106 protein-coding genes, 4 tRNA genes and 2 pseudogenes (1 of these 112 running past the window's edge) are annotated in these 115,343 nt (G+C 40.3%); 81 read left to right on the top strand and 31 right to left on the bottom strand.

What is annotated here, in order from left to right; translation table 11 throughout:
* A protein-coding gene (locus J580_RS21015) for a phosphomannomutase/phosphoglucomutase (protein WP_032005721.1) crosses the window boundary here: on the bottom strand, positions 1-811 show its 5' portion. It extends 560 nt beyond the left edge of the window; 811 of the gene's 1,371 nt are visible here — the first part of the coding sequence; it begins with the start codon at positions 809-811; its stop codon lies off the left edge, out of view.
* 373 nt (positions 812-1,184) lie between these two features.
* On the opposite strand from J580_RS21015, the gene lldP reads away from it, so the two are divergent.
* The 4 genes from lldP to dld all read left to right on the top strand — a co-directional run bounded on the left by lldP (position 1,185) and on the right by dld (position 6,856).
* Positions 1,185-2,852, top strand: a complete 1,668-nt coding sequence (gene lldP / locus J580_RS21010) for an L-lactate permease (protein WP_171071989.1) — start codon at positions 1,185-1,187, stop codon at positions 2,850-2,852.
* A 19-nt stretch (positions 2,853-2,871) separates the two neighbouring features.
* Positions 2,872-3,624: a transcriptional regulator LldR gene (gene lldR / locus J580_RS21005; protein WP_004711163.1), complete on the top strand. Its 753-nt coding sequence runs from the start codon at positions 2,872-2,874 to the stop codon at positions 3,622-3,624.
* On the top strand, positions 3,621-4,766 hold the full coding sequence (gene lldD / locus J580_RS21000) for an FMN-dependent L-lactate dehydrogenase LldD (RefSeq protein ID WP_032005718.1): 1,146 nt from the start codon (positions 3,621-3,623) through the stop codon (positions 4,764-4,766). Before lldR ends, lldD begins: the two co-directional genes overlap by 4 nt.
* 383 nt (positions 4,767-5,149) lie before the next feature.
* A complete protein-coding gene (gene dld / locus J580_RS20995) occupies positions 5,150-6,856 on the top strand; it encodes a D-lactate dehydrogenase (protein WP_032005716.1) in 1,707 nt (568 codons plus the stop codon).
* A 48-nt stretch (positions 6,857-6,904) separates the two neighbouring features.
* On the opposite strand, the gene J580_RS20990 is transcribed toward dld, so the two are convergent.
* Together J580_RS20990 and J580_RS23415 are read right to left on the bottom strand one after the other, a co-directional pair.
* On the bottom strand, positions 6,905-8,119 hold the full coding sequence (locus tag J580_RS20990) for an aromatic amino acid transaminase (RefSeq protein WP_005309021.1): 1,215 nt from the start codon (positions 8,117-8,119) through the stop codon (positions 6,905-6,907).
* A gap of 335 nt (positions 8,120-8,454) precedes the next feature.
* Positions 8,455-8,589, bottom strand: coding sequence for a hypothetical protein (locus J580_RS23415; protein ID WP_080759770.1), 135 nt, complete (start codon positions 8,587-8,589; stop codon positions 8,455-8,457).
* Positions 8,590-8,634: 45 nt separating this feature from the next.
* Here J580_RS23415 and J580_RS20985 point away from each other — a divergent pair, with 45 nt between their 5' ends.
* From J580_RS20985 to J580_RS20950, 9 genes are all read left to right on the top strand, one after another.
* Entirely contained in the window at positions 8,635-9,345 is a 711-nt protein-coding gene (locus J580_RS20985; protein ID WP_001153627.1) for a GntR family transcriptional regulator, read from the top strand.
* Complete coding sequence (prpB, locus tag J580_RS20980) at positions 9,338-10,222, top strand: methylisocitrate lyase (RefSeq protein ID WP_005071840.1); 885 nt, start codon at positions 9,338-9,340, stop codon at positions 10,220-10,222. Before J580_RS20985 ends, prpB begins: the two co-directional genes overlap by 8 nt.
* 269 nt (positions 10,223-10,491) lie before the next feature.
* Complete coding sequence (prpC, locus tag J580_RS20975) at positions 10,492-11,649, top strand: 2-methylcitrate synthase (RefSeq protein WP_032005713.1); 1,158 nt, start codon at positions 10,492-10,494, stop codon at positions 11,647-11,649.
* Positions 11,649-14,255: a Fe/S-dependent 2-methylisocitrate dehydratase AcnD gene (acnD, locus tag J580_RS20970; protein ID WP_032005711.1), complete on the top strand. Its 2,607-nt coding sequence runs from the start codon at positions 11,649-11,651 to the stop codon at positions 14,253-14,255. Before prpC ends, acnD begins: the two co-directional genes overlap by 1 nt.
* A gap of 76 nt (positions 14,256-14,331) precedes the next feature.
* A complete protein-coding gene (locus J580_RS20965; RefSeq protein ID WP_032005708.1) occupies positions 14,332-15,672 on the top strand; it encodes an AAA family ATPase in 1,341 nt (446 codons plus the stop codon).
* A complete protein-coding gene (locus J580_RS20960; protein WP_032005706.1) occupies positions 15,665-16,150 on the top strand; it encodes a hypothetical protein in 486 nt (161 codons plus the stop codon). The genes J580_RS20965 and J580_RS20960 overlap by 8 nt, the downstream gene beginning before the upstream one ends.
* A 453-nt stretch (positions 16,151-16,603) precedes the next feature.
* Complete coding sequence (locus J580_RS23710; protein ID WP_001983336.1) at positions 16,604-16,738, top strand: zinc ribbon-containing protein; 135 nt, start codon at positions 16,604-16,606, stop codon at positions 16,736-16,738.
* Positions 16,739-16,862: 124 nt separating this feature from the next.
* A complete protein-coding gene (locus J580_RS20955; RefSeq protein ID WP_032005704.1) occupies positions 16,863-17,438 on the top strand; it encodes a DUF4126 domain-containing protein in 576 nt (191 codons plus the stop codon).
* 408 nt (positions 17,439-17,846) lie between these two features.
* Positions 17,847-18,356 carry a GNAT family N-acetyltransferase gene (locus tag J580_RS20950; RefSeq protein ID WP_032005702.1) on the top strand — a complete coding sequence of 170 codons (510 nt, stop codon included), beginning with the start codon at positions 17,847-17,849 and terminating at the stop codon, positions 18,354-18,356.
* A gap of 1,184 nt (positions 18,357-19,540) precedes the next feature.
* Here the strand turns inward: J580_RS20950 and J580_RS20945 are convergent.
* Positions 19,541-20,233 (bottom strand): tetratricopeptide repeat protein, encoded by a 693-nt coding sequence (locus tag J580_RS20945; protein ID WP_000694323.1) that lies wholly within the window; start codon positions 20,231-20,233, stop codon positions 19,541-19,543.
* Positions 20,234-20,494: 261 nt separating this feature from the next.
* Here J580_RS20945 and J580_RS20940 point away from each other — a divergent pair, with 261 nt between their 5' ends.
* Genes J580_RS20940 through J580_RS20930 form a run of 3 tightly spaced genes read left to right on the top strand, consistent with a single transcriptional unit; the run spans position 20,495 to position 24,589 of the window.
* Complete coding sequence (locus J580_RS20940) at positions 20,495-23,269, top strand: type VI secretion system Vgr family protein (RefSeq protein ID WP_032005699.1); 2,775 nt, start codon at positions 20,495-20,497, stop codon at positions 23,267-23,269.
* Positions 23,259-24,149 (top strand): hypothetical protein, encoded by an 891-nt coding sequence (locus J580_RS23875; RefSeq protein WP_032005696.1) that lies wholly within the window; start codon positions 23,259-23,261, stop codon positions 24,147-24,149. The genes J580_RS20940 and J580_RS23875 overlap by 11 nt, the downstream gene beginning before the upstream one ends.
* Positions 24,146-24,589 (top strand): hypothetical protein, encoded by a 444-nt coding sequence (locus J580_RS20930; RefSeq protein ID WP_032005694.1) that lies wholly within the window; start codon positions 24,146-24,148, stop codon positions 24,587-24,589. Before J580_RS23875 ends, J580_RS20930 begins: the two co-directional genes overlap by 4 nt.
* Positions 24,590-24,677: 88 nt before the next feature.
* Here the strand turns inward: J580_RS20930 and J580_RS23390 are convergent.
* Positions 24,678-24,797: pseudogene (locus J580_RS23390) on the bottom strand (4Fe-4S dicluster domain-containing protein); the annotation flags it as partial.
* A 15-nt stretch (positions 24,798-24,812) separates the two neighbouring features.
* Here J580_RS23390 and J580_RS20925 point away from each other — a divergent pair.
* Genes J580_RS20925 through J580_RS20915 form a run of 4 tightly spaced genes read left to right on the top strand, consistent with a single transcriptional unit; the run spans position 24,813 to position 26,438 of the window.
* A complete protein-coding gene (locus J580_RS20925) occupies positions 24,813-25,175 on the top strand; it encodes a hypothetical protein (RefSeq protein WP_032005692.1) in 363 nt (120 codons plus the stop codon).
* A 6-nt stretch (positions 25,176-25,181) separates the two neighbouring features.
* The gene (locus tag J580_RS0104485) at positions 25,182-25,523 is read left to right on the top strand and encodes a hypothetical protein (RefSeq protein ID WP_032005690.1); all 342 of its coding nucleotides are present in this window, start codon (positions 25,182-25,184) and stop codon (positions 25,521-25,523) included.
* A 4-nt stretch (positions 25,524-25,527) separates the two neighbouring features.
* Positions 25,528-26,016 carry a hypothetical protein gene (locus J580_RS20920; protein WP_032005688.1) on the top strand — a complete coding sequence of 163 codons (489 nt, stop codon included), beginning with the start codon at positions 25,528-25,530 and terminating at the stop codon, positions 26,014-26,016.
* 8 nt (positions 26,017-26,024) lie between these two features.
* Positions 26,025-26,438 carry a hypothetical protein gene (locus tag J580_RS20915; RefSeq protein ID WP_032005686.1) on the top strand — a complete coding sequence of 138 codons (414 nt, stop codon included), beginning with the start codon at positions 26,025-26,027 and terminating at the stop codon, positions 26,436-26,438.
* A gap of 85 nt (positions 26,439-26,523) precedes the next feature.
* Here the strand turns inward: J580_RS20915 and J580_RS20910 are convergent, their stop codons facing one another.
* A complete protein-coding gene (locus J580_RS20910) occupies positions 26,524-27,225 on the bottom strand; it encodes an SDR family NAD(P)-dependent oxidoreductase (protein ID WP_032005684.1) in 702 nt (233 codons plus the stop codon).
* A 250-nt stretch (positions 27,226-27,475) separates the two neighbouring features.
* Between J580_RS20910 and J580_RS20905 the strand changes: the two genes are divergently transcribed.
* The 7 genes from J580_RS20905 (at position 27,476) to J580_RS20875 (ending at position 32,933) form a co-directional block, all read left to right on the top strand.
* On the top strand, positions 27,476-28,060 hold the full coding sequence (locus J580_RS20905; protein ID WP_032005682.1) for a TetR/AcrR family transcriptional regulator: 585 nt from the start codon (positions 27,476-27,478) through the stop codon (positions 28,058-28,060).
* A gap of 197 nt (positions 28,061-28,257) precedes the next feature.
* The gene (locus J580_RS20900) at positions 28,258-29,457 is read left to right on the top strand and encodes an MFS transporter (protein WP_032005680.1); all 1,200 of its coding nucleotides are present in this window, start codon (positions 28,258-28,260) and stop codon (positions 29,455-29,457) included.
* Positions 29,458-29,944: 487 nt separating this feature from the next.
* Positions 29,945-30,448, top strand: a complete 504-nt coding sequence (locus tag J580_RS20895; protein ID WP_032005678.1) for a DUF2867 domain-containing protein — start codon at positions 29,945-29,947, stop codon at positions 30,446-30,448.
* An 80-nt stretch (positions 30,449-30,528) separates the two neighbouring features.
* The gene (locus J580_RS20890) at positions 30,529-31,230 is read left to right on the top strand and encodes a DUF1003 domain-containing protein (protein WP_032005675.1); all 702 of its coding nucleotides are present in this window, start codon (positions 30,529-30,531) and stop codon (positions 31,228-31,230) included.
* 111 nt (positions 31,231-31,341) lie between these two features.
* On the top strand, positions 31,342-32,007 hold the full coding sequence (locus tag J580_RS20885; RefSeq protein ID WP_032005673.1) for an RluA family pseudouridine synthase: 666 nt from the start codon (positions 31,342-31,344) through the stop codon (positions 32,005-32,007).
* Between the two features lie 142 nt (positions 32,008-32,149).
* Positions 32,150-32,527 carry a ribonuclease E inhibitor RraB gene (locus J580_RS20880; RefSeq protein WP_002118036.1) on the top strand — a complete coding sequence of 126 codons (378 nt, stop codon included), beginning with the start codon at positions 32,150-32,152 and terminating at the stop codon, positions 32,525-32,527.
* 28 nt (positions 32,528-32,555) lie between these two features.
* On the top strand, positions 32,556-32,933 hold the full coding sequence (locus J580_RS20875; protein ID WP_032005671.1) for a nuclear transport factor 2 family protein: 378 nt from the start codon (positions 32,556-32,558) through the stop codon (positions 32,931-32,933).
* Between the two features lie 45 nt (positions 32,934-32,978).
* On the opposite strand, the gene J580_RS20870 is transcribed toward J580_RS20875, so the two are convergent.
* Positions 32,979-35,069, bottom strand: a complete 2,091-nt coding sequence (locus J580_RS20870; protein ID WP_032005669.1) for a TonB-dependent receptor — start codon at positions 35,067-35,069, stop codon at positions 32,979-32,981.
* A 75-nt stretch (positions 35,070-35,144) separates the two neighbouring features.
* On the opposite strand from J580_RS20870, the gene J580_RS20865 reads away from it, so the two are divergent.
* Positions 35,145-36,290 (top strand): DUF1624 domain-containing protein, encoded by a 1,146-nt coding sequence (locus tag J580_RS20865; RefSeq protein WP_032005667.1) that lies wholly within the window; start codon positions 35,145-35,147, stop codon positions 36,288-36,290.
* A gap of 40 nt (positions 36,291-36,330) precedes the next feature.
* Here J580_RS20865 and J580_RS20860 read toward each other — a convergent pair whose 3' ends face one another.
* Positions 36,331-36,798, bottom strand: a complete 468-nt coding sequence (locus tag J580_RS20860; protein WP_001247568.1) for an Lrp/AsnC ligand binding domain-containing protein — start codon at positions 36,796-36,798, stop codon at positions 36,331-36,333.
* 136 nt (positions 36,799-36,934) lie between these two features.
* Between J580_RS20860 and J580_RS20855 the strand changes: the two genes are divergently transcribed.
* The 5 genes from J580_RS20855 to J580_RS20835 all read left to right on the top strand — a co-directional run bounded on the left by J580_RS20855 (position 36,935) and on the right by J580_RS20835 (position 43,096).
* Positions 36,935-38,200, top strand: coding sequence for a D-amino acid dehydrogenase (locus tag J580_RS20855; protein ID WP_032005666.1), 1,266 nt, complete (start codon positions 36,935-36,937; stop codon positions 38,198-38,200).
* Between the two features lie 20 nt (positions 38,201-38,220).
* Entirely contained in the window at positions 38,221-39,324 is a 1,104-nt protein-coding gene (gene alr / locus J580_RS20850; RefSeq protein WP_032005664.1) for an alanine racemase, read from the top strand.
* Between the two features lie 10 nt (positions 39,325-39,334).
* Positions 39,335-39,694: a RidA family protein gene (locus J580_RS20845; RefSeq protein ID WP_032005661.1), complete on the top strand. Its 360-nt coding sequence runs from the start codon at positions 39,335-39,337 to the stop codon at positions 39,692-39,694.
* Positions 39,695-39,855: 161 nt separating this feature from the next.
* Positions 39,856-41,295, top strand: a complete 1,440-nt coding sequence (locus J580_RS20840; protein ID WP_002118023.1) for an amino acid permease — start codon at positions 39,856-39,858, stop codon at positions 41,293-41,295.
* 370 nt (positions 41,296-41,665) lie between these two features.
* Positions 41,666-43,096 carry an amino acid permease gene (locus J580_RS20835; RefSeq protein ID WP_032005660.1) on the top strand — a complete coding sequence of 477 codons (1,431 nt, stop codon included), beginning with the start codon at positions 41,666-41,668 and terminating at the stop codon, positions 43,094-43,096.
* Between the two features lie 61 nt (positions 43,097-43,157).
* Here J580_RS20835 and J580_RS20830 read toward each other — a convergent pair whose 3' ends face one another.
* On the bottom strand, positions 43,158-44,039 hold the full coding sequence (locus J580_RS20830) for a LysR family transcriptional regulator (RefSeq protein ID WP_032005658.1): 882 nt from the start codon (positions 44,037-44,039) through the stop codon (positions 43,158-43,160).
* Between the two features lie 166 nt (positions 44,040-44,205).
* Between J580_RS20830 and J580_RS20825 the strand changes: the two genes are divergently transcribed.
* The 7 genes from J580_RS20825 (at position 44,206) to J580_RS20795 (ending at position 52,796) form a co-directional block, all read left to right on the top strand.
* On the top strand, positions 44,206-45,723 hold the full coding sequence (locus J580_RS20825) for a CoA-acylating methylmalonate-semialdehyde dehydrogenase (protein ID WP_032005656.1): 1,518 nt from the start codon (positions 44,206-44,208) through the stop codon (positions 45,721-45,723).
* An 11-nt stretch (positions 45,724-45,734) separates the two neighbouring features.
* The gene (mmsB, locus tag J580_RS20820; RefSeq protein WP_032005655.1) at positions 45,735-46,625 is read left to right on the top strand and encodes a 3-hydroxyisobutyrate dehydrogenase; all 891 of its coding nucleotides are present in this window, start codon (positions 45,735-45,737) and stop codon (positions 46,623-46,625) included.
* A 76-nt stretch (positions 46,626-46,701) separates the two neighbouring features.
* The gene (locus J580_RS20815; protein ID WP_032005653.1) at positions 46,702-48,351 is read left to right on the top strand and encodes an AMP-binding protein; all 1,650 of its coding nucleotides are present in this window, start codon (positions 46,702-46,704) and stop codon (positions 48,349-48,351) included.
* An 11-nt stretch (positions 48,352-48,362) separates the two neighbouring features.
* On the top strand, positions 48,363-49,490 hold the full coding sequence (locus J580_RS20810) for an acyl-CoA dehydrogenase family protein (protein ID WP_032005652.1): 1,128 nt from the start codon (positions 48,363-48,365) through the stop codon (positions 49,488-49,490).
* 21 nt (positions 49,491-49,511) lie between these two features.
* On the top strand, positions 49,512-50,285 hold the full coding sequence (locus J580_RS20805) for an enoyl-CoA hydratase (protein ID WP_032005650.1): 774 nt from the start codon (positions 49,512-49,514) through the stop codon (positions 50,283-50,285).
* Between the two features lie 12 nt (positions 50,286-50,297).
* Positions 50,298-51,323: an enoyl-CoA hydratase/isomerase family protein gene (locus tag J580_RS20800; RefSeq protein WP_001091030.1), complete on the top strand. Its 1,026-nt coding sequence runs from the start codon at positions 50,298-50,300 to the stop codon at positions 51,321-51,323.
* A 120-nt stretch (positions 51,324-51,443) separates the two neighbouring features.
* Positions 51,444-52,796 carry an MFS transporter gene (locus tag J580_RS20795; RefSeq protein ID WP_032005649.1) on the top strand — a complete coding sequence of 451 codons (1,353 nt, stop codon included), beginning with the start codon at positions 51,444-51,446 and terminating at the stop codon, positions 52,794-52,796.
* Between the two features lie 89 nt (positions 52,797-52,885).
* On the opposite strand, the gene abaI is transcribed toward J580_RS20795, so the two are convergent.
* Entirely contained in the window at positions 52,886-53,452 is a 567-nt protein-coding gene (abaI, locus tag J580_RS20790; protein WP_005804777.1) for an acyl-homoserine-lactone synthase AbaI, read from the bottom strand.
* 63 nt (positions 53,453-53,515) lie between these two features.
* Entirely contained in the window at positions 53,516-53,932 is a 417-nt protein-coding gene (locus J580_RS20785; RefSeq protein ID WP_050675765.1) for a DUF4902 domain-containing protein, read from the bottom strand.
* Positions 53,933-54,714: 782 nt separating this feature from the next.
* Between J580_RS20785 and abaR the strand changes: the two genes are divergently transcribed.
* The 9 genes from abaR (at position 54,715) to J580_RS20740 (ending at position 71,776) form a co-directional block, all read left to right on the top strand.
* Positions 54,715-55,431 (top strand): LuxR family transcriptional regulator AbaR, encoded by a 717-nt coding sequence (gene abaR, locus J580_RS20780; RefSeq protein ID WP_032005646.1) that lies wholly within the window; start codon positions 54,715-54,717, stop codon positions 55,429-55,431.
* Positions 55,432-56,130: 699 nt separating this feature from the next.
* The gene (locus J580_RS20775) at positions 56,131-58,020 is read left to right on the top strand and encodes a fatty acyl-AMP ligase (RefSeq protein ID WP_032005645.1); all 1,890 of its coding nucleotides are present in this window, start codon (positions 56,131-56,133) and stop codon (positions 58,018-58,020) included.
* 50 nt (positions 58,021-58,070) lie between these two features.
* A complete protein-coding gene (locus J580_RS20770) occupies positions 58,071-59,846 on the top strand; it encodes an acyl-CoA dehydrogenase (RefSeq protein ID WP_081403749.1) in 1,776 nt (591 codons plus the stop codon).
* Entirely contained in the window at positions 59,843-60,103 is a 261-nt protein-coding gene (locus J580_RS20765) for an acyl carrier protein (protein ID WP_002118032.1), read from the top strand. The genes J580_RS20770 and J580_RS20765 overlap by 4 nt, the downstream gene beginning before the upstream one ends.
* Positions 60,100-64,059 (top strand): non-ribosomal peptide synthetase, encoded by a 3,960-nt coding sequence (locus tag J580_RS20760; protein WP_032005642.1) that lies wholly within the window; start codon positions 60,100-60,102, stop codon positions 64,057-64,059. Before J580_RS20765 ends, J580_RS20760 begins: the two co-directional genes overlap by 4 nt.
* Before the next feature lie 24 nt (positions 64,060-64,083).
* The gene (locus J580_RS20755) at positions 64,084-67,830 is read left to right on the top strand and encodes an outer membrane lipoprotein-sorting protein (protein ID WP_032005641.1); all 3,747 of its coding nucleotides are present in this window, start codon (positions 64,084-64,086) and stop codon (positions 67,828-67,830) included.
* Positions 67,827-69,101: a DUF1302 family protein gene (locus J580_RS20750; protein WP_032005639.1), complete on the top strand. Its 1,275-nt coding sequence runs from the start codon at positions 67,827-67,829 to the stop codon at positions 69,099-69,101. The genes J580_RS20755 and J580_RS20750 overlap by 4 nt, the downstream gene beginning before the upstream one ends.
* Positions 69,102-69,156: 55 nt before the next feature.
* On the top strand, positions 69,157-71,022 hold the full coding sequence (locus tag J580_RS20745; RefSeq protein WP_032005637.1) for an alpha/beta fold hydrolase: 1,866 nt from the start codon (positions 69,157-69,159) through the stop codon (positions 71,020-71,022).
* Positions 71,015-71,776 carry a 4'-phosphopantetheinyl transferase family protein gene (locus J580_RS20740; protein WP_032005636.1) on the top strand — a complete coding sequence of 254 codons (762 nt, stop codon included), beginning with the start codon at positions 71,015-71,017 and terminating at the stop codon, positions 71,774-71,776. The genes J580_RS20745 and J580_RS20740 overlap by 8 nt, the downstream gene beginning before the upstream one ends.
* A gap of 163 nt (positions 71,777-71,939) precedes the next feature.
* On the opposite strand, the gene J580_RS20735 is transcribed toward J580_RS20740, so the two are convergent.
* The 4 genes from J580_RS20735 to J580_RS20720 all read right to left on the bottom strand — a co-directional run bounded on the left by J580_RS20735 (position 71,940) and on the right by J580_RS20720 (position 72,378).
* Positions 71,940-72,015: transfer RNA gene (locus J580_RS20735), tRNA-Gly, on the bottom strand.
* A 45-nt stretch (positions 72,016-72,060) separates the two neighbouring features.
* Positions 72,061-72,136: transfer RNA gene (locus J580_RS20730), tRNA-Gly, on the bottom strand.
* Between the two features lie 45 nt (positions 72,137-72,181).
* Positions 72,182-72,257: transfer RNA gene (locus J580_RS20725), tRNA-Gly, on the bottom strand.
* A gap of 45 nt (positions 72,258-72,302) precedes the next feature.
* Positions 72,303-72,378: transfer RNA gene (locus J580_RS20720), tRNA-Gly, on the bottom strand.
* A 230-nt stretch (positions 72,379-72,608) separates the two neighbouring features.
* On the opposite strand from J580_RS20720, the gene J580_RS20715 reads away from it, so the two are divergent.
* From J580_RS20715 to J580_RS20695, 5 genes are all read left to right on the top strand, one after another.
* Entirely contained in the window at positions 72,609-72,917 is a 309-nt protein-coding gene (locus tag J580_RS20715) for a BolA family protein (protein ID WP_002114074.1), read from the top strand.
* Between the two features lie 11 nt (positions 72,918-72,928).
* Positions 72,929-73,321, top strand: coding sequence for a SirB2 family protein (locus J580_RS20710; protein ID WP_005071964.1), 393 nt, complete (start codon positions 72,929-72,931; stop codon positions 73,319-73,321).
* Positions 73,322-73,397: 76 nt separating this feature from the next.
* On the top strand, positions 73,398-74,240 hold the full coding sequence (locus J580_RS20705; RefSeq protein WP_005071966.1) for a ParA family protein: 843 nt from the start codon (positions 73,398-73,400) through the stop codon (positions 74,238-74,240).
* A 10-nt stretch (positions 74,241-74,250) separates the two neighbouring features.
* Positions 74,251-74,637, top strand: coding sequence for a hypothetical protein (locus J580_RS20700; RefSeq protein WP_032005635.1), 387 nt, complete (start codon positions 74,251-74,253; stop codon positions 74,635-74,637).
* A 214-nt stretch (positions 74,638-74,851) separates the two neighbouring features.
* The gene (locus tag J580_RS20695) at positions 74,852-75,442 is read left to right on the top strand and encodes a LysE family translocator (protein ID WP_017399730.1); all 591 of its coding nucleotides are present in this window, start codon (positions 74,852-74,854) and stop codon (positions 75,440-75,442) included.
* An 8-nt stretch (positions 75,443-75,450) separates the two neighbouring features.
* On the opposite strand, the gene J580_RS20690 is transcribed toward J580_RS20695, so the two are convergent.
* A complete protein-coding gene (locus tag J580_RS20690) occupies positions 75,451-76,092 on the bottom strand; it encodes a DedA family protein (RefSeq protein WP_005071971.1) in 642 nt (213 codons plus the stop codon).
* A 194-nt stretch (positions 76,093-76,286) separates the two neighbouring features.
* On the opposite strand from J580_RS20690, the gene J580_RS20685 reads away from it, so the two are divergent.
* On the top strand, positions 76,287-76,724 hold the full coding sequence (locus J580_RS20685) for a DoxX family protein (RefSeq protein WP_002114126.1): 438 nt from the start codon (positions 76,287-76,289) through the stop codon (positions 76,722-76,724).
* Positions 76,725-76,789: 65 nt separating this feature from the next.
* On the opposite strand, the gene J580_RS20680 is transcribed toward J580_RS20685, so the two are convergent.
* Positions 76,790-78,007, bottom strand: a complete 1,218-nt coding sequence (locus J580_RS20680) for a DUF445 domain-containing protein (protein WP_014208114.1) — start codon at positions 78,005-78,007, stop codon at positions 76,790-76,792.
* Between the two features lie 385 nt (positions 78,008-78,392).
* Here J580_RS20680 and guaA point away from each other — a divergent pair, with 385 nt between their 5' ends.
* The 7 genes from guaA to J580_RS20645 all read left to right on the top strand — a co-directional run bounded on the left by guaA (position 78,393) and on the right by J580_RS20645 (position 83,867).
* Positions 78,393-79,961 carry a glutamine-hydrolyzing GMP synthase gene (gene guaA, locus J580_RS20675; protein ID WP_002114136.1) on the top strand — a complete coding sequence of 523 codons (1,569 nt, stop codon included), beginning with the start codon at positions 78,393-78,395 and terminating at the stop codon, positions 79,959-79,961.
* A 172-nt stretch (positions 79,962-80,133) separates the two neighbouring features.
* Complete coding sequence (locus J580_RS20670) at positions 80,134-80,478, top strand: SMI1/KNR4 family protein (protein ID WP_032005633.1); 345 nt, start codon at positions 80,134-80,136, stop codon at positions 80,476-80,478.
* Between the two features lie 226 nt (positions 80,479-80,704).
* On the top strand, positions 80,705-81,211 hold the full coding sequence (locus J580_RS20665; RefSeq protein ID WP_014208116.1) for a PadR family transcriptional regulator: 507 nt from the start codon (positions 80,705-80,707) through the stop codon (positions 81,209-81,211).
* A gap of 60 nt (positions 81,212-81,271) precedes the next feature.
* Complete coding sequence (locus J580_RS20660) at positions 81,272-81,577, top strand: DUF3861 domain-containing protein (protein WP_002114086.1); 306 nt, start codon at positions 81,272-81,274, stop codon at positions 81,575-81,577.
* Between the two features lie 156 nt (positions 81,578-81,733).
* On the top strand, positions 81,734-82,681 hold the full coding sequence (locus J580_RS20655; protein ID WP_032005631.1) for a pirin family protein: 948 nt from the start codon (positions 81,734-81,736) through the stop codon (positions 82,679-82,681).
* Positions 82,678-83,085: an OsmC family protein gene (locus J580_RS20650; RefSeq protein WP_002114081.1), complete on the top strand. Its 408-nt coding sequence runs from the start codon at positions 82,678-82,680 to the stop codon at positions 83,083-83,085. The genes J580_RS20655 and J580_RS20650 overlap by 4 nt, the downstream gene beginning before the upstream one ends.
* A 113-nt stretch (positions 83,086-83,198) precedes the next feature.
* On the top strand, positions 83,199-83,867 hold the full coding sequence (locus J580_RS20645; protein WP_032005630.1) for a glutathione S-transferase: 669 nt from the start codon (positions 83,199-83,201) through the stop codon (positions 83,865-83,867).
* 39 nt (positions 83,868-83,906) lie between these two features.
* On the opposite strand, the gene J580_RS20640 is transcribed toward J580_RS20645, so the two are convergent.
* Together J580_RS20640 and argS are read right to left on the bottom strand one after the other, a co-directional pair.
* Positions 83,907-84,521: an SPOR domain-containing protein gene (locus J580_RS20640; RefSeq protein WP_005804763.1), complete on the bottom strand. Its 615-nt coding sequence runs from the start codon at positions 84,519-84,521 to the stop codon at positions 83,907-83,909.
* A gap of 157 nt (positions 84,522-84,678) precedes the next feature.
* Entirely contained in the window at positions 84,679-86,469 is a 1,791-nt protein-coding gene (gene argS, locus J580_RS20635; protein WP_032005628.1) for an arginine--tRNA ligase, read from the bottom strand.
* Positions 86,470-86,963: 494 nt separating this feature from the next.
* On the opposite strand from argS, the gene J580_RS20630 reads away from it, so the two are divergent.
* A complete protein-coding gene (locus tag J580_RS20630; protein WP_009387651.1) occupies positions 86,964-88,661 on the top strand; it encodes an NAD-dependent malic enzyme in 1,698 nt (565 codons plus the stop codon).
* Between the two features lie 44 nt (positions 88,662-88,705).
* Here the strand turns inward: J580_RS20630 and J580_RS20625 are convergent, their stop codons facing one another.
* Complete coding sequence (locus tag J580_RS20625) at positions 88,706-89,626, bottom strand: Dyp-type peroxidase (RefSeq protein WP_014208122.1); 921 nt, start codon at positions 89,624-89,626, stop codon at positions 88,706-88,708.
* Between the two features lie 158 nt (positions 89,627-89,784).
* On the opposite strand from J580_RS20625, the gene J580_RS20620 reads away from it, so the two are divergent.
* On the top strand, positions 89,785-90,411 hold the full coding sequence (locus J580_RS20620; RefSeq protein ID WP_005071994.1) for a LysE family transporter: 627 nt from the start codon (positions 89,785-89,787) through the stop codon (positions 90,409-90,411).
* Between the two features lies 1 nt (position 90,412).
* Here J580_RS20620 and znuB read toward each other — a convergent pair whose 3' ends face one another.
* From znuB to J580_RS20605, 3 genes are read right to left on the bottom strand one after another with little or no spacing between them, the layout of a single operon-like run.
* The gene (znuB, locus tag J580_RS20615; RefSeq protein WP_005071996.1) at positions 90,413-91,222 is read right to left on the bottom strand and encodes a zinc ABC transporter permease subunit ZnuB; all 810 of its coding nucleotides are present in this window, start codon (positions 91,220-91,222) and stop codon (positions 90,413-90,415) included.
* A 3-nt stretch (positions 91,223-91,225) separates the two neighbouring features.
* Positions 91,226-92,014 (bottom strand): zinc ABC transporter ATP-binding protein ZnuC, encoded by a 789-nt coding sequence (znuC, locus tag J580_RS20610; protein WP_014208124.1) that lies wholly within the window; start codon positions 92,012-92,014, stop codon positions 91,226-91,228.
* Positions 91,987-92,484: a transcriptional repressor gene (locus J580_RS20605; protein WP_002114130.1), complete on the bottom strand. Its 498-nt coding sequence runs from the start codon at positions 92,482-92,484 to the stop codon at positions 91,987-91,989. Before J580_RS20605 ends, znuC begins: the two co-directional genes overlap by 28 nt.
* A 127-nt stretch (positions 92,485-92,611) precedes the next feature.
* Between J580_RS20605 and J580_RS20600 the strand changes: the two genes are divergently transcribed.
* The 10 genes from J580_RS20600 (at position 92,612) to J580_RS20555 (ending at position 100,788) form a co-directional block, all read left to right on the top strand.
* Positions 92,612-93,451, top strand: a complete 840-nt coding sequence (locus J580_RS20600; protein WP_002114115.1) for a metal ABC transporter solute-binding protein, Zn/Mn family — start codon at positions 92,612-92,614, stop codon at positions 93,449-93,451.
* A gap of 170 nt (positions 93,452-93,621) precedes the next feature.
* Positions 93,622-94,020 (top strand): ATP synthase subunit I, encoded by a 399-nt coding sequence (locus tag J580_RS20595; protein ID WP_005072004.1) that lies wholly within the window; start codon positions 93,622-93,624, stop codon positions 94,018-94,020.
* A 104-nt stretch (positions 94,021-94,124) separates the two neighbouring features.
* Positions 94,125-95,000: a F0F1 ATP synthase subunit A gene (gene atpB, locus J580_RS20590; protein WP_002114072.1), complete on the top strand. Its 876-nt coding sequence runs from the start codon at positions 94,125-94,127 to the stop codon at positions 94,998-95,000.
* An 84-nt stretch (positions 95,001-95,084) separates the two neighbouring features.
* Positions 95,085-95,330: a F0F1 ATP synthase subunit C gene (atpE, locus tag J580_RS20585; RefSeq protein WP_000424060.1), complete on the top strand. Its 246-nt coding sequence runs from the start codon at positions 95,085-95,087 to the stop codon at positions 95,328-95,330.
* A 38-nt stretch (positions 95,331-95,368) separates the two neighbouring features.
* A complete protein-coding gene (locus J580_RS20580) occupies positions 95,369-95,839 on the top strand; it encodes a F0F1 ATP synthase subunit B (RefSeq protein WP_001024691.1) in 471 nt (156 codons plus the stop codon).
* Between the two features lie 12 nt (positions 95,840-95,851).
* On the top strand, positions 95,852-96,388 hold the full coding sequence (locus J580_RS20575; RefSeq protein WP_002114070.1) for a F0F1 ATP synthase subunit delta: 537 nt from the start codon (positions 95,852-95,854) through the stop codon (positions 96,386-96,388).
* Between the two features lie 46 nt (positions 96,389-96,434).
* Entirely contained in the window at positions 96,435-97,979 is a 1,545-nt protein-coding gene (atpA, locus tag J580_RS20570) for a F0F1 ATP synthase subunit alpha (RefSeq protein WP_002114049.1), read from the top strand.
* Between the two features lie 77 nt (positions 97,980-98,056).
* Positions 98,057-98,926: a F0F1 ATP synthase subunit gamma gene (atpG, locus tag J580_RS20565; protein WP_002114131.1), complete on the top strand. Its 870-nt coding sequence runs from the start codon at positions 98,057-98,059 to the stop codon at positions 98,924-98,926.
* Positions 98,927-98,956: 30 nt separating this feature from the next.
* Complete coding sequence (atpD, locus tag J580_RS20560; protein ID WP_002114045.1) at positions 98,957-100,351, top strand: F0F1 ATP synthase subunit beta; 1,395 nt, start codon at positions 98,957-98,959, stop codon at positions 100,349-100,351.
* Positions 100,352-100,368: 17 nt separating this feature from the next.
* Positions 100,369-100,788, top strand: coding sequence for a F0F1 ATP synthase subunit epsilon (locus J580_RS20555; RefSeq protein ID WP_002114076.1), 420 nt, complete (start codon positions 100,369-100,371; stop codon positions 100,786-100,788).
* A 58-nt stretch (positions 100,789-100,846) separates the two neighbouring features.
* Here the strand turns inward: J580_RS20555 and J580_RS20550 are convergent, their stop codons facing one another.
* The 4 genes from J580_RS20550 to J580_RS20535 all read right to left on the bottom strand — a co-directional run bounded on the left by J580_RS20550 (position 100,847) and on the right by J580_RS20535 (position 104,251).
* Positions 100,847-101,443: a hypothetical protein gene (locus J580_RS20550; protein WP_081403747.1), complete on the bottom strand. Its 597-nt coding sequence runs from the start codon at positions 101,441-101,443 to the stop codon at positions 100,847-100,849.
* 141 nt (positions 101,444-101,584) lie between these two features.
* On the bottom strand, positions 101,585-102,130 hold the full coding sequence (locus J580_RS20545; protein WP_005072014.1) for a glutathione peroxidase: 546 nt from the start codon (positions 102,128-102,130) through the stop codon (positions 101,585-101,587).
* Between the two features lie 120 nt (positions 102,131-102,250).
* Entirely contained in the window at positions 102,251-103,015 is a 765-nt protein-coding gene (locus tag J580_RS20540; protein ID WP_032005623.1) for an AraC family transcriptional regulator, read from the bottom strand.
* 21 nt (positions 103,016-103,036) lie between these two features.
* Entirely contained in the window at positions 103,037-104,251 is a 1,215-nt protein-coding gene (locus J580_RS20535; protein WP_032005621.1) for an MFS transporter, read from the bottom strand.
* Between the two features lie 135 nt (positions 104,252-104,386).
* Here J580_RS20535 and J580_RS20530 point away from each other — a divergent pair, with 135 nt between their 5' ends.
* Both J580_RS20530 and J580_RS20525 read left to right on the top strand, forming a co-directional pair.
* Positions 104,387-105,040, top strand: coding sequence for a TetR/AcrR family transcriptional regulator (locus tag J580_RS20530; protein ID WP_078220007.1), 654 nt, complete (start codon positions 104,387-104,389; stop codon positions 105,038-105,040).
* 103 nt (positions 105,041-105,143) lie between these two features.
* Complete coding sequence (locus tag J580_RS20525; RefSeq protein ID WP_081309328.1) at positions 105,144-106,064, top strand: DMT family transporter; 921 nt, start codon at positions 105,144-105,146, stop codon at positions 106,062-106,064.
* A gap of 392 nt (positions 106,065-106,456) precedes the next feature.
* Here J580_RS20525 and J580_RS20520 read toward each other — a convergent pair whose 3' ends face one another.
* From J580_RS20520 to J580_RS20510, 3 genes are read right to left on the bottom strand one after another with little or no spacing between them, the layout of a single operon-like run.
* Positions 106,457-107,026 (bottom strand): L-threonylcarbamoyladenylate synthase, encoded by a 570-nt coding sequence (locus tag J580_RS20520; RefSeq protein ID WP_032005616.1) that lies wholly within the window; start codon positions 107,024-107,026, stop codon positions 106,457-106,459.
* A 51-nt stretch (positions 107,027-107,077) separates the two neighbouring features.
* The gene (gene dprA / locus J580_RS20515) at positions 107,078-108,211 is read right to left on the bottom strand and encodes a DNA-processing protein DprA (protein WP_032005614.1); all 1,134 of its coding nucleotides are present in this window, start codon (positions 108,209-108,211) and stop codon (positions 107,078-107,080) included.
* A 20-nt stretch (positions 108,212-108,231) separates the two neighbouring features.
* A complete protein-coding gene (locus tag J580_RS20510; protein ID WP_032005612.1) occupies positions 108,232-109,386 on the bottom strand; it encodes a LysM peptidoglycan-binding domain-containing protein in 1,155 nt (384 codons plus the stop codon).
* A gap of 120 nt (positions 109,387-109,506) precedes the next feature.
* Between J580_RS20510 and def the strand changes: the two genes are divergently transcribed.
* From def to J580_RS20490, 4 genes are all read left to right on the top strand, one after another.
* Entirely contained in the window at positions 109,507-110,037 is a 531-nt protein-coding gene (gene def / locus J580_RS20505; RefSeq protein WP_002114101.1) for a peptide deformylase, read from the top strand.
* 43 nt (positions 110,038-110,080) lie between these two features.
* On the top strand, positions 110,081-110,506 hold the full coding sequence (locus tag J580_RS20500; RefSeq protein WP_002114087.1) for a DUF2946 family protein: 426 nt from the start codon (positions 110,081-110,083) through the stop codon (positions 110,504-110,506).
* A 72-nt stretch (positions 110,507-110,578) separates the two neighbouring features.
* Positions 110,579-112,693 carry a TonB-dependent copper receptor gene (locus J580_RS20495; RefSeq protein WP_032005609.1) on the top strand — a complete coding sequence of 705 codons (2,115 nt, stop codon included), beginning with the start codon at positions 110,579-110,581 and terminating at the stop codon, positions 112,691-112,693.
* A 49-nt stretch (positions 112,694-112,742) separates the two neighbouring features.
* Positions 112,743-112,949 (top strand): hypothetical protein, encoded by a 207-nt coding sequence (locus J580_RS20490; RefSeq protein WP_005072046.1) that lies wholly within the window; start codon positions 112,743-112,745, stop codon positions 112,947-112,949.
* A 67-nt stretch (positions 112,950-113,016) separates the two neighbouring features.
* On the opposite strand, the gene J580_RS20485 is transcribed toward J580_RS20490, so the two are convergent.
* Complete coding sequence (locus tag J580_RS20485) at positions 113,017-114,231, bottom strand: oxygenase MpaB family protein (RefSeq protein WP_032005607.1); 1,215 nt, start codon at positions 114,229-114,231, stop codon at positions 113,017-113,019.
* A gap of 87 nt (positions 114,232-114,318) precedes the next feature.
* Here J580_RS20485 and J580_RS20480 point away from each other — a divergent pair.
* Positions 114,319-114,889, top strand: a pseudogene (locus J580_RS20480) (TetR/AcrR family transcriptional regulator).
* Positions 114,890-115,343 lie beyond the last annotated feature (454 nt).

Below are 115,343 nucleotides of genomic sequence, written 5' to 3'. Positions count from 1 at the left end.
CTTGAGCCAATAGACCAACAATATAGTAGCCTTCAATGAACTGACCTTTTTCATCAAATAAGAAGCAGCGGTCAAAGTCGCCGTCCCAAGCAATTCCCATATCTGCTTTATGCTCAAGCACAGCATTTCGGGTACTGTCACGGTTTTCAATTAAAATTGGGTTAGGGATGCCATTTGGGAAAGTACCATCTGCTTCATGGTGAATTTTAATAAATTCAATAGGTACGTTAAGCTTTTTAAATTTTTCTTCAATGGCATCAATGACGTGACCAGCTGCACCATTACCAGCATTAACCACCAACTTAAGTGGGCGGATTTTTGCTGGTTCAATATAGGTCATTAGGTGATCAACGAACTCAGGCAAAATGTTATAGCTTTGCGTTGTACCTTTTTGGCTAGCTTCTTCAAAGTTATTAGTTTCTGCTAAAGCCTGAATTTCTTTTAAACCGGTATCAGCACTAATTGGGCGAGCATTTTCTCGTACTAATTTCATGCCATTATAGTCCATTGGGTTATGGCTCGCAGTAACTTCGATACCACCTTGTACATCTAAATGAAAGGCGGCGAAGTAAACTTCTTCAGTACCTGTCATGCCTAAATCAAGAACATTGACACCCGCATCATTTAACCCGCGGATAGTCGCTTGTTTTAAACCCTCACTGCTTAGACGAATATCACAACCTACAACAACAGTCTTTGGTTTATAGATTTGTCCGTACGCGCGGCCAATTTTATAGGCGATTTCTTCATTCAATTCATTGCCGAGTTTGCCTCGGATATCATAAGCTTTAAAACACGTTAAAGTAGTCATTATTCAATTCAATACATGTGGTTTGAGTTGTGTGCACATTATACATAGATCATGAAACAGGTATGTTTATAGTTTTTATATTCAAATTTTTCACTTCATTTCTGTAATTCATATCTAAATTTATGAGAAAGATTTTTACGACTTTAGTCTAATAAATAAATTTATAAATTAGGAATTACTTGATTTTGCTTAGTGCTATTGGTCATACCAATTATAATGATTATTTAATTATTGATCTTGCTAATATCTGTGTTTATGATGCGGTCTGTGGTTTAAGGAACAACATTTGCACTTAATTTTTAATTGGTCATACCAATTGTGTTGAATGTTTAAGAATTTAAGGTACAAAAATTCGCCCCGGCATTTCAAGGAGATGACAATGCTCAATATGTGGCAACAACTTTATGACCCTTTAAATAATATTTGGCTGTCCAGTGCGGTTGCATTAATCCCGATTATTTTCTTCTTTTTAGCACTAGCAGTTTTTCGTTTAAAAGGCAGTATCGCGGGTACGGGCACAGTCATTATTGCATTACTAATTGCGCTCTTTTTCTATCAAATGCCGGGTCAAATGGCCTTTGCGTCAATCATTTACGGTTTCTTCTACGGTCTATGGCCAATTTCATGGATCATTATTGGGGCAGTTTTTCTATACAAAATTTCGGTAAAAACAGGTCAGTTTGAGGTTATTCGTTCAAGCATTTTGTCGATTACCGAAGACCAACGTCTGCAAATGCTATTGGTTGGTTTTGCATTCGGTACTTTCCTTGAAGGGGCGGCGGGTTTTGGTGCTCCTGTAGCAATTACCGCTGCACTCCTTGTTGGTTTAGGCTTTAAGCCACTTTACGCTGCTGGTTTATGTTTGATCGTAAATACAGCACCAGTGGCATTCGGTGCAATGGGTATTCCAATTATTGTGGCGGGGCAGGTTTCTGGTGTAGATACCATGGAAATTAGCCAAATGGTTGGTCGTCAGTTGCCATTTTTAGTCATTATTGTGCTGTTCTGGATCATGGCGATTATGGATGGCTGGCGTGGTGTTAAGGAAACTTGGCCTGCGGTATTGGTCGGTGGTGGCGCTTTTGCGATTGCCCAGTATCTTACATCTAACTTCATTGGTCCTGAATTGCCAGACATTACCGCAGCAATTGCATCATTGGTGAGCTTAACTTTACTGTTCCGTGTTTGGAAACCAAAACATATTTTCCGTTTTGAACCTGAGTCGGGTCAAACTTTAACTCAACAACCTACTACAGTTCAACGTTATAGCATTGGAAAAATTGCTAAAGCGTGGTCTCCATTTGCGATTTTAACAGTGATGGTGACCATCTGGAGCGTTAAGCCATTTAAAGCATTATTTGCAAAAGATGGTGCTCTTGAACACTGGATTTTTAAACTTGAAGTACCGTATTTGCACAAATTGGTCGAAAAAATGCCGCCAATTGTGGCAGAGATGAAACCATACGAAGCGATTTATAAGTTTGACTGGTTCTCTGCAACAGGTACTGCAATTTTTATTGCCGCAATCATCACTGCTATTTTCTTAAAAATGAAAGCAAGTGAGGCAGTTACAACCTTTGGTGAAACACTCAATGAGTTAAAAACACCGATTTACTCGATTGGTATGGTGTTAGCGTTTGCTTTTATTGCGAATTATTCAGGTTTATCTGCAACTTTAGCTTTGGCTCTATCGCATACGGGTCATGCGTTTACTTTCTTCTCGCCATTTTTGGGTTGGCTTGGTGTGTTCCTTACGGGTTCAGATACATCTTCAAATGCTTTGTTCTCGGCATTACAGGCGACTACAGCGCAGCAAATTGGTATTCCGGAAGTGTTGCTTGTGGCTGCCAATACCAGTGGTGGTGTGACAGGTAAGATGATTTCTCCGCAGTCGATTGCCATTGCTTGTGCAGCAGTAGGCTTAGTTGGAAAAGAGTCTGACTTGTTCCGTTTCACGGTAAAACATAGCATCATATTCACTGTCTTTGTTGGCATCATTATTACGGTTCAGGCTTATCTGGTTCCGTGGATGATTCCATAACTCCAGTGAAGGAAACGCGATGAGAATCTCCGATCAAGTGGTCATGAAATTGCAGGCATTAATTGAAGAGCGTCACATGAAAAAAGGTGACCGTTTGCCTGCTGAACGCCAGCTTGCAACTAGCTTAGGAGTTTCTCGTCCGTCTTTGCGTGAAGCAATTCAACAGCTCAATAGTCAAGGTGTACTCATTAGCCGCCGTGGCGATGGGACTTATATTCAGCAGTTACCTGAACAGTGGCCACAGCAACTGATTGTGAACCCAATTAGTAACCTGATTGAAGAAGATCCGCTGTACCGTTTTGATGTGCAAGAGGCGCGGTTACTACTTGAAGGTGGCACGGCATGGTATGCCGCATTGCGCTCAACGCCTGAAGATCGCGCCAAAATTCATCATTATTTTAATGAAATTAGCCGCCACCAAAATGCGGGTGACTCAGCACAGGCTGCGGTCGCGGATGCTGAATTCCACTTAGCGATTGCTGAAGCATCCCACAATGTGGTGCTGATTCAAATGATGCGAAGTCTATTTGATTTGCTGCAATACAACGTCTTGTTAGGGCGTAAGAAAGTTTATAACGACCCCGTAAATGGTGACTTGCTCAGCGAGCAGCATTTTCAGGTGATGGATGCTATTGATCGTAAAGATCCCGAGGCCGCACGCCAAGCTGTCTGCGGTCATATTGAATTTGTGATTAATCATGTGCGTTCTCTGGATGAAGACGAAGCTCGCCAGAAACGTGCAAATCGTTTAAATAGAGTTGATTCAAAATGATTATTTCTTCTGGCAATGATTACCGTGCTGCGGCACAACGTCGCTTACCTCCATTTTTATTTCATTACATTGATGGTGGAGCGTATTCGGAATATACCTTAAAGCGTAACGTACAAGATTTGTCAGAAATTGCATTGCGTCAACGTGTGCTTAATGACATGTCAGCGTTAAGTCTAGAGACAAAACTGTTTAATGAAACCTTGACGATGCCAGTTGCATTGGCGCCTGTAGGTTTAACTGGCATGTATGCACGCCGTGGTGAAGTGCAGGCCGCGATGGCTGCCGATAAAAAGGGCATTCCATTTACGCTTTCAACGGTTTCGGTATGTCCGATTGAGGAAGTTGCACCTGCAATTAATCGCCCTATGTGGTTCCAGCTTTATGTATTACGCGACCGTGGTTTTATGCGTAATGCTTTAGAACGTGCAAAAGCAGCAGGTTGTTCAACACTGGTATTTACCGTAGATATGCCTGTGCCAGGTGCGCGTTACCGTGATGCACATTCGGGTATGAGTGGACCAAATGCTGCGATGCGCCGTTATATGCAGTCTATGTTCCATCCGCACTGGTCATGGAATGTCGGCTTAATGGGTCGTCCACATGACTTGGGTAATATCTCTAAATATTTAGGTAAACCAACTGGGCTTGAAGACTATATTGGCTGGTTAGGCTCGAACTTTGATCCATCCATTTCATGGAAAGATCTTGAGTGGATCCGTGAGTTTTGGGATGGCCCAATGGTGATTAAAGGTATTTTAGACCCTGAAGACGCCAAAGATGCTGTACGTTTTGGTGCAGATGGGATTGTGGTGTCGAATCACGGTGGTCGTCAGTTAGATGGCGTGATGTCGTCTGCTCGTGCGTTGCCTGCAATTGCTGATGCCGTCAAAGGTGACCTAGCAATTTTGGCTGACTCAGGCATTCGTAATGGTCTAGATGTGGTGCGTATGTTGGCACTCGGTGCCGATACGGTTTTACTTGGCCGTGCGTTTGTTTATGCCTTGGCAGCAGCAGGTGGGCAAGGGGTGTCGAACTTGCTTGATTTGATTGATAAAGAAATGCGTGTTGCGATGACGCTGACAGGTGCTAAGTCGATTTCGGATATTAATGCGGATTGTTTAGTACAGGCGATGAAGCTCTAACGTTTCCGTATTAACTTTGATGATATTGGCACGACGGAGCCTTATCGGAAAAAGTTCAATGGAAGTAGCTAATTGACGTTACTTTTTTAAAAAAGTAACCAAAAATCTTTTGTTGAGCAAACCGTACTTCCTTGTACAGTTGCTCAACAGGCGGCATCCTGCCGCCAACGCGTAGCCAATTTGAATTAAATCTAACACCTAGAGATTAGCTGCTAGTGCTAAGTGAAATGGTTTTGATCTTGCGTAGCTTTAGTCGCTACTCATGCCAAAACAAAAGTAATGGAATTAGCTACTTTAAATATTAGTTCTAAACGGAAAAACTCCGTCGAGCTTTTCTGATTTTTAAAAAACTATGTGGTATGGATGACCAAAAGGAAACCATCATGCAAACATTTTCTCCTCAAGCAGTGATTGATCGCTTACAAAATATTGTAGGGCGTTCGCATGTTTTGACCGATGATCAAAGCACACGCCAGTACCGTCAAGGACGTCGTTTTGGCGAGGGGAAAGTACTTGCAGTGGTTGTACCAGGGACCTTGCTAGAGCAATGGCAAGTGTTGCAGGCTGCAATTGAGGCAGACTGTATTGTGATTATGCAGGCGGCCAATACAGGACTCACTGGTGGTTCAACGCCATATGGCGATGATTATGACCGTCCTGTTTTGGTGATGAGTACTCGCCGATTAAAGGGTATTCAAGTCATCCATGACGGCAAGCAAGTCATTTGTTTACCAGGTGCAACCTTAGATAATTTAGAGCAAATTTTAAAAGGTTATGACCGTGAGCCACATTCAGTAATTGGTTCATCTTGTATAGGTGCATCGGTACTTGGCGGTGTCTGTAATAACTCTGGCGGTGCATTGGTACGCCGTGGTCCTGCGTATACTGAACTGGCGTTATATGCTCAGGTAAACGCTACTGGTCAGTTAGAACTGGTAAATCATTTAGGCGTAAATTTAGGCTCGACTCCTGAAGAAATTCTGACTCGTTTAGAGAAGCAACAATACCAAGCTATAGATATTTTAGATGACAGTGAAAAACAGGCGTCTGACCATCGTTATGCCCACGATGTGACTCAAGTCGATGAAGATACGCCTGCTCGTTTTAATGCAGACCCGTCACGTTTGTTTGAGGCTTCTGGTTCGGCTGGTAAAGTCTGTGTGTTTGCGGTACGCCTTGATACTTATGAAAAAGTAGAAAGTAATGTCTTTTATATTGGTACTAATGATGCTGATGATTTAACAGCGATTCGCCGTTATTTACTAACCTCACTACCAAGCTTGCCGATTGCAGGTGAATATATCCACCGAGATGCTTATTTAATTGGTGAAAAGTACGGGAAAGACACGTTTTTGTTTATTGAAAAATTTGGCACAGCCAATGTTCCCAAAGCTTTTGCGATGAAAGATAAAGTCGATGGCTTTTTAGAACGATTTAAAATTAAAGGCTTAACAGACCATATTTTACAGGCCATTACCTTCTTTTTACCGAGTCATTTGCCTAAGCGTATGACCGAATATCGAGATCGTTATGAGCACCATTTAGTGCTACGTGTGGAAAAAAATTCAAAAGCACAAACCGAGCAGTTTTTAAAAGAATATTTTGCGGTGCATCAGTCTGGTCACTATTTCGTATGTAGCGAAGAGGAAGGCCGAAAAGCGTTCTTGCACCGCTTTGCGATTGCAGGAGCGGCAATTCGTTATCGTGATACGCATCGTAGTGAAGTTGAAGATATTGTGGCGCTTGATATTGCGTTACGTCGTAATGACCGCGAATGGGTAGAGCAATTACCAGCCGAGATGGAAAATAAAATCATCCATAAACTCTATTATGGGCATTTCTTTTGTCATGTGTTCCATCAGGACTATATTCTTAAAAAGGGCCATGACCCTTTAGAAATGGAACATCAAATGTGGAAGTTGCTGGATGCACGCCGTGCTGAATATCCAGCAGAGCATAATGTCGGGCATCTTTACATTGCCAAACCTGCCTTAGCGAATTTCTATCAAAAACTCGACCCAACCAATAGCTTTAATGTGGGGATTGGCCATACCTCAAAACTGAAATATTGGGGTAAGGCTAAATCTTAATATCGAGACATAAAAAAAGGCGCCGAAGCGCCTTTTTTAATAGATGTCTTATGCTGCTTCTACTGATTTAGCAAGCACTTCAGCAACTGCTTTAGCAACAGTGTAAACATTGTTCATGTTTAAACCTGCTACACAAATACGGCCACTACGTACTAAGTAGATTGCATATTCTTCGCGCAAGATATCCACTTGCTCAGCAGTTAGACCTGTGTAGCTGAACATACCTTTTTGGTTTACAAGGTAGCTAAAGTCACGGTCTGGTAGCGCTTTAGTAAGCTCGTCTTTCAAGATGCTACGCATTTTGATAATACGCTCACGCATCTCTTTTACTTCGCCTTGCCATTGTTGGTTAAGTTCAGCGTCATTTAACACTTCATCAACTAACCAAGCGCCTGTAGTAGGAGGGCTAGAGTAAATACGGCGTACAGTCGCTTTTAACTGACCGAATGTGCACTGAGCAGCTTCTGCGTCGTCACATACGAAAGTTAAGCCGCCAACGCGCTCGCCATATAAAGAGAAGATTTTAGAGAACGAGTTGCTCACAATGAAGTTTAGACCCGCTTGGTCTAAAGCACGGATTGCATACGCATCTTCTTCCATACCGTCACCGAAACCTTGGTAAGCGATGTCTAGGAATGGAATAAGGTTACGATCTTTTAATACTGCAATTACTTGGTCCCATTGCGCTGGGTTTAAGTCAGCACCCGTTGGGTTATGGCAGCATGGGTGCAATAACACAATGCTTTGCTCAGGCAAAGTTTTAAGTGTAGAAAGCATACCGTCAAAATCTACACCACGTGTTTCGTTGTCGAAATATGGGTAGAAATGAGTTTTGATGCCAGCGCCATTGAAAATCGCAACGTGGTTATCCCAAGTTGGTTGGCTTACCCAAACGTCTGAATTTGGGAAATAAGTTTTTAAAAAGTCCGCACCAACTTTCAATGCACCTGAACCACCAAGTGTTTGGATGGTTACAGCACGGCCAGCTTTAACTGCTGGGCTGTTTGCACCAAATAAAAGTGCTTGAATTGCTTCACGGTAAGGTTTGAAGCCTTCCATTGGCAAATAAAGTTTGGTTTTACCGTTTTTAGGTTCAATACGCTTTTGCGCCTCGATAATGGTCTCTAACTGAGGAACAATGCTGTCTTCGTTATAATAAAGACCAATACTCAAGTTCACTTTTCCAGAACGAGTATCAGCATTGAACTGTTCCATTAAAGAGAGAATTGGATCGCCTGCGTATGGGGGGATATGTTGAAACATCAAAAAAGTCCTTTCATTCAACAATATGCATAGTGCTGGGTTTTTTCTGTCTCGAAAAATACGCCACAACTATGTCGATGCTCAATAATGTATCAATAAAGCTACCGTGAAGCACCTGATAATTTCACTAATATCGATATTTTCTGGATGAAAATGATAAAAAGATTTAAAAGAAATTACGGTAAATAGATACTAATTTATAACTCATGCTTTCATTCAAGCAGATTGTCTACAATCTTGCTGTAATACATTGGTTGTAGACTAAAGTTTGAAACAAAAGATTAGCGGTCGAAAAGCAAGCGAGAAACAGTCATAAAACCATGGATAAAATAACCCTAAATAATTGTTTTATAAATATTAAATAGTAAGTGGTTTAATGGTTTAAATATAAGGTGAGATAACAGGTCTAACGATAAAATTTGACCTGATGCGTTCTGCAAAGTGTCAACAATCACCTTGATTTTTTTCATTCATACCGCTATAAAACTCATAATTGATTAAAAATTGTCGACAATATGCAAGATTTGACCTTCGCACCAGAGCCATTACAAAGTCAGGGAAGAACACTGACCGAGAATGTATTTAAGCAAATACAGACGGCGATTGTTTTGGGTCAAATTCCGGCAGGCAGCAAGATTTCCGAGCCTGAACTGGCACGCACTTATGGCATTAGCCGTGGGCCTTTGCGCGAAGCGATTCATCGCCTTGAAGGGCAACGTTTGGTTGAGCGTACTGCACATGTGGGTGCGCGCGTGGTTTCGCTTTCACTGCAACAGTTTAAAGAGCTTTACCAGATTCGTGCGTCTTTAGAGGGTTTGGCTTGCAAACTTGCTGCACAGCATATTGATAAAAAGCAAATTTTGGCGCTACGTGATGTTTTACGTATGCATGCTGAAGATGAAAACTTTAAAGCAGGTAAGGGATATTACTTGCAAGAAGGGCAGGACGATTTTCACTACTGCATTATCAAAAGTAGTGGCAATAAAACGCTAGAAAAAATGCTATGTGATGAGCTTTATCACCTCATCCGTATGTACCGAATTCAGTTTTCAAACACACCCGATCGACCGAGCAAAGCTTGGGACGAACATATCCGTATTTTAGATGCAATTGCAGAAGGCGATGGTGAACTTGCTGAGCTGCTCATGCATCGACATATCAATGCTTCTTACAAAATTATTGAGCAAACACTGCTACAAGCACAAGGAGAACATAACAATGGCTAAACAATCCGCAGGTCAGCTATTTCGCGATGCAGTAGCCCAAGAAAAGCCATTACAAGTGGTTGGAACCATTAACGCCAATCATGCACTTTTGGCAAAACGTGCAGGTTATAAAGCGATTTACTTATCAGGTGGTGGTGTAGCCGCTGGTTCTTTAGGCTTACCTGATTTGGGAATTAGTAACCTTGATGATGTGTTGACAGACGTACGCCGTATTACTGATGTCTGTGATCTTCCATTATTGGTCGATGCGGACACAGGTTTTGGTGCTTCTGCATTTAACATTGCCCGTACTACAAAAGCACTCATCAAGTTTGGTGCTGCGGCAATGCACATTGAAGACCAAGTGGGCGCAAAACGTTGTGGTCACCGTCCGAACAAAGCCATTGTGACTCAAGAAGAAATGGTTGACCGTATTAAAGCTGCGGTTGATGCGCGTGGTGATGACAGCTTCGTGATTATGGCGCGTACCGATGCATTGGCAGTAGATGGCTTACAAGCTGCAATTGACCGTGCGGGTGCCTACATTGAAGCGGGTGCAGACATGTTGTTCCCTGAAGCAATTACCGAGCTTGATATGTACAAGCAATTTGCTCAGAAGACTGGCGCACCAATTTTGGCAAACATTACCGAGTTTGGGTCTACACCACTGTTTACCACTGAAGAGTTAGCATCTGCCGATGTAAGCCTTGCGCTTTATCCACTTTCTGCTTTCCGTGCCATGAACAAGGCAGCCGAAACTGTGTATGAAACCTTACGTAAAGAAGGCACGCAAAAGAACGTGATTGATATTATGCAGACGCGTAAAGAGTTATATGAACGCATTAATTACTACGCGTTTGAAGACTACTTAGACAACGCATTTGCTAAAAAGAAGTAATAAATTAAAAAGTTGATTAATTGGAATCTGATACTCGGAGGCGTCATCTGCAACTGTTTGAGACAGGACTACATTTTTAAAAAATGGTTCTGCGAGAGATAGGATATTCGATGGTTGTGGACGAGTTTTGCAGATGACAATGGTTTTGCCTACTTTTCCCGAAAGAAAAGTAGGTCGAACCGAAGGTTAATCCTGAAATAAGAAGTGAAAATGGTACGACTCCGTCGTGCTTAATAAATAAATTCAGATAGATAGGAAAGGACAATCTTATGAGCTCAAATGAAACAACAACAGGCTTCAAACCAAAAAAATCAGTTGCACTTAGCGGACAAGTTGCAGGCAACACAGCACTTTGTACCGTAGGACGTAGCGGTAACGACTTGCACTATCGTGGCTATGACATTCTTGACCTTGCAGCGGGTAGCCAATTTGAAGAAGTTGCTCACTTGCTCGTACATGGCAAATTACCAAATAAAGCTGAACTCAAAGCCTATAAAGCAAAATTAAAAGCACTTCGTGGCTTACCAGCAGCACTTAAAACTGCACTTGAACAATTACCACCGTCTGCACACCCAATGGACGTGATGCGTACAGGGGTTTCAGTGCTAGGTTGTTTAACACCAGAACACGAAGACCACAACGAAGCGGGCGCAAAAGACATCGCTGATAAATTAATGGCAAGCCTAGGTTCAATGTTGCTTTATTGGTACCACTTCAGCAACAACGGTCGTCGTATTGAAGTTGAAACAGATGACGACTCAATTGCAGCGCATTTCTTGCACTTACTTCATGGCGAAAAACCATCTGAAGAATGGATTCAAGCAATGCATACATCGCTTATTTTGTATGCTGAGCACGAGTTTAACGCGTCTACATTTACGTCACGTGTAGTTGCAGGTACAGGTTCTGACATGTACTCGGCAATTACAGGCGGTATTGGTGCACTTCGCGGACCTAAGCACGGTGGTGCGAACGAAGTTGCATTCGTGATTCAACAGCGTTACGACAACGCAGATGAAGCAGAAGCTGACATCCGTAAACGTGTTGAAAATAAAGAAGTTGTGATCGGTTTTGGTCACCCTGTATATACAGTTTCTGACCCACGTAACGAAGTGATCAAGAAAGTTGCGCACGACTTGGCTGAAGCACAAGAGAACACCAAAATGTACCTCATCGCTGAGCGTTTAGAAGCAGTGATGAAAGAAGTGAAAAACATGTTCCCGAACCTCGACTGGTTCAGTGCGGTGAGCTATCACTTAATGGGTGTTCCAACTGCAATGTTTACACCGTTATTCGTAATTGCACGTACAGCAGGTTGGTCAGCGCACGTGATCGAACAACGCCAAGACGGCAAAATCATTCGTCCAAGCGCGAACTACACAGGCCCTGAAAACCTCAAATTTAAACCATTGGCGGAGCGTGGTTAATGAACATAAAATACCGTAAACCGCTGGCAGGTACCCAGCTTGAATATTACGACGTGCGTCAAGCCGTTGAAGATATTCAGCCAGGCGCATACGAAAAACTGCCTTACACCTCCAAAGTACTCGCAGAGCAATTGGTACGCCGTGCCGATGCCGAGAACTTAACTGCTTATTTAACGCAGTTGATTGAACGTCGTCAGGACTTGGACTTTCCTTGGTATCCTGCGCGCGTGGTGTGTCATGATATCTTGGGCCAAACTGCATTGGTTGACCTTGCAGGTTTACGTGATGCGATTGCTGACAAAGGCGGTGACCCATCTAAAGTCAACCCAGTTGTGCCGACTCAGCTGATTGTCGACCACTCTTTAGCAGTGGAATATGGCGGTGCTGACCCAGACGCTTTTGCAAAAAACCGTGCTGTTGAAGACCGCCGTAACGAAGACCGTTTCCACTTTATTGAGTGGACTAAAACTGCATTTAAAAATGTCGATGTGATCCCTGCGGGGAACGGCATTATGCACCAGATTAACCTAGAGAAAATGTCTCCGGTCATTCAGGCGCGTGATGGTGTAGCATTCCCAGATACATGTGTAGGTACAGACTCACACACACCGCACACAGATGCGTTGGGCGTAATTTCTGTGGGTGTCGGTGGTTTAGAGGCTGAAAACGTAATGTTGGGCCGTGCATCTTGGATGCGTCTGCCGGACATTATTGGTGTTGAGTTTGTAGGTCAGCGTCAAGCAGGTATTACAGCAACAGATATCGTACTTGCTTTAACTGAGTTCTTGCGTAAAGAGCGCGTGGTTGGTGCATACCTTGAGTTCTTTGGTGAAGGTGCTGACAGCATGTCTGTGGGCGACCGTGCAACCATTTCGAACATGACTCCAGAATATGGCGCTACGGCTGCGATGTTCTACATCGACCAAAACACAATCGACTACTTACGCCTCACAGGCCGTGAAGATGCTCAAGTGGCATTGGTTGAACAGTACGCAAAAGAAATCGGCCTTTGGGCTTCTGACATGACCAAAGCAGAGTACCCACGCGTACTTCGTTTTGACCTATCGACAGTCACACGTAACATTGCCGGTCCATCAAACCCACATGCACGTGTTTCAACTGCGGACCTAAAAGAAAAAGGCATTGCAGGTGTTGTTGAAAACCGTTCTGATGGCTTAATGCCAGATGGTGCAATCATTATTGCTGCAATTACTTCATGTACTAACACTTCTAACCCACGTAACACTGTGGCGGCAGGTTTGTTGGCACGTAAGGCAAATGAGCTTGGTTTGGTTCGTAAACCTTGGGTGAAATCATCATTTGCACCAGGTTCAAAAGCGGCTGCACTTTACCTCGAAGAAGCGGGTGTTCTAAAAGATTTAGAACAACTTGGTTTTGGTATTGTGGCTTATGCTTGTACGACGTGTAACGGTATGTCGGGTGCATTAGATCCAGTCATTCAACAAGAAATTATTGACCGTGACTTGTACGCAACAGCAGTACTCTCTGGTAACCGTAACTTCGATGGCCGTATCCATCCTTATGCAAAACAAGCGTTCTTGGCATCTCCACCGCTTGTTGTGGCGTATGCAATTGCAGGTACGATTCGTTTTGACATCGAAAAAGATGCTTTGGGTCATGACAAAGAAGGTAACCCAATTTACCTCAAAGACATCTGGCCATCTGATGCTGAAATTGATGCATTAGTAAAAGAAGCTGTGAAGCCTGAACAGTTCCGTAAAGTCTACATTCCAATGTTTGACTTGGGTGAAGTTGAACAAGCGAAAAGCCCACTTTACGACTGGCGTCCGCAAAGTACTTACATCCGTCGCCCACCATATTGGGAAGGGGCGTTGGCTGCACCACGTACTTTAGCGAATATGCGTCCGCTTGCGATTTTGGGTGATAACATCACTACCGACCACTTGTCACCTTCAAATGCGATTTTGATGGACTCGGCTGCGGGTGAATACCTTCACAAAATGGGCGTACCAGAAGAAGACTTCAACTCATATGCAACGCACCGTGGTGACCACTTGACTGCACAACGTGCAACATTTGCCAACCCGAAACTCTATAACGAAATGGTGGTCCGTTCAGACGGCACCATTAAGCAAGGTTCAAAAGCGCGTGTAGAGCCTGAAGGCGAAGTGATGCGTATGTGGGAAGCGATTGAAACCTACATGAACCGTAAGCAACCGTTAATCATTATCGCGGGTGCTGACTACGGTCAGGGTTCAAGCCGTGACTGGGCTGCGAAAGGTGTACGTCTTGCAGGTGTTGAAGCGATTGTGGCAGAAGGTTTTGAGCGTATTCACCGTACTAACTTGGTGGGTATGGGCGTGTTACCACTTGAGTTTAAACCGGGTGTAAACCGCAAGACTTTAAAGCTAGATGGTACAGAGCTTTATAGCGTGATTGGTAATATTGCGCCGCGTTCGACTTTAACTTTAGTGATTGAACGTGCTACAGCGGATGGTAAAGAAGAGATTCTTGAAGTGCCTGTGACTTGCCGTTTAGATACAGAAGAAGAAGTTTCTGTATATGAAGCGGGCGGTGTATTACAGCGTTTTGCACAAGACTTTTTAGAAGGCCAAGTGGCTTGATAACGCTTTAACATTGTAAAAAAGTAAGGAAAGCTCTATCTTAGGATGGAGCTTTTTTATTTGTTATCGTGAGATTATGCTAAAAGGTATTTGGATAGAAAACTTTAAAAGTTATCACACAGGACAGCTTTTGCCTTTAGCACCTTTAACATTAATGATAGGAGCGAACGCTTCTGGAAAATCAAATGCTATAGAGGCTTTTCGTTTTCTCAGTTGGTATGTCGGTGGAGAAAAATTAACAACAATTCAAAATCGTATTAATGACTCTGAAAAGATCTTTAGAGGAGATGTTCGTGATTTATTCCATTTTAAGTCGAAAGAATTTACTTTAGGTGCGGATTTTTCTAGTTTTTTTTCTGAGTTAAGGATTGAAATTACATCTAATGAACTAAATGAGCTAACTATAAAAGATGAGTGGCTGAAATTTAAGGATTCACAAAAATATTTATATAAAATTGATACTTTTTCTCAAAACCTAAAAAAAAGGATAACCAAGGAAGACAAATTACTTAAAATTGAACTTTCTCCTACGACACTTAATCAAAGTCTTAAGGGTATAATTACTCGGTATGATAAAAATGCCTCTAATCTGCAAAGAATAAAAAACTTATTGCAGTTAAGAGCCGATGATGATGAGCGATTTGATGAGCGATTCCAACAAAGACTTCATGAATTACTAGTTATAGAAGAAACATTATCTAGTACATATTTTTTTGATTTTGTGCCATCACAAATGCGCCAGGAGAGTTTGGAGGAAATAAAATTACGTCCAAATGGTCAAAATCTATCAGGTGTATTGTACACATTATGGCAGAATGAAGAAAATCAAAGAAATATTTTAGAATTTATTAGAAATTTACCTGAACAAGATTTTAAGACTCTAAAATTTTATCCTGATCATCGTGAGCGTATCGAACTCGCTTTAGTTGAAAATTTTGCTAGTCAAGTACAGGAATGGAGTTGTGATGTTTTATCAGATGGCACCTTGAGGGTTTTGGGTATCGCTGCTGCAATTTTGTCTGTACCTGAAAACTCTACATTGGTGATTGAAGAAATTGATAATGGTATTCATCCATCTCGAGCTAAATCATTACTCAACACGATGTTAGTTTTTGCTGAAAAACGGCATTTAAAGCTTTTACTCACAACACATAATCCTGCACTGATGGATGCTTTACCAGATAAGGCATTAGGTGATGTAGTTTTTGCATATCGTGATACGAAAGAGGGAGATAGTCGTTTAATTCGATTGAGTGATTTAGAGGACTATGAAGGTTTAGTTTCTCAAGGGTCATTAGGCGAGTTGGTCACAAAAGAAGTAGTTGATCGTTTTGTAAAAAATCCTATTTCTAGCGAAGTAAAAAAACAAAAAGCATTAAATTGGTTGGAACAAATGCGTGGGATATCTCATGAGTAGCATTTGTTTAGTTGATACCAGTATCTTTCTTAATATTTTGAATGTTCCTAATCGCAATAATGAAAGGGGTAAAATTTTAAAGCAATTTCAAGAATATATAGAATTAGGGTGTAGCTTTATTATTCCGATGGCGACAGTCATTGAAACAGGTAACCATATTGCACAGAATGGTGATGGAAACACTCGGCGTGAAGTTGCGCAGCTTTTTGTTGATACTTTAGAGAAAACTTTTACAGGTGAAGCACCTTTTCTTATTTCTGAATGGCTATCACAATCTGAAATTAAAGTATGGCTCACGGAGTTTCCGAGTCATGCTCAACGAAATAAATCATCAACTAGAACCTCTGAGGGAACAAGCTTTGGTGATCTATCTATCATTAAAGAGTTTGAACAAAATTGTACAAAATTCCCAATGAGTGAGATTTTTATTTGGTCATTAGATGATGATTTAAAAGCCTACCATCAAACAATTGCATAAAGTTTTCCATTTTAGAAAATGTATGAGCAGAAGTAGCTTACCTTTACATCAATATCAATTTAAAAAAGCCAATAACTATTCATTTCTAAAATCTCTTTAATCAAAAGTTTGTGTTGATGCGTAATTTCAAACAAATAAAAAAAAGCCCGACATCCTGTCGGGCTTTTTCGTATTTGGTTGCTAGATATGACTCCTGTCGTATCTCACGATCCTGATGCATGAACCTATTATTGTTGTTTTATGTTCCGGAACATCCTGTTTCTGTATGAAATCATCATAGAAAAAAAGCAGAGGATAGCCAATCCGCTAAATCCCTAAATCTATGTAAGATAAATCGTACAAATAACATTTTTTGCATTTATGCCATCATCATCGGGCGAAATGGACAATTGACATTCACTTTAAGTGGGTTATATTCCTGTTTAATATATATACGATTATAGGAATGTAATCATGGTAACAGCTGGCGAAAAACCCGGAACAGGCTTCTATTTCTGTGCTCAGTGCGGACATAGAGTGTTTTTAGAAATTAATACCGACCCTTTACCACCTTGCACGAAATGCTACTGCACGCAATTTAAACGTTAAGAATGAAATAATATTTGCGTTCGCATTTAACAAAAAGCCCTGTCACCTGATGGGGCTTTTTTGTTAATTTAAAAATAAGACTTACATAACAAGACCCGTGATGGGCATGAAAAAGGAAACCGTTATGGAAACAATATTGGGTTTATGTATTGGCGTGGGCCTGAGCGCTGCCTGCGGTTTTCGGGTGTTTGTGCCGCTACTGGTCATGAGCATTGCCACCATGATGGGCTGGTTTGAGCCATCGAAAGGTTTTGAATGGTTAGCCTTGCCATCGGTGTGTTTGGCTTTAGGTGTGGCAACAGTGTGTGAAGTTGCGGCTTACTATATTCCGTGGGTTGATAATGCCTTAGACACAGTCGCAACTCCTGCGGCGATGATCGCGGGTACGTTAGCAACAATGGCGGTTAGCAGTGGAGAAATGTCTCAGTTTGCCAGTTGGGCGGCAGCGATTATTGTCGGTGGTGGTACGGCTGGGGTGGTGCAAATGAGTACCGTTGCTGCACGTGGTGTTTCAACTGCAACTACGGGTGGCTTGGGTAATTTTATCGTTGCGACAGGTGAATGGATTGGAGCGATCTTACTTTCAGTTTCGGCAATGTTAGTGCCTGTCCTTGTTGCTGTAGTGGTGCTGATTGCGGTTATTTGGGCGGTACGTTGGATACGCCATAAAAAACAAGAACAGGCACATAGTCCTCTATAGGTTTAGCCTAAACATCATTTTTAAACAGCAATAAAAAAAGCCCAACATCCTGTTGGGCTTTTTCGTATTTGGGTACTAGATATGACTCCTGTCGTATCTCACGCTCCTGGTGCTTGAACCTATTATTGTTGTTTTATGTTCTGGAACATCCTGTTCCTGTATGAGTTCATAATAGTAAAGAAGTAGGGTGTCGCCAATCCGCAAAATCCCTAAAAGTTTGTAGGATAAAACGTACATTGAAACATGGTGTGAGGCATTTTGTAGTTACAACGTGAGGCGAATAGAGAGGGCTTACTTTTATATCTAATCATTTGAGATGTTGAGAAGAATAAGAGTTGCTATTGATAACAATATGTTATGTTTAAGTTTGGTTGTAAAAAGAACAATTTTATCGGGAGTAATAAATAAATGACCGTTATGTTGGTAAAACCTCATTTAAGGTTTAAAGAGAGCTATAAGAACTATATTAATGAATTAGCAGATGAAGATCGTCACCCTTTGACAACGGAGTTTGACCATACAAATTTTGAATCATTTTTGAATAAACTGAGAGATTATGAAAAAGGGGAATCCCTAGAAGAAGGGCATGTTCCCAACATTACATATTGGTTAGTAGAAGGTAATGAAATTATTGGCGCGTCTAACTTGCGACTTAAACTCAATGAACAGATTGAATATTGTGGTGGACATATTGGTTTAGGTATTCGTCCTTCTAAACGTGGACAGAATTTTGGCTCGAAATTGTTAGAGCTTACAATTCAGGAGGCATGGAAGTTAGGCCTAACGGAGTTACATATACATTGTTATAAATCTAATTTAGCTTCTGCAAAGACCATTCAAGCAAACAATGGTCGCCTTCACTCTGAAATTACTGTCGAACAAGTGGTTCAAAGGTATGTTGTGAATAAAACAATATAAGAATTTTCTTTTAGGTTATTTTTAAATGGCAATAAAAAAAAGCCCGACATCCTGTCGAGCTTTTTCGTATTTGGTTGCTAGATATGACTCCTGTCGTATCTCACGCTCCTGGTGCATGAACCTATTATTGTTGTTTTATGTTCCGGAACATCCTGTTCCTGTATGAACTCATCATAGGAAAAAAGCGGTAAGTCGCCAATCCGCAAAATCCCTAAAAGTTTGTAGGCTAAAACGTACAAGACCACCTTTTATATATCTCATTTTGAACTCAACTTAGGTCCCTGTGCCACAACAGACTTTAATCTTTTGCGCTGATTTAAAGTAATAAACCATTGCAGCACAGAGATAAAGGAGCTAAGCCAAATGCTTATCCCAGACTACTTTTGTCACACCGCTGCATGAAGCTAAAAAGTAGGGGCAAAGTCCTGTGGGAGAACAAGACTTTGCAAACTGAAAAACCGTAGCTGCTTAGAACCAAACTTAAAGCCAAAATAGGTTTATAAATTGTTGTATTATTCTCATAATGATTTATATCTATAAGTAGAATAAAAATATAATTATTTTGAGGTTTAAAATAATTTTTAGATAATAATTAATCCTCCCATAAATTTAGGAAAACATAATAATTGAAATTTCAAAATAAAAATAATTTATAAATTTAAAAAGCTAGGCAATAGAAAACCTAAATTTTAAATAAATAAAATAATTAAGCAGGAGAGGGAATAAGTTTGAAAAATGTCATGGTCAACTCCTTATAATTTATGGAGTCCTACCACCAGATTACCGCGAATTAATTTATGGTGGTAGAACGAAAGGGGGTTGACAGACTGGACTCGTAGAACCAGCACGCACGGGGCGTCCCCCTCCCGTCCTACCGCAAAGAAAAGGGGACGCAAGGGTCTAACGAATCATAGTAGAACTATAATCCGCCACGAGTTACGGTCTGTCAAAACCGTCTGGCAATGTAGGCCAGCAACGAGATAATAATCGGTGATTTTAATTACGTCAATTTAATATTTAGAATATTTTTGATTTAATAATAAAACTAAATTTATTTTTATAATAATAGAATTAATATTTATATTTAATTAGAAAAAATAAATAATAAAATAAGTTTTGGGTGTAATGTTATTAATAATAGAGATTCATCATCTTATAAATAAAATATTATAGAGGTGGCTACCTTATTCTAAACTTTTAAGCATTTCTTTAGCATCTACATCGCCTGCATCGGCAGCTTGCTGAAACCATTTCTTTGCCAGTTGTAGGTTTTTCGGCGTGCCTTCACCATTTAAATACATCTGGGCCAAGTTGTATTGGGCATCGCTTTCATTGTGCTCAGCCGCTTTGGTGTACCACTTAAGCGCTTGCTCATCACTTTGTGAAACGCCGTGACCTTTTTTATATAGATGAGCTAAATTATATTCTGCGGGTGGGTAGCCTTGCTTGGCAGCACGACTAAACCACTCAAACGCCTGCACATAATTTTGCGCAGTTCCTTCACCTCTGTCGTATAACACCCCTAAGTTATATTGCGCTTTAGCATGACCCTTGGCCGCAGCCTTAGTAAAATAATCAAAAGCACGCTTGGCATCTTTTTCGACGCCCGTGCCTGTGTAATACATCATCCCTAAACTATATTTTGCCCCCATACTTCCATTTTGATCAGCCACAGTTAGCCATTTAAACGCTTGCTCATAATTTTTAACAACGCCTTGTTCGCCACTTAAAAGCATCATCCCCAAATGATATTGAGCAACGGATTGCCCTTGTTCTGCACGATATTGAATATCGGCCACACTTGGTTCAGCAAATGCTGAAGAATGAAGTGAGAAAATCACCGTAAATATATAAAAAGCAGACTTTTTTATTTTCATATCTCATCCTGAATTTTATTAATTTGAGTGGTTGCTTTCTTGAATATCTATTTGAATATAAAAGAAAAATATTGAATTTATTTGGGTGGTTTATAGCATTTTAAAATGATCTGATTTTACGGTTTAAATACCTATTTAATAAGAAATTAACCTAAAAATGCATATTTAGACTAGTTACATTTTGAAAATGAGTATAGATAGACAGATTAGTCTTTTTTTAATTAAAATGCGGCCTAAATATAAGTTTGATTGATAATAAAAATGCAGATGAGTGTGTCGAGTATATTGGAGCGTTTAGGCCTTGTTTCACAAAATCGCGCTGTTCATATCCAATTCTCAAATCAGTCTTTAAATCAGCAAGTCTTCTTGCAACGCATCGAGGGCGAACATACGCTCAACCAAGGTAGCGTTGCTGAGTTACTGTGTCTGTCGACAAACGCGCACATTGCATTAAAACAATTTATTGGCTGTCAGGTTGCTGTCGATCAGGTCACCGATACAGGCCAGTTTTTTAGAACTACGGGCATTATTACAGAAGCGAGCCAAGGGCAAAGCGACGGCTCACTCACCATTTATAACCTCACCTTAAAAGATCCAACTGCACTCTGGCATAAACGTCGTAATAGTCGCGTATTTATGAACAAAAGCGTGCGCGATATTAGCGAAATTCTGTTTAAAGAATGGCAGGGTAAAAGCCCGTTATTTGCCGCAAGCTTAACCCTCGACACATCTGGGTTAACCAAAGACTACGATGTGCGTCCATTTGTGATGCAGTCAAACGAAAGCGATTATGACTTTTTAACTCGTCTGTGGCGTAGTGAAGGAATTAACTGGCTGGTCGATGAATCACAGCTTTTTGTCGCTGACTCGAATGCGTCCATTCAGCCGCAAGTCTTACGTTTAATTGACGATAACCAAAATTATCAGGCGCTTGAACGCCGTAGCCTCCGCTACCAACGTAGCAGTGCCACAGAACAGTTTGATACCATTACCCAAGTCAAGGCAGAACGCCGCTTACAACCGACTTCGGTTCATGTGCAACGCTGGCAAGCCGATGCGCTACAACAAGAAGAAGGCAGTGGCAGCGTACAAGGCACACAAAAGCACAGTGAACACTATGACAATGCCAGCTTAAACCTTGAAGATGCATGGCATGTCAGCCCAGCGTGGATGCAGGACTTAAAAGGTGAAGATCAAGCCACAGCTTCAGGTAATAGCCAGATTGAACAGCTTAACCAGCATATCAATGCTTACCATCACCTGAGTTCTAAACAGTTTACGGTTTCAGGTAACGTCCGTGATGCACAGGTGGGTTATTGGTTTGAGCTGAATGACCATCCTGAACTCGACCAGCATGACAGTGCCGATAAAGAATTCTTAATCTTAAGCAAGCACTACTACAACCAGAATAATTTACCGAAAGAATTACAACAGCAACTTGAGCGACTATTACCAAAAGACAAGCTCAAGGCAGCCCAACTCGACAGCCGAAACCCTGAGCAACGCCACTTTGCTGAGCTGAATGTCGTTCGACGCAATGTTAAAGCTGTGCCTGAATATAACCCCCTAGAGCACCGACCAGCCGCTCATCCGCAGCGTGCTAGAGTGGTGGGGCTGGAAGGTGAAAGCATTCATGTCGACCAGTGGGGACGCATTAAAGTCCGCTTCCTGTTTACCCGGACTGACGACCATAGTCATGACGGTGGAGCGGGAAGTAACGACAATGACACCGACTCCGCTTGGGTCGATGTGCTGACTCCGTGGGCAGGTGCAGGTTATGGCGCACGCTTCCTGCCTCGCGTGGGTGAGATTGTGGTCATCGACTTCTTTGACGGCAATGTTGACCGCCCGTTTGTGGTGGGGCGTATTCACGAAGCTGAACGCCACCCAACCCAGTTCGACCAGAAAGGTCAATTACCGGATACTAAAAAACTGAGCGGCATCCGCTCAGAAGAAGTGGATGGGAAAGGTTTTAACCAACTCCGTTTTGATGACACGACAGGCCAGATCAGCGCCCAGCTACAAAGTAGTCATGCGGCCAGCCAACTCAACTTGGGTAACTTAAGCCATCCAAAAGATAAGGCGGAAAGTGATGGCCGAGGTGAAGGTTTTGAACTCAGAACAGACCAGTGGGGCGCAGTAAGAGCTGGCAGTGGTTTACTCGTTAGTACCCACAAACAGGATCAAGCTCAAGGTGTACACCTTGATGCAAATGAGGCTAAGCAACAAATAGAAGGCGGCCTCAACAATGCCAAGGCACTCAGTGAAGTTGCTAAAAATCAGCAAACTGACCCGTTAGAAAATTTAGAAAACTTAAAATCTTTTATTGAAAAACTTGAGCAGCAAGACAACGCAAAAGCCAAAACCTTTAAAGAAGCGATTATGCTGCTGGCAAGTCCGAATAGTGTCGCGTTGAGTAGTAACGAAGACATTCACTTAAGCGCAGATGGGCAGCTAAACCAAACTGCTGGAGACAGCATTAATCTGTCTACCCAAAAGAATTTAATCGCACATGCCCAAAATAAAATTAGTCTTTTTGCGGCGCAAGAAGGGGCGAGACTCTATGCAGGCAAAGGCAAAGTTGAGATACAAGCGCAAGGTGACGGAGCAGATTTAATTGCCCGTAAAGCTGTGCAGGTGATTTCGACCGAAGACAAAATTGAGGCCACAGCAGCCAAAGAAATTGTACTCACCGCAGGCGGTTCTCAAGTCAAAATTACTGGTTCGGGCATTTTTATGACCACAGGTGGTAAGTTTGAAGTGAAGGCTGGGCAGCATTTGTTTATGGGAGGCGGGAGTGTGAATAGTTCATTACCGTATCTACCCGAACAAGGAAAGCAAAAATATGGTGTATGGTTCGATGTAATGGATAAACAAGGAAATAAACTGAAACCAGGCACGGGATATATTATTTTTGATGAAAATGATAAAGAAATTGAGCGTGGTAAGTTAGATAGAACAGGCTTGGTTAAGTTGGAAACCGAAGAGCCGAACAAGCAATATAAAATACATGTGGTGATAAACGATGGGCACTGAAGTACAGGCTTATGCTAATTTGGTTAAGACAACAATGGGAACGGTTAATCCTGTGCCAGCAGTTGTACCAGTTCAACTTAAAGTTTATACCCAAAGTTTTACAGCCTTTGTTGGCGGGGCTGCTGATAAATATCCTTTTATATATGGAGATGTTAAACCACCAGGCGTGGGAGATTCTTTAGGGCCTACAGAAATTGTTGGAAATTATGCAAAGAACTTTAATACGGGGAATGCAAAAAATTTAAAACAATATTATGGCTATGAAGAGGCTTATAATAATAGAAAAGTAGCTGCTCCTGCAGCCTCAGGTAAAAGAAATGCTTTTAAAGATATTCTTGATGTTTATACAAAGAATCCACAAACTCAAATTAATATTATAGGTCATAGTCTAGGTGGTTGGAATTCATCAGGTTTAGTTGCAGAACTACACAAAGCAGGGGTACCAGTCAATTTATTAATTACTATTGATCCTGTTGGAGTTTTATTATCGAAAGCAACTCCAAATATATTAGCTACTCCAGCAGTAAGAGCACAAATTTATTTACTAGCGCCACGACCTGTTGCAGATAATTGGATAAATATTTTTTGTAAACCAAATAATAATGTTGTCACTGATCTAAAGAATACGGTGCAATGGGAGGGCTATAAACCCAAATGGAAAGGATATAATCCTAGCCCTACTAGTTATACAACAGATGATGTAATTGCTGATGCTGGAGGGCAATGGGATAGTTATCCAAAAGAACACAGCAATACATTTCATGAAACTAAATTTAGTCATGCTTGGTTTAGCAAAATGATGCGTGAAACAATACCTAGTATATCTAAATCACCAGAGCAAATATTGCAAGCCGAATTAAAAAAGGTTCAAATAAAATGAAGTTTTTATCATGTGTATGGATATTTTTATTATTTGGTTGTACTTCTAAAAACATAGATTCTCAATCTACCGATATTAATTTTGGAAAATTTAAATATTTCCAATCTATGTACAGTGGAGAAAAAACATACCAAGGTTCTGTTACAAGCTCTTCTTCTTTAAAAGAAATTTCTGAAAAAAATGCATTTCCTATTTCTAAGCTAAATTGTTTGGAAAATCAGTTTATGGTAAGAGGTGGAGTAGACTTAGATTCAGAAGAAATTAATAATCAATTATATAAATATATAGCACATGTCGAAATATGTAAAAATAATGATTGTTCAGTCGATATTAAAAAAGCAAAAATTGATACTGAATGCAGAATTGAATTAAGGAAAAATTACTCAAATGATGCTTATCAATCAAATAAAGCAAAGTTGACGAATGCTAATTTTGAATAAAATCAAGTTGTTGGTGCTGAAGTTGATCTTTAATTTATTAAGTTGAGAACTAGAAATGTAATAAACCCGCTAAAGCGGGTTTATTTATTTACATGTTCGAGTAGTTTGGACCACCGCTGCCTTTAGGTGTTACCCATGTTATGTTTTCAGATGGGTCTCTAATATCACAGGTCTTACAGTGAACACAGTTCGCTGCGTTAATATTAAAAAGGGAGTTTTTCTAATGAAATTTAATAAATTGGCTGTAATATTTTTAACTTTGAGTCTTTGTGGCTGTAGTAAGGATTATAATATTGAACCAAATAAGCTTCCGATAGCATATATTGGCAAAGAATATAATCAGACATTAAAAATTACTGGTGGAAGAGTGATACCACAGTCTTTTGAGGTAAAAGATAATTTTCCAAGTGATATGAATATCTCTATTGAGCCAATAGACCAAAATGAAGCGGATGCTTATAATAATTTAAAAATTTCTGGAGTTCCAAAACATAAGGGAACTTTTACTATTAATATATATGCTAGTTTTTATGCTGGTGGTGATGATAAGTTAAATAAAACCTATGAATTTGTAGTTAAAGAATAAAAAGACATGTTTCGATATATTCTATTGGCAATGACCCTTAATAGTTGTAGCAACTATGATGTACAACCAAAGGAACTCGCTGTAGCTCATGTCAATGAAGCATATTCCCAGAATATAAAAATTAGTGGCGGCAAAGTAGTGGATAAGTATTTTGAAATAGATACTGATATGCCTGATGATTTAGGATTAAAAATTCAACCGAACAATGACACTAGCGGTTTTAATAACTTTTCAATTAAAGGTATTCCCAAACATAAAGGTGAATATATAATAAATATTTCAACAGGGTTTTATGGCCGTGGTAGTGATGAGCTAAATAAGAAATATAAATTAATTATTGTAGAATGAATAGATGCATAAATATTTTTTAATTATTTTATCCATTTTATTGTCGGGTTGTAATCCTTTAGCCAAAAATGAGAAAGAAAATTTTAAGGATATAGCCCTTAAGAATTTAACTTATTCTCATATGGATGGTATGAGTGGTGATATTTTTAAATTTAATTTAGAAATAACTGATGATTTAAAGAATGTTTATCAAAACGGGAATTATAAATATTCACATTTTAAGTGCGATAATATTAAAAATTATCTTATTGTAGGTGCTATCTCAGTTGAAGGAGAAAAGTTAAAGAATGGAAAATATACTTTGTCTGGATACTTCAAAGTTTGCGAAGATGAATCAATGAATGTATGTATCGCTAAGAATCAATTGGAAAAATTGTTAACTAGTAATATGTCTTGTAGAGTAGTTTTTGGAGGCTTATTACAAAGTAGTAAAGTTGTAGCAGATAATATTTTAATATCAAAAGAAGCTATAAGAAAATCCAATTTCCAATAGAGTTTTAAATGAAAAAATTTCTTTATCTATTAGGGCTAATTTTTTTAAGTGGATGTAGTGAAAAAATTTCAAATTTCACAATAGAACATACTAGGAAAAGTAATGAAAAATTAAACTTTGCTATGAAAATTGAAGATAAGGAAGTTTTAAATAAAATAAAAGAATCATCATCAAAAAAGTTTATTTGTGAAAATATGATTGATCATCAGCAAACATTAGATGCGGATATCGATAGATTTGAGAGTTACCAAATTGATGTAGCGGTAGAATTTTGCTCAAATAATGATAATAATAGAAGCTGTGAACCTATAGATATCAGGTCAGTTAAAAAAATCAATTTAGAATGCCAAGCAATTTTCTCTGCAATGATTGGTAATGTCTTTAAATCAGAAAAATTTTCAGTTGTATGGGAAGAAAAATAGTTAAATAATTTTGCGGTATATAAGCATAAATTTAAAAAGCAAGAGAAGCGTAATTGATTACGCTTCTTCTTTCATACGAAATAGTTTAAGCAGCTTGAATGGCTTCACCACAAAGAGAGACAGTTTCTTGTTTATGCTGATGTAAGTACCAGAACTGCTCCGCAATCGTTTCTGGATGTACTGTGTAGGTTTTATCTTTCGCTTCAGGTGTTCCATCTACAAAACCATTTACAATCACTTGGCTCACGTAAACATTTGAGTCAGCGAGACTATGAGCAAGCAAGTTGGTGGCTTTGTATTGAGCGGCAGCCGTAGTTGCTAATGATGAATATTCTTTAGCAACTAAATCGATGCCCACTGCATCGAAAGCAAAAATTCCGTTTGTCGATAAAATACTACCGTGGTTCTTTTCTAAATCACCTAAGCAAGCTTGCACGGTCGCAATATAGCTTGAAACACGAATATGAAAGCTTTTAGTAAGCTCTAGTGGAGGGGTTTTTAAGATATTGCCTTCAATATCATGGAAAGCATTCCAATGGATATTTTTAATCTCTCCTAATCCGTCTTTAATACGATTGATAAGATTTGGTATATCTTCAAGAACCGCTAAATCACATGTAAAAGCATAAGCTTCAATACCTTGTGTTTTAAGTTCTAAAATGGCTTTTTCGAGTTTTTCAGCATTACGTGCCACTAACCCGATTTTATAGCCTTCTTTACCAAACTTATGTGCTACGGCTTTGGAAATACCTGTTCCATAACCAAAAATTATAATATTGTTGTTCATTATAAAGTTCCAAAAAACCAATTATTTGGTTAGAAATAGTTTATAATATGTTTTTATAATGTATTCAAGCGCAAAAGTTATCTCTAAGAATAGTGCCCAAAGAATAAAAATGCTTAAAAGTGGGGATTAGGGAGTCAGCTTTACATGAGTTATTTGGCTAAACATAGGCTGTTGAAAGAATTATTAGTTTGACTTCTTTATGGGTATATCTTAAATTAATTGGAATGATCGTTCCTATTAGGTCTGTTTTATGCGAACCAAAGAATTTGAAACTGATGAAATTGCTGATGCTGCAATGCAGGTTTTTTGGCGCCGTGGTTATGCTGCAACTTCAGTTCAAGACTTGGTTGATGGTACGGGGCTATCTAGAAGTAGCCTTTACAGTACCTTTCAAAACAAACAAGGGCTTTATCAAAAAGCGTTACAGCGCTATGAATTTTTAACTACACTTAACAATGTAAAGCTGTTGTCTGGTTCAGGTTCGCCCAAAGCCCTTATTCGGCAATTACTGATAAATGTGGTTGAAGATGAGCTGAATGATTCAGAACACAAAGGTTGCCTCGTTGCAAATGCTTGTTTGGAACTGGCTGGACATGATGAAGATGTCTCTCAATTCGTTGCAAGTAACCTACAGAAACTTCAACATGCTTTAGAGAGTTTGTTAATTAAAGCTCAACAATCTGGTGAAATTCCTTCTACCCAAAATCCACGCGCGTTAGCGAGTTTTTTTGTAAATACTATTCAAGGATTACGTGTTTTAGGGAAAGGCAGCCCACTTGAACAAAGAAAGCAATGTTTAATGGATGTGGTCGAGGTTGCTTTAAACGTTTTATAAAACTCATTTAAACCTTAACTATTGTTGAGCTGAATAGTTAAGGTTTTTATTTAGTTTAAATTGGAACGATCATTCCGTAATGGTGATTTTAGTTCACATTGAGAACAAATGTCTTCCCATCCTAACCTGATAAAACAAGCTTATAGCGATGCAGAGCAGAGTAAGTACCCTGCAAAAGAATTTGAGAGTAAACCTTTATGAATATGAAGAGTAATGAAACATCTCATCAGTCAACTGATGAATTCTCTACTCAATTACCAATTTGGAAACTGTTGGCTTTTACAGTTGCAGGCTTTCTGACCATCATGACAGAAACCATGCCAGCAGGGCTTTTGCCCCAAATCAGCCAAGGCTTACATATTTCAGAAGCTTATGCAGGGCAGCTTATAGCAGTGTATGCCTTAGGTTCTGTTCTAGCCGCAATACCGCTTATTAGCCTTACCCGTAGTTGGAATCGGAGACCTTTATTACTCAGTGCTATTGCAGGGTTACTTTTATTTAATGCGATTACTGCTTTATCAAATGATTATATTCTGACTTTGATTGCTCGTTTTATTGCAGGGATGGCAGCGGGTGTTATTTGGGGGCTTTTAGCGGGTTATGTAAGACGTATGGTCTCTACATCGTATCAAGGACGAGCTTTAGCAATTGCTGGAGTTGGGCAACCAATTGCTTTATCAATTGGTGTGCCTTTGGGTGCATGGTTGGGAACGCTGTTTGAATGGCGCGGCGTATTTTGGATCATGTCTTTATTGGCATTGATTTTATTTGTCTGGATTCGCTTTAGTATTCCCGATTTTGCAGGACAGTCAGCACAGAAAAGGTTACCCATTTTAAAAGTTCTTTTAATACCGGGCGTCAGAGCTGTTTTAGCAGTCGTCTTTCTTTGGATATTGGCGCATAGCATTCTCTATACTTATATTTCACCATTTTTGGCTTCGACAGGGCAGCCATACAAAGTTGAGACTATCCTGTTTATGTTCGGCATTTCTTCAATTGTAGGCCTTCTCATTACAGGAATGTTTATTGATCGTTCATTAAGAAAAATAACGCTTTTAAGCTTATTTATCTTTGCTATCGCAACAGCGCTCTTAGGTGTTTATAGTTCTTCAAGTTTTGTCGTACTGGCGGGTGTAGTGTTATGGGGAGTAACTTTTGGTGGTGCTCCAACACTATTACAAACAGTTCTGGCAAATACTGCGGGTCACGAAGCAGATGTGGCCCAATCCATGTTGGTCACGGTATTTAACCTTGCTATAGCTTTTGGTGGAATGGTTGGTGGTGGATTACTTGAAAGTTTTGGGGCAGCTTCTTTTCCATGGTTTATGCTGGTTTTTGCCCTGATCGCGTTATCTACTGTTTACCAAGCCCGTAAACATGGTTTTATCTCTTCATAAAAGGCTTTTGCCCTTCATGACTAAAAAATGAAGGGTAATTTACTTTTATAGCCTGATGTCCTATTGGTCAAAATAATGAATGATTTGGTAAAATAAACCGAAAAATACAAATAAAATGGAATTTAAATTTAACTAATTATAAGTAAATGGGAATAAATTCTTTTAAATTTGTCTAATTGCGTAAAAATTCCCAAAAATATTAAAAATTCGCTTTTCTTAGAAAAACAATCCCGCAGGGTGCTCGCTAAACTATATCTCAAGGGTGTGATAGGGATCGAAAAGAGTAGCATGCACCAAAACGTATAACGTTAGTGTGTACTCACCCAAAAGGTCTCGATTCGGCTTAGGACGCTATAGATCAAAAGTTTATAGGCACAAGGTTATAACTTACAAAGTTATGATTGTTGAAGTAAACCATAGATGTTTTCCCTTGACACCCTAAAAAATTCTCTATAATAAAAATGATACTTTACAAGAATATAATTTAATGAATAAGCCTTATCTTTCTGCTTTACCTAGCGACAGCCAAATCTCATCTCAATTGAACAATGCTTACTTCCACGACTCGTGGAGTATTGAGCTTGGTCAGCCCGACCTGAATGTATTTCAACAACTTATTAAGCTATTTCAACACACTCCGCAGTGGGTAGAGTGGAGCATGAATATGCGTAATAAAATTACTTCAAAGATTGGGCTTAAAGATTTAGGAAGTTTCAAACAGATTGATTCAAATAAAAAAGAAAATGAGTATGTCGCAGGTGACCGAATTGGAATTTTTACTTTTTTGCAGCGTACCGAAAATGAATTAGTGATTGGAGACGATGACAAGCACTTAAATGTGACTTTATCTATTTATAAAAATGAAGATACCCAAGTGCTTACCGTAACTACAATAGTGCATATTAAAAATTGGCTTGGGCGATTGTATATGCTACCTGTAATTCCTGCCCATCGAAAAATCGTACCAGCGACTTTACAGATTTTAGGTTAGATTACTATTTTTATTTACGATGTGATCAGCCAAAATTGTTTATATAATAATCTTAATATCATAATAAAGAGCTGAATAATATGGAGAATAAAAATCAGTGTCGGCAGTGCGCCGTTTGTGGGAAAAATTTTCCTTTAAAAGATCTAGTGTCTGGTGAAGTCATTCGTAATGTGATTAGTGATGAAATTTTAAAAGACTATCCAGATTGGAATTACTCAAGCTTTATTTGTCGGGCCGATCTGGCAGATTATCGAGTTAAATATGTGCAGTCCCTATTACGCTCGGAAAAGGGTGAGTTATCTAATTTAGAAAATGAAGTGATCGGCAGTATGCAACGCCATGAGCTGATTAGCCGAAATACAGAGTCGGATTTTGATCAGAATTGGACATTTGGAGAAAAGTTAGCAGATAAGATCGCGACATTTGGTGGTAGCTGGGCTTTTCTCATTTGCTTTGCTCTATTTTTGACAGGCTGGATTATTCTAAATACGGTAGTGATGGTAGTCCGTCCCGTCGATCCTTATCCCTTTATTTTGCTTAATCTGGTTTTGTCCTGCTTAGCTGCGATTCAGGCACCTATTATTATGATGAGCCAGAATCGCCAAGAAGCAAAAGACCGTTTACGTTCTCAACATGATTATCAAATTAATTTAAAAGCCGAACTTGAGATTCGCCATTTGCATGAAAAAATGGATCACCTTTTATCGCATCAGTGGGAAAGACTCGCGCATATTCAAGAAATTCAGCTCGATCTTTTGGCTGAAATGAATAAAAAACGATAAAGATTTTCTGAGTTTCACGTGGAACATGAGTAGAGCATTATAGATTATTTTGCGGTAGAACCGAAATTTCTTTATGATTTGCCGCCATGCTCCATTGCTGTTTCTACGACCATGCCTTTAAACGACAACTTTGTTTACGCTCCGCCACAAGATCCGCTTTCAATTTTATTTGAAGACGATGATTTGGTTGTGGTTGATAAACCTGCGGGTTTGTTGTCGGTAATGGGACGGTTACCTGAGCATCATGATAGTGCTTATTTACGGGTGCTGGAAAAATTCCCTTTAGCTAAGGTTACGCATCGTTTAGATATGGCGACATCAGGCTTACTTATGTTTGCTAAACACCGTGATGCAGAAGTTGCGGTAAGTAAAATGTTTCAGGCCAGAACAGTCAAAAAACATTATATTGCTTTGGTGCAAGGCCAAGTCGCAGAAGAGGGCAGTGTTGAAGTTCCGCTCATTACCGACTGGGAAAATCGTCCAAGACAAATTGTACATTTTGAACTAGGTAAACACGCTAAAACCTTGTTTCAGCCCTTGGTTTATGATGAAAAAACAGATCAAAGTCGAGTATTGCTTGAACCAGTAACAGGACGTTCGCATCAGTTACGTGTGCACATGATGCATATTGGCCATCCGATTATGGGGGACAAGTTATATCATCCTGAACCTAAACGTTTTCACTTAAATCGCATGGCCTTACATGCTGCATATTTGGCTTTCCAGCATCCATTGAAAGGAACAGATGTGGTGATTGAGTCACAAGTGCCTTTCTAAATTTTATACACTTAAAAAATTAATTTGATGCAATTGGGATTTGATGCAATTGGGAACTGAATATATACCCAAATTGCAATAAAAGTCGGGTATTCTTGATGTTGAATAATATTAATACTGCGACAACAACAAGGATCACTTTATGACTCGTGACTACGAACAATTTCCAGATGACGATAACGGCAATGTACTTTGGCAAATGGCTGAAGACGGGGATGATTTAACCGAGTTGCATGAAATTGAATTTTCTATTGCTTTTCATGATCAGAAAAATGCAGAGCAATGTGCACTCTATTTGCTTTACCAAGAACAAAAAGTTTCACTTTTTCAAGATGACTCTGTTGAGCCAAACGAGTGGGTGATTACCATCTTCGTTAACATGGAACCTGACTATTCAGATATTGTTGATTTAGAGCAATGGTTTGCCAGCATCGCTGAGAAATTTCAGGGCGAATATGATGGATGGGGCTGTATGGCCTATGTCTTCGAGGAAGACGAAGAAGATGACCTGTTGCAGTAAGGTCTAAAATAAAGAGTAGGAGATAAATATGAACTTATCTCAAAAACAAGTTGCTGTACGGTTTTTAGAGCTTGCCGCAGCTGGTGAAGTCGATGAAGCCTATAGCAATTACACCGCGCCGAACTTTAAGCATCACAACCCTTACTATGCTGGTGATGCGACTTCTTTAAGAGAAGGGATGCGTGAAAGCGCAATTGAAACTCCCAACAAAGTTTTTGATGTTCAACATGTCATTGAAGAGGGCGATTTGGTTGCTGTGCATTCTAAACTTGAAATGCAAATGAATGGGTTAACTACCTTGGCCGTGGTTCATATTTGTCGTTTTGAAAAGGGCAAAATTGCTGAGTTTTGGGATATTGGGCAAGTACAGCCCGACCCACTCGCCAATGAAAATGGTATGTTCTAATGAAAAGCCCGAAAGTTTTCGGGCTTTTTTTATTTTATAGATAAATTAAAACTTCCACTGTGCCGAGATTGAAGCATTTAGTGGCTCACCTGGTTGAACCCATAAATCGCTATAGCTTGAGACATAGTAGGTTTTATCAAACAGGTTATTTACATTGAGCTGATAGCGTAAGCGGTCTGAAGGGGCATAGTAACCATTTAAATTGACCAGCGTATAACTTGGTAAATTAAAGCCATTGTCTAGGTTATGCCCGCTGCGTTCACCGACATAGGTAAGATTGGCGCCTACACCTGCTTTTCTTGCGCCGTCTTGTAGAAACTCATAATTGGTGTTTACGGAGCCTTGGTGTTTTGGAACATTGCTCAGACGAGCGCCTTTTGCCAAGTCTTGGTCTTTTTCAATTTGAGCATCGGTATAACTATAGTTGGCATTGACGAACCAGCGGTCATTGATTTGACTATTTAAGTCAAGCTCAATCCCTTTACTACTCACTTCACCTGCTGCGGTTTGAAAATTACTGTCGATTGGATCGGTTGTCAGTACATTCTGTTTTTTCATTTTAAACAGAGCGAGACTCAGCACACTTTGGTCGTTTATTTTATATTTTGTGCCGACCTCATAACTTTCGCCTTTTTCAGGGGCAAAAGTCTGACCATTTCGATTCATACCACTATTCATGGCAAATGAACGGCCATAATTGCTATAAAACGCCCATTGGTCAGAGGCTTTAAAATTTACTCCGAAACGTGGACTATTCTGGTGAAGCGTTTGGTTGCTTTCAGTCTGAGTCAAATGATTTTTAAAGTCTTGTTCGACCTGATCAAAACGGTTGCCAAATAGTACACTCCATTGATCATTGAAAAAGATCTGGTCTTGTACATTAAGCGCAAAGTAACGTTGGCGCTCTTTAGTGTCGGTAAACGGAGCTAGATTCGGTAAATATTTGCCGTATTCAGGTTGGTAAATATCAATTGTGTTTGGCATACCAGCACTGTGATTACGACGAATCTGGTTTTGCTTATAGTCAAGTTGACCAAGCTCGGTTGAAAGTAAAATTTCATGGCGAGCCCAAGACGTATCAAGCTTGCCAAGTAACTCTGTCTGAGCCAGCACATCTTCACTTGTATAATCACGGTAGCGACGTTGACGTTCTAAAGTACGTCCATCGGCTTGCATACGTCGTGGTTCGGTTGCAAAGCCGACCATTTTGGCGTCTTTATAGCTGACCGCACTATTTAGTTTCCAGTCAGGGTTAAATTCGTGACTAAGACGTAATTGGTAAAAGTAATCTTTTATTTTTAAATCGCCGTCGTCAGGTTCACCTGTAAATGTTTTCGGGTCCATCACAAATTGGTGATTGACTGTGCTGACCCCACGGTCAAAGGTTCCTTTATGCTCAGTAAATTCACTGTCAAAGTCGAGTTGCGTTTGGTCTGAAATTTTCCATGTAAGCTGTGGTGAAAAGAACCAGCGTTCACTGCTGACATGATCACGGAAGCTTTGATTATCTTCGTGAGCCACTGCTAAACGATAGGCCAGTTCATCGTTAATAGGGGCAGTATGCTCCAGACTTATGCGATATTGTTCTTGGGTATTGGCGCGTAGGTTAAGTTCACTTTCGCTTTCCCACTGTGGTTTTTTACTGTTGAGGTTCAGCAAACCTCCTGTTTCGCCGCGGCCATATAGTGCAGCCATTGGTCCTTTTAAAAACTCTAAAGATTCAATATTTACTACATCTTTTGGAGCGCTAATTCCTCGGTTAACACTCAAACCGTTACGGATCATAGCCGCACCTAAATTGGGGTCGGTACTAAAACCACGAAATGAGTAGTTATCCCAAAAGCCACCACCAAAGCTATTTTGATGAAAAACCCCACTGACTAAAGTTAATGCGTCATCAATCCGTTGCACGTCTTGCTGTTCCATTATTTGTTTAGAAAGATAAGCACGGTTAAAAGGGACATCTAAAACATCGTGAGTAAATTTAGTTGCCGAGCTATTTTGGCTCACATCTTCTCGAGTACTTTCGGCCTGAACACGTATGGTTTCAAGTACCGTTGACGTTTCCTCTCCCCAAGTGAGTGTCGATATAAATGATAGACCTAACGAAGACAACAATCCTAATTTGTGTCGCATAAATAATCAGCCATAAAAAGACAAAAGGAATTAAATGTAATAGTATAACGTTACATTATTTTGTTGATTACTGCTATGTCTTTAGAAAAGAATATTGAACGTTTACAGTCAATTGATGCATTGCGCGGTTTGGTGATCATCATTATGTTGCTCGACCATGTAAGAGAAACTTTCTATTTACATAAACAGGTTACCGACCCAATGGACGTAACAGTAACAGAACCAGCATTATTTGGCAGTCGATTATTGGCCCATATTTGTGCTCCGGTTTTTGTAATTTTAACCGGTATTTCTGCTTTTTTATTTCAGTCAAAAAAACAAGATTTACAGCAAACACGTGCTTTTTTATTAAAGCGTGGCTTATTTTTAATTGTGTTAGAGCTTACCCTTGTGAACTTTGCATGGACGGCAACTTTTCCGCCTGAAGTCATTTACTTACAGGTGATCTGGGCGATTGGTATTAGCATGGTGGTGCTAGCTTGTTGTGTAAGTTTGCCTTTGCCTGTTCTTGCTGGTGTAGCGTTGGTGATTATTTTTGGGCACAACTTATTAGATTCTGTGCACTTCTCACAAGGTATCCTACAGAATATATGGTTCGTTTTACACGAACGTGGTTGGATTGAGATTGCAGGCATCAAGCTTCGCACAAGCTATCCAGTTTTACCTTGGATTGGCGTGATTTTATTGGGCTATGCGTTAGGTCAGTTCTTTAGTTCAAAATATACAGCAAAGCAAAGAAGCCGCGCTTTACTCAGCCTTGGTTTAGCAAGTATCGGGTTATTTGTTTTACTGCGTTTTATCAATGTCTATGGCGACCAGTCGTGGCAACATTTTGAGTCATTACAACTGAGCCTCATGAGCTTTTTTAACCTCACCAAGTATCCGCCGTCTTTATTGTTTATTTTGCTGAATGTTGGAATTGGTTTGCTTGTGCTCGTTGCTTTTGAACGTATACAGCAATATTCATTTCTAAAACCATTGGTCGTGTTTGGTTCGGTGCCGATGTTCTTTTATTTACTGCATTTATATGTATTGAAACTGATGTATGTGTTGGCACTCAGTGTGTGGGGAGCTAACTACGGAAACTATTTGTCGGTCAATCATGTGTGGATGCTGTGGCTAATTACGATTGTACTGTCTTTTGTGCTCTATCCAGTGGTGAAATGGTTCTCGAAATTTAAACATCAAAACAAGCATATTTCGATTTTAAAATATTTCTAATTTTCAAAAGGTGAGTAAAGCGAGTTCAATAATGCTCGCTTTACTTGCTCACATCGAGATATAGAGTTTCTTTCACTTCTTCCATGACCACATAACTGTGTGAAGATGCCGAGGCTGGGAGTTTCTTTAATAGATCTCCTAACAAGCGGCGGTATGCACTCATTTCTTTTAAACGTGCTTTTACAAGGTAGTCAAACTCGCCTGAAATAAGGTGACATTCGAGTACTTCAGGAATCTCAACTAAGTCTCTGGCTACTTGATCAAATACATCGCCAGATTTGGCAGATAATTTAATTTCTAAAAAGACAAGCAGGTTACGGTCAACGTAGGCTGGGTTTAGCCGTGCGTAATAACCCATGATAATACCATCGCGCTCAAGGCGCTTTACACGCTCTGAACAAGGGGTGGTAGAGAGGTTGACTCTTGATGCCAATTCACTAATCGCAATTCGTCCTTCACGCTGCAAAATATCCAGAATCATGCGATCTATACGATCTAAGGGGCGCATAGATATTTCCTCTTTTTTTAAAATTCTCGCGAGAAAAACATAAATTTACCTAGATTATAGCCTGAAAAACAGTGAAATAAACTATTGAAGCAGAAATATACTAGTGAAATAAACTGGTGTGCGTGAGGGAATGGAAATGCGCGTAATTGTACTAGGTAGCGGCGTTATTGGAGTGGCAAGTGCCTATTATCTGGCTCGACAAGGAGCCGAGGTTACTGTTCTCGATCGCCAGTCAGGTCCTGCTGAAGAAACAAGTTTTGGTAATGCAGGTCAAATTTCGCCTGGGTATTCGACCCCTTGGGCAGCACCAGGAATTCCTTTTAAAGCTGTGAAATGGATGTTCCAACACCATGCACCGCTTGCGATTAATTTAGATGGCAGCATGTGGCAATTACAGTGGATGGCGCAAATGCTGAAAAACTGTAATCCGCAAAGTTATGCTGTGAACAAAGAACGTATGATGCGTGTGGCTGAATACAGCCGTGACTGCTTACGTGAACTTAGAAAAGACACGGGTATTCACTACGAAAACCGTGCTAAAGGTACTTTGCAGCTATTCCGTAAAGAAGCACAAATGGAAGCGGTTCAACGCGACATTAGCGTGCTACAAGAGTGCGGCGTAAGCTACGAATTATTAAATGGCAACGAACTTGGTCGTGTAGAACCCGCTTTGGCAAATGCGCAAGATAAACTCGTTGGTGGTTTACACTTACCAAATGACGAGACAGGTGACTGTTATTTATTTACCAATGCTTTAGCTCAAATTGCTAAAGAGTTAGGTGTTAATTTCCAGTTCAACCAAAACGTAGAAAAATTGATTGTTGAAGGCGATGAAATTAAGGGCGTTCAGGTCAATGGTAAGGTCTTAACCGCAGATCGTTATGTTTTAGCGTTTGGTAGCTATTCACGTGATTTCTTGAAACCACTTGATCTACAGTTACCTGTATATCCTGTGAAAGGTTATTCGTTGACGATTCCAATTGTTGACCCTGCTTTTGCTCCGCAATCTACAGTGCTTGATGAAACCTATAAAATTGCGATTACTCGTTTTGACCAACGTATTCGCGTAGGTGGGATGGCTGAGTTAAGTGGCTTTAACTTAGGCCTGAATGAAGACCGCCGTGCAACATTGCAAATGGTGACTCAGGACTTGTTCCCGGGCGGCGATATGGCACAGGCGTCTTTTTGGACTGGTTTACGTCCAATGACACCAGACAGTACACCGATTATTGGCGCAACTCGCTTTAAAAATCTGTTCTTGAATACAGGTCACGGTACTCTAGGCTGGACGATGGCGTGTGGTTCAGGAAAATTAATCAGTGACATCGTATTGAATCACAAGACTGATATCAGTACCGATGGCCTTTCAATTCAGCGTTATTCACACGCGCATGCTGCATAACGGACGTTAGGAAAGTAATCATGCCTCGTCCTATTACCGCAGTCATCCACCGTCAAGCCTTACAAAACAACTTGGCTGTGGTACGCAAGGCTATGCCAAATAGTAAAGTTTTTGCCGTTGTAAAAGCCAATGCTTACGGACACGGAATTGAACGTGTTTATGAAGCGTTTAAAGCAGCAGATGGCTTTGCCTTACTTGATCTTGATGAAGCAAAACGCATTCGTGCTTTAGGTTGGACAGGTCCAATTTTATTGCTCGAAGGAATTTTCTCTCCTCAAGATTTATTTGATTGTGTGCAATATCAACTCAGTTTCACCATTCATAGTGAAGCGCAAATTGAGTGGGTTGAAAAGCATCCTTATGCGGCCCAATTTGATGTTTTTTTGAAAATGAACAGCGGTATGAACCGTCTTGGTTTTAAACCACAGCACTATGTTCAGGCTTGGGAACGTTTAAATAACTTGGCGAACGTGTCCAAGATTACCCACATGATGCATTTTTCAGATGCAGATGGCGAGCGTTTTGGCCAGCAAGGTATTGATTATCAAATCAATGCTTTTGAAGAAATTGTTAAGGATTTACCGGGTGAAAGATCGGTAAGTAATAGTGCGGCTATTTTGCGTTATCAAGACCAGCTCAAATCAGATTATGCCCGTAGCGGCATCATGCTGTATGGCAGCTCGCCAGACTACCCGACGCATAGTATTGCAGACTGGGGCTTACAACCGACCATGAGCTTACGCAGTGAAATTATTTCCGTTCAGCATTTAGAACCGAATGAAAGTGTAGGGTATGGTTCAAACTTTGTCGCAGAGCAGCCCATGACGATTGGAATTGTCGCTTGTGGCTATGCTGATGGTTATCAACGTATTTCACCAACAGGTACGCCTGTTTTAGTGGACTCAGTCTGCACTCGCACAATTGGTCGTGTCAGCATGGATATGTTGGCAGTCGATTTAACGGGCATTGAAAATGCCAAAGTTGGTAGCGAAGTGGTGCTCTGGGGCCAATCAAGTACAGGTGTTGTTTTACCTATTGATGATGTCGCAGTTTCTTCCGGTACGGTGGGCTATGAACTGATGTGTGCTGTCACCGCCCGTGTTCAATTTATTAATCAGGTATAAGGAAATCCGAATGTCGAATTCAGATATACAAAAGGTCAATACTAACGAAGTCATGAGTGCCGTGACTGTTTTTAACAAAGTGGTTTATCTGTCAGGTCAGGTGCCTAAAAATACCGAGCAAGATGTGGCAGGCCAAACTCGTGAAATTCTTGCAACGATTGATGAACTTTTGGCGTTAGCCAATACAGATAAATCTCGTTTGCTCTCTGCACAGCTCTATTTGAAAAATCTTTCTGACTTTTCAACCGTAAATGCAATTTGGGTTGACTGGTTAAAAGGGTGTGTTGCTCCATCGCGTGCCACAATTCAGGCCGATTTGGTCAATCCAGATTGGTTAATTGAAATTGCCGTGACGGCAGCACAAAAGTAATTCGTTTTTACTCCAAAAATGATGATGTATCTAACAGAAGGAAGATAGATACGGTTTAACCAGTCATTTTTGGTGAACAGATTCAGTGACCTATGGCATACGGTTCAATTTTCGCCGTAGGTTGCTGATCTTAACAAAGGAATTCAAAAAGGAATTTTAATATGACAACGGCTCGTCATTCAGATACGGAAAATTCTCCTGATCATCTGCAACGAAAACTGTCTAACCGTCATTTACAACTGATTGCTATTGGCGGTGCAATTGGAACCGGCCTATTTATGGGTTCGGGCAAAACTATCTCCCTCGCAGGTCCTTCAATCCTTTTGATCTATATGATTATTGGAGGAATGTTCTTTTTCTTAATGCGTGCAATGGGTGAGTTGCTCCTTGCAAATCTGCATTACAAATCTTTTGTTGATATGGCTCATGACCTGATTGGTCCTTGGGCTGGTTATTATTTGGGCTGGACTTATTGGTTAGGTTGGGTGCTGGTGGGTATTGCGGACCTTTCAGCAGTCATTAACTATTTAGGTTTCTGGCTACCCGATGGCGCAAGTTTCTCACCAATACAGCAGGCCATGATTAGCGCAGGTTGTGTGTTGTTTGTGATGGGTCTTAACCTCTTAACAGTACGCCTATTTGGTGAAATTGAATTCTGGTTTGCTCTCATTAAGATCTTGGCGATTATTGGTCTGATCGGAGTGGGCGGCTACATGATTTTCAGCCATTTCCAAGCTCCGCAAGGCGCTGTTGCAAGCATTAGTAATGTTTGGTCGCATGGCGGTTTATTCCCGAAAGGTACAGAAGGCTTCTTGGCAGGATTCCAGATTGCTGTATTTGCTTTTGTCGGGGTGGAACTCGTAGGTACAACAGCTGCTGAAACCAAAGACCCGCAGAAGAACTTACCGAAAGCAATTAACGCGATTCCGGTACGTATTATTTTGTTCTATGTATTGGCACTGTTTATTGTGATGTCGGTAACCCCTTGGGATCACATTCGTGCAGATAAAAGTCCGTTTGTTGAGTTGTTCTTAAATGCGGGTATTCCGGTTTCTGCAATCATCATGAACTTGGTGGTGCTATCTTCGGTCATGTCTTCAATGAACAGCGGTGTGTTTTCAACCAGTCGTATGTTGTTTGGATTATCAAAAGATGGTCAGGCACCGGGTGCATTTGGTCGTTTATCAAAACGCGCAGTTCCTTCAAATGGTTTGATTTTCTCTTGTACGTTTATCATGGGCGGAGCGGTGCTTCAGTACTTTGTTCCAAACACAATGGAAGCATTTACTTTAGCAAGTTCACTCTGTGTGATTCTATTCATTAGTGTCTGGAGTCTCATCATGGTCTGCTATTTACGCTACCGTAAATTACGTCCTGAATTACATGAAAAATCAACATTCAAAATGCCAGGTGGCGTTTGGATGAGTTATGTTGTTTTGGCATTCATGCTTTTCACTTTAGTCATCTTGGCATTAGAGCCAGATACATTGAAAGCTCTATATGTCAGTCCAGTATGGCTAGTCATTTTAGGTGTTACCTATCATGTATTGTATAAACCACGTATGAAAAAACTAGGACGTGAACTCGTCAACGATCATTAAGTTTTATTAAAAAGCCAATCAATCATGATTGGCTTTTTTTATTTTTATTAGATTTTTTATCGGAATAATATTGTTTATTTTTGGATCAATAGAGCAGTTTGGAGGGTATTGGAAAAGTACATATAGCAGGATCACATGCTACACTTCGGCTAATCTGGAAACCCAGATTGATTAATTAAAATTGCCGTGAAGGCAGTACATAAATAATGTGACTTAAAAAAATCAGGACAAACGATTTATCAATTAAGGAAAAAATATACTTGAACATCTTGTCCTGAGGTATAGACTCAGCAACCCACGATATACGGTTCGTTTTTCTCCCTATAGGTTGCTGATTTAAGTTAAGCAAAATATAAAAAGGACTTCTAATATGACAATGGTTCATCATTCTGATGAGGCAAGCTCCCCTGATCATTTACAACGGAAATTAAATAATCGCCATCTACAAATGATTGCAATTGGCGGTGCAATTGGAACCGGCTTATTTATGGGCTCGGGCAAAACCATCTCCCTCGCAGGTCCTTCAATCCTCGTTATCTACATGATAATTGGTGGTATGTTCTTTTTTCTGATGCGTGCATTGGGTGAACTACTGCTTGCCAACTTACATTACAAATCATTTGTCGATATGGCTTATGATTTGATCGGACCATGGGCTGGCTATTATATAGGCTGGACTTATTGGTTAGGCTGGGTACTGGTCGGTATTGCTGATTTGTCTGCGGTCATTAACTATTTAAGTTTCTGGCTGCCCGAAGGTGCCAGTTTCTCCCCCATGCAACAAGCCATGATTAGTTCAGGCTGTGTACTATTCATTTTAGGGCTTAACCTTCTTACCGTTAAGCTATTTGGTGAAGTTGAATTCTGGTTCGCACTCATTAAGATTTTGGCCATTATTGGCTTGATTGGAGTGGGTGGCTACATGATTCTCACTCATTTCCAAGCTCCTCACGGTGATGTGGTGAGCATCAGTAATGTCTGGTCTCATGGTGGCATATTTCCAAAAGGTGTAAGCGGATTTTTGGCAGGTTTTCAGATTGCCGTGTTTGCTTTCATTGGTGTTGAATTGATTGGTACAACTGCTGCTGAAACGAAAGATCCACAAACAAATCTGCCAAAAGCAATTAATGCTATTCCGTTACGTATTATCCTATTCTATGTGTTGGCACTCTTTGTGGTGATGTCAGTGACACCTTGGAATCATATTCGTGCAGATAAGAGTCCTTTTGTTGAGTTGTTCTTAAATGCAGGTATTCCTATTTCTGCAATTATCATGAACTTGGTTGTACTGTCTTCGGTGATGTCTTCAATGAACAGCGGTGTATTTTCAACGAGCCGTATGCTGTTCGGTTTATCAAAAGACGGTCAAGCGCCGAGCGCATTGGGTCGTTTATCAAAACGTGCAGTGCCATCAAACGGCTTAATCTTCTCATGTATTTTCATTATGGGTGGAGCGGTGCTTCAGTACTTTGTTCCAAACACGATGGAAGCATTTACTTTGGCAAGTTCACTCTGTGTGATTCTCTTTATTAGTGTATGGCTTCTGATCATGGCATGCTATTTACGTTACCGTAAGTTAAGTCCGGAGTTACATGCTAAATCGACCTTTAAAATGCCGGGTGGGGTGTTGATGGCGTATGTTGTCATTGCATTTTTCTTGTTTACTTTAGTGATTTTGGCACTAGAGCCAGATACATTAAAAGCGGTATACGTGAGTCCACTATGGTTGGTGGTTTTAAGCGTAACTTATTTTGTGTTCTATAAGCCACGCATCAAAAAATTAGACCAAGAACTCGTTTAATGAACTATAAATGATTTTAAAAAAGCCAATCGATCATGATTGGCTTTTTTATTTAGGTTCTTTAATCAACCAACAAATGCTGATATTTGTCAGCTTGTTTACGTAGATAATCCCAAACTAACTTAATGCGTGGTTCATGTTGTAAATCAACAAAGGTCAGCATCCAAAACGTATGGGTAAAGCGAACTTGTTGTTCTAACACTTCTTCAAGTTCCGGTTTATCATCTGCCAAAAACTTGGGCAAAATCGCAAGTCCTGCGCCAGCACTCACCGCAAGTTGTTGAGCCAAAATACTGCTACTACGGAAGTTAGCATTCAGTTTTAAAGGGAGTCGTTCTAAACAGTACAACTCGGGGCTATATACCAGATCATCAATATAGTTCACAAAGCGATGTTGGGTTAAATCTTCTAAGGCTCGGATAGGCGGGTTTTGGGCCAGATAGTTTTTGCTACCATAAATTTTTAAACAATAATCTGATAATCGCGTAATGATGTAAGGGCCAGACGTTGGACGATCAATTGACACCACAATGTCTGCCTCACGGTGTGAGAGTTTAATCATTTTCGGTACTGGAATCAGATCGATGGTGAGCAATGGATATTGAATAGAGAACTCAGCCAGTAAGCGGGCTAAAAACGCAGTGCCAAAACCTTCAGGTGTGCCAATTCGCACACGACCTTGCAAAGGTTGATGTGGTTTTTCAATTTGTAAGAAAGCCTGTTCCATTTGCTCAACTCGAGGAACCAGTGCCATCCCTTCGAGTGTCAACTCATAACCTGTCGCTTCACGCTTAAACAGCGTTGTACCCAAAGCAAGTTCTAGGGCCTGAATCCGTCTAGCCACCGTACTGTGCTCAACACCAATAATCCGCGCAGCATTGGTCAAAGTTTTAGTCCGAGCTAAAACCAGAAAAAAATGTAGATGATCCCAATCCACTTTCATTTTTGTTGTCATCCTTGTGCATATTTGCACAACAATCGTGCATGAATTTCCGTTGGTGGTCAAAGTTTTCTTTGCTAGTCTCAATTGAAACTGAAATAAAGAAAATACGATCAAAAAGTATTTTCTAATAATTGAACACAATAAAAATATGGCCTACGGAGAGGTTATGAACACAATCCAAAAAATCGAATTGGAAACCGCTAAATTACTCATTAACGGAAATTTTATCGAATCTGAAACACAGGAATGGCAAGACATTGTTAATCCTGCGACTCAGGAAGTGATTGGTCGCGTACCATTTGCAACGGTTAAAGAAGTTGACGCTGCTATTCAAGCTGCACAAGATGCTTTTGCTTCTTGGCGTCAGACTCCAATTCAGGCACGTATGCGCATCATGCTCAAGCTACAAGACTTAATCCGTGCCAACATGAAAGAAATTGCACAAGTACTAACGGCTGAACAAGGCAAAACTTTGGCAGATGCAGAAGGCGATATTCAACGTGGTTTAGAAGTCGTGGAACATGCGTGTTCAGTTGGTACTTTGCAAATGGGTGAATACGTTGAAGGTGTTGCGCGTGGTGTAGACACTTACACATTGCAGCAACCTTTGGGTGTCTGTGCGGGTATTACACCGTTTAACTTCCCTGCCATGATTCCACTTTGGATGTTCCCAATGGCAATCGTGTGCGGCAATACCTTTGTTTTAAAACCATCAGAACAAGATCCGTTATCAACCATGATGCTGGTTGAGCTTGCGATTCAAGCAGGTGTTCCAGCAGGTGTGCTTAACGTTGTGCATGGCGGTAAAGAAGTGGTTGACCGTTTGTGTACGCATAAAGACATTAAAGCGATTTCATTTGTAGGTTCAACAGCAGTCGGCACTCATGTTTATAACCTTGCAGGTCAACATGGTAAACGCGTCCAGTCGATGATGGGTGCAAAAAACCATGTTGTGGTGATGCCTGATGCCAATAAAGAACAAACCTTAAATGCTCTAGTGGGTGCAGCGTTTGGTGCAGCAGGACAACGTTGTATGGCATTGTCGGTTGCAGTCATGGTCGGTGACAGCAAACAGTGGATTCAAGAGTTAGTTGAAAAAGCTAAAACTTTAAAAGTAAATGCAGGCCATGAACCAAATACTGACATTGGGCCAGTGATTTCAAAACGTGCTAAAGCGCGAGTGCTCGACTTAATTAATAGCGGTGTTGAGCAAGGGGCAGAGTTGCTACTCGATGGTCGCGATGTTCAAGTACAAGGTTATGAGTCAGGTAACTTCGTGGGGGCAACGATTTTTAGTGGCGTAAATACCGACATGCGTATTTATAAAGAAGAAATCTTTGGTCCAGTTCTTTCAATTATTTGTGTCGACACACTTGATGAAGCGATTGCGCTTATCAACGCCAACCCATTTGGTAACGGTGTAGGTCTATTCACACAAAGCGGTGCGATTGCACGTACTTTCCAAAACTTAATTGATATTGGTCAAGTTGGTATCAATATTCCAATTCCTGTACCAGTGCCTTTCTTTAGTTTTACCGGTTCAAGAGGTTCAAAACTGGGTGATTTGGGGCCGTACGGCAAACAAGCTGTGCAGTTCTACACTCAAACTAAAACCATTACCAGTCGCTGGTTTGAAGATAGCCATGAAGTTGGCGGTGTAAATACAACCATTAGTTTACGTTAAGGGGATCACGGATGAATATCGCCTTTATCGGTCTAGGCAATATGGGCGGCAGAATGGCTCATAACCTACTTAAAGCCGGACTCAATGTTTATGGATATGACCTCAGTGAAGTTGCGATTCAGCACTTTGCCGAGGCAGGTGGTGTGGTCTGCGACAGCCCGCAGGCAGCAGCAAAACAAGCTGATGTGGTCATTAGCATGTTGCCTGCGGCCAAGCATGTTAAAGAAGTTTACTTGGGTGAAAATGGTGTTTTAGAAGTGCTAAAAGCAGGTAGCTTATGCATTGATAGCAGTACCATTGACCCACAAACCATTAAAGACATTGCTGCTGTTGCGCATAGTAAAAATATTAAAATCTGTGATGCACCCGTCTCTGGTGGAACCATTGGTGCTCAAGCAGGAACCTTAACCTTTATGGTGGGTGCCGATGATCAAACCTTTAACGAAGTAAAACCTGTGCTTAGCCACATGGGCAAAAATATTGTTCATTGTGGTGATGTCGGCGCAGGTCAAATTGCCAAAATCTGCAACAACCTGATTTTAGGTATTTCAATGGCTGCTGTTGCCGAAGGTATGGCACTCGGTGTAAAGCTGGGCATCGACCCACAAGCATTGGCAGGCGTCATTAACACCTCAAGCGGTCGTTGCTGGAGCTCGGACGTATGTAACCCATGGCCGCATATTAATGAAAATGCGCCAGCATCTCGAGGTTACCAAGACGGCTTTGCAACTCAGCTGATGCTAAAAGATTTGGGTCTTGCAGTAGAAGCGGCAGGCCAAGTCAAACAGCCAGTCGTATTAGGTGGCATGGTGCAACAGCTGTATCAGCAAATGTGCATGCGCGGTAATGCCAATCTCGATTTTTCGAGCATTATTCAGCAATACCTGCCACAAGAGGCATAACGGTAAAGCCAAAGGATGGCTTTAAACACATAAACCCTGTCGTGAATAACAACAAATCCGGACTGAGGGAAAAGATATGATGGATTATCAAAATGCTGCACAGACTTTCGATTTGGAAAGCACTGCAAAACAGATGTTATCAGGTTCACTTGATGCCTTAAATGCTTGTTATGAATGCTGTGATCGACACGCAGATGGCGACAAAATTGCACTGTATTGGCAAGGAAAAGATGGACGAAAAGAGCAATATACCTTCCGTGAATTAAAAGAGTGGTCAAGTCAGTTTGCCAACTTTCTAAAATCACAAGGTGTAAAAGCAGGCGACCGTATTTCAGGTCTATTACCAAGAACACCTGAATTGATCGTGACTATTTTTGCAGCTTGGCGAATTGGTGCAGTCTATCAACCACTCTTTACTGCGTTTGGCCCAAAAGCGATTGAGCACCGTATTCAGCTTGCACAAAGTAAGCTGGTGGTGACCGATATGGGCAACCGTAGCAAGCTTGATGAAATTGAAAATTGCCCTGCAATTGTGACTGTCGCCGACGCACAAGGTACTCCCCTTAAAGCAGGCGATTTTAACTTTTGGAATGAAGTGAAACAGCAGTCTGATCAATGCGATCTGGTCATGCGTAGCATCCAAGATCCTTTCTTGCTCATGTTTACTTCAGGCACTACAGGTCCTGCTAAACCATTGGAAGTGCCATTAAAAGCACTAATTGCCTTTGGTCGATATATGCAAGATGCCATTGGTTTAACCGAAGAAGATTCGTTTTGGAATATTGCTGATCCGGGTTGGGCGTATGGTCTCTACTATGCGATTACTGGGCCGTTATTCTTGGGTCACGCTACTTTGTTCTATGAGGGTGGTTTCAGCACAGATAGCCTATGCCAAATTGTGAAAGATTATAAAGTTAACAACTTGGCAGGTGCACCAACGGCTTACCGTATGATGATGGCGGCTGATCAAGCACAAATGGCGCCGTTAAAAGGGCAGTTCCGTGTAGTGAGTAGTGCAGGCGAGCCGCTGAATCCAGAAGTAATACGCTGGTTTAAACAAGTGCTTGATGCTCCGATTTATGACCACTATGGGCAAACTGAAGTGGGCATGGTGGTGTGTAATCATCATGGTTTAAAACATGAAATTCATGCTGGTTCAGCAGGTTTCCCAAGTCCGGGCTACCGTGTTGCGATTGTCAATGAACAAGGTGAAGAACTTCCAGCGGACACCCCAGGAATTTTAGCAGTCGATATTAGCCAGTCTCCAATGATGTGGTTCGGCGGCTATAAAGAAAGCCGAAAATCGCCTTTCGTGGGTCACTACTATTTAACTGGCGACACTGCTGAGCTTCATGCCGATGGCAGCATGAGCTTTGTTGGTCGTAGTGATGATGTAATCACTACATCGGGCTATCGTATTGGGCCTTTCGATGTAGAAAGTGCTTTGCTTGAACACGACGCTGTGATTGAAGCAGCAGTGATTGGTGTGCCTGATCCGGACCGTACCGAAGTGGTTAAGGCCTTCGTAATTTTAGCTGCGGATGCTCAACCTTCCGATACACTTGCTGAACAACTCAGCCAATTTGTTAAAAGACGACTTTCTGCACATGCTTACCCACGTTTAGTTGAATTTGTGAGTGAATTACCTAAAACTCCAAGTGGCAAAATTCAGCGCTTTTTATTGCGTAATCAAGAAATTGCTAAACAACAAGCTAAAGCAGGGTAAAGGAAATAATAATGCAATTTACCGAAGAACAATTACTCATTCATGATATGGCGAAAAGTTTCGCCCAAGAACAAATTAAGCCTAATGCTAGCGATTGGGATCGAGACGGGACATTCCCGAAAGATACTCTGACTCAAATGGGGCAACTCGGTTTTATGGGAATGCTTGTTCCAGAGCAATGGGGTGGTTCTGACACGGGTAACTTAGCCTATGTACTGGCGCTTGAAGAAGTTGCGGCAGCAGATGGCGCAACCTCAACCATCATGAGCGTACACAACTCGGTTGGTTGTGTGCCTATTTTAAAATTTGGTACTGACGAGCAAAAAGAGCGCTTTTTAAAACCTTTAGCGCAAGGTGAAATGATTGGCGCTTTTGCTTTAACCGAACCGCATACTGGCTCAGATGCGGGAGCCATTAAAACCCGAGCAGTGAAAGATGGTGACGATTACATTTTAAATGGTGCAAAGCAGTTTATTACCTCGGGTAATAATGCCGGCGTCATTATTGTGTTTGCCGTGACCGATCCGAGCGCGGGCAAAAAAGGTATTAGTGCCTTTTTAGTCCCACGCGAAACACCGGGCTATGAAGTGATTCGTGTTGAAGAAAAACTGGGTCTGCATGCTTCAGATACCTGCCAAATTGCGCTGACGGATGTACGCATCCATAAAAGTCTCATGCTGGGTAAAGAAGGTGAAGGTCTGAAAATTGCTCTCGCCAATTTAGAAGGTGGACGTATTGGTATTGCTGCACAAGCAGTCGGTCTAGCACGTGCGGCGCTCGAAGAAGCAACTCGTTATGCAAAAGAACGTATTACTTTTGGAAAACCAATTTTTGAGCATCAAACCATCGCGTTTCGCCTTGCTAGCATGGCAACAGAAATCGAAGCGGCGAGACAACTGGTTCACTACGCTGCGCGTTTAAAAGAAGCAGGTCAACCGTGTCTCAATGAAGCTTCAATGGCTAAGTTATTCGCTTCAGAAATGACTGAACGCGTATGTTCGAGCGCACTACAAGTGTTTGGTGGCTATGGCTATCTCAGAGACTTTCCAATTGAACGTATCTATCGTGATGCCCGTATTTGCCAAATTTACGAAGGTACGAGTGATATCCAGCGTTTAGTGATTGCACGTAGTCTATAAAATCAGAACAAGGAATAAGTAATGCAGTGGCAAAGTATTTTATTAGAAAAGCGTAATGGGGTTGGACTGATTACATTAAATCGCCCTCAAGCGCTCAATGCCTTAAACAGTGAATTAATTAGTGAAATTAATCAGGCATTAGATCAGCTCGAAAAAGATCGTGAAATTGGCTGCATCGTATTGGCAGGCTCAGAAAAAGCTTTTGCCGCAGGGGCCGACATTAAAGAAATGGCTGATTTGGCATTTCCTGATATTTATTTAGATGATTTTTTTCATCTTGCAGACCGTATTGCGCAGCGCCGTAAACCTCTAATTGCAGCGGTGAGTGGCTATGCATTGGGTGGTGGCTGTGAGTTGGCGCTGATGTGTGATTTTATTTATTGTGCTGATAACGCCAAGTTTGGTTTACCCGAAGTCACTTTAGGTGTAATTCCGGGTATTGGTGGCACACAACGCTTAACCCATGCGATTGGTAAAGCCAAAGCAATGGAAATGTGTCTTACCGCTCGTCAAATGGGCGCTGTAGAAGCAGAGCAAAGTGGTTTAGTCGCGCGTGTATTTAGTAAAGAAGAATTACTTGAACAACCCTTGCAAGCCGCTGAAAAAATTGCGGCACGATCTTTAACTGCAAACATGATGCTTAAAGAAACCATCAACCGCGCTTTTGAGGTGAACCTCACTGAAGGCTTACGTTTTGAAAGACGTATGTTCCATTCAATATTTGCAACATTTGAACAAAAAGAAGGCATGCAGGCTTTTGTTGAAAAACGAAAACCAAATTTTAAAAATCAATAAGAGATCAATAAAATGAATACAGAAAATCACTTAATGATTGAGCAACAAGGTAAGTTGGGCATTATTACCTTAGACCGTGTGACTCATCTCAACGCATTGTCGCTAGATATGATTAAAAGTATTGGCGCCCAATTGGAACTGTGGCGAAATGATGCTGCTGTTCAGGCAGTGTTAATTAAGTCAAATAGCCCAAAAGCCTTCTGTGCAGGTGGAGATATCCGCTATCTCTATGACAGTTATAAAAATGGCACAGCCGATTACAAAGGCTACTTTAGTGCCGAATATAAAATGCTAAATATACTGCGTGAATATGAAAAGCCAATCATTGTTGTGCTTGATGGCTATGTATTAGGTGGTGGTTTTGGCTTGGCTCAGGCTTGCCACATTGTGGTGAGCAGTGAAAAATCCAGATTTGCCATGCCTGAAACAGCGATTGGCTTTTTCCCAGATGTTGGTGCAACTCATTTCCTTTCTCGCCTTGATGATATTGGTGTTTATATGGCCATTACGGGTGAGCAGATCAGCAGTAGTGATGCGCTTTACCTCGATTTAATTGACTACCATGTGCCAAGCGAGCAGTTACAAGCTTTGCAAGATGCTCTCGTTGACGCGCCAAGTTTAAGCAAAGAGGGAATTGAACGCATCATTACCCGATTTATTACTCGCCCTGCCGAAAGTGAATTAAAACAATTGGCGGAAGGTATCCGTAAACACTTCGGATATCAGCATTTAGATGAAATCGAGCAAAGTCTTGAAAATGAACAAGATGAAAGCTTAAAGACTTGGGCAAGCAAGATGCTCAGCATTTTGCAGCAACGCTCATTTATTGCCAAGCAAACCAGTTTAAAACTGCAACATTTAGGTCGAGGGCTCTCTTTACCTCAGTGCATGCAGCTTGAACGTGATTTACAGGATATCTGGTTTGAGCACGGTGACTTTATTGAAGGTGTCCGCGCTCTCATTGTCGATAAAGACAAACAACCACAGTGGCAAGAACGTAATTCGAAATTTGAGCCAATTTTAGAAAAATTGAGCTAAACCGAATTACAAAAATATAAAAAGCTTAAGGAGAAAAAGCGAGACCTGAAAATGCTTATGGTCAGGGCTGGTCATAAGCATAAAAAAGATAAAACAAGAAAATCTAAAAAGGATATTACGATGCAATCAATACATGGAAACGGTTCAAATACTAAAAAGTCGTCACATCGATTAGCAGGTATCTCTAGCATGGTCGGCACCACCATTGAATGGTATGACTTTTTTATTTACGGTGCGGCAGCAGCGCTCATTTTTAATAAGTTATTTTTCCCAAATCTGGATGCACTTACCGGCGTGCTTGCTGCATTTGCCACCTATGCCGTTGGATTTATTGGAAGACCATTAGGCGGCTTAGTCTTTGGTCATTTTGGTGACAAGATTGGCCGTAAATCGATGTTGCTACTGACCTTGATGCTCATGGGGATCCCAACCGTACTGATTGGCTTATTACCGACTTATGAATCAATTGGATATTGGGCTGCGATTGGCTTGGTTGTCTTGCGATTCATTCAAGGGATGGCAATGGGCGGTGAATGGGGCGGTGCTGTACTGATGGCCGTTGAACATGCACCCGAAGGCGGTAAAGGGTTTTGGGGAAGCTTGCCTCAAGCTAGTACAGGTGGTGGCTTAATGCTAGCCTCAATCGCGTTGGGTCTGGTGTCGTTATTACCTGAAGAAGCGCTGTTTAGCTGGGGTTGGCGTTTACCATTTCTTGCCAGTATTATTTTACTGGCAGTAGGTTGGTATATTCGTGTAAAAGTGCCAGAGTCACCAGATTTCGAAAAAGTAAAACAACAGTCTGAAGAAGTCAAAGTTCCTGCTCTACAGGTTTTTAAAAACCATCCAAAGCAACTCATCACTATTATTTTGGCTCGCGCTGCCGAGAATGCATGGTTCTATATTGCCTCAACATTTACATTGGCTTATACCACTGCACAACTTGGAATTCCACGCCAAGACATTTTATTTGCCACCATTTGCGGCGCAGCCGTGATTTTATTTATGACGCCGTTATGTGGACATTTGTCAGATAAAGTCGGCCAACGCAATATGTTTATGTTTGGCCTATGCATACTGGCGCTTTACTGCTATCCATTTTTTACCATGCTCAATACAAAAGATCCGGTATTAGTGTGGACAGCAATTGTTTTAGCAATTGGCGTTGTGTTCCCAATTATGTACGCACCACAAGCTCAGCTTTTTGCCCGTCAATTTCCGGCAGAAATTCGATATAGCGGAATCTCGATTTCGGTACAGTTGGCTGGTGTATTAGGTGGTGGTTTGGCACCGATGATTGCTACTAAATTATTGAGTGTCGGGCAGGGTAATCCATATCTAATTATGCTTTATATTGGAAGTATGGCTGTAGTCGCAATTATATCGACGTCATTTATGCCGCGCGATTGGAGTGCTAAAACGGATGAAACTTATTATAAAAAGTCGAATTTAAATTTAAAAACCAAAATTGATTAATAGGTATTAATGTTTCTTAGTCGTATTGCTACCTAACTATATAAAAATTGGGGCTCATGCCAAAAATAGTATGAGTCCCAAATAAGAAATTAAACATCAATCAAGCATGCAAACATCGCATATCCATCAATAACCATGGGTGGGCCTGCACGATGAGCACGAAAACCCGCAGCACGTAATAACCGTTCTACCCCCAGAGGAGAGGTGGTTATGAGTTGTTTTGCACCTTGTTCTCTTGCAAAGTTGATAGATTCTTGCAGAATTGCAATAGAGACGGGCGATGACACAGCTTGACTAGCTGAAGATGGCGGATTCGAGAAATCTACGGCTGAGAATCTTGATAACTCCCAAATTTCTGGTGAGCAAGGAATAGGCATTCCATTAAGTAATTGAGGAAATATCTCACCAAGTAAATAAGGTTGAGTAGTCGGTAGTAATCTGGCACAACCAATAATATTAGATTCTCTATCTTGAGCGACGACATAGGCGGTATCGACTTTGTCAAACTGATCTAGTTCTTCATTATTAGGACAGTTCAACTCCCAACCTAAATATTCAACAAATACCCTATAGCGGTAATTTTTAAATTTAGTATATAGGCCTTCTGAAAAATTATTTTGAAATCCAGCAATAACATTCATTACAAGTGCTTCCACTTATTTTTCAAGTGACTTTACTTAACAGGTGGGGAAGCGGTAACTGTAAGAATTTACAGGTTTCTAAGAGAAATATGGAGTTAATTTAGCCGTTGTTTGGGTTGTATTGATTTGAGCATAAATGAACTGTTCCCAGAACAAAGTATCGATTTTCTTTTCAATTAGTGTTTCAGTAACTTCAAATCCAATATCTGTACCAGATACATCAACAAGCATAATATTGCTTCGAGGCAGTCCAATTCTTTTTATACTCGTGATGCCATTGTACTCAATAAATTCCCAATCCCATCCCGTACTTAAAGCTGGGGTCAGTGATGTTGCCCATTCAGTAAAACCATAATAGAGAATTTGAGAATCTTCAATTTGTGTTGATTCAACAATAGATATGAGATGTTGGAGTGGATAGTTCATAAGCTGGCTTTCATTCAGTCGAATAAAACCATCTGCTGATATTGAGAAATGAGGGGAGATGGTGACCATGCTACCTGTTCAAGTGACTTGAATTGGGGTTCAATGGATAAATAACATAAATTATTGCCAATAAAATACTGTTATGTTTAACAGGTTAAATGTAATTGTATGGCATACACCGTTAAGCTGTTCTTACTAGAGAGTTATTCAGCCTTTAAGGCTTACTTATGAAAAAACGAGAATTTTGTAGTTTTAATATGCAAAATGCCTTTTAAAAAATGCTAGATAGATTGGAGTTGTTGTAGATCTTTTAGTATGCATAAAGTCTTATTGTTAAAATAATAATCCTAAGTAAGGTGAGTTATAATGTAATTGCTTGATTTATTAAATTATTAAAGGTGTGTTTAGTTTCTTTGTATAATAATTGGTAAAATTATATCGGCTAGATAGGTGATAGAAAATATTGTTTAATTAAATTAATGAAAACTGAATATTAATAATAATTAATAGATCTTCTGATCTTTTTTAAAATACTTATTTTTTGGAATAAAATGCATCCTGTAAAATTTAATTTTTCAAGCATAATCCGCACATGGAATATAACAACCTTAGAAGCTCTCATAAATTTAGTTTGTCTGAATAATTTGTAACTATATTTGGCTTAAAAGAGTTGTTAATTAGATGATGAATTCAAAATCTGAAATTGAGAAATCAGATAAATAAAATTAGGTATCTAAAAGCTTTGTTGAAATAAAGGTAAACGAAGAGACCTACGCTTCAATTGGATTGTTTGAATTCACAATATGCAACTGAACAAAAAATGATTTGTGAATGGAGTCTAATGAGAGTAGATGGAAAATTGGCAAGAGGATTTATTATCAGAATTTCTGATCGTAAAAAATGAATATCAGCTGTTTGAGATCGTTAAATCTACAGCTTCAAAGCTTGGATTTGATTATTGTGCTTATGGTATGCAGTCACCATTATCTATTGCTGAACCAAAAACGATTATGTTGAATAATTATCCAGAAGCATGGCAAAAGCGTTATGTGGAACAGCATTATGTGAAGGTAGATCCAACTGTGCAGCATTGTATGGTATCACTTCAACCTCTTGTCTGGTCGAGCCAATCTGCAAAGACACAAGAAGAAAAAGATTTCTGGGAGGAGGCGCGCTCTTATGGCCTTAATATCGGTTGGGCTCAGTCAAGCCGTGACTTTATTGGAACCAGAGGGATGCTAACACTCGCAAGATCCAATGACCAATTGTCGGAAAAAGAGCAAAAGTCACAATATACAAATATGTATTGGTTGTCTCAAACCGTGCATTCTAGCATTGCTAAAGTTGTAAATGAGGTGGAATTCGCTCAGTTTAATCTTTATTTAACGAACCGAGAAAAAGAGGCACTGCGTTGGACTGCTGAGGGTAAAACGTCAGCAGAAATTGCCCAGATTCTAGGGGTCACTGAAAGAACAGTAAATTTTCACCTCGGAAATTCAATGCAGAAGTTAAATGTGAATAATAAAATTTCAGCAGCTATTCGAGCTGTGATGTTAGGACTTTTATAAAAATATACGTATAAATAATACATTTGAATAAAGTAAATACTTGTAATATTTATATTTTAAATTAATTATTACCACAACTTATTATAAAAGTTATTTATCTGAGTTTTATTTTGAAATTAAACCGAATGGGAAAATTTAGTTCTATATTATTTTGTTATTCATGATCTTATATGAAAGTCAAAGTTAATTATATTGATTTGTAAAATTATATATTGTTTGTAAGAAATTATAATGTTGAAGTATGATTTATTTTTAAATGAATAATATAGGTGGATTGTTAATCTATACTTAAATGGCTTATTGCTATAAGAAATTAAATCTCAAAAAATCAAAAACTAAAATATCAATAAAAGAATTATACGAGCTAAGAATTCGCTTATGGATTGAAAGCTTTTATATACTTGTTTAATACTAAAAAAGTAAAGATAAAAATGAATTTAATTTTTAATCTAATTGAAAAAATAAAAAATAGAAATGAGTAAGACAATTTATAAAAGGTGTCCAGTTTCTCGATTTTTATAAATATAGGCCAACCTGTAAGCACTTACAGGTGTAATAAATGGCACCCACACATAAAATATAATGTGAATTTATATTTTAAACAAAAAGTATATTCATTTTTATTAAAAGCCCCGACGAGAAATGTAATTTCTAAATTAGCGAATTTTAAGGGTGCATTATAATTAATCGGAGTAAGTTATGGCTGTAATGGATACGGATAATATCATTGCAACATTGGAATCCCACGCAAATTTAAATGGAAGTAAGGTTGCTTTCGAGTATTTAGGGCGTCAATCGGGTGGTATTCAGTCTCTTACGTATAAAGATTTGAACGCTCGGGTTCAACATCAAGCTCAGGTATTAATGAATCTTGTAGACAGTGGTGATCGCGCTGTGTTGCTATTTGAACCTGGGTTGGACTTTATCGTATCGTTCTTTGCCTGTCTAAAAGCTAAAATTATCGCGGTACCCGTCAGCCTACCTTTTAATCGTAATGGTTTTTCTAATATTTTGAATATTATGAATGACTGTGAGCCAAAAATAGTACTCACCACCAAAAAAATTCTTGAGCTATCAGGTCTGATCACACTAAAAGCTCAAAATGAAAGCTTAATATTACATGCCGTTGATGCTGAGCTACAGCGTGATTTGGTACAAAAAGATTTCCCGCTTATTACTGAAAAAGATATCTGCTTCCTGCAATACACTTCGGGATCAACAGGTTGGCCTAAAGGGGTAATTGTTACCCATAAGAATATTATGGCAAATGAAGTCATGATTGCTGAAGCTTTTGGCACACAACCTGAAGATATTGGTCTTACATGGCTGCCTGTTTACCACGATATGGGGTTGATTGGTTCAGTTTTGCAAACTGTGTATGTGGGCCTGACTTGCTATGTCATGTCACCGCTAGATTTTATTCGTAAGCCTCTAAAATGGTTGCAATTTATCAGTGAAAAAGGTGTCACGATTACTGGTGGACCAAACTTTGCTTATGAATTATGTCTGCACCGCATCTCTGATGAGCAGGCTGCATCGCTTGATCTGAGTCGTTTACGGGTGCTGTTTAATGGCGCTGAGCCAATCAAGGCTCACGTCATGCAACGCTTCATGGAAAAGTTCAATACCCAGTCGGAACTGAAACTAGATACTTTCTTGCCATGCTATGGACTGGCAGAAGTTACGCTTTTAGTTAGTGGTGTGACTGGTCCTCTCAATGCAATTTCAATCGATCGTGACAAGTTAAATGCCAATCTGATACAGGCCAGTCAAGATCAGACCGCCGTGCAAGTGGTGAGCTGTGGCAAGATCTCGGCACATATTGATTGCCGTATTGTCAATCCGCATACCCGTAAAGAAGTAGCGGCTCATGAAGTTGGTGAAATCTGGCTAGCAGGTGAGAGCGTTACAGCAGGTTACTGGCAGAAGCCAGAGGTCAATCAGGAAACTTTTGCGGCGACTATCATTGATGACGAGGGTCAGCCGAGTCAAGTGCACTACTTGAGAACGGGTGATATGGGCTTTGTCAAAGACGGAGACCTATATGTAACTGGCCGCCTTAAGGATGTGATTATCATCCGTGGCAAGAACTATTACCCGCAAGATATCGAGTGCTCTGTTGAAATGGCGCATCCTGCTGTTCGTAAAGGTTGTGTTGCAGCAGTGAATGTTGCTGATTCTGAGGGTGTTACGGTTGTACTTGAGATCAAGAAGAAATCACTAGACAAGACTCTCAATTTTGAAGCCATTAGAACTCAGGTCAAGGAACAAGTGACAGCTGATATTGGCTTACCTGTAGAAGGCGTCTATTTACTACATCAAGGCCGAATTAACAAAACTACTAGCGGCAAAATTAGAAGAAGAAAAATTAAAGAGCAGATCGAACGCGGTCAATTGGTTTGTTTAACCCATCCAAACCGTAGAACGGTGATTGCTCGAAACTATGTCAAAAACGGCTTAGAAGTCATCCGTGATCGTGAGCAGCGGGGGCAGCTGATTCGTTATAGCTCCAATCTTCTCAACTCAATGATCAAGGAACGTGAAGTACGCACGCTGATTTTTAATCGTCTGAAAAGTGCTTTGTTTTAACCCTTACCCTTTAATCATTTGAGTGAAAATCCATGTCACTGACATCCAATTTGCGGCAGTTTCAGTCTGCTGCTCGTCTGGAGCAAATTTTAGGCTCCGTACATGATAACAACAACGATTTTTCTTGGTCCGCTGCCATCGAGCGTGATGAGAAGGAGCAATATCCTCAGCGTGCTGTTGATTTTCTGAATGCGGTGGGTATGAACCGTTTCTACGTACCTTCAGAGCTCGGAGGTCGTATGGAAATTGGTGAAGAGTTGCTATATCTGCATCGTGTGTTGGCACGACGTGATCTAACCATTAATTCGACCTATAGCACGAATGCTTGGTCTGTGATCGTATGGATCGGCGGTAATGCGAATCAATGTCAAAATATTGCTAGTCGAATTTTAAGTGGTGCTGCTCCAGCACTGGCTTATAGCGAGAAAGCGCATGGTGCTGACTTATTATCTAGTGAAGTGACAGCCCAGTCTGCCGAGAGTAAATACATCTTAAATGGCGAAAAATGGTCAATCAACCGCGCCACTTTAGGAGACTCTTTAAGCCTGATCGCTAAAACATCGAATGATCGTGGACCACGTAGTTTGAGTGCATTCTGGCTTGATAAGCGTCATATGGCTTCTAAAGGAACCTATAGTCTGAACCGCCTACCAACAGTGGGCATGCGTGGTTTAGATATTAGTGGTATTGGCTTTAACAACGCTGAAATTCACAAAGATGCTTTGATCGGTGAAGAGGGCCAAGGGTTGGAACTTGGACTCAAAACCCTACAGGTAACGCGTGCATATTGCAGTAGTTTCTCGCTGGGGGCTGGCGATACGATGCTACGAATCGCGACCGAGTTTGCTATCGAACGCGAGTTATATAACAAAAAAGTAATAAGCATTCCATTAGTGCGTGAGCAACTTGCTACAGCCTATGCCTATCTATTAGCAGCGGAGGTGTTATCACTCGTTGGCGCGCGCGGATTACACGTTTGTATTAATCAGTTCAGTACATGGTCGCCAATCGTCAAGGTACTGGTGCCTGAGTATGTAGAGTCACTTGCCAAGATCACTTCTTCAGTGCTTGGGTCACGTTTCTTCTTAAGAAATGCATATGCAGATGGAATGTACCAGAAAGCATTCAGAGACCATCTGATTGTTAGTGTGTTTGACGGAAGTAGCACCGTTTGTCTAGACAGTCTGAGTTTCCAGCTCAAATCTGCCAATAAAGGTCGTAGCAAAAAAGCCGACCATCTCAACCAAGTTGAAGCTAAAGCACGCTATCGCCAGTTGTATGACTTACAAGTGGAGACAGACGCTATTGATTTCCGTGGGCTTGAGATTTTCAACCGAGATGGCGATTTGGTGTTGGAGTCACTGGAGACAATCATTGAAATGCTCAACGATGCCGAAGCCACAGTAGGGTTATCTACTGAAATGCTATCTACGCTACGTGAGCATGCAGATCGGCTTCTCGTTGAACAGCGTACATTAGATCAAAAAATTCAGAATTACTTTTCAAGCTCTGAGGAAAGCAAAGAGTTTGAAACGTTGCGTTTTAGTCTCGCTCGAGGCTACGCCGAGCTATTTGCCCGCATTGCTGTGCTGGGTTTCTGGGTCTTTAACCGTCATGGCTTAAGGACTGCTTTAAAGGATGGAGCATGGTTGATCATTTTCCTAAATGCTGCTGAAGGGCAGACATCTCCTCCTATTACGTCATTACGTGAAAGCACATTAGCAGATTTGCTAGACCGAATTTCAACCAACCACATGTTATCTGTTATCGATTTCGCATTGGCACCGCGTGATGCCAAACCAGTTAAAGAGGAGATTACCCCATGAATAAGGATAAAGTTTACTGGAGCGCGATCATTCGTACGCTAGTAGCTAAAGAGATGCGTGTAGAGCCTGAGACGATTGATCCAGAGCAAAAATTTACCAGTTATGGTCTTGATTCGATCGTTGCTTTGTCTGTGTCTGGGGACTTAGAAGATCTGACAAAACTGGAACTTGAGCCGACACTGCTATGGGATTACCCAACAATCAATGCATTGGCTGAATATCTGGTTTCTGAGTTGCAACAGGGAGTTGCTTCATGAATAACATTGCGAGCCTAGAACCAAAAATTCTGTCGCGTCATGCGATTTCTGCAGAACAACTTGGTATTTGGTATATCCAGCGTCTTGAGCCAACTTGCAGTGCCTACAATATGGTGGTGGCTTTTGATGTGAAGGTCAACCAGCCATTAGGCAATAAGCCGATGGAGATTTTGGAAGCAGTGTTACATGATTATCCGTTACTACGTGTAAGCATGCCTGCCAATGATCAGGGTATCGAGCAAATCATCTGGGATCGTGTATATCCTAATATCATTCTCTCTGATGCTCGTCATGTTGAAGCTTCTGATTTGACGAAATTAGTCGAACAGGATACCAAGCAACCATTTGACCTGACTCAGCCACCGTTGTGGCGTATCCATTGTTATGAGCGTGGTCAGAATCACTATGTGATTGCAGTTGTGATTCATCATGCCTTAATGGATTTCTGGTCGATTGGTCTATTGCTGCGTGATGTCTGCAAGCGTTTTGGACTGGTAACAGAGTCAAATGTAGTGAACGGAATCGAGTTCGCTCAATATGCAGATAAGCAGAAGAGCAACGTGATCGGTGATGCTGATGAAAGCTTACTGTTTTGGAAAAATGCGTTAAAGCATGCTCCACATGTGCATAGCATTCCACTTGATTATCCACGTCCAGCTGTGCAACAACATAAAGGTAGCTCGGTAATTTTCCGTGTACCTGAGTCAGTATCGTCTGGTCTTGTAAACTTGGCGAAAGATTATGAAATTACCTTGTTCGGTCTTGTATTATCGGGCTTCTATATCCTGCTGAACAAACTATCGAATGAAAATAATCTAGTCGTTGCCACAGCAGTAGCAGGTCGACTTGAACGCTCTTTGCGCAATGCACTAGGACAGTTTGTCAATACAATTGCTCTTAACATAGACATCGATGCTGATCAGACTTTACGTCAATTTACACAGCAGGTGCAGGAACAATTAAAACAGAGTCTTAAACATCAAAAAGTTGCTTTTTCCAGAGTGGTTGAAGCTGTTTCACCAAAGCGTGATGGCAGTATCAACCCATTGGCTCAAGTTGGAATGTTTTGGGAGCGTCTAGGTGGTTTGGATGAGTTTAAAGAATTACTCTTACCAATCCAGAATCCAGCTACTTTAGCTGGTCAAGACTTGACGCTAGGAAGCTTTCCAGTCCGCCAACAAGAAGGCCAACTAGATATTATGCTAGAAATGGGCGGTGAATATCAGGGTGAACTGGTTGGTGTACTGAAATATAACTCTGAAATATTTTCTGCGGAGTCTGCCGAGAATATGGTGCAACTACTGCAAGTTGTACTATCGGAAATGGTGGCTCATCCTGAACGTAAGATCGTTGAGTTAGATATCGCACCTGATTATGCGAATGGCATTCAGCTAGGCTATCTACCTGGTCAGGTGACTGATTATCCTCGACATGATCTACTGGGAATGATTCTGAAGCAGATCGATGAGCGTGGTGACAATCATGCTATGACTTCTAGAGATCATGCTGTCAGCTATCATGAGTTAGGTCAGCATATTGCTGGGATTGCTGAATATTTACGTGCACATGGTATTACCAATGGGGATCGTGTAGGTCTGATGGTAGACCGCACTGTGCTATTGCCCGCGGCAGTCCTCGGAATCTGGGCGGCAGGAGCAGCATATGTACCGTTGGATCCTAGTTTCCCAAGAGAACGTCTGCATAACATCGTAGAAGATGCTGAACCTAAAGTCATCTTGACCCAAACTGACTTGATGGATGCTCTTACAGTCTCTGTACCACGTCTAGATATCAATCAAGCTGGTGTTATTCCCCTTGAGCAAGTACGTGAGACGCTTGCCTTTGGTGATACCGCTTATGTGATGTACACCTCCGGCTCGACAGGTAAACCTAAAGGCGTGCGTATTGGGCATCCTTCAATAGCTAATTTCTTGTTGTCTGTGAACGATAGGCTTCACGCAACTGCTGATATGCAGTTATTAGCAATCACGACTTATGCGTTTGATATTTCTGTTGTTGAACTATTGATTCCACTGATGTACGGCGGTGTGGTGCATGTGTGCCCACGTGAGATATCTCTAGATGGTAACCTGCTGGTTGAGTATATGCAGGCGAAGTCGATCAATGTTATGCAGGCAACGCCGTCCTCTTGGAAAATGCTCTTGGACAGTGAGTGGAAAGGTATCCCACATCTAACTGCACTTAGCGGAGGCGAAGCGCTAGATCCTGTACTCGCAGAAAAACTACTGAGCAAAGTCAGCTGCCTTTGGAATGTCTATGGCCCGACCGAGACGACTGTATGGTCCAGTGCAGCCCACATCACCGATGCCAAATATATTGATTTAGGCGAACCAATGGCGAACACCCAGCTTTATGTTCTTGATGAACAGCAGCGATTGGTTCCACGAGGTGTTATGGGAGAGCTCTGGATTGGAGGCGATGGTCTTGCAGTCGATTACTGGCATCGACCTGAGTTGACAGATGCACAATTTAGAACTTTACCATCCCTACCAAATGCTGGTCGACTCTATCGCACCGGAGATAAAGTCTGTCTGCGAATGGATGGGCGTTTGACTCATCATGGACGTCTGGATTTTCAGGTCAAAATCCGTGGATTCCGTATTGAGCTAGGCGAAATCGAGAATGTCCTCAAACAGATCGATGGTATTACAGATGCCGTAGTCTTGGTTAAGACCACAGCCGACAATGATCAGAAACTGGTGGCTTATGTGACTGGATATGACATTGAAATGGCTGGTTTAAAAAAGACTCTGCAAATCCATCTTCCGGCTTATATGGTGCCAAGTACGTTTATCCGATTGGATGAGTTTCCAATGACGGCTAACAATAAGTTAGATCGTAAAGCATTCCCTGAGCCAGTGTTTGAGCAGAGCAACGATTATGTTGCTCCACGCGATTCGATTGAAATCGAGTTATGTACTACCTTTGAGCAGATTTTGTCAGTCAAGCGAGTTGGTATACATGATGATTTCTTTGAATTAGGTGGGCATTCATTACTGGCTGTGAAACTTGTCAATCATCTCAAGAAGGTATTTGGTACCGAATTATCAGTTGCTTTACTTGCACAGTACTCAACTGTTGAGAGTTTGGGGGAGATCATCCGTGAAAATAAAGAAATCAAACCTTCAATCGTAATCGAACTGCGCCGCGGAACTTATGAACAGCCACTGTGGCTCTTCCATCCGATTGGTGGCAGTACCTTCTGTTATATGGAACTCTCGCGTCATCTCAACCCGAACCGTACTTTACGTGCTATTCAGTCTCCGGGTCTGATTGAAGCAGACGCTGCTGAAGTGGCGATTGAAGAAATGGCGACACTCTATATTGCTGAAATGCAAAAAATGCAGCCTCAAGGACCTTATTTCCTCGGTGGCTGGTGTTTCGGTGGTGCGATTGCATACGAGATCAGTCGTCAGTTGCGTCAAATGGGACAACAGGTCACAGGGATTGTCATGATCGATACACGTGCTCCAATTCCAGAGAATGTGCCTGAAGATGCTGATGATGCCATGCTTTTGTCTTGGTTTGCTCGTGATTTGGCTGTGCCTTATGGCAAAAAGCTGACGATATCAGCGCAATACTTGCGTGAATTGAGTCCAGATCACATGTTTGATCATGTGCTTAAAGAAGCTAAGGCCATCAATGTCATACCTCTGGATGCTAACCCATCAGATTTCCGACTTTACTTTGATACCTATTTAGCGAATGGCGTCGCACTACAGACCTATTTCCCAGAGCCTGAAGATTTTCCGATCCTCTTGGTTAAAGCCAAAGATGAGTCAGAAGATTTTGGGGAAAGTCTCGGCTGGAATCATTTGATCAAAGATACGCTTACACAAGTGGATCTACCTGGTGACCATTCATCGATTATGTTCGCTGAGAACGTTGCGGCTGTGGCCAAGACAATTGATCAGATGTATCCAATTCCTGCATAAGAAATACAAGAAGGTAGAACCACTATGGTGACCATAGAACATGCTTTCCTTATACCGGCCGAGATTGATAAGGTTTTTAAATATCTTGCAAACCCGGGCAATGATGCAAGCTGGCAATTGTCATGTAAGCATTCAGAGCTACTAGACACTACTCCGCGTGTGGGCAGCAAGTATGAACTCAATTTGAGCTTTGCTAGTCGTGAGTTGGCCTTTAAAGGTGAAATTACACATCTGGTACCGAACGAATTGTATGCCTTCCAAGTGTTAGAAGGACCGTTTTATTACAAAGGTACTTATCGCTTCAAACAGCATCCAGAAGGTACATGGATTGAATGGTTGTTTGAGGCAGAGCCGGGCGGCTTTTTTGGTGTATTTCCTAATGCACTGCTAAAAAAAATGGTTCTTGCCCAGTTCAAGAAAGATCTTGCTAATCTTCAGGCGCTGGCTCAGAAGGGTGGAACCTATGAGGCGGTGAGTACACAAATGCAAGAGATTGAAGAGCCATCGGTAGAGGTCAAAAAAACATCGCAGGAGATAGAAGAACCATCGCCAGAGACCAAAAAACCATTGCAGGACATCAAAGAATCATCGCAAGAGATCGAAAAACCACTTCAAAAGACTCATCTAGTGATGGAGCAATATGCGCGATGGATTCTCAGACATCGCCGTATTGTACTGACGGTGGTCATGCTTTTGACGATTGCCTTGGCATACCTTGCATCTGGTGTAAAAATTATTATTGATCCAGGCGCACTTGCACCGAATGGGCATCCTTATATCACCTCGACCAAGCTGATCGAAAAAAAATTCGGCTCCAAGTATATGGTCGTGATCGGTATTACACCGAAGCAAGGTGATATTTATCAGCCGCAAGTGTTGGAAAAAGTCAAACGTATTACCGAAGAAGTGGACAACGCCCCCGGCGTTGTTCGATCAACTATGATGAGTTTGGCTGCACGTCAAGCGAAAGGGATCATGGCTAATTCGGAAGGGTTTGATGCCAAAAAATTATTGCCGACCAGTTCAGTCACTCAGGATGATATCGATCAACTGAAAAAAGTGTTGGCAATGAATCCAACTTATATGAATTCAGTGGTGTCTAAAGATCAAAGAACTGCTGCAATTTTGCTTGAGCTTGAGGAAAGTCCAGAGGGCTTTCAGAAGATGATGGCTCCGATCAACAAAATTGTAGAAAGCGAACAATCTAAAGATATGACGCTCAGTGTCGGCGGTAATCCTGTCTATCTAGATAAAGCTGAAGATTACTCTAAGCGTATCAATATTTTGTTCCCGATTGCCGTACTGGTGATTGGATTGTTGCACTTTGAAGCATTCCGCAGCAAGCAAGGTTTGATTCTGCCACTCGTTACAGCTTTGCTTGCTGTGGCATGGGGTATGGGCATGATGGGGCTGTTCAAACAGCCGATGGATATCTTCAACTCGCCTACGCCAATTCTGATTTTAGCTATTGCAGCAGGGCACGCCGTGCAGTTGCTCAAACGCTACTATGAAGATTTTGATCGTTTGATTGCTCAAGGGATGGAACCTAAAGCTGCCAATAGCGAAGCTGTGGTGCAATCTTTAGTTCGTGTTGGTCCAGTTATGGTGCTAGCTGGTGGAATTGCGGCGGCTGGATTCTTCTCTCTGTTGACCTTCAATATTCCAACTATTCGTTCATTCGGTATTTTTACTGGAATCGGGATCATCAGTACGCTGATCATTGAGATGACTTTTATTCCGGCACTACGCTCAATGTTGCCACCGCCTTCAGTTACGAAGGTCAAACGCAAAGGGCTACCGATCTGGGATTGGATTCCAAATCGTATTGGCGATGCCATTTTGTCAGTTCGTCCACGAATGATATTAATGACTGCAATTGCGACAATTGGTGTCTTTCTTGCGATCGGCACTAGCCGTATTGTGGTAGATAACGATAGTCGGAATTTCTTCTCTCGTGACCTACCGATGCAGCAGGATGACAGGTTCTTGAATCAGTCACTTGGTGGCACAAACAGCCTTTATATTATGGTCGATACGAAGGTCCGTGACGGTATTGAAAACCCAGAGATCCTAAAAGCGATTGATAATACAGAGAAGTTTGCGAATTCAATTCCAGAGGTTGGTAAAACAATCTCTATCGTGGACTATATCAAAAGGATGAATCAGGCAATGAATGCCGATCAGCCACAGGCATTTCAGGTTCCTGCAACCAAAGATGTTGTTGCTCAATATCTGCTGTTGTATTCAATGTCTGGTGAGCCGACTGATTTTGAATCCTACATTGATACTACTCAGCGCTATGCCAAGATCACGATTCTTATGAAAACGGGTAGCAACCACCGTATCAAAGAAATCCTTGAATCGCTAAAAACGTATATGGCGGCTCAATTGGGGGACAAGGCTGTAGTGAGTTTTGGTGGTGACGTGACGCAAACCATTGCTTTGACTGAAACAATGGTTCACGGCAAGCTTATGAACATTCTACAAATTTCATTTGCCGTATTCTTTATTTCAGCACTGGTCTTCCGTTCGATTTCAGCTGGACTGATTGTTCTGACACCACTTTTGTTCTCAATTCTTGCCATCTTTGGTGTGATGGGCTGGCTCGACATTCCGCTCAATATTCCAAACTCCCTTATCTCGGCCATGGCTGTAGGTATTGGTGCGGATTACGCAATTTATTTCCTCTATCGTTTGCGTGAAATCTTGCGCGAAGAAGGTGGAGATATCAAAGATGCTATTCGTAAAACATTAAGTACTGCTGGTAAAGCTTCTCTTTTTGTCGCGACTGCGGTCGCTGGCGGGTATGGCGTATTGTCGTTGTCGCAAGGCTTCCACGTACATCAATGGCTGGCGATGTTTATTGTGATTGCGATGCTTTTCAGTGTGTTTGCAACCTTAATTATGGTACCTACAATGATTCTAATATTAAAACCTCGTTTCATCTTTTCCTCAAATAAGAAGAGTATCCCTGTTGCACAAACTGTTGTGACAAGCCTTTTGTTGGGTACTGCGCTCACCTTTTCATTACCTAAAACATCTCATGCAGATGAAGTTCAAGACATTGTTAATCGTAGTGATGATGCCTCTAAATTCCTGACTTCAAGTGCTAGTGCCAAATTTATTTTGACTTCTAAAAATGGCGAGCAACGTGTGCGCTTGACTAAAAATATGACCAAGCTTGCTGGAAATACTCAGAACAATATGCGTTTGACCGAGTTTATCTCGCCTGCAGATGTACAGGGAACCACGACGTTATTGATTGAGAACTCAAAAGGCAGTGATAGCATGTTTGTCTATTTGCCTGCATTGAAAAAAGTGCGCCGTCTTGCATCAGCGAATAAGGGTGATGCTTTTATTGGTACGGACTTTAGTTATGGTGATGTACTTGGCTATAAGCTAAGTGACTGGAAGTACACCAAACTTGCAGATGGCAAATTTAATGGCAAAGATTGCTATATGATCGAAGCAACGCCAATTAATAATACGGTGAAGAGTGACTTTGGTTATAGCAAACGTCGCATGTGCATACTCAAAGACAACTTTGTTACAGCAACCATCGACATTTGGGATACAGCAGGCAAGCCGTTAAAGCATATTGAGTTCACGGATATCCGTCCTTACGGCAAAGTGAAACCAAGATGGCAAGCCATGAAATCTATGGCGAAGAATCTGCAAACTCAGCATATGACACAAGTGATCGTCAATGATTTTGTCGCAGAAAAAACCTTATCGGATAAGCTTTTCTCACCTCAGAGTCTTGAAAAATGACGCAAGGTGCCTATTGGGTATTTGCATGCTGCAGTAGCTTTATGCTACTGCAGCATGCTTATGCAGATGACAGCGAAATGAGTTTTGTGAGCCAGAACTCAGCCAGACTCGATGTTTGGTCATCAGATCGTGATTTAAGTTCGTTAAAAAACATTGGGCAAGCAAGTTTCTGGTCCAATGGTACGCTCAAGTTTAACCCTGAGTTTAAGATCCATTACGACATAAATATTGGAGACGAAACGGACCATACTGTAAACCCAGATCAGGTAAGTAAGGTGAATCGCAACTTACGTGAGTTGTACGCCTCTTACAACTGGGACCAGACCGTCTATGTCGATGTTGGTCGTCAGATTGTCGTGTGGGGGAGAGCTGATGGGATTAATCCAACAGATAATCTATCGCCCCGTGACTATACGCGCCTAGTACCAGATGAGACAGATCAACGTCTTGGAAATGATGCACTTAAATTGACATATATTCCTGAATCTGGAACTAATAAATGGACTGCATTGTGGTATCCGCGTAGTCGTTCAGATGTGATTCCATTGCGTCAGATTGCTGGTGTTCAATATGACATAGACCGTAAGAGCCGACCTGCATTTGCAGTGCGCTGGGATTATTCTGTAGATGGTTTAGATTTTGGTGCATCATATTTCTCGGGTTTGGATCATATGCCCGATCTGTCAGTTCTTTCAGCGTCTCCAACAGGGGAGGCCACATTGCAGCTGAAAAATAATCCTATGTCTGTTTATGGGTTTGATTTCAGTTATAACCATAACGATCTTGTGTGGCGAGGTGAAGCGGCCTATACCCAAACTGACTCAGAAGGTAGTGAAGATCTTACGCACAAAAAAAATAATCTGACTGTAGTCATCGGTCCAGAATTAGCATTGAAGAATTCCACCGTGAGTTTGGTCGGCGTGTACAAACATACGGAAGACTTTAGATCCGCTGAGAGTCTAATAAATCCATCATTGAGAACAGTTTACCGTTATCAGCAAACCATCAGTAACCAATATGAGCGCGATCAGTATGGAGCTATGCTGCGCTATGCAATTAACCTCCTGAATGACAATCTAAAGTTAGAAGTAACAGGTTTCTATTTTGCACCAGAGCCTAATGAGATGTTGAGAGTTCGTATTAATTACAACCTTAATGATCATTGGCAATTGAATGCAGGTGGCGATCGATTCTGGGGCAGAAATGATACGGTGTTAGGACAATTTAGAGATAACAGTCTGGTGTATGCCCAGGTTCGATATAACTTTTAAGATAATTCGCTCCAAAAATAATGCTGGAGTTTGCAGTCCCTAATTAAGGTGATTTATGAATAATTTAAATAATGCAAAAAAAGATAATTTTTCACGGAAGACCATATTAGTAACAGGTGCAGCAGGTTTTATTGGCAGCAGATTGATCGTTGAACTTCTACGAGAAGGTCATCAGGTGATTGCTGCACTACGCAATGCGGCAACTAAGAAAGACAAGCTATTAGGTTTCATTGCAACACAAGGGCTGACAGATCCATCTATTTCTTTTGTTGAATATGATTTAAATCATGACTTTAAGTTGGACTCTCTACTAACGGATGCTCAAGCAAAGATCCATGTTGTTTATCATCTTGCAGCATCATTTAATTGGGGCATTAGCAAAGCTGAAGCTCAGCGTACGAATGTTAAATCAGGACTTGCTCTGATTGAATGGACTGCGACATTGAAGCAGCTTGAGCGATTTATCTGGATTGGTGGATATCGTGTCGCTACTCCGCCGCAAGAGTCTGCTGATGATTTGTATTATAAATATGGTGGTTACGAAGCTTCGAAAATTTTAGGGCATCAAGCTTTTATTGAGACATGTAAGCGTTTAAATGTGCCATGGACCGCAATAAATCCGGCGACAGTCATTGATGGTTTTTATACTTATGGTGATATGCAATATATTGGTATTGCCGAAATGATTGATAAGTTATATCAAGGACGTCTGCTGGCGCTGCCTGGTGGGAGTGATACATTCCTACCACTCTGCAATATGCAATATATCGTGAGCTTTCTCATCCGAACGATATCTTTTCCTGAGACTATTGCTCAGGAGTATGTATTACTTGATCCTGCGACACCTAAATGTCATCGTCTAGTTAACCTAGCTGCCGTGCATTTAGGGGTTAGCGCACCACATTTGCAAATACCTAAAGTTCTGCTCGAGAAATTACCCGAGGTATTGCTTGGTGGCTCAAAAGAGCAGCTCGCTTTCATTTCTAATGAAAACTATCATGTCACTGAAACAGAAAAAATGGCTGTTAAGATGGGTATCGCAGACCTAATCAATACCAGTCCTTATTTTTCTCGTTGGATTGATCGTCTGGTGCTTACACGTTTTGGTCGTATGCAAGCACCAACACCTAGCTGTTTCAGCTACCAGAATCGATATTGGACAGAAATCTACACTAAACAACCAGTTGGTTCAGAAAAATCTTCTGCATTATTTTTACACGGTATTCCATTCGATAGCACATGTTGGTCGCCCATAATTAATAAAATCACCTATGATCAGGTCGTTATGATGGACCTACCTGGACTTGGGCGTTCAGGTAGTTATGAGGTGATGGAAGATAACAATCATCAGTTTATTGATAATGCTGCAAAGCTTTTAGCACCAAATAGTGTTGTTATTGCTCACTCGTTAGGATGTTTATTTGCATTGAGTCTTGCGCAGAAATATCCAAATAAAGTTGCACGTCTTATCCTTATATCGCCTTATTTCGTGCAGGCACAGGCCGCAAAAATATTTCAAATACAAATCATCTCTAATCTAATTTTCCGTTTTGTATCGAAAGATAAGATTGCTAAAAATCTGCATCCAGATGGGCAAAAAAATCTATCTGTTGGTTATGCGATGGATTCATTACGCCGAGTGTCGGTAGCCAAGCATATTAGTGAGTATATGCATCGTATTAGTTTGCCTCAACAGAGAGTATCTCAAACAGCTTTGTTAAACGAACTTGGTTCTAAAGTTGAAATCATTGTTGGAGAGAAGGACCCAATTGTTACTACAATAAGTCCTAATATTCCTGTACATATCATTGCTGGCGCAGGCCATAATCCGCACGTTACTCATGTAGAAGCGGTTTATGATTATCTCACACCAGTTCTAACCAAATACATCAGCACCACAGCACAGTTCAGTGATGTCTGATATTTCCAAAGTACAGGTTTATGTCTGCCCGGTTTCACGCGTGCCACAAAACCATCTCATATTGAGTCATTATCTCAGCTTTCTCAATGCGGCAGAAAAGTTGAGATATGATCAATATCATCCTCATGCTGCACGGATTTTCTTAATCTCTCGTGTCTTAACGAAGTCTGTTTTAGCAGATAAGTTGGGTATTTCACCCCATGAGGTCAACATTCAATTACAACCTAACGGCAAACCTTTTGTACAAGGCAATAAAGCTGTTTATTTCAATCTTAGTCATTCAGCAGACGTTATTGTTCTTGCGGTGACTGAAGAAGGGGAAATAGGAGTCGATGTTGAACGGGTGGACCGTGAGTTCGATTGGATGCGTGTCGATAGCGTGTTAGCGCCAAGTGAAATTGAATGGATTCAGGAAAATGAAAGGATTGATCCATCCACTGTATATCAACGGTTTTTTCAAATATGGACCTTAAAAGAATCCTATATTAAATGTACTGGCGAAGGAATGAATCGTCATTTAAAGAAGCTCAACTTTCATGTGTTAGCTGAACATATAGAGTTTCTCGATTCAACTCGTGATATTCAAAAGGCAGAAGAATATTATTTCCAAAGCTATGTCTATGATCATAACTTTATCTTTTCGATCTGTTTACAGCAGCTTCTTGCCCAAGAAAGATTTGATCTGGATTGTTTTCAATTGGTGCCATGTATATCTACGCATCGCATAACGCCAGTACCGTGCAAATATAACTAGATTAACTCGATACAATTAGTGGTTTAAAAATCTGAGTCTATTAATGAAACACTCGGGCTTGAGTCGAGCTATTCTCAAAATATGTTGTGAATCGATAGAACGTAAAATCATGGATCGATAAAAAGAAAAAAGCCCCAGTCTTTCGACTAGGGCCTTTTAAATTTGGAGCGGGAAACGAGACTCGAACTCGCGACCCCAACCTTGGCAAGGTTATGCTCTACCAACTGAGCTATTCCCGCATATATAAGCAGTTTTTACTAAAACTTTCTCAAAAAAAACCAATTTGGAGCGGGAAACGAGACTCGAACTCGCGACCCCAACCTTGGCAAGGTTATGCTCTACCAACTGAGCTATTCCCGCATATATAAGCAGTTTTTACTAAAACTTTCTCAAAAAAAACCAATTTGGAGCGGGAAACGAGACTCGAACTCGCGACCCCAACCTTGGCAAGGTTATGCTCTACCAACTGAGCTATTCCCGCATATATAAGCAGTTTTTACTAAAACTTTCTCAAAAAAAACCAATTTGGAGCGGGAAACGAGACTCGAACTCGCGACCCCAACCTTGGCAAGGTTATGCTCTACCAACTGAGCTATTCCCGCGTGCCGCTTATAATACATTAAGCAAAACAAGGGTCAACAACTTTATGCAAATAATTATGCTGATTGCATAAAATAAAAACAGAAATGAGCATTTAGCGGTATTTTTATTGTTAAGTTGCCGAATAAATAGACATTTTGTTTGAAGTCAAAGCATACAAGAGCAACTTTTGTTTGTGTGTAGACAAGGTATACTAGGTTCAAATATACGAATAATCGTAAAAGGAAAAGCTATGAGCCTTGAACAACAGTTGATTGAACGGTTACAAACACTTGCACCTAGCCATTTGGAAGTGATCAATGAGTCTGCCGGGCACGGTGGTTATTTTCCAGGTAAGGAATCTCATTTTAAAGTGATTATAGTGAGCGACGAATTTAATGGATTGCGTTTAGTTCAACGTCATCAAAAAGTATACGCGTTAGCTTCTGATTTGATGAATCCAGGTCAAATTCATGCTTTAGCGATTCATGCTTATTTGCCAAGTGAGTGGCAAGGTCAAGCACCTGCTAGCCCAGAATGTGCACATGCACCTAAAAGCTAAGGGTTAATTTCATGGATGCACATTTACTCACTAAAATTATTCATATGACTGCGGTAGCTGCTGCACTTATGGTCTTTGTTTTACGCGCTTCAACTCTGTTTATAGGTGTTCAAGGTGAACAACCCAATCCAGCAGGGCGTAAAGTATTAGTTGCCTTACAACATTTGTCATTTACCGTGGTTTTCATTACGGGTGCAATTTTGTTAGTCATGAAAGACTTTCAGGTACAACCGTGGTTTTACGCTAAAATTATTCTATTTTTAGTGTTGTTATCTTCCCTGATGAAAGCCTTTAAAAAAGATGACACTCTTTTGTTGGCACAGCGTCGTGCAGGTTTGGTCATTAGTGCGATTGCATTTATTGCTATTATTATCTTAGTGATTGTGAAACCTGTTTTTGCTTAATTGTTCTACATTCTTTGCCTTTTTGGTTAAGCTCTAGGTTAAACTGCGTACAGTAAAATAATATGCAGAGGGAAACATGTTAACTCGTGTGGTGTTTAACCAAAAAGGCGGTGTAGGGAAATCAAGTATTACTGTAAATTTGGCTGCAATTAGTGCCAAACATGGCTTAAGAACATTGGTGATCGATCTTGATCCTCAAGCCAATTCTAGTCAGTATCTTTTAGGTGACGAAGCAACCTATTCTGCTGAAAAATCAATTTTAGAGCCAAATATCGAAAATTTCTTTGATGATGTGTTGGGCAACAATCAACAAAAGGGTTTAATCGGTAACGCATTAGGTTCAATTTTAAAAGCTCCAAGAAATAAAGATCTAGACAGTTTTGTTCATTCAACTCCTTTTGCAAAATTAGATGTGCTTCCAGCAAGCCCTACTCTTGGCGCACTTGAACATGCACTTGAAAGTAAACATAAAATTTATAAATTACGTGATTCGATCCAAAACTTAGTTGGGCGATATGACCGTATCTATATAGACACACCACCAGCATTTAACTTTTTTACTCTTTCTGCTCTGATTGCGGCAGATAAAGTACTTATTCCTTTCGACTGTGATGTTTTTTCAAAGCGTGCGTTACAAACATTGATTGAAAATGTTCTCGAAACGCAAGATGATCATAATGATCGCTTGGAAATTGAAGGAATTGTGGTGAATCAATTCCAATCCCAAGCAAAATTACCTCGGGAAGTGGTTCAGCAGTTAAAAGATGAAGGGTTGCCTGTACTCAATAGCATGTTACCGCCTTCGATTTTGATGAAAGAATCGCATCAGAAAAATTTACCTTTGGCCCATTTGGCACCCGAACATAAATTGACTCAAGCTTATGAGACATTGTTTGGTGAGATTGAGCCAAAACGATAAGAGAAAAATGATGAAAGGCTTATATATTGCGCCTTTGGTGGCAGCCACTTTACTCCTTGGCGCTTGTGCTACAACGGTAAAACCGACTTATGTGTCTCCAACACAATATCAATCTTTGAGCTGCCAACAGCTACAAAGTGAATATAACCGTATTCAGCAATATATCGACAATGGCGTGCAAACTCCAAAAAGTACAGGTATGGGTGTTGGTCTTGGACTCGGTGGTGGCTGGGGACGAGGTGGTTGGGGATTCGGTCCATCTATTTCTGTAAATATGGGACAGTCTTCTTCAACGAAAAATACCGAACTTTCACGTGTTTTAGGCCAACAAGAAGCAATTGTTCAGGCTGCCCAGTTCAAGAATTGTCCAATTATTGTTCGTAAAAAGATCAATTAATAGTCAACTTTGCATCACAATATGCTAACTAAGGCATGTTGTGATGAATAAAGTTTAGCAAAATGTTTCATAATAAAATTAATATAAATAAGTGGTTTATCAATTTTTAAGCTTCTAAAATTCTGTATTTTCTGTAATCAAAAAGCCTTATAAACTTGCTATATTTTGCCTGTTTCGTTTAAGGTGGCCCCATCTTGGATATTATGGAAACTTTATGATTGAGAGTTGGTTTTTTGTATTGGCAATGTTGGCTGTTTTGCTCATTCCTGGGCCGACAAATGCTTTACTTGCAACCGCTGCTCATTCTCAAGGTTTATCTAAAGCATTTTGGCTTATTCCTATGGAATGGTTAGGCTATGCCTACGGTATTAGCTTTTGGGCTGTGTTTATTCATTTGGCAGCACCAGTTTGGCCTGCGTTATTGCTCATTTTACATATTACAAGTGTGGCGTATGTGTTCTGGATGGCATTCCGATTATGGAAAACCACCCATTTACAACAATTTAGTCAAACTCACCGTAACATTCGCCCACGTCAATTATTCTTCTCAACCTTAAAAAATCCGAAATCTTTACTTTTTGCTGCAGGTATTTTCCCTGCCGAAACATGGAATTCGCCTGAAAATTGTCTAATGGTATTTGGTGTTTTTACATTGACGCTCATTCCAGCTGCGAGTTTCTGGATGATTTTTGGACGTGCACTATTAACGGGCCCAGTACAAAAAATAAAAGCCGATCATTTATATAAAGGATCGGCTATGTTGCTTATTTTATGTATGCTTCCAGTGGTATTCCGTTTCTTCTAAATTAAGTCTTAAGCATTGGTTTTCCGGCTTTTTAGCTTTTCACGTATAAAGCCGATGATGCCCGGTAAAACACTAATAATAATGATACCAAAAATAAGATGAGTGAAGTTATCTTTAACGATTGGCATATTTCCAAATAGATAGCCTAACGCCACAAAAGAAGCGACCCAACAAAATGCGCCAATCACATTATAAGTTAAGAAAAACTTATAGTTCATGCTACCAGCACCCGCAACAAAAGGGGCAAAAGTACGGGCAAATGGAACAAAGCGAGCAAAAATAATTGTTTTGCCACCATGACGAGCAAAGAATTCTTGGGTTTTAATTAAATGCTGCTTATTAATGAATCGTGAATTCATTTCAAATACACGTGGACCGATAAAACGACCAATATGGTAGTTCACTGTATCGCCTAAAACGGCAGCAATGAAGAGTAGAGCACCCAATAACCATGGATCCATCGCACCTGTAGATGCTGCTAAAGCACCAGCTGCAAATAGTAAACTATCTCCCGGTAAAAACGGCATAACCACTAAACCGGTTTCGACAAAGATAATTAAAAATAAAATGCCATAAATCCACGTCCCGTAATTTGTAATAAACTCGGCGAGATGTTGATCAACGTGTAGAATAAAATCAAGAAGTTCCATGAGATGATTAAGTGGTAAACCGTGCTCAAATCCTAGCAGTGACCCTATAGAAAGTCAGTATAAAACATCAAAAATATACAAATTGATCATCCTGTTTGTGCAACGATATATATGGATTTTGAGTATTTAATTATCAATGTCCCAAACCTAGAATGAGCTCATCAATAAATAAGCATTTAAATAAAGGTGGCAAAATGTTTAATCCAAATGTAGTGGTCAAAAATATCGTAACGCAATCAGGCGCGGACAGTTTTATTAGCCTTATTGCTCGTCTTCTTATGGCTTATATCTTCCTTGTTGCTGGTTGGGGGAAAATTACCGGTTATGCAGCAACTGCAGGATATATGGAAGCAATGGGTGTACCAGGTGGAATTCTTCCTTTAGTTATCTTGGTTGAGTTTGGTGGTGGTTTAGCCTTGTTATTTGGTTTCCAAGCACGCTTTGCAGCTTTCGGTCTTGGTATCTTCAGTATTTTAACTGCATTCTTGTTCCACCAAGGTGGGGCTGATGCAGCGGCACAATACAATAATGGCATCCACTTTATGAAAAACTTAGCAATGGCAGGTGGTTTATTCTTCCTAATGCTTCATGGTGCTGGCCGTATTAGTCTGGATCATGCAATCGAGAAATAATATTCAAGACAAAATAAAAACCGGATGAGCAATTCATCCGGTTATTTATTTCTTTATTTTAAAAATTAAAGCATAAATTGGATTTGCAATTCCCCAACCACGAAACCAAGAACTGCGCCGACTGCAATCAAGGCCCACTCATCTTCTTTAAATGCAGGACGTAACATCCCTTCAAATTCAGAAGGTGTTAATTTTTGCATACGTTCAATGAGTGTGCTACGAATATTCATTGCATCTTCTGCATAAGACTCTACATATTTCATCGTCTCTGGAAGCTGTTGCATAATACGTTCAGCAACTTGTGATTTCATATTCTGATATTTTTCTCCGCCAATTGCATATACAACTAACGGACGAATAACCCCAGCTTGCATATCAATTTCTTGTTTGACATGGCGGTTAACCAGATCAATAACACGCGCAGAATGTGTACCCGAAAATAACTCTTCCATCATGTGACGTGAAGTTAAAAGCTGTTTAGAAATTAAAGCTGCATAGTCAGCTGCAACTTCATTCTGACGTTTAATAAACAGCCCTTGCCATGTGTAACCCAATATCTTTTTAGGATAAAGTGGTCTAAACATCATTTGCAGTGCAATCCAGTCACTGAAGAAACCCACAAAACCACCAAACAAAGGTAGCATCCAAGGATATTTTCCTTGAGTGACAATCCAGCACAGCATCTGAATCACACCGATGCCGAAGCCAAATACAAAACCTACATTACTGAAAAATTTAAATTCTTGTTTCCCTACACGTTTAAAAATATTGTTGAGTAAACGTTTATCTTTAAGCAAGTTGCTGATAACAAGATGTTTAATATCAAAGTATCGATTCACATCACGCTGTACTTCGCTCATGATGTGTTCAACGATTTCTGGTGCTTTGGATTGCACACGACGGATGAGTCTTTGGCGAGCAAATTCCGGCATGCCTTCCCATAAACCAGGCTGATACTCTTGAGCAACGTCACGGGTAATATCTTCAGCCGCTGCAAGTAGGGGTTTTTCTATTTCTTTGGCAATACGTTTAGGATCTAGGCGTGCAAAAATTTCTTCAGGCTTAATGAGCTTTGCTGTCATGAGCTCAACAGCAATGGTTGCCATTTTCTCGGCTTTGCGAGGCACAATGCCTTGCCAACCCAAAAATGGTTTAATACCTTTAAATTCAAGTGGTGAAAACATCATCTGGATGGCAACCACCTTGGTGATATAGCCAATTAAACCACTCATAAAAGGAATAGAGACATACAACCAAAAATGTTGCTGGAAATCTGCAATCATAGTTTGAAGCATTGTTGTTCCTTAGATTTCTATTGATTTTGATAGGGGGCAACAAGCCATAAAAATGGATAATTGTTTAAGCACAGACAAATATCGCTTATGGTATCTACCTTTCCATGGTAATGCCTGTTTTATCGGCTCATCTTAACATCAAATTCAAGGTGATGTTGCATAGAATGTGATGAATTTATCAATACACATGGAGTTTTTAAGCGTAACCCATACAGTTGATAAATATAAGTAAATTTTGATTTATATCAAACAATCCAATTATAGAAATGATTCTGATATGAAAAAAATAAGATATATGATGATTTGCGGTGCGCCGAAGCGCGAAAAATGTTAAAATGGCGCGCTTAATTCTTTTGCCATTTAGTGGTTTGTCATGACTACCAATACTCAAATTACTGAAGATCGTATCCTGATTCTGGATTTCGGCTCTCAATATAGTCAGCTCATTGCACGTCGTGTACGTGAAGCTGGTGTTTACTCTGAAATGTATGCTTTTGATATGTCTGAAGAAGACATTCGTGCTTTTAAGCCAAATGGCATTATTTTGTCAGGTGGACCTGAGAGTGTGCATGAAGAAGGCAGCCCTCGTGCACCACAAGTAGTGTTTGAGTTAGGTGTTCCAGTATTGGGTATTTGCTATGGCTTGCAAACCATGTCTGAACAGTTAGGCGGTAAAGTTGAGCCGGGTACTGTACATGAGTTTGGTTATGCCGAAGTTGATATCGTTAAACGCGACCAACTGATTGGTAACTTACAAGACCGTGAAAACCAACTTCATGTTTGGATGAGTCATGGTGACAAAGTTAGCCAGATTCCAGAAGGCTTTACCATTACTGCAAGCACACCAAGCTGTCCAGTTGCTGCTGTAAGTGATGAAGCGCGTCGTTTCTATGGCGTGCAATTCCACCCAGAAGTAACACACACGGCAAAAGGTGAAGAGTTACTTGCAAACTTCGTTCATAAAATTTGTGGATGTGGTGGCCTTTGGACACCTGAACACATCATCGATTTACGTGTAGAACAATTACGTGAACAAATCGGTAATGAAAAAGTTCTTTTAGGCCTTTCAGGTGGTGTTGACTCATCTGTCGTTGCTGCGCTTTTACACAAAGCAATTGGCGACCAGTTAACATGTGTATTTGTTGATAACGGTTTACTTCGTTTAAACGAAGGTGACCAAGTGATGCAAATGTTTGCTGAAAACATGGGTATCCGTGTTATTCGTGCAGATGCTGAACAACGTTTCTTAACTGCATTGGCTGGTGAAGTTGATCCAGAGAAAAAACGTAAAATCATTGGCCGTGAATTCATTGAGGTATTTGCTGAAGAAGCACGTAAACTTGATGGCGTGAAATTCTTGGCACAAGGTACGATTTACCCAGACGTAATCGAATCTGCTGCAAGCAAACAAGGTAAAGCACACGTAATTAAATCACACCACAACGTGGGTGGTTTACCAGAAGATTTAGCATTTGAATTGGTAGAGCCTTTACGTGACTTGTTCAAAGACGAAGTTCGTAAGTTAGGTACTACACTTGGTTTGCCACATAGCATGATTTACCGTCATCCATTCCCGGGCCCTGGTTTAGGTGTTCGTATTTTGGGTGAAGTGAAGAAAGAATATGCTGATATTCTTCGTCTTGCTGATGACATCTTCATGCAAGAGCTTCGTGACAGCGGTTGGTATGATAAAACTGCTCAAGCGTTTGCCGTATTCCAACCTGTTAAGTCAGTTGGTGTAGTAGGTGATGGTCGTCGTTATGCATGGGTAATTGCGCTTCGTGCAGTTGAAACGGTTGACTTTATGACAGCTCGTTTTGCACATTTACCATACGAATTGGTTGATAAAATCTCAACGCGTATTATGAATGAAATTAAAGATGTATCACGTGTTGTATACGACGTGTCATCTAAACCACCAGCAACGATTGAGTGGGAATAATTTTCCTCTAGTTGTTGTTAAAAAAGGACGCATTAGCGTCCTTTTTTATTACTTAACGATTTTAATAAGAGTAAATTTATTAGCTCAAGGAACTGTATATAGAGGGTTGAATATAATATTTTATAATTTTATATGCTGGATTGGTTTTACCTAATTTTAAGGTCTAAAGGTTATGCCCCTATTAAATGAAATAAGAGCCAAAATTGAAAGAGATTTCCATAGACAACTACCAGATATATATTTTGAATTATTAAAATTTTCAAATGGTTTTTTATTTGAAAGTGGCGTAGTTATTTATTCTTCTGATGAGGTTTTTGAAAGAAATCAAACTTTTGAAGTGCAAAAGTATGCTGGAGATTATTTAGCTATAGGTGATGATAGTGGTGGAATATCAATTCTTATACCATTTCTAGGAACAGGTGTTTTTACTGTAGATCAAGGCAGCATGGATACTAATGACATGAGTAAAATTAGTGATTCCTTAATGAACTGGTTTAAAGCTGGATGCCAAATTTAGCTTTTGGCAAATGAATTTTAAATGGGATAAATGAACCAAGGTTGGTTTGATGAGAATAATTTTTAAGAGTGCTTAAGCACTCTTTTTTATTACTTAGCTTTTAAAGCTCAAAATTAATTTTGATAACTATCAAACCAATAGAACAACTCTTATTACTTTTACTTGATCAAAGATATATTAAGATATATCTTAATAATTATAAATTGATCATTTTGGATCTTAAAAGATGAAACAACAATCAGAACAGCATCATGCTGAACATCATCGTTCGGGACGCCGTGGAAGACTTTTTGAAGCTGGACGCATGAAACTTTTGGTACTCCACCTTATTCAGCAAAGCCCAAAGCATGGCTATGAAATCATTAAAGAAATAAGTGATTTGGTAGGCAATGGCTATACGCCAAGCGCAGGAACAATTTATCCAACATTAACCAGTCTTGAAGAAATGAATTTGATTAATTTGCTAGATGTAGAGCGTAAGCAATATCAAATCACGGAATTTGGGAAAGCTTACTTAACTGAACAACAAGACAAGTTGAACGAGCTATTAGAAAAACTACGTTTAAGACGAGAAATCTACAGTAATGATGAATTAATCGAAATTCATCGTGCCATGGAAAACCTAAAAACAGCCTTACGGTTGAAGTTGAACTCGGCAGGTTTACAGCAAGAGCAGATTTATCAAATTGCCGAAAAAATTGATCAGGCTGCTGTTGCTATTGGGCGCCTATAAATCGGCCCTAAACAAGTTGAAATTCTTCAAAGTTATTAATTTTTAAGAGATAATTTATATATGAAACAACATCAATATCATGTCACGGTACAACACTTAAAAAATGCAAAAGGAGAGGCCTCTACTTATACTGAACGCCTTGAGTTCTATGCGGGAAATCATGACGATATTTTTGAAATTGTTGAACGCTTAAAAAAAGCAGATTTTTTTGATGATGAAACAACAAAATCTTTTGGAGTTGGGCTAAAACTTTTTAGTGAGGTTATGCTTGAAAACCGTGACCACCCACTATTTCAAGAGTTTCTCCCACAATTTGGTCAATTTATGAAAAACCTAAAACAGCTCGTTAAAACTCAATCATCTTAAGCTGCTCAATGCAGCTTTAATTTTATGCAATTAACAAATGATTGTCTCATTCATAGCACCCTGTGTATTACTAAAAGACTATATTGAATAATGAGTGTATTGTTAAGATCATTATAACGACTCATTGCAAAAGCATAGGTAAAAGAGAGTAATATCATGAGCAATAATAATGATTACGATATTTCTGATTCAAAGGATTGCGAAAAATTTGCCAATCAGTTTATTCAGGAATTTCCAATTCGCTCTGCTGAAATTGGACAGGGGACAGTCATTAAGCGGGCTTTACCTAGCCGACAAAAACGAATGATTGGTGCGTGGTGTTTCTTAGATCATGCAGGCCCAGTAACTTTTCCGGCGGGTGATGGTTTAGATGTTGGTCCTCATCCTCATATTGGTTTGCAAACCTTCACGTGGATGATTGAAGGCACCATGATGCATACCGATAGTCTAGGCTCAAAACAACTGATTCGACCTAAACAAGTTAATTTAATGACGGCAGGTCACGGAATTTCACATACAGAAGTTGCACCTGATACAGAAACTCAAATGCACGCTGCTCAGCTCTGGATTGCCTTACCAGATGCTAAGCGCAACATGGATCCGAAATTTGAACATTATCCTGAACTGCCTGTTGTTGAGAAAGACGGTCTAGAGTTTACCGTGCTTGTGGGTGAATATTTGGCAACTACTTCTCCAGTCTTGGTACATACGCCGTTAGTGGGTGTTGACCTCATTGCTACCGAAGATACGAAAACCCGCATTCCATTAAATCCTAATTATGAATATGGTTTTATGGCGCTTGAGGGTAGTGCTCGTGTAAATGGCCATGAGTTAACTGCTGACAATATGGTGGTATTAGATACGGGTCTTAGTGAAATTGAGATTGAAGTAAAAAAAGGCAATCGTATCCTTTTGATTGGCGGTGAACCGTTTGAAACACCAATTTTGCTATGGTGGAACTTTGTTGCACGTACAATGGATGATTTAAAAGAAGCCCGTGAGCAATGGATTAACCATGATGCACGTTTTGGTGAAATTCCAGATTATGTTGGTGCACGTTTAGAAGCCCCTGTTCTTCCAGATCAAATGAGAGCATCAAAATGACAGCAGTAATCGCAAGCAGTAAAGCAAAGCCCCTTGCTGAACAATGGAAGGGCGAAATCACCAGTGGTCGTCACCAATATTTTTGTGATGAGCCAGAGAAGCTAGAAGGGCAAGATCAAGGCCCGGCGCCATATGATTTGCTCACTGGAAGTTTAGCCGCGTGTACGCTCATTACTTTAAGAATGTACGCAAAGCATAAGGGTTATGATTTTGGTGAGTTTTCGGTTGAAATCGATTTTCATACCAATAGAGAACATGAAGAACATATAGAACGTCGTATTGTTTTTAAAGACTTACCAAACGAAGAGCTTCAACAAAAAATCTTAGCGGTATGCGGTAAAACCCCAGTCACTAAAACTTTGTTACGTAGTTTAGACATTCATACTGTGCTTGTTACAGCGTAAAAATGCTATTTTGTTGAGGTGGATGATTTTATATCCATCCCACAAATGGAATAAAACAGCATGTTCACATGCTGTTTTTTATGTAAAAAAGAAAAATAAAAGCAGGCAATAACATGATTAGTGTACACCACCTGGAATGTTCGCGATCGTTTCGAATTCTATGGGCTTTAGAAGAGTTGGGCTTAGATCATGATATTCATTATTATCAACGTCTACCTAACTATTCCGCTCCAGAAACATTGAAATGTATTCATCCTTTAGGTAAAGCTCCGATTTTGACTGATGATGAACAAGTCATCGCAGAATCTGCTGTGATTTTAGAATATTTACAGCAGCGTTATGATCAGAAGCAACAATTTAAACCTACAGAGACACAAGATTTACAGCAGTATATTTACTGGATGCACTATGCAGAAGGTTCACTTATGCCGTTATTAGTCATGACTTTGGTCATGAATAGTGTAAACAAGCATGTACCATGGTTAATTCAACCAGTAGCTAAAAAAATCACAGAAGGGGTGAAGGCAAATTTTGTTCGCCCACGCATGAAAGATCATATTAGTTTTTTAGAAAACTATTTGGCAGAGCATGAATATTTTGCAGGTGATTTTTCATTTGCTGATATTCAAATGAGCTTTCCTTTAGAGGCTTTACAATCTCGCTTACAGGGTAAATACCCTCATATTCAAGCTTTTTTACACCGTATTCAGCAAAGACCTGCGTTTCAAAAAGCGAGACAAAAGGGAATTGGTTCTAATGAAAGGAATTGTGCTGATATTTAAAAGAAAAGGAACAAATATTTGTTCCTTTTTATTTTCATTTTACTTGCGTTTGATCACGATAGAATCAATGCCACTGTGTTGTAAGGTCTGCTGAGCAGCCAAGGCAGCGTCTTGAGTATCATACGGTCCAGAAATAACGCGATACCATGTTTGTCCGTTTTCAGTACTTTTGACTACATCGGCAGATAAGCCATTTAAAATGATTTCTGCACGGCGGGCATCAGCCTGATCAGGATCATTATAGCTACGAACTTGTAAAATATAGGTAGGTTGCTGAGGAGTTGTAGCTGACTGATTCGGGTCAATTCCTACACTTTCAGAGGCAGCTGGTTGAGTGGTACTTGGTGCCTCAACGATCATAGCAGTGCCTTGATTTTTACTTTCAGGGATCGCTTGTTCAGGAATAGGGGTAACCTGTTGTTGAGGCAATAGGTCGTAGAAGCGATAGTCTTTATTAGTATCTTCTTCTTGATAATGTTCAGAAGTAATCTGATTTTTCGCAGGAACAGGTTGCCAAGGTTTCCAAAGCATAAGCATTACAGCGATACATAAGACCGCCAAAATAGCGACAAGTGTCCCTAACCATTTGGGAATTAGGGGCTTTTTAGGCTTATTAGGTCTTTCAGATACACCGCGTTGCGTTTTGCCAAACACGTGGATTATTCCTCTGTATTTTGATTGTTTTTTAATTCGAGTTTGAGTCTCGTCTTACGATGCTAAAAACAGTGGTTTGTATTGATATTTTAACTATACAAACCACCGCTTACTATATATTGCATGACCTTTAATTTGCTGTCATGCAATATATTTATTACATAGATTCTGGTGCAGATACACCAAGTAATTCTAAACCATTACGAAGTACTTGTTGTACATTGATTGAAAGCAATAAACGGGCTTGTGTAAGCTCTGCATCATCGCTTAATACTTTATGTTCATTGTACCAACCATGGAACAGGGCAGCTAACTCTTTTAAGTAGTTACCAACCTGATGAGGTTCATATGCATTTGCAGCACGTAATACCGCGTCTGGGTATGCAGCCAGTTTAGCAAGAATCTCAGTTTCTGCATCAAGAGACAAGCGAGTTGCATGTGGACGAGCAGCGTTTACATCGAATTGTAAATCTGTGCTTACTGCTTTTTCTAACATACGACAAATACGTGCGTGTGCATATTGAATATAGTACACAGCATTGTCTTTACTTTGTGAAACAGCAAGGTCAAGGTCAAAGTCGATGTGTTGTTCACTCTTACGCATTACGTAGTAGAAACGAGCTGCGTCATTGCCTACTTCTTTACGCAAGTCACGTAAAGTTACGAACTGCCCAGAACGAGAAGACATTTGAACCATCTCGCCGCCACGCCATAAACTTACGAACTGAACTAAAAGAACAGTCAATTTCTTAGAGTCGTAACCCATTGCATCAATCGCCGCTTTTACGCGAGAAATATAGCCATGGTGGTCAGAACCCCAAATATCGATTAGGTCAGTATAACCACGTTGTAGTTTATTTAAGTGGTATGCAATGTCAGATGCAAAGTAAGTCGTTTGGCCATTACGACGCTTAACAACACGGTCTTTTTCATCACCAAATTCAGTCGACTTGAACCAGATGTTGCCATCTTTTTCATAAAGGAAACCACGTTGATCAAGTGTTTCTAAAGCTTCATCAATTTTTGCACTAAGAGATGCTTCACTAAACCATTGGTTGAACGTTACACCAAAGTCAGCAAGGTCATCCTTAATATCATCTAAAATGGCGTGAAGAGCGGCTTGATGGAATACGCGGTAACCTTCACCCAATAATTGTTGTGAGTTGGCAATAAGGCCATCAATATGCTTTTCTTTATCACCAGATAACACAACTTTGTTGCCTTCGCTATCTAGCTCTTCAGCATATTGCACATCTTCTGGTACATCTTTATAAACATTCGCAACTTCACGAACGTAAGCATCACCATCTTTATCAATGATGCCTTGTGCGATTTCTTTAACGTAATCGCCTTGATAAGCATTTTTAGGGAATACAAGGTTTTGTCCAAGTAGTTCCAAATAACGTAAATAAGTAGAAGTCGCCAAAATATCCATTTGACGGCCAGCATCATTCACGTAGTACTCACGGTCAACTTTAGCACCCGTTGCTTCAAGTAAATTAGCAACAGTCATACCGTATGCCGCACCACGTCCATGACCTACGTGTAGGCTAGACGTAGGGTTTGCAGAAACAAATTCGACTTGAATCTTTTTCGCTGCATTTGCTTGGCTACGACCAAAAATTTCTTTTTGTGCTTGAATTTGATCAAGAATAGCAAAGCGCTGGTCTGCATTTAAAAAGAAGTTAATAAATCCAGGTCCTGCGATTTCAGCTTTACTGATATCTGCCACTTCTGGTAATGCAGCTAGAACTTTCTCGGCTAAATCACGTGGTTTCATACCAGCAGCTTTCGAGCCGATCATGGCAATATTAGAAGCAAAGTCGCCATGGCTTCGGTCTTTGGTGCGTGTTAAGTTGCTTGTGTTTTTCCAGTCGGAAGGAAGCACCCCTTCTTGTTGAAGAGTTTGCACTGCATGGTCGAGAGCTGCTTGTATTGCCGTATTCATATCAATCGAAAATAGATGTCGCAGAAAAACGTCAAATATAGCAAATTTCCGATGACTTAGGGGAGGGGATTTAATATTCCAATAATTCTTTATGCAAATTACTGATGATTATTTTTTAAATGAATGTCGGTTGATGAATCGCCTTACTATTCTGAAAATAATGAATTACAAGCCTTCTGGGCAGTTTTTGTGAGTAAATTACGTGTTTAATTTAATATTATTTCCTGAGGAAATACCTGATGCCGCTAAATCATATAATTATGGCTTTTAAAGTTGAGAAAATAAAAGAAATTTTTAAAATCATAAAAATATTAAGATACTGATTTTTATTATTTATTTTTAAACATGTTTTAACTAAATAGTGTTTAATTTTAACATCATGGTTTAAAATATCTATTTTGATCGAATTAGGCTTAAGCTTATACGCACAAAGAGTTTTAGAGACCATACAAAACGTGTTTTTCTCTACTCTAAGCTGGAAAATGAGATAGGCAATGATATCAGGACACCCAAGTAAACATCCCCTTTATATTCCATATGCAGGTTTTACACTTTTAGAGTTACCACTCTTAAATAAAGGCTCGGCTTTCACTGAAGAAGAAAGAAGTAACTTTAACTTACACGGTTTACTCCCCCATATTATTGAAACTATTGAAGAGCAGAGCCAGCGCTCTTATCAGCAATATTGCGCTTTTACTGATGATATCAATCGACATATCTATTTGCGTAATATCCAAGATACCAACGAAACCTTGTTCTATCATTTAATCGAAAATCATCTTGAAGAAATGATGCCGATTATTTATACCCCAACAGTGGGTGAAGCATGTCAGCGTTTCTCCGATATCTATCGTCGTCATCGTGGTGTTTTTATTTCATATCCAGATCGTGATGTGATTGATGATATTTTGCAAAACGTAAATAAAAATAATGTAAAAGTGATCGTCATTACTGATGGTGAACGTATTTTAGGTCTTGGTGACCAAGGTATTGGTGGTATGGGTATTCCTATTGGGAAACTTTCACTTTACACCGCTTGTGGTGGAATTAGCCCAGCCTATACATTGCCAATCACAATTGATGTGGGGACGAATAATCCACAATTGTTAAATGATCCGATCTATATGGGTTGGCGTCAGCCACGTATTAGTGGCGATGAATATTACGCATTTGTTGATATGGTGATTGAGGCTGTGAAGCGTCGTTGGCCAAAAGCGTTAATTCAGTTTGAAGATTTCGCACAAAAAAATGCGATGCCACTTTTAGAAAAGTATCGAGATAAAATTTGTTGTTTTAACGATGATATTCAAGGAACAGCAGCGGTATCTGTAGGTAGTTTGATTGCTGCAAGTCGTGCAGCAGGCAAGCAATTAAAAGATCAAACAATTGCTTTCTTAGGCGCGGGCTCTGCGGGATGTGGTATTGCAGAGCAAATCGTTGCACAAATGGTTGCTGAAGGGCTGACTGATTCTGAAGCCCGTGCACGCGTTTATATGGTTGATCGTTTTGGCTTGATTACCGAAAATCAGCCAAACCTATTGGACTTCCAACGCAAATTGGCGCAAAAAGCTGAGGTGGTTGATCAATGGGGCAATATTGAAGAAGTGATTTCACTCCTTGATGTTGTTAAAAATGCTAAGCCTACAGTGTTAATTGGCGTTTCTGGCCAACCGGGTCTGTTCACCGAAGAGATTATTAAAACCATGGCAGCGAATTGTGAACGACCAATTGTCATGCCATTGTCTAACCCAACTTCACGTGTTGAAGCTGTGCCAGCAGATATTGTGGAGTGGACTGAAGGTAGAGCGTTAATTGCAACAGGTAGTCCGTTTGCTCCTGTGAATCATCACGGCAAGCTTTATAATATTTCTCAGTGTAATAACTCGTACATTTTCCCTGGCATTGGCTTAGGGGTGGTGGCATCAGGTGCTAAACGCGTAACTGAAAATATGTTAATGGCTTCAAGTAGTGCTTTAGCGAATTGCTCACCATTACTGAAAGATCCACAAGCTGATTTATTGCCACCTTTAGGTGAAATTCAGCAAGTTTCTAAGGTTATTGCGTTTGAAGTTGCGAAAGCTGCCATGACAGATGGCGTGGCTGTAACGATTAGTGATGACTTACTACAGCAAAAAATTGATCAATCATTCTGGAAACCTGAATACCGCAAATATAAGCGTATTCCTTTCTAAGGTTGAGAACGTAAAAAGAGGAGCTTATGCTCCTCTTTTTTATTTTAGTCTTCTAAAACTTCTTCTAGCAATTCTTCGCTAGGTGCAAAGTAATATGCGCCATCAAGTGGTGTCACGAAATGCAATAAGCGGTCATGGATACCATCTCCACTTGTACCAAACATACGCTTTAACATGGCATCAATAATGCTCAGGTCTTTAGTATAAGCAATGAAGAATAAGCCTTGATCGCCTCGGCCGTCGCCATAAGGCAGACTATGACGCAAGATCTCCATTTCTTCGCCTTCGTCATCTTCAACGACAGTACGGGCAACATGGGCATTTTCTGGTTTAACGTCATCATCAAGTTCAATTGACTCAAGCTTAGTACGACCCATGACATTTTCTTGAGCATCAACTTTTAGTTTTTTCCATTTTTCTAAGTCGTGTGCATAGCGCTGTGCAAATATGAAACTACCATCTGCAAATACTCCAGCACTTTCTGGGAGTAGGGCTGTTTCCGCGCGGTCATCTGGAAATTGAGGGTTTTCAGTACCATCTATAAAGCCAGTAATATCGCGACCATCGAAATAACGGAAGCAAACACGCTCATCAAGAACTTCAACTTTATCTTTAATACCTTCAAAAAATGCTTGGCTTAATGCAAAACAAATATCAGAACGCATACTAGCAATATGGATGAGGACATCAGCGGGAACAGCTGGCATGTTGAATGCGCCGTTTTCTGGTTCAAGTTGTTTAAAGCCAGCAGGAGATTGACTGTAAAGTTGCTTCCAAAGTTCTGGACCAAAAGCGACTGCTGTTTTAATTTGCGCGTCTGAATGCTGAGTAATGAGACGGTCGCGTGTTTCAAACAACGCTTCGAGTTGTTCTTTTAATTCATCAATTGATAAGTCTTTTAAACGAAGAACAATAAATCGGGCATGATCTGATGGCAACGGCAAAATGACAGATTGAGCAGTCATTGGAAGGTATCTCCTCAATTATAATTTAGTATGAGCTTTAATTATTGTGCCTGATGCGAAGAGCGGTTAGTAGTCTATTTCTTGATTTTATTGTTTGAATTCTCATCAATATAGTTTTATAAAACAGTATAATTCCACTTTTATTGTCTATTTTTACTATGTCTTTGCAAGTTTGGTTTGCCTATATGTTGGCCTGTTGGGTCATTAGTGTCTCTCCGGGTGCGGGAGCTATTGCCTCAATGTCGAGTGGTCTAAACTATGGTTTTAGACATGGTTACTGGAATGCAATCGGTTTGCAAGTTGCCTTGGTGCTTCAAATTATGGTGGTGGCAGCAGGTGTTGGGGTCTTATTTGCCACAACTCCTTTAGCTTTTCAGGCCGTTAAGTGGTTTGGCGTAGCTTATTTATTGTATTTGGCCTATTTGCAGTGGACAGCACCTGTAAAAGATATAGAAATTCAACAAGAAAAAAGAGATAAGTCTGCTTTAGCTCTGCTATTAAATGGTTTTGTGGTTAATATTAGCAATCCTAAAGCGATCGTATTTTTATTGGCGGTTTTACCGCAGTTCTTAGATTTAAGTAAGCCTCAATGGATACAATATCTAATTATGGCGGCCACTATGATTACGATCGATTTGATTGTAATGGCTGGATATACGGGGCTGGCATCCAAGGTTTTAAGGTTACTTCGATCCCCTAGACAGCAAAAATATTTAAATCGGGGCTTTGCTGTGATGTTTAGCTGTGCGGCTTTATTATTGAGCACAGTTCATCAGGCGTCCTAACTTAGGCCGCCTGCGTCTGATTTTTTAATTTTTGAGTTATAAAAATAACAGCAAAACTTAATGCCATACATAAAACAATACTAAGACCTGTAGAGATATTAAGTGCTGCACTTGACCATAAACCGACACTAACACCAAGCTGGGCTAACACGAATGCCCAAATAACCATTTGCTTTGGTGAGTTTGCTAGTAGGCGAGCGCTTAAAGCTGGTATTACGAGTAATGCACCCATTAGCAAAGAACCTACAGCACGCAAAGCTAAAACTGTAAATAAAGCCAATAACAGCATAAAAATAAGGCGTTGCCAGTTTGCATTCACCCCTTCACTAATTGCGATATCCGGATCAATTGCAAACTGTATTTGTGGCTGCCAAAAACGGTAAAGAATTACTAGTGATATCGCAATAATTAAAGTGAAAACAGGAAGATCTGGCCAATCAATACTAAGTAAATCACCAAACAAATAACTTAAAAGCTCTGGTCTTAAACTTGGAACATGTTGAATGAATAGTAAGCCACTACAGAGTAATGTTGCTGAACATAAGGCTAGCAGAGCATCATTGGGTAAACGGTTGTCATGTAAAGCCCATAAAACGCCTACCAGTAAAACCGCTGTACCTGCAACACCAAGCCATAATGGAAGACTTAAAGCTCCCGCAATAGCTACCCCAAGTAGTGTTCCGTGCGCCATCGTGTCAGCAAAAAAAGACATGCGTCTCCAAAGCATTAAACAACCCAGGGGTGCGGTTAAAAATACTAGCAGAGTTCCCATAATCCATGCGGGTAACAATAATTGTAACCATTCCATCATGGCTTAAGCTTCCGGTTCTGGGTGAATGTGAGGACGGTCATTATGAGGGCAGGGGTGTGCTGCATCACCGTGAGCGCAATGATCATGATGATGTTGATAGAAAACCCTTTGAGTTCCAAATATTGCCTGATATTCAGGGTGTTGTTGGATATTTTCGGGTAGTCCACTACAGCAAATATGTTTATTTAAACACACTACACGGTGTGTTCCTTGCATCACCCATTGTAAGTCATGAGAAACAATTAAGATCGCACACCCATATCGTTCTGGCAGGCTGCGAACATAATCATAAAGTTCCGCTTCTGACTGAATATCTAGACCTTGCATGGGTTCATCAAGGACTAAAATATCTGGCTGACGAAGTAGAGCGCGAGCCAACAGTACTCGTTGGCGTTCACCACCGGAAAGTTGTTGTACTTTTGATTGTTGTAACTTTGAAATACCTGTGTCTTGAATAATTTCCTGACGCAGGGCAGGGCTGCATTTTTCTAAATCAAGAAGGTCCTGAACACGTAAAGGAAGGCTGTGTGAAGGATTAAACTTTTGTGGCACATAAGCCATTTTAAGTTTTTTATGATTAATAACACGCCCGCTACTTGGCTGAAGAATACCGAGTAGAACTTTAATCAGTGTTGATTTGCCTGCACCATTGGGTCCAATTAAAGACACAATTTCATTTTGATGTAGGGCAAAATCAACTTTCTTTAATATATCCCGATCATCACGATGAACAGAAACCTGCTCAAGCTGAATTAATACAGGATTTAAGGAGTTGTGCGGCACTGTTGGCATTTCCCCGAAATTTCAATAATGCTGTGTTGAGCCACGAAGTCATCTGAAGCTGCAAGCTGGTCAAGCTGGTGTGTGAGGCCTTGAGAAGAAGCTTCTTTAACCATATGACATTCGGTACAAATCAGGAATGCTGCTTGATGGCCTTCACGCGGGTGGCAGCAAGGAATATACGCATTAATAGAAGTTAGGCGGTGAATGAGGCCTTTTTCTAATAAGAAATCTAAAGTTCTATATACAGTTGGAGGCGCAGCAGGGCGATCGGTTTGACTTTTTATACGTGCCAATAAGTCATAGGCACCCATTGGACCTGATGCATTTAAAATGAGTTCCAGAACTTCTTTGCGCAAAGGTGTAAGGCGTGCGCCAGTCGCAGAACATAAACTTTCTGCTTCAGCTAAACGGCTTGCGACATTATGGTGATCATGCACACCATGCAAAGAATCATGATGTTCATGCGAGCAGGAACTCATAAGGATAACCTCGAATTTTTAACGGAATATTAGCATGAAGCGATGCTTCATTCGATTAATCTTAGGTATTTTTGTAACTTTGTTATATTATAACATGCTTCGAGCTAATTTAAATTGATGGTCTGTCATGTTCCGTTTTTTTGTTTTCAGTATGTTCTCACTTTTGAGTACGTTAGGGTGGAGTCAGGGTTTGGTGGTTTCTACACACCCGATTTATCTGATTGCAAAAGAAGTCACTCAAGGGGTTGAAGAACCACAACTCTTATTAAAGGGACAAACTGGGCATGACGTACAATTAACCCCAGCGCATCGTAAAGCAATTAATGATGCGTCTTTGGTGATTTGGTTAGGTAAAGCGCATGAAGCGCCCTTAAATAAATTATTAGGTAATAATAAGAAGGCGATTGCACTATTAGATAGTGGCATTGTTTCTGTTTTACCCCAGCGAAGTACACGCGGTGCAGCTTTACCTAATACGGTAGATACACATGTGTGGTTAGAGCCCAACAATGCAGTTCGAATTGGTTTCTTTATTGCTGCTTTGCGCTCTCAGCAACACCCTGAAAATAAGGCAAAGTATTGGAATAACGCCAATGTGTTCGCTCGTAAAATGTTCCAGGCAGCACAAGCTTACGATAGTTCAAGTAATGGCAAACCGTATTGGGCATATCATGATGCCTATCAATATTTAGAACGCTCACTAAACTTAAAGTTCGCTGGTGCTTTAACAGATGATCCTCACGTTGCACCAACAGCAGCTCAAATTAAGTATCTTAATGATAGTCGACCAAAAAATCAGATGTGTTTGTTGGCAGAGAGTTTTACCACTAAGAGTCAATATCAAAAATTAGGTAACATTACTTTTCAACCAGTAGACGAGAGCATGAATAATGAGGATGATTTCGTCACTGCATGGAAGAAACTGGCTATAAAAACAGATAAATGTGTATTAAGTACGCAAAAGTAAGATAAAAAGTAAACAAAGGCTGACTGTAGCGTCAGCACCACCTGTCATGAAAAACCCCGACTAAAGTCGGGAAAAGATTGCATGTTCAGGGGTGTAACTCTATAATGCCTGCGATTAAAAGCGATCATCAGCTAAACTTGTCAAGCATTTATGCTGTGAGTGGATAAATAATGAGCCAAACTAGTCGCTTGATTGACCGACGATTAGCAAAAGCTTTGGTCTTCTTACAAGCATGTATGATCCCTGTTTCCGCACTTGTGGCGTGGAGCATAAAAGACATGACAGCAGCATTAAGTGCGGCACTTGGTGCGTTGGTCTGCTGGCTTGCTACGGGTTATTTTTCGTGGCAATCCTTCAGAACAGCAGGTGCACGAGCATCAAAACAAGTGCTGTCTAACATGTATAGGGGCATGTTAGGCAAATTTGCAATCATGATCGTTGGATTTATTTTGATTTTGAGCAATGTTAAACCTTTATCACCGTTAGCATTGCTGTTTGGTTTTATTCTCGTTCAGGCAATGTCGTGGGTCGCTCCGTTTTGGGTGTCACGTCTACAAAAACGGGTGTAGAAACAAGAAGAATTGAAGATTTTTTGGAGGGTGGCGAGATATCGACAGTACGCCGATGTTCGTTTCCCTTCTTTTTAGTAATTGACATTGACCAGGTGTGATTTATGGCTGCTGAAGAACATGCCCTCACTTCGACAGAGTATATCAAGCATCACTTGACCAATATGACCTATGGCAAAATGCCAGACGGTACATGGAAATTGGCTGAGACTGCTGAAGAAGCTCATTCGATGGGGTTCACTGCAATTCACTTGGATTCAATGGGTTGGTCAATTGGCCTTGGTGTGATTTTCTGTTTGATGTTCTGGATCGTTGCGAAAGCTGCAAATGCAGGTGTTCCAACTAAATTCCAGTCAGCAATCGAAATGATCATTGAGTTTGTTGACTCAAGTGTCCGTGATACTTTTCATGGCAAATCACGTTTAATCGCTCCGCTTGCACTCACTATTTTCGTGTGGATTTTCCTCATGAACTTAATGGACTTGATCCCAGTTGACTGGATTCCTCAAGTTGCAGCGTTTGTAGGTGCAAACGTATTTGGTATGGACCCTCACCACGTTTACTTCAAGATCGTTCCATCTACAGATCCAAACATTACTTTAGGTATGTCTTTATCTGTATTTGTACTTATCTTGTTCTACAGCATCCGCGAAAAGGGTGTTGGTGGTTTCGTTGGCGAGTTGGCACTTAACCCATTTAACCCAAGTAATCCAGTTGCAAAAGCGTTGCTTATTCCAGTGAACTTGATTTTGGAATTGGTAACATTCCTTGCTCGTCCGATTTCATTAGCTCTCCGACTATTCGGTAACATGTATGCCGGTGAGTTGATCTTTATCCTAATTGCTTTATTGCCGTTCTGGATTCAATGGGCGTTGTCTGTGCCTTGGGCGATCTTCCACATTCTTGTAATCACGTTGCAGGCATTCATCTTTATGATGCTTACCATCGTTTACTTGAGCATGGCAAGCGAAAAACATTAATGGTATTGCCTAACTATCAAATGATGGTTGGGCTGAATTTTTTTAATTTAATTTGGTAATAACCTAACCTCTGAGGAATTTTTCATGGAACTCACTTTAGGTCTAGTTGCAATTGCATCTGCTATCTTGATCGCTTTCGGTGCTTTGGGTACTGCGATTGGTTTTGGTCTTTTGGGTGGTCGCTTTTTAGAAGCTGTTGCTCGTCAACCAGAATTGGCTCCACAACTTCAAACTCGTATGTTCTTAATCGCGGGTCTTCTTGATGCTGTGCCTATGATCGGTGTTGGTATTGGCTTGTTCTTCATCTTCGCTAATCCATTTGTAGGTTAATCATCTTAATTCCTAAATCCACTATTTGAGGAATTGCAATGAATATCAACCTCACATTGATTGGTCAAGCGATTGCGTTTGCATTCTTTGTTGCATTCTGCATGAAGTTTGTTTGGCCACCACTAATCAATGCGATTAGTGAGCGTCAGCGTAAAATCGCTGATGGCTTAAATGCAGCAGAAAAAGCGAAAGCTGACCTTGCCGATGCACAAGCGCAAGTTAAGCAAGAGCTTGATGCAGCTAAAGCACAAGCGGCTCAATTGATCGAACAAGCGAACCGTCGTGCAGCGCAATTGATCGAAGAAGCTCGTACTCAAGCTGCGGCTGAAGGTGAGCGTATTCGTCAACAGGCTAAAGAAGCTGTTGATCAAGAAATCAATTCTGCTCGCGAAGAATTACGTCAACAAGTAGCTGCTTTGGCAGTAACTGGTGCAGAAAAAATCCTGAACCAGCAAGTTGATGCAGAAGCTCATAACGCCATGCTGTCTCAGCTGGCTGCTAAACTTTAAGCGAGGCGAATTATGGCTGAACTCTTGACGTTGGCACGTCCGTATGCCAAAGCAGCATTTGCTTATGCTTCTGAGCAAGGTGCAACAGACAATTGGTCGAATGCGTTACAAGTGCTCAGTGCTGCGGTGCAAGACGAAGCATTTTCCGCTTATTTAAATCGCCCTGAACTTACTCCTGCGGAGCAAGTGAAGCTTTTTGCTAAAGTTTTAGGTGAAGATCAATCTCAAGCAGTGTCTAACTTTTTGACACTTCTTGCAGATAACGATCGTTTAATGCTGTTACCTGAAATTGAAGCAGAATATGAACAGCTTAAATCACAGAATAACAACAATGTGGATGTCGTGATTGAATCGGCTTTCCCGTTAACTGCTGAACAAGAGCAACTGTTGAAATCTGCTTTAGAAAAGCGTTTTAACAGCACAGTAACTGTTTCAGTTGAAGTTAAACCTGAGCTTATTGCAGGTGTTGTAATTCGTGCAGGCGATCAAGTGATAGATGATTCTGCGCTTAACAAGCTTGAAAAAATGCGTACTCGTCTTCTTGCATAATGCAAATGATGAAGACTGAACTAATAAAAGATTGAGGAATAGCGCAATGCAACAACTGAATCCATCCGAGATCAGTGCGCTCATTAAACAGCGTATCGGAGATCTGGACACCAGCGCGACCGCTAAAAACGAAGGTACCATTGTTATGGTATCCGACGGTATCGTGCGCATTCACGGTCTTGCTGATGCAATGTACGGTGAAATGATCGAATTCGACGGCGGCTTATTTGGTATGGCACTGAACCTAGAACAGGATTCAGTGGGTGCCGTTGTTTTAGGTAACTACCTAAGCCTTCAAGAAGGTCAAAAAGCTCGTTGTACAGGTCGTGTATTAGAAGTTCCAGTTGGTCCTGAACTTCTTGGCCGTGTTGTCGACGCTTTGGGTAACCCAATTGATGGTAAAGGCCCAATTGATGCGAAATTAACTGATGCTGTTGAAAAAGTAGCACCAGGCGTAATTTGGCGTCAATCTGTAGATGAGCCTGTTCAAACTGGTTATAAATCAGTTGATACAATGATTCCTGTTGGTCGTGGCCAACGTGAGTTGATCATCGGTGACCGTCAAACTGGTAAAACAGCGATGGCGATCGATGCTATTATCGCTCAGAAAAACTCTGGCATTAAATGTGTATACGTTGCGATTGGTCAAAAACAATCAACAATTGCAAACGTTGTGCGTAAGCTAGAAGAAACTGGCGCTATGGCGTATACAACTGTTGTCGCTGCTGCGGCTGCTGATCCTGCTGCAATGCAGTACTTAGCTCCGTACTCTGGCTGTACAATGGGTGAATACTTCCGTGACCGCGGTGAAGACGCTCTTATTATTTATGATGATTTGTCTAAGCAAGCTGTTGCTTACCGTCAAATTTCATTACTTTTACGTCGTCCACCAGGTCGTGAAGCGTATCCAGGTGACGTATTCTATCTTCACTCACGTCTTCTTGAACGTGCTTCTCGTGTATCTGCTGACTACGTTGAGAAATTCACTAATGGCGCAGTAACTGGTCAAACTGGTTCTTTAACTGCATTGCCAATTATTGAAACTCAAGCAGGTGACGTATCTGCATTCGTACCAACGAACGTAATTTCGATTACTGACGGTCAGATCTTCTTAGAAACATCATTATTCAACGCAGGTATTCGTCCTGCTGTGAACGCGGGTATCTCTGTATCTCGTGTTGGTGGTTCTGCTCAAACTAAGATCATCAAAAAATTGTCTGGTGGTATCCGTACTGCTTTAGCACAATACCGTGAATTGGCTGCGTTTGCTCAGTTCGCTTCTGACCTTGACGAAGCAACTCGTAAGCAACTTGAACATGGTCAACGTGTAACTGAGTTAATGAAGCAAAAACAATATGCTCCTTACTCAATTGCTGACCAAGCTGTTTCTGTTTATGCATCTAACGAAGGCTACATGGCTGACGTAGAAGTTAAGAAAATCGTAGACTTTGATGCTGCGTTAATTTCTTACTTCCGCTCAGAATATGCTCCGTTGATGAAACAAATCGATGAAACTGGTGATTACAACAAAGACATCGAAGCAGCAATCAAAGCAGGTATTGAAAGCTTTAAAGCGACTCAAACTTACTAAGTTTAGTTTTAGTTAAGTTTGGTTCACGGATCAACCTTCGGAAGCTCGAAAGAGCTTTCGAATACTAGGTTAAGCGTATGGCAAATTTAAAAGAAATTCGCGCCAAAGTAGCTAGTATCAAGAGCACGCAAAAGATTACTCGCGCGATGCAAATGGTAGCTGCTTCTAAAATGCGTCGTGCGCAAGAGCGCATGGCTCAGGGCCGTCCGTATGCCGATAATATGCGCCGTGTAATTGCTCACTTGGTACAAGCAAACCCTGAATACAAACACCGTTATATGGTTGACCGCCCAGTTAAGCGTGTTGGCTATATCGTAGTGTCTTCAGATCGTGGTTTGGCAGGTGGCTTGAACATTAACTTGTTCAAGAAAGTTGTGCAGCATGTCAAAGCACAACAACAGCAGTCAATTGAAGTTGAATTTGCTTTAATTGGTCAAAAAGCGGTTTCGTTTTTTAAGAATTACGGCGGTAAAGTGCTCGGTGCAACTACCCAACTTGGCGATGCGCCGAGTTTGGAACAGTTAACTGGCTCAGTCCAAGTTATGCTTGACGCATTTGATAAAGGCGAATTAGATCGTATCTATCTCGTATCAAATGGCTTCGTTAATGCAATGACTCAGCAGCCTAAAGTAGAACAACTTGTTCCTTTAGCACCAGCAGAAGAAGGCGATGATCTCAACCGTACTTATGGTTGGGACTATATCTACGAACCAGAAGCAGAAGAATTGTTAAATGGTTTGTTGGTTCGCTATATCGAGTCTATGGTTTATCAAGGTGTGATTGAAAACGTTGCATGTGAGCAGTCAGCTCGTATGGTCGCGATGAAAGCAGCGACAGACAACGCAGGACAATTGATTAAAGACCTACAACTCATTTACAACAAGCTGCGTCAAGCCGCGATTACTCAGGAAATTTCCGAGATCGTTGGCGGTGCCGCTGCCGTTTAACATTATTAAGTTTGAATTGAGGAGACAGCAATGAGTAGCGGTCGTATCATTCAGATCATCGGCGCGGTTATCGACGTCGAGTTTGAGCGCAATAGCGTTCCTAAGATCTATGACGCTCTCCAAGTTGACGGTACTGAAACTACATTAGAAGTTCAGCAACAGCTTGGCGATGGTGTTGTTCGTACCATCGCAATGGGTTCTACAGAAGGTCTTAAACGTGGCCTTAATGTAACTAGCACAAATGCACCGATTTCTGTTCCAGTAGGTCCAGCTACGCTTGGTCGTATCATGGACGTTTTGGGCCGCCCAATTGATGAAGCAGGTCCGGTAGCGACTGAAGAGCGTTTGCCGATTCACCGTCAAGCCCCTTCTTATGCTGAACAAGCAGCTTCTACTGATCTTTTAGAAACTGGTATTAAAGTAATTGACTTACTTTGCCCGTTCGCAAAAGGTGGTAAAGTTGGTCTATTCGGTGGTGCTGGTGTTGGTAAAACCGTTAACATGATGGAGTTGATCAACAACATCGCGAAAGCTCACTCAGGTTTATCTGTGTTTGCTGGTGTTGGTGAGCGTACTCGTGAAGGTAACGACTTCTATCACGAAATGAAAGATTCTAACGTTCTTGACAAAGTAGCAATGGTCTACGGTCAGATGAACGAGCCACCAGGTAACCGTTTACGCGTAGCGTTAACTGGTTTGACTATGGCTGAATACTTCCGTGATCAAAAAGACGAAAATGGTAAAGGTCGTGACGTATTATTATTCGTCGACAACATCTACCGTTATACACTTGCGGGTACTGAAGTATCAGCATTGTTAGGTCGTATGCCATCTGCGGTAGGTTACCAACCTACACTTGCAGAAGAAATGGGTGTTCTTCAAGAGCGTATTACATCTACTAAATCTGGTTCGATCACATCGATCCAAGCAGTATATGTCCCTGCCGATGACTTAACAGATCCATCTCCTGCAACTACATTTGCTCACTTAGATGCAACAGTAGTATTGAGCCGTGACATCGCATCTTCTGGTATCTATCCAGCGATCGATCCACTTGACTCAACTTCACGTCAGTTAGACCCATTAGTTGTTGGTCAAGAGCACTATGAAATTGCGCGTGCAGTACAAAACGTATTGCAACGTTATAAAGAGCTTAAAGACATCATCGCAATCTTGGGTATGGATGAATTAGCTGAAGAAGATAAATTGGTTGTTTATCGTGCGCGTAAAATCCAACGTTTCTTCTCTCAACCATTCCACGTAGCTGAAGTGTTTACTGGTGCTCCTGGTAAATTAGTACCGCTTAAAGAAACGATTCGTGGCTTTAAAGGTCTATTAGCTGGTGAATACGATCACATCCCAGAACAAGCGTTCTATATGGTTGGTGGTATTGACGAAGTGATTGCTAAAGCTGAGAAACTCTAATTTAAGGAGATCATCTCATGGCGACTATGCAATGTGATGTCGTAAGTGTTAAAGAGTCTATTTACTCTGGCGCAGTAACGATGTTAATCGCGAAAGGTGCTGGTGGTGAGCTTGGTATTTTGCCAGGACATGCTCCACTTGTAACCTTGCTTCAACCGGGCCCGATTCGTGTTCAGTTGGAAAATGGTACAGAAGAAATCGTCTATGTATCTGGCGGTGTTTTAGAAGTTCAACCTCATGTTGTAACGGTTCTTGCAGATACTGCAATCCGTGCTGACAACTTGGATGAAGCGGCAATTTTAGAAGCACGTAAAAATGCTGAACAATTGCTTGCAAACCAAAAGAGTGATTTGGACTCAGCTGCTGCGTTGGCTGCCTTGGCAGAAACAGCTGCACAGCTTGAAACTATCCGTAAAATCAAAAACCGCGCACTATAATTGCCGGTTTGAGATTGAAAAAGCCACCGTAAGGTGGCTTTTTTTATAAGTTGTTTTTTTAAGATTCAGTTTTTGAATCTGACTTTTCATCTCCTGCCATAATCATGGCAGCAAGCTTCACCATATCCATTTGAATGGTATTAAGCTGTTTTTCAATTTGGTCAAAATTGATTTGATCTAATTTCCCATTGAGTAATGGCATGCTAAGAGCCTGTTGGTTGGCATGTAATAAACTTTGGCGAATATTCTCAATTTCCTGACTTTTAATATCTAAAGTCAAAAGTGCTTGATTTAAACCTTCTAGTTGCTGTTTTAAGGTAGTGACAGTAGTTTTTAGTTCATTCTGATTCTTATCTTGGATGGCTTGTTCAACATCAAGCTGAGTATCTTTAAGCTGTTCAACATAGTCACCAGCTTTAAGCTGTAAATTAGCAGCGTCGCGGAGCATATAAAAAATATTGCCGCTTTTAAGTTCGGCTTTGTTGGGTGCAATTTCTGACTCTTGTTGTTCAATGTTTTGGTCAGATGCCTGTTCAGTTATTTCAGTCTTTTCTTGTTCGGTAGCATGGTCTTGTGCCTGATCGCATCCGAGTAAAAGCATGCCTGAGGCAAAAATTACAAAAGGAAGAAATGCGCCCTGTAAAACTTTTTTCATAACTACAAACAACATCAAATAAAGCAAATGGATACTATAGGCATAAAATATGAAGAAAGATTGTATTTTTGCAAACGAACAACACTTTGAGGAGAGTATAAAAAAGAGCGTATAAAACGCCCTTTGTCACGTTTTAAAATATTATTTTGCTAACTCTGCTTCAACTGCTTTAACGATTTGTTCATCGTCTGCTGTTAGGTTCGGAGCAAAGCGAGCTACGACTTCGCCATTTTTATTAATTAAAAACTTTTCGAAGTTCCATAAAACTTCTGGAGCAGGGTTGGTTGGGATACCTAAGCCTTCTAAACGCTCACGGAAAGGACCTTCACCAGTGCGTTCCGGCTGAGCCGCTGTCAAAGTTTGGTAAAGTGGGTGCTTATCTTCGCCGACTACAGAAACCTTAGAAAATAAAGGGAAATGAACATCATAATTTAATGAACAGAACTGTTGAATTTCTTCATCAGAACCTGGTTCTTGCTCTTTAAAGTTATTTGCTGGGAAACCTAAAATTTCAAGACCTTGGTCTTTTTTTGCTTGGTAAAGTTTTTCTAAGCCTTCGTATTGTGGAGTTAAACCACATTTAGAAGCAGTATTTACGATAAGTAGAACTTTACCTTTGTATTGTTCGAGGTCAACCGTTTCGCCTGAAATAGCTTTTACTGGAATGTGATATACAGATTGTGTCATGAGTCTTTCCTAAAGATTGTAATTGATATCAAGTAACGCATTTGTTTTAACTGCTATTGAGGGGTAGTGCAATAATATTCGTGTTCAAAAAAGAAAAAGTTTTTAAAGATAAGCTGAATTCTAGTTATTTCTGATTTGGATAGGTGTTTGCCCAGTGTAACGTTTAAAAAATTCAATAAAACTTGAGCTATGTTGATAACCTAAATCGTATGCTAAACGCTTGATAGACGTCCCTTGGTGAATCTGATGAATGGCATAAACAATTTTGGCCCGATTTCTCCATTCGGACAACGAAAGCTGAAGCTCTTGTTGACTCAAACGTAATAAGTGGCGATCACTGACCGAAAAGTTTTGTAGCAACTGCTGTAAAGAGTGATCAAAAAGTAAAGGATCTGAAAGTTTTTCTAAAATAGGCAATAAAACAGGATGCCGTGTTTGCGGTAAATAATGCGAATATGCAGGAGCTTGTTTGAGTTGATCGAATAAAACTTGTAAAAGATGTTCTAAATATTCAGGTTGTTCGGTTTGTTTTTGCTGCTCTAGAATTTGTAAAACTAAAGTGCGAAAAAAAGGCTGAATACTAAAGCATCGACAGCTATTTCCTAAAATAGAACATAGGCGAGGGTGCAGTCGAATACAGATATAATGAATTTCATGGTCGATATGGGTTGACTGATGAACAGTTTGAGGTGGAATCCAAAGACCATAGCTAGGTGGAGAAAGATATAGCTGTTCTTCAATCTCCATTTCTAATATGCCATTTAAACTGAAATTAAAATCTCCCCAAAGAGATGCATGAGGACGAACAATATCTTCTTTTTGGTATAGAAATTCATGAACTTCTATACTGTTTAATAATGAAAATTGCTGATCCTCATTGTTCATCTATATGCTCTGACTCATATTTTAATTTTCACAAGTAGCTTTAGGGTTATTAAGACCTTTCGCTAAGGTAAATGTACTCAGTAATGCTAGGGCAACGAAGCTTAATACACCATAAATTAAAGTATTTTCATTGAAATGATCAACTACATATCCACCTAATAATGAACCTGTCGCAATCATCACCTGAAACATACCTACAAAAAGCGGCATACCTTTTTCAACTGCATTTGGCGCATGTACAAACATCCAAATATTCGCTGAGGTAGGGAAGGCACCAAATGCAAATCCCCATAACGCGGTTAAGACAATAGCACCAAACTCATGAACGGCAAAAAGAGGAAATCCAAAGAATACGATTGCAAAGCATGTACCCACAAAAGCTAATGTATAACGGACATTTAGATTGCCACTATATCCGGCAAAAGCATTTCCGAAAATACCAGCAATTCCATAGAGCAATAATAATGAACTAATGGTTGTCCCATTAAAACCGGCAACATTTTTAAAGAAAGGTGCTAAATAGCTATAGGCACAAAAGTGAGCGAGTCCGATTAATAAAACAATCAACATGCCACTACGTGCTTTAGGGGTGCGTAATAGTGCTGGCAAATCTTTCATGTGAATTGCCGAATCTGGTACAAGCTTAGGTAAAAAGATTAATTGTAAGATTAAAACAACTAAGCCAATGCCTGCAGTAATTCCAAAAGCACTCCCCCAGCCATAAAACTCGCTTAACCAAGTTCCAATCGGTACACCTAGAACTGTAGCAAAAGTCACACCTGCCATCACGACTGCAGTTGCTTTAGCAATAGGAAGATGCGAAGGAGCTAATTTTCCACTTAGAGCAATGGCGGTCGCCCAGAAACCACCAATTGAAATACCTAAAATTAAGCGGCTTAACAATAGAACATGAAAGTTTTCAGCAAATGCGGTAATGGTATTGGCAATAACCATAATAGCTGTCAGCAAGATAAGCACATAACGCCGATCAAGTTGTTTCACTGATACAGGCAATAGAGGGGCTGCAATTGCTGCCATAATGCCGGGTACTGTAATAATCAGGCCTGCTGTACCTACAGAAATATTTAAATCTGTTGCGACACTATTTAAAACGCCAACGGGTAAAAATTCACTTGTAACTAAGGCAAATGCTGCGATAGAAACGGCCAAAATGGCAAACCAGCTTCCTTGAGTGGAGGTCGTGGGTCGCGCTTTAGAGATAGACGATTGGTCCATAGGAAATCCTTACTTGGCTAAATTTGGAGTAAAGAAAGGCAATTTATTAATTAACTAACGATCATTATGAAAATAAAATAGTTGATAAAAAATCGAACGTCAATTAATTTAATAACGATTGTTATAAAAATAGATGTGATCTTTATGACAAATAGGCATGAAACGAATTTAGCTGTTGTAGAAGATACGCTGAAAAAAAAGCGCGGACGTCCTAAATGCTTTGATGAACAAGAGGTTTTGCAAAAAGCAATGTTGCTGTTTTGGGAGCATGGCTATGAAGCAACGTCTATTAGTGATTTAACACAAGCTTTGGAAATTACAGCACCTAGCCTATATAGTGCTTTTGGTGATAAGGCAGGGCTGTTTTATAAAAGTATTGATTACTATTTGGCTCATGAAGCGTGCCCTATTGAGACCATCTTTTTAGAAGCAAAAACTGCAAAAATTGCGTTTGAGTTATATCTTTATGACAATGTAAAACGACTGGTTCAACCCAATAAACCAGCTGGTTGTATGTTGGTGGTTGCTGCGATGAACTGCTCTGATGCAACTCAAGATGTGCAGCAGAACCTATTAGACAAGCGCATAAAAACCAAAGAAAAATTATTGGAGCGTCTCAAACAAGGTGTTGAGCAGGGTGATTTGCTATCTAATGCTCCTCTACAAGAAATGACGGACTTTTATGCCACTGTCATTCAAGGCCTTACCATTCAGGCAAGAGACGGTGCCAGTACTGATCAATTACATAAAGTTGTAGAACATGCCATGAAAGCTTGGACATTATTCTAAAAAGGATAATGTCCTAAGTTCGATATCAATGTCGGAAATACGATATTTCAATTTATTAAGACATTCTTCAAAATAAAATCTCTTTTGTAGATGGTGTATTGCTATGAGTCAGGTCATGAAATATCACAAATGGGCGTTTATTTTTCCCATTTTGGCAGTATTGATTTGGTCTTTAAATATTGTAGTCACCCGCTATGTCTCGGATTATATCTCACCAGTAAGCATTAGCTTTTATCGGTGGTTAATCGCTTTTATTATTTTGACTCCATTTATGTTTATGTCTGTGTGGAGACAAAGACGACTAGTAATACCATATTTACCTAAGCTTGCTGTGTTAAGTGCATTTGGGATGGTACTTTATCAAGGCTTAGCTTATACGGCTGCCCATTATACAAGTGCAACCAATATGGGGATTGTGAATGCATTTATTCCTATATTCACGATCTTTGTTTCGCTTGCCATTTTAAAAGATGTGCCTAATCGCTTTGCAGTTTTTGGCAGTATTTTATCTTTTGCAGGTTTGCTATATGTCATGTCCCAAGGAAATATTAATAAGCTTTTAAGTGGTGGCGGACATCTTGGTGATGCATTGATGATTATTGCCGTATTCTTCTACGCATTTTATGGTGTCTTTCTTAAAAAATGGCAGTTGCCTCTACCAATTATGACAAGCTTATATGTTCAGATTGGGTTTTCTGTAATATTTCATATTCCTTTAATTCTCTGGTTTGGACTTGATGCTTTAAATGTTGAAAATGCACCAAGTGCTATTTATGCAGGAGTATTTGCTTCACTCATTGCGCCGTTAGTTTGGATGTTAGCTGTTCAACAACTCGGTCCTAATAGAACAAGTATTTTTATGAACTTGGTACCTGTCTTTACAGCAGTTATTGCAAGCGTCTGGTTGTCTGAGCAGTGGACCATTTATCACACACTAGGTGGGATTGTTATTTTAATTGGTATCATTATGGCTCAGAAGAAGGTGAGTCCTAAAAAGAGCGAATTAGTGCAAGAACAAAACTAAAGTTGGTAAAAAAACTATGGCATATTTTGAAAAAAACTCATAAAAATATGCCAATTTTTTCTTAGTTAAAGTTTTTCTATATGATTTATAAATAGTTTATAAAAATAGGTTGTAATATAAATATTAAAAAAGCCGAGTAAAAATATTAATATAATTTTAATTTATAGGCAAAAAACCGCAAATTCCCTACACTTTTCATGCTTTTTTTAGAGAAATAATATATTTCTCTCATTGAACCTCTTGCCACATAATAGCGCCCACTACGAAAGGTGCTCTTTTCTTTGTAAATTATCTTTCGTTCCCCAGATATCCAAACCCTCTGGATGTGGTATATACCCATCCTTTTTTATGCTCAGTTATCCCTATATAACTGAGCTTTTTTTTGTTTGAAATTAGGCGCGAATAATCTCTCTGGTAAGAGCGTTAATGATTCTGCTTGGTTGTTGGCTCTGGCCTAAGTCACCATTCAGATAGTTTAATTGTGAACCAAAGTATTGGCAGGCATCCTGTAATGAGTGTGCAGGTTCTTGTCCACTTGGGTTCGCACTAGTCGAGACAATAAAGCCATGAAAAGCATTGCATAATGCCACACATAAAGGATGTGTAGTGACTCGAACAGCGACAAGAGGATGCTCACCTTTAATCCATGAAGGAATATGTTCGCCAGCAGGTAATAGCCAAGTTGTTGCTCTTTCTGAAGGTTGATGATTAGTCCAACAATCAATAATTTCTTGTTGGGTTGTTTGAGATAAAGAAGTTAGCAGGTGCTCAACTTGGCTAATATGACCTGCTAATAAAATTACACCCTTTTCAATAGGCCTTTGCTTTAGTTCAAGAATCTTTTGAAAAGCTTGCTCATTAAAAGGGTCGCAACCTAGCCCCCAAACTGCCTCAGTTGGATATGCCAAAACTTGACCTTGTTGTAAACATTCGGCTGCTTCGGTAACTGAGGTGGTAATCATGGTAATACTCTTCCTTTCAATCAGACAGAATTGCTATTGTGCGCTCCAATACTAAGAACGACAACGTAAATACAATCCTGATTGTTGCATACATAAACCAAGTAGTTCTAGTTCCATCAGTGAAGAGGTGAGTTCTGCAACAGGCTGAGAGTGATGTAAGACAAGCTGATCAATATTTTGCCCGACCCAGTCTAAAGATTGATAAAGGTTAATTAAATGCTCAGGAATTTCTGGAGTACTAGAAACTACAGCCTCCTCGGTGGAGTTTTGTTGCTGACTTTGCCATTGAGTAGGTAAAGCAAGGTCTTCAATAATTTGTTCAGGATGATCGACTAAAATTGCTCCCTCACGAATAAGTTGATGGCAACCTTGATGAAACTCACTGTAAATATGACCAGGAATGGCAAATACAGTCTTACCTTGTTCAGCAGCTTTGTTCGCAGTGATGAGAGAACCACTTTTTAATGTAGCTTCTACCACTAACACGCCTAAACTCAAACCGCTGACAATTCGGTTTCTACGTGGGAAATGCTGTTGTAATGGGGGTGTTCCAGGCAAAAATTCAGTAATAATCGCGCCATTTTGAGCCAAAATATGTTCTGCAAGTTTTTTATTTTGAGCAGGGTAGGTACTGTCTAAACCAGTTCCTGTTACTGCAATTGTACGTTGATGTGCTGATGCTCCTTGGTGAGCAGCTTCATCAATACCATATGCCAATCCACTACTCACATAAAAACCTTTTTCACTTAAGTAATAGGCAAAATCATAAGCAACCTGACGACCATGTGGGCTTGGTTTTCGGCTACCTACAATCGCAATTTGTGGTTGCAACAAAGCTTGAGCTTGGCCTTTTCCAAAAATGATAGGTGGGTGATCTGTATAAGGTAATAACTGAGTGGGATAACCTGAGTCATCTGCCGTTAAAATAAAGTCGGTATATTGCTGGATCTGCTCAGTTAGTTTTTCAAACTGAGCTTGACCCTGAGCAGTTTGAAATTCATCTACGCGTTTTAAATGATTAGCATGTAACCCGAGATTGCGCCATTGAGATAATCCAGCAGGTTGGACCGCCTTTTCACAGCTACCAAAATAATCGACAATTTTTTTAAAGCTGACTAAAGAGTGTTGCACCAAATACCACACTTTAAGCGTGTGGTAATGGTGTGAAGAAAGTTGAGTAAGCATTGTAAAAGGTACATCCAGCATTAATCATTAAAGCGGGGTGGCTGAATGCTTGAACCAACTTTAACTGGTAAATCGCTTTCTAATACGTAGGCATAACTCAACTGATCAAAAGTTCTAAAGACCATCAGACTACCAATTTGTTGTCCTGGTAACTGTATTGGTTCTTTGGTTTTAGGATCTCGAATGGTTTCACCTTGTTGTGTAATATCAAAAACTTGTCCTACTTGAATACCTTGTGCCGTACCGCGGTCTAAAGTCACCACACTATTTTTGGCAGCAGTACCAATTGAGCCCATTACACGAATAATTTTGCCGCCGTCCGTCACCTGAGTGGCATCTACCGGATAAAACAAAGTAGGCAATGTTGCTTCTTCTTCTGGCATTACCCGATCACCACGACGTACTTCAGAATTGTAGCTATCAGTTAACTCAAGCGTGGTAATGTCTTTTTCAGAAGAGATCGCAATCCCTGAGGCAACTTGTTGTAGCTCAATACCTAGACTGTGCTTTTTGCCTTTATTATCGGTGAAATAATAAGGTTCACCTTCACGATAAACTGCATAACGTTGACCATCAATTAAACCTTGTCCGCGTGCATAAATAGTTTGACCTTTTGCCGCCAGTACACGTTGATCGGCAGTACCGACTACATAAGGAGTATGTTGAATTGCATCGATAGGTAGAATAGTGCTGTGTTCTAACCATTGTTTGATATGTTCAAGAGGAATAACAGGTACGTTATTGTTAAGTGACTCCACACGAACTTGAGGTTGTAAATTTGTCATTTGACCTGTGTAACGGCGAATAATGCCGACACAGCCATCTCCCTCATCTTTTCCAACCAATGGACGGCCATCTAAACTACACAGCAGTAATCGATCACCAGGATAAATCCAGTGTGGATTTTTGATATGCTGATTATTTGCCCAAATTTCAGGCCAGCGCCAAGGTTTGCTCAGAAAATGACCGGAAATATCCCATAGCGTATCTCCTCGTTTTACAACGTAGACATGTGGTGCATTACTTTTAAGAGAGGGTGGATTATGGTTTGGACTAGCAGCATAAACCTCTGCTACTGTACCGAATGCAACCCCTGTAAAAAGTGCTAAAGCAAGTAAATGCTTTTTTATCCCCAAAGCATGAAATTGAACCATGCCGTCAAAAACCTTTTTCATTATGATAATTCCTAAAAATTATGCGTGCAGATGCGTTATAATAGGCGGCTAACACAATTTTTCGATGAAGTATTTCCTTCATTTGGTTTTTCAATCAATGGCATAAGTGAGGACGTCAGTATGGCCTTATTACCTATTTTAAGTTTTCCTGATCCCCGTCTTCGTACCATTGCTAAGCCTGTTGAAGAAGTTACTGATGAAATTCGTCAACTTGCAGCAGATATGCTTGAAACCATGTATGCGGCACCAGGTATTGGTTTAGCAGCTTCTCAGGTCGATCGTCATATTCAGCTTATCGTCATAGATTTGTCTGAATCTAAAGATGACCCTATGGTTTTCATTAACCCCAAAATAACTCCACTGACAGAAGATAAGCAGCAGTACGAAGAAGGCTGCCTATCGGTGCCACAAATATACGACAAAGTTGAGCGCCCGTCACGTGTGAAAATTGAGGCAATTAACCTTGAAGGTCAAGCATTTGAGTTAGAAGCTGATGGACTTCTCGCTGTTTGTATCCAACATGAAATGGATCACTTAAATGGCAAATTATTTGTGGATTATTTGTCGCCACTTAAACGTCAGCGTGCTCGAGAAAAAGTCGAAAAAGTTGTTCGTCAACGTGAGCGTGAAAAAGTTGCAGTAAAACGTTAAAAATTTCTATTCTTGAAACATTAATGTAGTGTGGATGTGATTTTTGGTTTTTCGTAGTGGTTTACTGCTTGCATGTGCAGCAGTATTTTTACAGGTCGCGGTATTTCTACAGCCGCTATTACCGAAGCAGTATCAAATTGCTCCGGTCTGTGAAACTATTACCCTCGCTTTGCTTAAACCTAAAGCACAGATGGAAACCATGTCACATGCCATGCATTCACATCATGAACATCATATTGAACAGGCGCAAGCCTCTGGGCAACATGATCATCATGATGCAAATCACCAGTGTCAATATTGTACCGTCTATGCCAATCTGGTTTTGCCACCTGAATTTGGCGTAAAAGAAGTTTTAGTCCGCATACAAGTCCGCTTAGTTGCCTATCAACAAGCATTTAGACATGTCTACTTTGCACTACAGCGACTTTTTCTACTCCCGCAAGGGCGTGCACCACCTCTATTTGCATAAATAAAAGCAATTTTTTGTTGGGGTCTTAACTGACTTCGATATCACTTTATTTATGTTTTAGAGCGTATAAAAATGCCACATTCTAAATTTTTACTACAACCTTTATGGGTTGCGATGTTTGCTGTCTCTCATTCGGGGCTAGTTTTTGCTAATTCAGAAAAAAATGATGCCGATACCAAAGCGCTTCACTCATTAGCACCTATTGTTGTTACAGCACAACAAGGCAACGATGCAAATGGCTTGATTGTACATGCAGACCCGAAACAGCCAATTCAGCCAGTGCCTGCTACAGATGGTGCAGACTACCTACAAAGTATTATGGGTTTTAACTCAATACAAAGCGGTGGAACCAATGGTGATGTGACATTCCGAGGTATGTTTGGTTCACGCATCAAAATTCTAACTGATGGAACTGAAAATTTTGGTGCATGTCCAAACCGTATGGATGCTCCAACTTCTTATATTTCACCAGAAAGTTATGATCGTATTTCTGTGATTAAAGGTCCACAAACGGTTCAATATGCCAATACAGGTTCGGCAGCAACAGTCCTTTTTGAACGTCAGCCTGAGAAACTTACCTCTGAAAAACCTTATCGCGGACAAGCGAGTGTCTTATTAGGTTCATATGGACGTATTGATCATAATGTTGAAGCGGCAGTGGGTGATGAGAAAAAATATATCCGTTTAAATACCAACCGTTCAGAATCGAATAGTTATCAAGATGGTGATGGAAATACTGTGCCGTCAGCATGGAAAAAGTGGAATGCTGATGTAGCACTTGGCTTTACTCCAGATGAAAACACGTGGGTCGAACTCACTGGTGGAAAATCTGATGGTGAATCGCTTTATGCTGGACGTTCAATGGACGGATCTCAGTTTGCGCGTGAAAGCTTAGGTCTGCGATTCGAAAAGAAAAATATCACTGATGTCATTAAGAAAATTGAAGGGCAGGTGAACTACAGCTATAACGACCATATTATGGATAACTTTAGTTTGCGCACACCGCCATTAGTTGAAATGAATCATGATGGTATGACCATGCTGATGCCGAATCCAATGGCAATGCAAGTGACACGCCGTACATTAAACTCACGTTTGGCAATGACTTCTGAATGGGACAAATGGAGTTTGATCACAGGCGTTGACTCTCAATTTAATAAACATGGCGGTAGCATGTCATCGCCAACAATGCCTTCTATGAATATTCCATATCGCCAAGATATGCGTTTTCAATCATATGGTGCTTTTGGCGAACTCGGCTATCAATGGAACGATTTCAACAAAATGGTTGCAGGTGCACGTTTAGATCGAGTTACAGTTGAAGATGAGCGTGCTGATTCTCAAGCAAAAGGCTTTAATACTAAACTTGAAAAGACTTTACCGAGTGCATTTGTCCGTTGGGAAAATCAACATCCTGAGCATGACCTAAAAAGCTATATTGGTTTAGGTTATGTAGAGCGTATGCCTGATTATTGGGAGCTTTTCTCGCCTAAACATGGTAACGCTGGCTCAACTAATACTTTTAACGGTGTGAATCCTGAAAAAACATTACAGTTGGATCTAGGTTTTCAGCAACAGCATGGTGCTTTAAACACATGGGCTTCTGCTTATGCAGGTGTGGTGGATGACTACATTTTAATGAGTTATCACCATCACCCAAGTACTGGAATGGGTGGGCATGATATGAGTCATGATATTACTGCGGGTGCCAAGAATGTCGATGCAACCATTGCAGGTGCGGAAGCGGGTATTGGATATCAATTTACCGACCATATTCAGGCAGATTTGAGTGCGATGTATGCATGGGGTAAAAACACCACAGATGACAAACCGCTACCTCAAATTTCCCCTTTAGAAGGTCGTTTAAATATTCGCTATGTGGCTGAAAAATATAATTTAGGTCTTTTGTGGCGAGCTGTGGCTGAGCAAAACCGTGTGAGTCTACATCAAGGTAATATCGTAGGATATGACTTAAAACCAAGTAAAGGTTTCTCGACTCTTTCTCTAAACGGTAGTTACAACCTTCGTAAAGATATCGATGTCTCTGTTGGCATTGATAACGTATTAGATAAGACCTATACCGAACACTTAAATAAAGCAGGTAGTGCTGGCTTTGGATTTGCGAGCGAAGAGCAGTTTAACAATATCGGAAGAAATTACTGGGTTCGTATGAGCATGAAGTTTTAATAAGCCGTAGCGAATGAACTGAAAATATTAATTTAAAGAGAGAAATGAAATGACTAATAAATTATCACCTGAACAATCTTGGTGGGGATGGAAGTTACTTATTGTGGCTTCTATCTTGAGTTTATTGTTTATGATTATTTTTTACTTGGCAATCAACAATGAACCTGACTACATGCCAAGTCAGAAAAAGAAGCAGATGATGGAGTCACACGAGCAAATGAATCACGCTGAAATGCACAGTTCATCAGCTCAATAAGTTCCTTAATATTTGAAAATGGAAGTCTAATTAACGGGCTTCCATTTTTGTTTTTAAGTTTTAAAAGTTATTGATGCATACTCGCTAAGGTTTTTGCCTTACCTTGATTCTGATAAAGCGTTAAGCCAAGTTTTTGTATATTACGGCCTGATTTAGATAAAAACTTTTCAACTTTTGGTGAAAGCTTTGCACCATTATAAAGTAGTGAATTACGCACAATTAGATAATAAGCAAACCATGAGGCAGACTGCTGAGGCAATCCGAGTAGTTTCATTCTCTTCTTGCCAATAAAAAATTGGGTAAGTTCTAAATGTTGTCGATAAGCAAGCTTCTGCTGCAAAGAACGTAAATGTAGATATTTTCTCTCAAAAGGCTCTTTGGATAAGCTTGATCCTAACTCAACACTGCTGTAGTCGGAGCGAGGGTGAGCAAACTGCATCCAGTAAAGTAACCTCCAACCCTCAGATTCAGATTGAATAAGCCATTTTTCATCAATACCCATCAACCAGCCAACATAACGCCAAAAATGTAAAAAACTCTTGGCTTCTTGTTTGGTCGGCCATACACCCAAAGCTCTAATACCGAGTAAAACTACACTACTAAAAGCCAAATTAGTCATTGCTAAATCAAATTGATTAAGTGGAACTCCCCAAACTTCACTATCCCAACGATCAGACTTTTTTAATTGTCGGCGGACGAGTGCATGAATAAAGCGAACATAAATCGTTGATATAAAACCTGTGCTTAGACGCTCAAGTCCTTGAGGTTCAGTAATATCAACCCACCATTTTGTGGTTTCAGCTAAACGAGTACCCGCCTGTTTCTTTAATGCACCCGTTAAAATTAGCGGCTGATTAAATCCTGGATATAAATATCCCGCCATTAAGGATAAATCTCTAAGAATAAAACCATTATTTATTCCTAAATGATGAGTAAATTTAACAGCCTTATCAATTTGACGCTGATCTAACCATTCAGGCTTTTGCTCAATGTAATTAAAGAAATTTTCTAACTCAGTAGGTAGCGGCTCAGATAGGTTATCGCGGCCTTGAAATAATATCTTCTCAAAAATCATTCGGTGACCTTTGGGATCTTCCATAACCCAATCAATCACCTTATCCACTTCAACATCTCCTTCACAAAGAGCACGTTGTAAAGACGCATATTCTTTATAGTTTGGTTGTACAGGTTTTTCACAACAGATATTTAAAAACTGAGTAAAGAAATTACTGTCTTGCATGTCATTAAAAGAAGCAAGTCGAGTCGGGCTAATCATTTGCATATCGTTACTTACTTATTGAACTGAATAATAAATAGGCTAATATGAATAATTATTCGCATTCAATTCGCATTTAACGAATAAAAAACGATGAGAAAAGCCCCACAGCAACAGCGTTCAAAAATTATTGTTGACCATATTTTAGAGGCGACACAGCAGTGTATCGCCCACTATGGATTACTACATACGACGACGCCTAAAATTGCAGAGAAATCTGGAGTAAGTGTTGGGTCGATTTACCAATACTTTGAGAATAAAGATCAAATCATAGAAGAACTATTGCGCCGTAAAAGCGAATTGCTGGGGCAACAACTTAAAGAATTAGTTGTGCGGCAAGGAAATATTCCTTTAGACGTGCTCATTCCCTTAGCAATAGAGTTGGGATTTAATGCATTAAAAGCCGATCATGGATTTTTTATAGAAGTGCTGAAACACTGGCATGACTATAGTCATTCGCAAGCTGCTCAGATTTTAGAAAAGCATTTTTTTGAAGTAGGGCTATATACATTCAGTAGAAATCCTCATCAATGGGACTTCGAACAGGTGAAGCATAAATCCTTTATAATTATTAATAGTACGCTTTTTACGATGATGCGTTATGTAAGCCAGAACAATTTTCTTATCTCAGAACAACAACTTAAACGCGAATTATCGAGCATGATACTGGCTTATTTAAGCCAAAAATAAAAAATTAAAATAATTATTAATATAAAACAATAGCTTAATGTGTTTAATGGTTTAAAAGTAAACGCTCGAGTCATTAAATTTTAATTTTCGCTTGCAAAGGGGATGAGATGGTCTATAATGCACATCCATCGGCGGTGATGCAGATAGAAACTTGTTGAAAAACAGTTACTTGGAATTGAGTTGGTTGCTTTAAGTGATGAATTTGATGGTAAGTTGGTTTTAAGATTAAGTTTTAAAAATATCGAAATTACCTGTTGACTTTTAAGAGATTAAGAGTAATATAGCCGACCTAGCTTGCTGGTGACGAACCAGGAAGAAGATCATTAAGAGAATTGAAGAACAACTTGTGTGGATTTTTACTGATTGATTAATCGAAATAATTTTCATTGATTGATTGGTTTAAATTACTCGAAGTTTATTTGAGCGAA

It is taken from the genome of Acinetobacter sp. 1542444, assembly GCF_000581835.1.
GTDB classification, from domain to species: Bacteria; Pseudomonadota; Gammaproteobacteria; order Pseudomonadales; family Moraxellaceae; genus Acinetobacter; species Acinetobacter pittii.
This window is presented reverse-complemented; position numbering and strand designations above follow the sequence as displayed.

Coding starts and splice junctions, on each gene's coding strand:
- J580_RS20540 (WP_032005623.1), bottom strand. CDS start 103,015: ATGAACAATGAGGATCAGCAATTTTCATTATTAAACAGTATAGAAGTT.
- J580_RS20855 (WP_032005666.1), top strand. CDS start 36,935: ATGCGCGTAATTGTACTAGGTAGCGGCGTTATTGGAGTGGCAAGTGCC.
- J580_RS20895 (WP_032005678.1), top strand. CDS start 29,945: ATGAATAAGCCTTATCTTTCTGCTTTACCTAGCGACAGCCAAATCTCA.
- prpC (WP_032005713.1), top strand. CDS start 10,492: ATGAGCTCAAATGAAACAACAACAGGCTTCAAACCAAAAAAATCAGTT.
- J580_RS20605 (WP_002114130.1), bottom strand. CDS start 92,484: ATGAGTTCCTGCTCGCATGAACATCATGATTCTTTGCATGGTGTGCAT.
- J580_RS20940 (WP_032005699.1), top strand. CDS start 20,495: ATGCAGATGAGTGTGTCGAGTATATTGGAGCGTTTAGGCCTTGTTTCA.
- J580_RS20665 (WP_014208116.1), top strand. CDS start 80,705: ATGAAACAACAATCAGAACAGCATCATGCTGAACATCATCGTTCGGGA.
- J580_RS20910 (WP_032005684.1), bottom strand. CDS start 27,225: ATGAACAACAATATTATAATTTTTGGTTATGGAACAGGTATTTCCAAA.
- J580_RS20695 (WP_017399730.1), top strand. CDS start 74,852: ATGATTGAGAGTTGGTTTTTTGTATTGGCAATGTTGGCTGTTTTGCTC.
- J580_RS20885 (WP_032005673.1), top strand. CDS start 31,342: ATGCCTTTAAACGACAACTTTGTTTACGCTCCGCCACAAGATCCGCTT.
- J580_RS20685 (WP_002114126.1), top strand. CDS start 76,287: ATGTTTAATCCAAATGTAGTGGTCAAAAATATCGTAACGCAATCAGGC.
- acnD (WP_032005711.1), top strand. CDS start 11,649: ATGAACATAAAATACCGTAAACCGCTGGCAGGTACCCAGCTTGAATAT.
- atpB (WP_002114072.1), top strand. CDS start 94,125: ATGGCTGCTGAAGAACATGCCCTCACTTCGACAGAGTATATCAAGCAT.
- J580_RS20600 (WP_002114115.1), top strand. CDS start 92,612: ATGTTCCGTTTTTTTGTTTTCAGTATGTTCTCACTTTTGAGTACGTTA.
- J580_RS20670 (WP_032005633.1), top strand. CDS start 80,134: ATGCCCCTATTAAATGAAATAAGAGCCAAAATTGAAAGAGATTTCCAT.
- mmsB (WP_032005655.1), top strand. CDS start 45,735: ATGAATATCGCCTTTATCGGTCTAGGCAATATGGGCGGCAGAATGGCT.
- J580_RS20680 (WP_014208114.1), bottom strand. CDS start 78,007: ATGATTGCAGATTTCCAGCAACATTTTTGGTTGTATGTCTCTATTCCT.
- dld (WP_032005716.1), top strand. CDS start 5,150: ATGCAAACATTTTCTCCTCAAGCAGTGATTGATCGCTTACAAAATATT.
- J580_RS20705 (WP_005071966.1), top strand. CDS start 73,398: ATGTTAACTCGTGTGGTGTTTAACCAAAAAGGCGGTGTAGGGAAATCA.
- J580_RS20775 (WP_032005645.1), top strand. CDS start 56,131: ATGGCTGTAATGGATACGGATAATATCATTGCAACATTGGAATCCCAC.
- J580_RS20825 (WP_032005656.1), top strand. CDS start 44,206: ATGAACACAATCCAAAAAATCGAATTGGAAACCGCTAAATTACTCATT.
- J580_RS20830 (WP_032005658.1), bottom strand. CDS start 44,039: ATGAAAGTGGATTGGGATCATCTACATTTTTTTCTGGTTTTAGCTCGG.
- J580_RS20965 (WP_032005708.1), top strand. CDS start 14,332: ATGCTAAAAGGTATTTGGATAGAAAACTTTAAAAGTTATCACACAGGA.
- lldP (WP_171071989.1), top strand. CDS start 1,185: ATGACAATGCTCAATATGTGGCAACAACTTTATGACCCTTTAAATAAT.
- J580_RS20485 (WP_032005607.1), bottom strand. CDS start 114,231: ATGCAAATGATTAGCCCGACTCGACTTGCTTCTTTTAATGACATGCAA.
- atpD (WP_002114045.1), top strand. CDS start 98,957: ATGAGTAGCGGTCGTATCATTCAGATCATCGGCGCGGTTATCGACGTC.
- atpG (WP_002114131.1), top strand. CDS start 98,057: ATGGCAAATTTAAAAGAAATTCGCGCCAAAGTAGCTAGTATCAAGAGC.
- atpA (WP_002114049.1), top strand. CDS start 96,435: ATGCAACAACTGAATCCATCCGAGATCAGTGCGCTCATTAAACAGCGT.
- J580_RS20905 (WP_032005682.1), top strand. CDS start 27,476: ATGCGAACCAAAGAATTTGAAACTGATGAAATTGCTGATGCTGCAATG.
- J580_RS20800 (WP_001091030.1), top strand. CDS start 50,298: ATGAATACAGAAAATCACTTAATGATTGAGCAACAAGGTAAGTTGGGC.
- J580_RS20985 (WP_001153627.1), top strand. CDS start 8,635: ATGCAAGATTTGACCTTCGCACCAGAGCCATTACAAAGTCAGGGAAGA.
- atpE (WP_000424060.1), top strand. CDS start 95,085: ATGGAACTCACTTTAGGTCTAGTTGCAATTGCATCTGCTATCTTGATC.
- J580_RS20535 (WP_032005621.1), bottom strand. CDS start 104,251: ATGGACCAATCGTCTATCTCTAAAGCGCGACCCACGACCTCCACTCAA.
- J580_RS20715 (WP_002114074.1), top strand. CDS start 72,609: ATGAGCCTTGAACAACAGTTGATTGAACGGTTACAAACACTTGCACCT.
- prpB (WP_005071840.1), top strand. CDS start 9,338: ATGGCTAAACAATCCGCAGGTCAGCTATTTCGCGATGCAGTAGCCCAA.
- J580_RS20710 (WP_005071964.1), top strand. CDS start 72,929: ATGGATGCACATTTACTCACTAAAATTATTCATATGACTGCGGTAGCT.
- J580_RS20900 (WP_032005680.1), top strand. CDS start 28,258: ATGAATATGAAGAGTAATGAAACATCTCATCAGTCAACTGATGAATTC.
- J580_RS20765 (WP_002118032.1), top strand. CDS start 59,843: ATGAATAAGGATAAAGTTTACTGGAGCGCGATCATTCGTACGCTAGTA.
- J580_RS20490 (WP_005072046.1), top strand. CDS start 112,743: ATGACTAATAAATTATCACCTGAACAATCTTGGTGGGGATGGAAGTTA.
- J580_RS20870 (WP_032005669.1), bottom strand. CDS start 35,069: ATGCGACACAAATTAGGATTGTTGTCTTCGTTAGGTCTATCATTTATA.
- J580_RS20745 (WP_032005637.1), top strand. CDS start 69,157: ATGAATAATTTAAATAATGCAAAAAAAGATAATTTTTCACGGAAGACC.
- J580_RS20795 (WP_032005649.1), top strand. CDS start 51,444: ATGCAATCAATACATGGAAACGGTTCAAATACTAAAAAGTCGTCACAT.
- J580_RS20810 (WP_032005652.1), top strand. CDS start 48,363: ATGCAATTTACCGAAGAACAATTACTCATTCATGATATGGCGAAAAGT.
- J580_RS20840 (WP_002118023.1), top strand. CDS start 39,856: ATGACAACGGCTCGTCATTCAGATACGGAAAATTCTCCTGATCATCTG.
- J580_RS20890 (WP_032005675.1), top strand. CDS start 30,529: ATGGAGAATAAAAATCAGTGTCGGCAGTGCGCCGTTTGTGGGAAAAAT.
- J580_RS20815 (WP_032005653.1), top strand. CDS start 46,702: ATGATGGATTATCAAAATGCTGCACAGACTTTCGATTTGGAAAGCACT.
- J580_RS20510 (WP_032005612.1), bottom strand. CDS start 109,386: ATGAAAAAGGTTTTTGACGGCATGGTTCAATTTCATGCTTTGGGGATA.
- J580_RS20740 (WP_032005636.1), top strand. CDS start 71,015: ATGTCTGATATTTCCAAAGTACAGGTTTATGTCTGCCCGGTTTCACGC.
- J580_RS23875 (WP_032005696.1), top strand. CDS start 23,259: ATGGGCACTGAAGTACAGGCTTATGCTAATTTGGTTAAGACAACAATG.
- znuC (WP_014208124.1), bottom strand. CDS start 92,014: ATGCCAACAGTGCCGCACAACTCCTTAAATCCTGTATTAATTCAGCTT.
- J580_RS20945 (WP_000694323.1), bottom strand. CDS start 20,233: ATGAAAATAAAAAAGTCTGCTTTTTATATATTTACGGTGATTTTCTCA.
- J580_RS20700 (WP_032005635.1), top strand. CDS start 74,251: ATGAAAGGCTTATATATTGCGCCTTTGGTGGCAGCCACTTTACTCCTT.
- J580_RS20875 (WP_032005671.1), top strand. CDS start 32,556: ATGAACTTATCTCAAAAACAAGTTGCTGTACGGTTTTTAGAGCTTGCC.
- J580_RS23415 (WP_080759770.1), bottom strand. CDS start 8,589: ATGAAAAAAATCAAGGTGATTGTTGACACTTTGCAGAACGCATCAGGT.
- J580_RS20915 (WP_032005686.1), top strand. CDS start 26,025: ATGAAAAAATTTCTTTATCTATTAGGGCTAATTTTTTTAAGTGGATGT.
- J580_RS20650 (WP_002114081.1), top strand. CDS start 82,678: ATGACAGCAGTAATCGCAAGCAGTAAAGCAAAGCCCCTTGCTGAACAA.
- def (WP_002114101.1), top strand. CDS start 109,507: ATGGCCTTATTACCTATTTTAAGTTTTCCTGATCCCCGTCTTCGTACC.
- J580_RS20860 (WP_001247568.1), bottom strand. CDS start 36,798: ATGCGCCCCTTAGATCGTATAGATCGCATGATTCTGGATATTTTGCAG.
- J580_RS20690 (WP_005071971.1), bottom strand. CDS start 76,092: ATGGAACTTCTTGATTTTATTCTACACGTTGATCAACATCTCGCCGAG.
- J580_RS20955 (WP_032005704.1), top strand. CDS start 16,863: ATGGAAACAATATTGGGTTTATGTATTGGCGTGGGCCTGAGCGCTGCC.
- J580_RS23710 (WP_001983336.1), top strand. CDS start 16,604: ATGGTAACAGCTGGCGAAAAACCCGGAACAGGCTTCTATTTCTGTGCT.
- J580_RS20835 (WP_032005660.1), top strand. CDS start 41,666: ATGACAATGGTTCATCATTCTGATGAGGCAAGCTCCCCTGATCATTTA.
- J580_RS20580 (WP_001024691.1), top strand. CDS start 95,369: ATGAATATCAACCTCACATTGATTGGTCAAGCGATTGCGTTTGCATTC.
- J580_RS20645 (WP_032005630.1), top strand. CDS start 83,199: ATGATTAGTGTACACCACCTGGAATGTTCGCGATCGTTTCGAATTCTA.
- J580_RS20880 (WP_002118036.1), top strand. CDS start 32,150: ATGACTCGTGACTACGAACAATTTCCAGATGACGATAACGGCAATGTA.
- J580_RS20990 (WP_005309021.1), bottom strand. CDS start 8,119: ATGTTTCAACATATCCCCCCATACGCAGGCGATCCAATTCTCTCTTTA.
- abaR (WP_032005646.1), top strand. CDS start 54,715: ATGGAAAATTGGCAAGAGGATTTATTATCAGAATTTCTGATCGTAAAA.
- alr (WP_032005664.1), top strand. CDS start 38,221: ATGCCTCGTCCTATTACCGCAGTCATCCACCGTCAAGCCTTACAAAAC.
- J580_RS20520 (WP_032005616.1), bottom strand. CDS start 107,026: ATGATTACCACCTCAGTTACCGAAGCAGCCGAATGTTTACAACAAGGT.
- argS (WP_032005628.1), bottom strand. CDS start 86,469: ATGAATACGGCAATACAAGCAGCTCTCGACCATGCAGTGCAAACTCTT.
- J580_RS20930 (WP_032005694.1), top strand. CDS start 24,146: ATGAAGTTTTTATCATGTGTATGGATATTTTTATTATTTGGTTGTACT.
- J580_RS20660 (WP_002114086.1), top strand. CDS start 81,272: ATGAAACAACATCAATATCATGTCACGGTACAACACTTAAAAAATGCA.
- J580_RS20925 (WP_032005692.1), top strand. CDS start 24,813: ATGAAATTTAATAAATTGGCTGTAATATTTTTAACTTTGAGTCTTTGT.
- J580_RS20865 (WP_032005667.1), top strand. CDS start 35,145: ATGTCTTTAGAAAAGAATATTGAACGTTTACAGTCAATTGATGCATTG.
- J580_RS20555 (WP_002114076.1), top strand. CDS start 100,369: ATGGCGACTATGCAATGTGATGTCGTAAGTGTTAAAGAGTCTATTTAC.
- dprA (WP_032005614.1), bottom strand. CDS start 108,211: ATGCTTACTCAACTTTCTTCACACCATTACCACACGCTTAAAGTGTGG.
- J580_RS20495 (WP_032005609.1), top strand. CDS start 110,579: ATGCCACATTCTAAATTTTTACTACAACCTTTATGGGTTGCGATGTTT.
- J580_RS20760 (WP_032005642.1), top strand. CDS start 60,100: ATGAATAACATTGCGAGCCTAGAACCAAAAATTCTGTCGCGTCATGCG.
- znuB (WP_005071996.1), bottom strand. CDS start 91,222: ATGATGGAATGGTTACAATTATTGTTACCCGCATGGATTATGGGAACT.
- J580_RS20575 (WP_002114070.1), top strand. CDS start 95,852: ATGGCTGAACTCTTGACGTTGGCACGTCCGTATGCCAAAGCAGCATTT.
- J580_RS20595 (WP_005072004.1), top strand. CDS start 93,622: ATGAGCCAAACTAGTCGCTTGATTGACCGACGATTAGCAAAAGCTTTG.
- J580_RS20960 (WP_032005706.1), top strand. CDS start 15,665: ATGAGTAGCATTTGTTTAGTTGATACCAGTATCTTTCTTAATATTTTG.
- J580_RS20920 (WP_032005688.1), top strand. CDS start 25,528: ATGCATAAATATTTTTTAATTATTTTATCCATTTTATTGTCGGGTTGT.
- J580_RS20525 (WP_081309328.1), top strand. CDS start 105,144: ATGAGTCAGGTCATGAAATATCACAAATGGGCGTTTATTTTTCCCATT.
- lldR (WP_004711163.1), top strand. CDS start 2,872: ATGAGAATCTCCGATCAAGTGGTCATGAAATTGCAGGCATTAATTGAA.
- J580_RS20950 (WP_032005702.1), top strand. CDS start 17,847: ATGACCGTTATGTTGGTAAAACCTCATTTAAGGTTTAAAGAGAGCTAT.
- J580_RS20620 (WP_005071994.1), top strand. CDS start 89,785: ATGTCTTTGCAAGTTTGGTTTGCCTATATGTTGGCCTGTTGGGTCATT.
- J580_RS20750 (WP_032005639.1), top strand. CDS start 67,827: ATGACGCAAGGTGCCTATTGGGTATTTGCATGCTGCAGTAGCTTTATG.
- J580_RS20550 (WP_081403747.1), bottom strand. CDS start 101,443: ATGAAAAAAGTTTTACAGGGCGCATTTCTTCCTTTTGTAATTTTTGCC.
- lldD (WP_032005718.1), top strand. CDS start 3,621: ATGATTATTTCTTCTGGCAATGATTACCGTGCTGCGGCACAACGTCGC.
- J580_RS20630 (WP_009387651.1), top strand. CDS start 86,964: ATGATATCAGGACACCCAAGTAAACATCCCCTTTATATTCCATATGCA.
- J580_RS20785 (WP_050675765.1), bottom strand. CDS start 53,932: ATGGTCACCATCTCCCCTCATTTCTCAATATCAGCAGATGGTTTTATT.
- J580_RS20845 (WP_032005661.1), top strand. CDS start 39,335: ATGTCGAATTCAGATATACAAAAGGTCAATACTAACGAAGTCATGAGT.
- J580_RS20655 (WP_032005631.1), top strand. CDS start 81,734: ATGAGCAATAATAATGATTACGATATTTCTGATTCAAAGGATTGCGAA.
- J580_RS20545 (WP_005072014.1), bottom strand. CDS start 102,130: ATGACACAATCTGTATATCACATTCCAGTAAAAGCTATTTCAGGCGAA.
- J580_RS20755 (WP_032005641.1), top strand. CDS start 64,084: ATGGTGACCATAGAACATGCTTTCCTTATACCGGCCGAGATTGATAAG.
- J580_RS20625 (WP_014208122.1), bottom strand. CDS start 89,626: ATGACTGCTCAATCTGTCATTTTGCCGTTGCCATCAGATCATGCCCGA.
- guaA (WP_002114136.1), top strand. CDS start 78,393: ATGACTACCAATACTCAAATTACTGAAGATCGTATCCTGATTCTGGAT.
- J580_RS0104485 (WP_032005690.1), top strand. CDS start 25,182: ATGTTTCGATATATTCTATTGGCAATGACCCTTAATAGTTGTAGCAAC.
- J580_RS20805 (WP_032005650.1), top strand. CDS start 49,512: ATGCAGTGGCAAAGTATTTTATTAGAAAAGCGTAATGGGGTTGGACTG.